The sequence below is a fragment of the Nocardioides sp. QY071 genome (genome assembly GCF_029961765.1).
Taxonomy (GTDB): domain Bacteria; phylum Actinomycetota; class Actinomycetes; order Propionibacteriales; family Nocardioidaceae; genus Nocardioides.
Genome location: NZ_CP124681.1, coordinates 1,136,626 through 1,251,069 on the forward strand (window position 1 = coordinate 1,136,626; position 114,444 = coordinate 1,251,069).

Consider the following 114,444-nt stretch of genomic DNA (forward strand, 5'->3'; position numbering starts at 1 on the left):
GATGCCGGCACCGATCTCGACCGTCTCGGTCTTCGCGGCGAGGTAGCCCATCAGGGTGGGGGCATCGAAGCCGTACGGCTCGGCGACCCAGATGGTGTCCAGTCCGGCCTTCTCCAGAGCGACGACCTGGTCGGCCGACTCGCGCGGGTTCCCCGCATAGACGAGGGGCATCGACAGCTTCATGAACGCATCCCTTCCGGCCTCTCGGCCACGGTGACGAGTGCCGGTGTTCCGTCACCGACAGCACAACTGTGACAGTAATACTGTCACAATGTCCATGGTTGCCGTCGGTGAGACGGGCACCAGCCGCCCGTCGCGCGCGTGATAGGAGGAAGCGTGACTTCTGAGACCTCCCCCAACCGCTACACCGTCGCCGTCATCGGCGGCACCGGCCCGCAGGGCAAGGGCCTGGGCTACCGCTTCGCGCGCCACGGCCACGACATCGTGCTCGGCTCCCGTGCCGCCGAGAAGGCCGAGGCCGTCGCCGCCGAGGTGACCTCCCGGCTCACGGCTCTCGAGGGCGCGGGCACGGCCCGCGGCGCCGCCAACGCCGACGCGATCGCCGCCGCCGACGTCGTCCTCCTCGCGGTGCCGTACGACGGCCACGACGAGCTCGTCGCCTCCCTCGCCGAGGGCGGTGCCCTCGACGGCAAGACCGTCATCTCCTGCGTCAACCCGCTCGCCTTCGACAAGCGCGGCGCTCACGGCCGCGTCATCAACAACGGCGAGGGCTCGGCCGCCGAGTCCGCTGCCGAGATCGTGCCCGGCGCGGTCGTGGTCGGTGCCTTCCACAACGTCGCTGCTCCCGCGCTGTGGGGCGAGGACGAGTTCCTCGACGAGGACGTGATCGTCGTCGGCGACACCCTCGAGGGCAAGCAGGTCGCCATCGACCTCGCCGCGTCCGTGACCGGCCGCCCCGGCATCGACGGCGGCAAGCTCCGCCTCGCCCGCGTCCTCGAGCCCTTCACCGCGGTCCTGATTTCGATCAACCGCAAGTACAAGACCCACTCGGGCATCCGGGTCACCGGGCTCGACCACTGACGCGCTGCGGCACTTGTAACTAAGGGTTACAGCGCGAATTCCGATGCAACAGCGCCCGGGTAGTAGCAGGAGCACCCGGGTAGATGGGCGCGCGCCTCTGCGACCGACCCGACGTCGGCTCGTCGGTGTCGAGCCCGCGCGTACGGGACTACCCGGGCGTTGTTGCTACTACCTCGGTGCTCTGACACCCAAAAGGGCGACGTAACACGTAGTTACAAGGGCGCTCAGCGAGCCAGATCCTCCACGACCTCGGCGCCGGGGGCTTGTGCGAGCAGGTCCCCGGGGACGAGGAGCTTGGAGCGGCGCAGGCCGGAGCCGATCACGGCCCACTCCATCTCCGGGACCCGGCCGTCGACGAGCAGCCGCCACCCGGCCGGCAGCCCGACCGGAGTGATGCCGCCGTACTCCATCCCGGACTCGGCCACCGCCCGCTCCAGCGGCAGGAACGACGGCTTGCGCACGTCGAGCAGCCGCTTGACCGTGTGGTTGACGTCGGCGCGGGTGTCGGCGCGGACCAGGCACGCGGCGATCCGCTCCTCGCCCTCCCGCTTGCCGGCGACCAGGACGCAGTTGGCGCCGGACGTCATCGGCAGGTCGTACGCCGCGCTCATCGCGGCCGTGTCGGCGTGCTCGGGATCGATCTCCACGACCGCGATCCGCTCGGCACCCGGCCACGCGGCGAGGGCCGCGGCGACCGGCGGAGCGACCAGGTCAGGGTGCTCGAGCGCCACGAGCGAGGTCAGCCCGGTCAGCTGGGGGAGCGTCACTGCCAGCCCCGCATCTGGTGCCCGTCCCAGCCGTTCTGGTCCCAGCCCTGGTCGTGGTGGCGGCCCCGCAGGACCGAGGCGAGCAGGCCGGCGATGCCGGCGGCGAGCCAGGGCAGGCCCATGATCCAGCCGTTGTCCTCGATCTGCACGGTGTCGCTGGCGGCCAGCGCCCACACGATCACCAGGCCGGTGAACGCGACGCCCATGACCAGGTGGCCGGTGTTGACCCGGTGCCACCCGGTCGTGCGTCGGCGGTCGTCGCCGTCGGCGGGCCGCTCCTCACGGGGGAGTTCGGTGGTGTGCTCGTCGTAGCCGTTCATGCTGCGCTCCGGAACTCGATCTGGCCGAGGTCGAGGTCGGCGTCGATGGTGAGGGTGGGGTCGCCGTCGACGATGCCGTTGTCGCCGCGGAAGTCGTCACTGGTCGTCTTGCCGAACATGGCGATCTCGCCGGCGTCGATGGTGCCCCGGGCCTCCACGTTGAGGCCCTCCTCCGGCACGATCACCAAGATGTGTCCGACGCCGAGCTCGAGGTCGAGGGTGTGCCCGTCGAGGTTCTCGAGATCGCGGATGTCGGTCAGGTCGATCCGGAGCTCGCCCACCCCCAGGTCGTACGACGGCGCGAGGTCCGAGGCCTGCTGCAGCACCGGCCGCTCCTGCCCGATCTCCATGCTGTCGGCCACCGTGGTGACCGCCGTGGCACCGGCGGCGAGCAGGCCGACCAGGATCAGGCCACCGGCCCGGCCGTAGAACGCGCCGACAAGCAGCATCACGCCGGTGACGCCCAGCACCGTCGCGGGGTACGCCGACGGGGTGATGTCGACGCCGGCGAGCTGCAGCGTGGCGAGGGTGCCGAGGCCCAGCGCGGCCAGGCCCAGCGTGAACGGGAACAGCAGCGGTCCGCGCTTGCGCGGGTCGACCGGACGCCGGTAGGCCGGCGCCGGGGTGCGGTACGCCGAGTAGGTCGCGCCGGGAGCTCCGGGCTCCGTCGGCGGCGGGGGAGGGCCGGCCGGGGTGCCGCGCAGCCACGGGTGCGTCGGCCCGCCCGGCTTGACGGCGTTCTTGCCGGCGAGGACCACGATCACGATCAGGCCGACCACGAGCAGCGGCCACGGGAAGTCGGACCCGCCGACCGTGTCGCTGATGACCGAGGCGACCGCGACCACGCCGCCGATGATCAGCGCGGCGGTGCGGATGCCCTCGTCGACGCGGATGACCGTGTCCTCGGTGCCCTCCTCGGGAACGAAGAGCCAGCACACGGCGTACAGGATCAGGCCGCCACCGCCGAAGAAGGTCAGGATCACGAACGCGATGCGCACCAGCAGTGGGTCGATGTCGAGGTGTCGCGCGATCCCCGCGGCGACGCCGGCGACCTTGCGGTCGTCGCGGCTGCGGCGGAGCCGGGCGAGGTCGCGGACCTCGTCGCGGGTGACCCGGGGTCCCTCGCGGTGAGGCTCGTTCTCGGTGTCGGTCGGTGCGTTCATGTCAACCAGCATGTTGGCACGAGACGGTCCGGACCATCGGGGACAGCCCTGATCCGCACCGGTGTCCCCGGGGCCGGGATCAGGGTCGGGTCAGGGTCCTTCCCCCTGCTGGCGCGCGAGGGGCTGTGTGACGATGGATCCATCATGAGCACGACTGCGCCCCTGCCCGCACCGCCGGCGCCGCCCCGCGACGTACGACGGGCCTGGCGCGACCTGCGCGAGCCCATGATCGGCGGCGTGGCCGCCGGCCTCGCCGTCCACCTCGGCGTGTCCGTGCTCCTCGTGCGCGCCGCCTTCGTGATCGCGACGGTGATCGGCGGCTCCGGGGTCATGGCGTATGCCGCCCTGTGGATCCTGCTCCCGGCCGGCCCGCCCCCGACGTACCTCGCGCCCGGCCTGGCCGGCGCGAGCCGCGACGGCCGCCGGCCCGGTCGCCGTGGCCGCCGGCTCTCCGACGTCGGACCGGTGATCACGCTGGCCGTGCTCGGCATCGGGGCGGTGTTCACGGTCGAGGCGCTGCTCGGCACCGGGTGGTGGATCTGGCCGGTCGGCATCGCCGTCGTCGGTGTCGCGCTGCTGTGGCGGCAGGCCGACGAGGCGCAGCGCGAGCGCTGGCTCGACGCCACCGGCAAGGCCGACCCGGTGCGGCTCGTGGTCGGTGGCGGCGGCTGGGCCGCGTGGGCGCGGATCGGCGCGGGCGTCGTCCTCGTCGTCGTGGCGCTCGTCCTGTTCACCCTGCGGGACGGCTCGCTGACGGTGGCCCGCGACGCGACGCTGGCGATCGTGCTCGCCTTCTTCGGCGTCGCGATCGTGCTCGGGCCCTTCGTCTACCGGCTGATGTCCGACCTGACCGACGAGCGCGCCGAACGGGTGCGCACCCAGGAGCGCGCCGACGTCGCGGCCCACCTCCACGACTCGGTGCTGCAGACCCTCGCCCTGATCCAGAAGAACCCCGCCGACGCGGCCCGGCTCGCCCGGGCCCAGGAGCGCGACCTGCGGGCCTGGCTGTACGCCGGGGAGTCGCTCGACGAGGCCACCGTCGCCAGCGCGCTGCGGGCCGCGGCCGCCGAGATCGAGGACGCGTACGGCGTCGCGGTCGACGTGGTGGCCGTCGGCGACTGCGACTACGACGAATCCGCCCGCCCGATCGTCCAGGCCGCCCGCGAGGCGACCACCAACGCCGCCAAGCACGCGGGCGTCCCGCGCGTCGACGTCTACGCCGAGATCACCCCGGCGGGCATCGACGTGTTCGTCCGCGACCGTGGCGCCGGGTTCGACCCGAACGCGACCCCGGAGGACCGGCTCGGCGTACGACGCAGCATCATCGACCGCATGGAGCGCCACGGCGGCCGGGCCGAGATCCGTTCCGCGCCCGGCGAGGGCACCGAGGTCCGCCTGCACCTCGACCACACCCCGAAGGAGAACCATGAGTGACCCGGTGCGCGTGGTCGTCGTCGACGACCACGCCATGTTCCGCCGCGGCGTCAGCGCCGAGCTCGGTGCCACGGGCGCCGGCCGGGTCGAGGTCGTGGCCGAGGCCGCCGACGTCGACGAGGCGGTCGCTGCGGTGCAGGCGCACCGGCCCGACGTCGTCCTCCTCGACGTGCACCTGCCCGGCGGCGGTGGCGTCGAGGTGATCCGCCGGGTCAAGGACGGTGATGTCCGGTTCCTCGCCCTGTCGGTCTCCGACGCGGCCGAGGACGTCATCGGCACGGTCCGCGGCGGCGCCCGCGGCTACGTCACCAAGACCATCACCGGTCCCGAGCTGGTCGACGCGATCACCCGGGTCTCCGAGGGCGACGCGGTGTTCTCCCCGCGGCTGGCGGGCTTCGTGCTCGACGCCTTCGCCGGCGCCGGGCTCTCCGCCGACCTCGCGAGCGTCGACGAGGACCTCGACCGCCTGACCGAGCGCGAGCGCGAGGTGATGCGGCTGATCGCCCGCGGCTACTCCTACAAGGAGGTCGCCAAGGAGCTGTTCATCTCGATCAAGACCGTCGAGACCCACATGTCCTCGGTGCTGCGCAAGCTCCAGCTCTCCTCGCGCCACGAGCTGACCCGCTGGGCCTCGGACCGGCGGCTGCTGTGAGGCCGGTCGCCGCGCTGCTCGCGGCGACCCTGCTGCTCGCCGGCTGCTCCGGTGGTACGATGACCGCGCCGACCGGCGGCGATCCGAGGACCGATCCGAGGACCGGTCCCAGCACCGGTCCCAGCACCGGTCCCAGCACTGGTTCGAGCACCCTGGCGCCGGCCGCCACCGACGCGCCGAGCCCCGCTCCGGCGTACTCCACCTGGCAGCTGGGCGTCCACGTGCTGCCCCGCACCGCCCAGGGGTTCGGGGAGATCCGCCCGACGCCGAGGGCGCTGCGGGTGCGCCGCTACCCGACGACCGACCTGCTCCCGCCGCCGGCCGACGGGCGGTTCCACTCCAGCGTCGGCCCGGTCACCGGCGCGGTCCGGCAGCGGATGGGGGAGACCTGGTCGCCCGCGTGCCCGGTCGCGCTCGCGGACCTGGCCTACCTCACCGTCTCCTTCCGCGGCTTCGACGGCCTGGCCCACACCGGCGAGCTGGTCCTCGCCGCCGAGGAGGCCGACGACGTCGTCTCGGTGTTCCGGGCCCTGTTCGCGGCCGGGTACCCGATCGAGGAGATGCGGCTCCCGACGACCGCCGACCTCGACGCCCCACCCACCGGGGACGGCAACGACACCGCGGCGCTGGTCTGCCGGGCGGCGCGCGGTCAGACGACCTGGTCCGCGCACGCCTACGGTCTCGCGATCGACGTCAACCCGTTCCTCAACCCCTACAGCAAGGGCGACGTGGTGCTCCCCGAGCGCGCGTCGGCGTACCTCGACCGGACCCGGACCCAACCCGGCATCGTCCATGCGGGCGACCTGGTGGTCCGCGAGTTCGCCCGGATCGGCTGGTCGTGGGGCGGTTCGTGGAGCTCGCTGAAGGACTACCAGCACTTCACGGCGACGGGTCGCTGATACCGGGCGCCCGGCTGGATAGGGTGCGGGGCATGGAGACCCTGCGCCTGATCCTGCTCATCCTCCACATCCTGGGCTTCTCGGCCCTGATCGGTGGGCTGCTGGCGCAGGCCGGTCCGGGTGACAAGAAGGTCACCGGCGTCATGCGTGACGGCATCGGTACGGCGTTCCTCGCCGGCCTGCTGCTCGTCGGCGTCCTCGAGGGCGGCGACGACCCGGTCAACCACGCCAAGGTGGGCGTGAAGCTCGCCATCGGCCTGGTGCTCCTGGTGCTGGTGATGGTCAACATGCGCAAGGCGAAGATCCCCAACGGGCTGTGGGCCGGGCTGCTCGTGCTCGCCGTCGCCGAGGTCTGCATCGCCGTGCTCTGGTCGCCCGTCCACAGCAGCTGACCGTTCGCCGAGCCCCCTACGATTTGGTCGTGATTCGGCCGAACTCGCAACCAATCCGCATGGGGTGCGACTCCGCCCGGCCAGACGTCGGCGGGGCGCCGTAGGCTGGTCGGAGCATGACTGAGACCACCGCCGCGCCGTCCGCACTCACCGCCGAGTCCCTGCTCGAGGGGCTCAACGAACCGCAACGCGCGGCCGTCGAGCACGAGGGCTCGCCGCTGCTCGTCGTCGCCGGCGCGGGCTCCGGCAAGACCCGGGTGCTGACCCGGCGGATCGCCTGGACCATCGCCGTACGCAAGGCGCACCCCGGCTCGATCCTCGCGATCACCTTCACCAACAAGGCCGCCGCCGAGATGAAGGACCGGGTCGCCGACCTGATCGGCAACCGCGCCCGGATCATGTGGGTGAGCACCTTCCACTCGGCCTGCGTGCGGATCCTGCGCAAGGAGGTCGAGCACCTCGGCTACGAGCGGCTGAAGTCGAACTTCTCGATCTACGACACCGCCGACCAGAAGCGGCTGATCCAGCTGGTCTGCGCCGACCTCGAGCTCGACCCGCGCCGCTACCAGCCCGGGCCGGTGCTGCACTGGATCAGCAACCAGAAGAACGAGCTGCGCGAGCCCGACGAGGTCGCCGCCGAGGCCCGCAACTCGATCGACGAGACCTACGCCGCGGCGTACACGTCCTACCAGCGGCGCCTGCGCGAGGCGAACGCGATGGACTTCGACGACCTGATCATGGAGACGGTCCGGCTGTTCCAGCTCAAGCCGGAGATCCGCGAGACCTACCGGCGCCGGTTCCGGCACATCCTGGTCGACGAGTACCAGGACACCAACCACGCCCAGTACGCCCTCATCCACCAGCTGTGCGGCCAGGACCTCGAGGAGCACGACCCCACGACCCTCGACGGGCTGCCGGCCCACCGGGTGCCGCCGTCCGAGCTGATGGTCGTCGGTGACGCGGACCAGTCGATCTACGCCTTCCGGGGCGCCGACATCCGCAACATCATGGACTTCGAGAAGGACTTCCCCGACGCCGAGACGGTCCTGCTCGAGCAGAACTACCGCTCCACGCAGACCATCCTCACCGCCGCCAACGCGGTCATCGAGCGCAACGAGAGCCGCAAGCCCAAGCGGCTGTGGTCCGATGCCGGCGACGGGGAGAAGATCGTCGGGTACGTCGCCGACGACGAGCACGACGAGGCCCGGTTCGTCTCCGGCGAGATCGACAAGCTCACCGACGGCGGGCTGCGCCCCTCCGACGTCGCGGTGTTCTACCGCACCAACGCGCAGTCGCGGGTGTTCGAGGAGATCTTCGTCCGCACCGGGATGCCCTACAAGGTCGTCGGCGGGACCCGCTTCTACGACCGCAAGGAGATCCGCGACGCGCTGGCCTACCTGCGGGTGCTGGTCAACCCCGACGACCAGGTCTCGCTGCGCCGCATCGTCAACACCCCGCGCCGCGGCATCGGCCAGCGCGCCGAGGCCGCGATCGGCGCCTTCGCCGAGCGCGAGCGGATCACCTACTGGGAGGCGCTGCAGCGCGCCGACGAGGCGCCCGGCCTGGCCACCCGCAGCCAGACCAGCATCGAGTCGTTCGTGAGGCTGCTGCAGGAGCTGCAGCAGATGGTCGAGGCCCGCGAGCGGCCCGACGTGATCCTGGAGACCGTCCTCGACCGGTCCGGCTACCTCGTCAGCCTCGAGAACTCCGACGACATGCAGGACGAGACCCGGCTCGAGTACCTCGCCGAGCTGGTCGCCGTCGCCCGCGAGTTCGCCGAGGACCCCGTCGCCGGCCCCTCGGCCGACCCGTCCGACGTCGACGCCGGCATCCTCGAGCCGGGCCTGGCCGACTTCCTGGAGCGGGTCGCGCTGGTCGCCGACGCCGACCAGATCCCCGATGCCCCGGACGACGACCCGGACGCCCCGGAGGACCAGGGCGTGGTCACGCTGATGACCCTGCACACCGCCAAGGGCCTGGAGTTCCCGGTCGTGTTCCTCACCGGCATGGAGGACGGCGTCTTCCCGCACTCCCGCGCGCTGGGCGACCGCCCCGAGCTGGAGGAGGAGCGCCGGCTGGCCTATGTCGGCATCACCCGCGCCCGCCAGCGGCTCTACGTCTCCCGGGCCATGGTCCGCTCGGCCTGGGGCGCGCCCGCCATGAACCCGGGGTCCCGGTTCCTCGGCGAGCTCCCGATCGACCTCGTCGACTGGCGCCGGACCGAGGCCGACCAGACCCGCTGGTCCCGGCCGTCGTACGACAGCGGCCGGTCGGGTGGCTCCGACGACTACGCCGGCAACAGGTTCGGCACTCCGACCGCCGCCGGCCGCCGCAACTTCAGCTCCGCGGCCGCCCGCGCCGACGCCGCCGCCAAGTCGAAGCCCGCCCGTGCGATCCCGGTGCTGGCGCCCGGCGACAAGGTCACCCATGACTCGTTCGGCCTCGGCACCGTGGTGTCGGTCGAGGGGGCCGCGGAGAAGTCGGTCGCCTCGATCGACTTCGGCTCCGAGGGCGTCAAGCGGCTGCTGCTGCGCTACGCGCCGGTCGAGAAGCTCTAACCGCCCGGCCCGGACAGCGGCACGGTGGTCGTCCAGGTCACCGACGCGGTGTCCGGGCCGGAGCCGGCGACCTTGGTGCCCTGGACGGTGCGCACCAGGCTGAGCCCGGTGGCCGGTCCCTCGGCGACCGCGCGGGCGACGAGCGTGGTCAGGCGCGCATCGACGACCTCGCTCGTGGACGCGGCGGCGCCGGTCAGCTCCGAGGCGTCGGTGATCGCCGAGGTCGTGTAGCGCGACCCGTGGCGGGTGAACCCGTCGACCCGGGTCTCGGCCTGGGCGACGGTCCAGCCGGTGTCCGACCAGCCGTGTCCGGGCAGGTACGGCACCGTCGTCACTGTCCAGGTGCACGCCACCTGCGTCCGGCCGCCGGCGACGTCGCCTCCGCCGCAGTCGCCCGAGACCGGCTCGGCCGGGTCGGCGAGAGCGTCGGCGAGCTCGCCGGTCACCTCGCCGCTGCCGGTGTCGACCCGAGCGGTGACGCCGTCGAAGTCGACGGTGAGGACCGGGTCCGCGCCGCTGGGCAGCGCGACGTGGACGATGCCGCTGGTGCGGGTGTCGGCCGGGGTCTTCGTCGTGGAGGCGACGTCGCCGAGCCGGTAGGTCTCGTCATCGGCCGACAGGGTGAGGGTGGTGCGCGGGCCGTCGTCCTCGGCCATCACCGAGCGGGTGAACGGCGAGAGCCCTGCACCGGGCTCGAAGTGCCAGTCCACCGCGACCCAGTCGCCGCCGTCGGGAGCCGCGTGCTCCTGGCCGTCGGCCGCGTCCTCGGCGCTGACGGCATCGGTCGGCTTGCCGAGCGTGATCCTGACCCGTCCCGAGGGCAGCTGCACCACGTGCTCGACCCCCGACAGGTCGCCCGTGCGGCCCTGCACGACGTCGCCGATGGCGGCGTCGTCGGCGGCGCCGGTGCAGCCGCTCAGGACCAGTGCAGCGCCGGCCACGACGGCCGCGGCCGTGCGCCTCACCGGGTCCAGCGCTCGCGCTTGTAGTCGGCGAGCACCTGCAGCCAGCCACCCACCATGTCGTTGGCCGCCACGGTCAGAGCCGCCCCGAGGCCGTCGCCGCCGAGCTGGGCGGCGGTGCCGGGCCGGAGGCGTACGGCGAAGTGCCGCATGCCGATCGACGACACCTCGACGGCCCCGCCGGCCGCCGTACCGCTGACGTGGGCGTGCTCGGTCGCGTCCTCGAGGTTGTCGCGCATTCGGCGCAGGGTCGTCGGGTCGGGCTGGAGGTGCACCTCCATCAGCCGGTAGTACTCCCGGGTCCGGGCGACGAACAGCTGGCGGGCCAGCCGCTCGAGGGCCCGCTCCAGGTCGGCGTCGGCCTGGTGGGTGCTGGCCTCGGAGACGACGACGCGGACCTGGTACCAGCCGGTCAGCTCGGCGCGCAGCCGTCCCTGGTCGGCCTCGGCCGAGACGTGCATGCGGTCGACGGCCCGGCCGAACGGGCTGATGTGTCCCTCGGTCTGCGGCAGGTACTGCAGGTTGCCGGTCATCCGTCCCAGCCTCCCAGACCGCCGGGTCCCTGGGCGAAGCCGGTGGGCTTGAACTTGAAGCGCGGGTAGACGTCCTCGGCGAAGTGGGTCTGGTCGATGTCCTGGTGGACCGCGGCGGCGAAGTCGCGCAGTCCGTTGCTGATCTCCTGCTGCCGGGTGCGCACGTGCTCCTCGACCTTGCCGACGGCCGAGTAGAAGTCGTCCATGATGTCCTCGGGGGAGTCGCCACCGAACGGGAGGGCGGTGGCGGCAGCGCCGGAGCTGGCCGCGCCGGAGGCCACGGCGATGGTGATCGCGACGGTTGCCGCGGTGCCGGTGCCGGCGGTCAGGACGGTGACCGCGACGGTGCCGACCGCGGCGAGCACCGTCAGTGCGAACGCGCCGGACGCGCCGCCCCTGCCGTCGGCCGCCTCGAGCGCCGAGAGAGTCTTGTTGCCGATGTCGAGGATCGAGTCCTTCGCGAACGCGTAGAGCTCCTTCTGCGCCTCGACGGCCGCGGCGAGCACCGAGATCCCGGTGAAGTTCGAGTCGGCGACGTACGGCAGCTGAGCGTTGTAGTTGTCGTTGAAGTCGATCGCCGCGTCACCGGTCCAGTTCAGGACGTCGGGGTTGATCCGGGCCATGTTGGCGAAGGCCTGGTTGGGGGTGACCACTCCGGTGTCGAGCACGTCCGAGCTGCCCTGACCCGGCACCGCCACGCTGTTGAGCGCGGTCGACAGCGAGGTCCGGCTGCCGTCGAGCGTGCCGACCGGCAGGTCGTCGTAGTGGCTGAACGACGGGCCGATGTCGGCGTACGAACCGCCGATGGTGACGTAGCCGGGCGGGGTGCCGTCGATCAGCTCCGAGGCCTTGGCGCCGACCTGGCAGCCGATGTCGTAGCACGAGGTCATTCGAGGGTTCCTCCCGCGGCCACGTAGGCCGCCTTGATGTCCGCGTCGGTCTTGGCGAAGTCGCGCGCGGTGGTCACCAGCGCGGCCGACACGTCGTCGAGGACGTCTCCCGACCGCTTCGTCGAGGCCGTCATCGCCTCGATCAGCGAGTCGAACTGGGTCTGCGGGCAGTTCTGGGCGAACGGCCCGTCGTTGACGAACATCCCGCTCGTCGAGATCCCCGACAGCGCCGTACTGGCGCCGGTGAACGCGTCCGCGATGGCCGGGAGCTCGACCAGTCCGGCCTTCTCCAGCTCCTCGAGGCTCGCGCCCATGTCCTGCTTCGTGCCCACGTGGCCCCCTCGTCGATGTGCTGGCGAGGACCTACCCGGTCCTCATGCAGCGAAACGGCGAGGACTGACCGGATCGGGTGAGGACGGGCGCGACAGCGGGAGCGAAGCGACCGCGAGTAACTACGGCGTGACGCCGTGCTGCCGCAGCGCGGCGTCCGGGTCGACCGGGTCGCCGCCGCCGGGGCGGACCTCGAGGTGGAGGTGCGGGCCGGTGACGTGGCCGGTGCTGCCGACGTACCCGATGATCTCGCCGGCCCGGACGGTGTCGCCGGCGGAGACGTTGAAGGAGGTCTGGTGGCAGAACCAGAGCTCGGTGCCGTCCTCGAGGGTGACGACGGTCTTGTTGCCGTAGGCGCCGTCGAACTGGGCGGAGGTGACCGTGCCGTTGGCGACGGCGCGGATCGGGGTGCCCGGAGGGGCCGCGAAGTCGAGGCCGGTGTGGTAGTTCGACCAGAGGCCGTACTCGCCGAAGGTCGCGGTCAGGCGGTAGCTGTCGAGCGGCAGCACCCACTTGTTGAGCGCGATCTCGGTGGCTTCCTTCTGGGCCTTCGCGGTCAGGTCGCTGAGCGCGGTGGTGCGCTCGGCGGCCGAGCGCTCGGCCGCCTTGACCAGGTCGGAGTCGTCGGCGCCTTGGGCGAGGGCGTCGCGGTCGGAGTCGCGGCTCACGGTGCCGGTGCGGGTGCCGACGGCGGCGGAGCCGAACGAGCCGGTCAGGGCGTTGGGGGAGGTGAGCCGGTCACCGGCGGAGGCCAGCTGCGGGTCGGCGGAGGTGACGACGCCACCGACCGCGATCGCGATCGTGGCGACACCCACGGCGACGGGCAGGGTGGGCAGGCCGCGGAAGAGCGGGCCGGGGGAGCCGGCGTGCTTGACCGCACGGCGCTTGCCGGCCGGCGCGACCGCACGCAGCGTGGTCGAGGAGTCCGACAGGCCGTCGGCGAGAGGGATGTCGCGCAGGGCGGGCAGCTCGACCGTCGGCATCCGGTCGAGGGCGCGGGCCGGAGTGACGGCCTCGGCGGCCAGGGTCGGCTCGACGACGGGCTGGGTCGGCTCGACGAGCGGCTGGGCGGCGGGCCGGGCGACGCGCTTGCCGACGTACGTCGACGGGGTCTCCTCGGACGCGACCCGGCCGGCCACGCGCTTTCCGACGTACGACGATCCGGCGGAGGGGGAGCCGAGAGTCGAGTCCGGACGCGGCGCGCTGTGGTCCGCTCGGTGGTTACCCATCGACTGCTGACTCCTTGGGGGGACGATCGTGCAGGCGCGCTTCGCCCCTGGTGCCCAGCTCCTGGCGTCCCGAGTGACGGCTCCGGCCGAGGTGGCCGTCTGGTGACAGCCGGGTGAAACGTGCGTGCCGACCTTAGCCGATGCCGGCACGGCCCTGAAATCGTAGGTCCCGCTCCTGGGGACAGTCAGGCGAACGCCGAAACCCGCCGATCGCGTGAGTCCGGTCACGTCGGGTCCAGCCAGCGGTTCCCGGACTCGTCCTACTCGTGGGTCAGGACTATCGTGCCCGGGGGTGTGCCGCTGTGCGCACCGAACCTCTGACCAAGACGTGAGGACGTATCAGTGGACCTGATGGAGTACCAAGCGAAGGAGCTCTTCGCGAAGCACGGAGTGGCCACCACCCTCGGCACGGTCGTCGAGACCGCCGAGGAGGCGCGGGCCGCGGCCGAGCAGATCGGCGGCGTGACCGTCATCAAGGCGCAGGTCAAGGCCGGTGGCCGTGGCAAGGCCGGTGGCGTCAAGCTCGCGAAGACGGCGGACGAGGCATTCGAGCACGCGTCCAACATCCTCGGCATGGAGATCAAGGGCCTCACGGTCAACCGCGTCCTGGTGACCCCGGCGACCCCGCCGGAGGAGGAGTACTACTTCTCCTTCCTGCTGGACCGCTCCAACCGCCAGTACCTCTGCATCGCGTCCGTCGAGGGTGGTGTCGAGATCGAGGAGGTCGCGAAGACCAACCCCGACGCCGTCAAGCAGATCGGCATCGACCCGGGCAAGGGCGTCGACGCGGCCAAGGCCCGCGAGATCGCGACCGAGGCGAAGTTCCCCGAGCCCGTCTTCGAGCAGGCCGTGAAGATGATCGAGGACCTCTACAAGGTCTTCGTCGAGGAGGACGCCACCCTCGTCGAGGTCAACCCGCTGGCCCGCCTGGCCGGCGACAAGCTCGAGGCCCTGGACGGCAAGGTGTCGCTCGACGACAACGCCTCCGAGGTGCGGCACCCCGACCACGAGCAGTTCGAGATCCGCGAGGAGGCCGACCCGCTCGAGGCGAAGGCCAAGGACCTCGGTCTCAACTACGTCAAGCTCGACGGCCAGGTCGGCATCATCGGCAACGGCGCGGGTCTGGTCATGAGCACCCTCGACGTCGTCGCGTACGCCGGCGAGAACCACGGCGGCGTGAAGCCGGCCAACTTCCTCGACATCGGTGGCGGCGCCAACGCGCAGGTCATGGCCAACGGCCTCGACGTCATCCTCAACGACGAGCAGGTCAAGTCGGTCTTCGTGAACGTCTTCGGCGGCATCACGGCGTGCGACGAGGTCGCCAACGGCATCAAGGGCGCCCTCGAGCTCCTCGGTGACAAGGCCACCAAGCCGCTGGTCGTCCGTCTCGACGGCAACAACGTCGAGCAGGGTCGCGCGATCCTCAACGAGCTGAACCACCCGCTCGTGACGCAGGTCGACACCATGGACGGCGCGGCCGACAAGGCCGCCGAGCTGGCGAACGCCTGAGATAGAGAGCAGAGAACATGAGCATCTACCTCGACAAGGACAGCAAGATCATCGTCCAGGGCATCACGGGTGGCATGGGTGCCAAGCACACCGCCCTCATGCTCGACTCGGGCGCCACGATCGTCGGCGGTGTCAACGCCCGCAAGGCCGGCACCACCGTCACGCACCAGGACCACGACGGCAACGACGTCGAGCTCCCCGTGTTCGGCACCGTCGCGGAGGCCATGAAGGAGACCGGCGCCAACGTCTCGGTCCTCTTCGTCCCGCCGGCCTTCACCAAGGACGCCGCGATCGAGGCCATCGACGCCGAGATGCCGCTGATCGTCGTGATCACCGAGGGTGTGCCGGTCCAGGACACGGCCGAGGTCTGGTCCTACCTGCAGGGCAAGTCCACCCGGATGATCGGCCCCAACTGCCCCGGCATCATCACGCCGGGCGAGTCGCTGGCCGGCATCACGCCGCACACCATCGCGGGCAAGGGCCCGGTCGGTCTCGTCTCGAAGTCGGGCACGCTGACCTACCAGATGATGTACGAGCTGCGTGACTTCGGTTTCTCGACCGCCATCGGCATCGGCGGCGACCCGATCGTGGGCACCACCCACATCGACGCGCTCCAGGCCTTCGAGGAGGACCCGGAGACCAAGGTGATCGTCATGATCGGCGAGATCGGCGGCGACGCCGAGGAGCGGGCCGCGGACTACATCAAGGCCAACATCACCAAGCCGGTCGTCGGCTACGTCGCCGGCTTCACCGCCCCCGAGGGCAAGACCATGGGCCACGCCGGCGCCATCGTGTCGGGCTCCGCGGGCACCGCCCAGGCGAAGAAGGACGCGCTCGAGGCCGTCGGCGTCAAGGTCGGCAAGACGCCGTCCGAGACCGCCGCGCTGGCCCGGGAGATCTTGTCGTCCCTTGCCTGAGCCTGCGAAGGCAAGGATCAGACGACAAGGTTGAGGAGGGCAACAGGAACCCGAGCTTGCGAGGGGACCTGCTGACCGTCTCGAAACACAGTCAGTCGCTCTGAGCTGAGCACCGCGAAGGCCCGCCGCCCCGTCAGGGGTGGCGGGCCTTCGTGCGTCGCGGCGGCCTCACGGGATCGGGCCCCCGCCGGAGTGCGGTGCCCGCCAGGTGGAGGCGTCGGCCTTGCTGGCCTCGTGGGCACGCTCGATCGCGGCGGCCTGCTGACCGTGGCGGTTGGCCCAGGTCCACAGGCCTGCGGCGACCACGAGGACGGCGATGGCGAGGATCCAGAACATGAGTCGATGATCCGCCGCCGATCAACTCTTGGCAAGGGCTTGCGCGAAGGCCCGCCACCCCAACACGGGTGGCGGGCCTTCGCGCATCGGGACTCGGTGGACTCAGCCGGGCATGTTGGGCGCGCCGGAGTGCGGCGCCCGCCAGGTGGAGACCTCGGCCTTGCTGGCCTCGTGGGCCCGCTCGATCGCGGCCGCCTGCTGGCCATGGCGAGCGGCCCAGGCCCACAGCGCCGCGGCGGCCAGGACGACGGGGATCGCGATCAACCAGAACATGACCTGATGGTCCGCCCCGGACCGGTTCCTGGCAAGCCCTTTCAAAGCTCTAGCAGCCGGCGTCGGCGAAGACGCACATGGCGGCGATGATGGCCGCGGCGTCGTCCGCGCCGCTGGAGGCGGTGGTCGCGATGTCACCCTGCGGGTCGCTCGCGCCGCCCTCGTTGCTGCCGGTGATGAGCAGGAGGGCGTTGCCGACCTGGACGACGGTGAGCGCCTCGATGCCGACGGCAGGGGCGCCGTCGTACGTCGACCAGGTGCCGACCACCCACGAGATGTCGCCGAGGCCGCCTTCGGTGACGGAGTGGTGGCTCGTGAAGCCGGCCGCGTCGGGAGCCTCGTCGGGACAGGCGCGATAGGCGTTGACCATCGTGGTGGCCGCCCGGGTGGCCGCCTCGAACGACTCGTAGGTCAGCAGCTGGCGGGCCCGGCCGTCCTCGGGCTGTGACCAGGAGGCGTTGAGCCGGTCCGTCGGCGTGGGCAGCTCGCCCCCCGGCTGGTCGGCCACCGAGGTGCCGCACGGGGCGAGCTCGAAGGCCGGCAGGCTGCGCGAGGACGGCTCGAACGTGCCGTCGCCCGACGGGTCGGGCCAGCCCGTGTCGATCGCGAAGCCGTCGGGGATGGTCGTCGCGGCACCCGAGGGGCCGTCGGACGTCGTGCGGTCGTCCGGCGCGCTCGGCTGGGTGGCCGGCGGCCCGTCGCCGGGGAGCAGGCGCTCGGCGGCGACCGGCAGCATCCGGTACATCGGGGTGCCGCCGTCCTCGGGCAGGAAGTTGTAGTCCTGGCCGACGATGGTCAGCCCGACCACGGCGATCCGGTTGTCCTCGACGACCAGGCCGGTCTCGTTGATGAAGCCGGAGTCGCCGTAGGGATCGATCTCCTTGGGCGCCGGTCCCCAGCTCAGGTCGTAGATGACGGCCTTCCCCTCCGAGGCCAAGGGGACTGGCTCGGGATCCGGGCTGACCCGGGAGTTCTCGAAGTCGCCGAGCCGGCCGGTGCAGCTGGTGATCCAGTCGGTCCAGGTGTCGAAGGCGGCCTGGGCGGTGGCGTGGTCGGGGAACTCCGCGACCATCTCGACCAGCCCCTCGCCCGGCGCGGCGATCAGGTCGCTCGCCTCCTCGGGCGGCGTCAGGGCGAACGTGCGGGTGAGGCTGCGGGTCGCGCCGAGCGAGCTCGGGTTGCCCTGCTCGCACACATGATAGGTCGCCTGGGCGTCACCCTCGAAGGTGTCGGTGGTGTGGAAGGCGCCCGACGATCCGGGCTCGTACTGGGTGTCCTCGTCGCGCAGCAGGTCGGACCTGCCGAGCGACGTGCTGGTCGAGGGGTCCTTGGTGACCAGGTGCTTGTCGGGGTCGCCGCCGTGGCCGGTCAGCGCGAGGATCGGCACGGTGACGGCGGCGACGGCGAGTGCGGCACCTCCCGCCACGAGCGCCGTACGACGCCGGCGGATCCGGTCGCCGCGGCGACGGACGTCGGCGGCAGAGAGCGGCATGTCTCCTCCTGCGCGGAGCTCGGCTCCGAACCGGGTGAGCTCCTCGGTGGGGTCGTGGTCAGGCACGGCTCGTACCTCCTCCCGCGATGCCGGGCTCGTCGGCGAGCAGGGCGGCGAGTGCCGCCCGGCCGCGGCTGAGCCGGGCCTTGATGGTTCCCTCGGGTACGCCGACCTCGGCCGCGACCTGCTGGACCGGGAGGTCGGCGATGTGGTGGAGGACCAGCGCCTGGCGCTGGGCCTCGGGCAGCCGGCGCAGCGCGGCGACGAGTGCCACGTGGGACTCGTCGACCGCGGCCGCCGTACCGACGGGCTGCAGGGCCCGGTCGGGGGAGCGCTCGCCCCGCTTGCGGCGCCGCCAGCGGCTCACTGCGAGCCGGTGGGCGGTGGTGCGCACCCACGCCTCGGGGTGCGCCGCGCGGTCCAGCTTGCGCCGGTGCGCCCAGGCCCGGGCGAACGCCTCCTGCGTGCAGTCGGTGGCCTCGTCGAGGTCGCCGATCATCGCGTACACCTGCCCGGTCACCCGGCGGAACGAGGCCGTGTAGAACTCGTCGAACTCAGCTGCGTCCACGCCGACCTCCTCTCGTGCTCCGCGTTCGCGGACTGTCGAGATGGATACGCCCGAGGACCGGGCCCGGTTGCACGGTCTGCCGAGAAAGTTCGATCAGCTCGGATCGTAGGGAGCCGTGCGGGCCAGCCGCTCGAGGGCGCGCTGGGCGAGCGCGACGAAGTCCTCGTCGGCCATGGTGGCCTTGGGGGCCGCGACGTAGGCGAGGACGGACACGGCGGTGCCCTGGCGGAGCACCGCGACGTCGTACTCGATCGTCCGGTCGCCGGGCAGCGCGGTGCTGAGGTGCCAGGCGGAGAGGGCCTGCGGGCCCTTGCCGGAGCTGAGCAGCTCCACGACCTCGGTGCCGGCCGTGGCGTCCAGGTCGGGGCAGGCGGTCATCTGTTCGCGGAAGCGGGTCACGAAGGCGCCGGCGGCGCCGCTCGGCAGGCTGCCGACGGTCTGGGTGAGGCCGACCTGCGGCGGCAGCTGCGCCCCGCCGAAGACGAAGGTGCGGAACTCGTTGCCCTGGATCTCCTGGTTGCGGAACTTGCCGAAGAGGTGGGCGGTGTCGCAACCGATCGCGCCGGCGTCGATCCGGTCCTCGGTGAGCTTGGTGGCCGGGGTGCCGACCCAGGGGCCGGGCTCCGGGGTGATCGGCGGCAGGTCGATCTCGGAGAGCATCCAGTTCGTCGCACCGGCCGGGAAGGGAGCGCGCGGCGTCGGCGTCGGGTTCGGGGTCGCGCAGGCGCCGGCGTCGGGCAGCGCGCAGATCCGGCCGACGGCGGTCGAGAGCAGGCGGGCGACGCCGGCCCGGTTGGCCTTCGCCGGCGGCATCGTGGTGGCCAGCGAGGTGACGGTGGTGAACAGGCCGGTGCGGGCCACGCCGACGACGTAGGTCATCGCGTCGGAGCGCGAGCGCAGCACGAACAGCGTCGACTGGTCGCCCACGCCCGGCAGGTCGGCGGTGCTGACCAGCTGCGTGCGCGGGACCGCGGTGGCGTCCTCGGCGGGCGAGGGGCAGGTGGCGAACCAGCGCCGGGCGTGCCGGTAGGTGCGCACCGCCCGCTGCTCGGAGGAGGACGCCTCCGCGACCTGGATCAGGTTGCGCGCCGCTTGCGGTCGGGTGCTGTCGCGGAAGGTGCGGACCCAGGCGGCGGTGCCCTGCGGGTCGGCGTACCGCGCCGCCTGGCAGGGGAGCACCAGGCCGTTGCCGCTGGAGTTGTCGCTCGTCGTGCCCTGCTGCCATCCCCGGCCGCTGACGGCCTGCTGGACGGCGTCGACCGGCACCAGCGAGGTGTCGGGGAGCGTGGTGATCGCGGGCCCGGCCGGCGGCGGGCCACCGGCGGCGGGCACGTCCTCGCGGTCGAGGGTCGGGCGTACGCCGGTGCTGTCGGCCGCGACGGCACCGCCGGCGACGAGTGCGACCACGGCCACGGCCCCGCCGACGACGGTGTGGGCGCGGCGCCGGGCGGCACCCGCGCGGCGGATGATCGTCACCCGCGGCCAGGTCACCGACCGGGTGGCGTCGGCGAGCCCGTTGAGCGCGAGCGGGATCGCGGAGGTCGGGATCTCGAGCGCCGTCGCGAACTGGGCGGCACCCTGCTGGAGCTCACGCTCGGCCGCCTCGGTGGGCAGCCCGATCTCGTGGGCCATCTCCTCCATGGTCACCGCGGCCAGCTGGGTCAGCAGCAGCGCCTTGCGCTGGACCACCGGGACTGCGCCGAGCGCCTCGAGGGTACGACGGGTCTCCTCGCCGAGGTCCTTCTTGCGGTGCCAGGGCCGGGTGCTGGCGCGACGCAGCGCCTTGCGCCAGGCGTCGGGACGCACGGCCGACTCCGGCTCGGGGAGCCGTCCGGTCTTGCGCCAGTGGTGCCAGGACACGACGAATGCCTCGCGCACCGCGCTCCGCGCCACGGCGAGGTCGCCGGTCAGGGCGAAGGTCTGCAGCAGCAGCCGGTCGCGGGCGTCCTTGTAGAAGGCGTCGAAGCTGCTGGTCAGGTCCGCGCTGCTCACGTAGGCGGACCGGGGCTGCTCGGTGCTCGGGGTCACCTGGTCGTCCGCGGTCATGGCCGCACCAACCTACTTCGCCGGGGGTCACCGGTTCTAACCCGTGTCGCGGTGGCGGTCGTCTCGTCGGTGATGCGGGCGTCCCCGGCGTGGCGGGCCGAACCGGCCGGTCCGGCGCGTGAAGATGGACGGACCATGACGTCCCTCCAGTCGCCGCCGGCACGCCGCAGTGGACCCGGGCGCTCCGGGGCAGCCTCGGACGCCGACCTGCGTCGCCAGCTGGCCACGACCCGGCCGCTCGTGCCGACGGCCAGCATCGGCGGCATCATCGCCGCGGGTGCGCCGCTCCTGGTCTGCATGGCGGTCGCCGTGGTCGGCTGGTTCCTCACCGACGCCGGAGGCGAGGGCGCGCCCAGCGGCGCGCTGCGGGTCGGCGCCCACGGCTGGCTGATGGCCCACGGCTCCACCGTCGCGGTCGAGGGCGTGCGGATCAGCGCGATGCCGCTCGGCCTCACCCTGCTCTGCGCCTGGGTGGTCTGGCGCGTCGGGCACCGGGTCGGCGAGTCGATCTCCGGGCACGGCCCCGACGCCGACCGGATCGCCGACGGCGCCCGCGACCTCACCGTCCCGTACGCCGCCGGCCTGTTCACGATCGGGTACGCCGTCGTCGGCGTCCTCACCACCTCGGTCGCCGCCACCGCCGCCTCCTCGCCCTCCGTGGCGCGGGTCGTGCTCTGGTCGGTGCTGCTGGGACTCGGTGTCGGGGGACCGGCCATCGCGTTCGGCTCCGGTCGCGCGGCGATCTGGCTGCCCGTCGTACCCCCCGCGGTGCGTGACGCCGCCCTCGTCGCCCGCCGGATCCTCACCCGCTGGGCGCTGGTGTGCCTGGTCGCGCTGGTTGCGGCGTTCGTGCTCGACTTCTCGACCGCGGCCAACGTGGTCTCGCAGCTGCACGCCGACGCGGGTGCGGTGCTGCTGATGACCGCGCTCACCCTGCTGCTGCTCCCCAACGCGCTGCTCTTCTCCAGCGCCTACCTGATCGGGCCCGGCTTCACCGTCGGCACCGGCACCACCGTCTCCACGACCGCCGTCGTGCTCGGCCCGCTGCCGATGTTCCCGCTGCTCGCCGCGCTGCCCGACCAGGGCAGCCAGCCGTGGTGGACCGACTGGCTGATGCTCACCCCGCTCCTGCTGGCCGCCCTGACCGCCGGTCAGGTCCAGCGCGACCGGCCGGTCCTGGCCTGGGACCGCGCCGCGATCCGCGGCTGCGCCGGCGGGATCAGCGCCGGGGTCGTCCTCGCGCTCGTGTCGGCCTTCGCAGGAGGGGCGGTCGGCCCGGGCCGGATGCAGGACGTCGGGCCCTACACCTTCGACGTCCTGCTGCACGCGATCACGTCGTTCGGCATCGGCGGCGTGGTCGGTGCGCTGGGCGTGTGCTGGTGGCAGCGCGACGCCGACGGCCGGGTCCGTCGGGGGCTGCGAGCCGTCCGTGCGCGGCTGCCGCGTCGTTCCTGAGGCCCGGGACGTCCTAGACTCCGGGCCGTGCCCGCTCGTCCTCGTATCGTCGTCCTCGTGTCGGGCTCCGGCACCAACCTCCAGGCATTGCTCGACGCCTGCGCCGACCCGTCGTACGGCGCCCGGGTGGTCGCCGTCGGGGCCGACCGCGACCACATCGAGGGCCTCGCCCGGGCCGAGCGGGCCGGCGTACCGACCTTCGTGGCGAAGGTCAGCGACCACAGCAGTCGTGGGTACTGGGACCGCGCGCTGACCGACAAGGTCGCCGCCTTCGAGCCTGACCTCGTGGTGCTGGCGGGGTTCATGAAGCTGGTGGGGGAGAAGTTCCTCGGCAGGTTCGGCGGCATGACCGTCAACACCCACCCGGCCCTGTCGCCGTCGTTCCCGGGCATGCACGGGCCGGCCGACGCGTTGGCGTACGGCGTGAAGGTCACCGGCGCGACCCTGTTCGTGGTCGACGCCGGCGTCGACACCGGTGCGATCGTGGCCCAGACCGTCGTACCCGTGGAGGACGACGACACCGTCGATACGCTCCACGAGCGGATCAAGGTCGCCGAGCGGGCCATGCTCGTCGAGTCGGTCGGCCGGATGGCCCGGGAGGGGTTCACCGTCGACGGCCGGCGGGTTCGGCTGGGAGGCTGAACGCCGATAGACTGAGGGCACACGACTGGCGCAGGTGGGCCACCACCAGGGAGTGACGAGTCGGCATCGATCGCCTGGGTGCCCTCATCGAGACCACCGACCGATGAGGAGCCCGATGTCCACCACGCCCGACCGGATCAAGATCAAGCGCGCGCTGGTCTCCGTCTTCGACAAGACCGGTCTCGACGACCTGGTGCAGGGCCTCGCGGCCGCCGGCGTCGAGCTCGTGTCGACCGGCGGCTCGGCCGCCCTCATCGAGTCGCTCGGCCTCCCGGTGACCAAGGTCGAGGACCTGACCGGCTTCCCGGAGTGCCTCGACGGCCGGGTCAAGACGCTGCACCCGCGGGTGCACGCCGGCATCCTCGCCGACCGCCGCCTGCCCGACCACGTCCGTCAGCTCGAGGAGCTCGAGGTCGCGCCGTTCGACCTGGTCGTGGTCAACCTGTACCCGTTCGCCGCGACCGTCGCCTCGGGTGCCGGCGTCGACGACTGCATCGAGAAGATCGACATCGGCGGCCCGTCCATGGTCCGCGCCGCCGCGAAGAACCACCCCTCGGTCGCGATCGTCACCGACGGCGCCGACTACGCCGCGGCGCTGAGTGCCGCGCAGGGCGAGGGCTTCACGTACGACGAGCGCAAGGCGCTGGCCGCCAAGGCGTTCGTCCACACCGCGACGTACGACGTCCAGGTCGCCTCCTGGATGGGCTCGGTGCTCACCGACTCCTCCGAGGGCACCGGCTTCCCGGCCTGGATCGGCGGCACCTGGGACAAGCAGGCCGTGCTCCGCTACGGCGAGAACCCGCACCAGCCGGCCGCGCTCTACCGCTCCGGCTTCGGCCCCGGCGGCCTCGCCGCCGCCGAGCAGCTGCACGGCAAGGAGATGTCCTACAACAACTACGTCGACACCGACGCGGCCCGCCGCGCGGCTTACGACCACGGCGACCAGCCGACCGTCGCGATCATCAAGCACGCCAACCCGTGCGGCATCGCGGTCGGCGCCGACGTGGCCGAGGCGCACCGCCGCGCCCACGAGTGCGACCCGGTCTCCGCGTTCGGCGGCGTGATCGCCACCAACGTGCCCGTTTCGGTCGAGATGGCCCAGCAGGTCGCGGAGATCTTCACCGAGGTCATCGTCGCCCCCGGGTACGACGACGGCGCGGTCGAGGTGCTCCAGGGCAAGAAGAACATCCGGATCCTCCTCGCCGAGCCGCTCGCGCAGGGTGGCGTCGAGACCCGGCCGATCAGCGGCGGCCTGCTCATGCAGCACGCCGACCGCTTCCAGGCCGAGGGCGACGACCCTGCTGCGTGGACGCTGGCGACCGGTGAGGCCGCCGACGAGGCGACCCTTGCGGACCTCGCCTTCGCCTGGCGCTCGGTCCGCGCCGCGAAGTCCAACGCGATCCTGCTGGCGCGCGACGGCGGTGCCGTCGGCATCGGCATGGGCCAGGTCAACCGGGTCGACTCCTGCAAGCTCGCCGTCGAGCGGGCCAACACCCTGGTCGAGGGCGAGGAGCGGGCGCGCGGCTCGGTCGCCGCCTCCGACGCGTTCTTCCCGTTCGCGGACGGCCCGCAGATCCTGCTCGACGCCGGCGTGAAGGCGATCGTGCAGCCGGGCGGCTCGGTGCGTGACGAGGAGACCATCGCTGCCTGCCAGGCGGCCGGCGTCACCATGTACTTCACCGGGACTCGTCACTTCTTCCACTGAGCTGGACGGGGGAATGAGCGTGGTGGTCTCGGGACGGCACTCCGAGGAGGAGCACCGCACCGAGGTCCTGATCGAGGCCGAGGGCAGGCAGGTCCGGTTCGACGTCGTCGAGATCCCGGACGGGACCTACGGCTACTCGCGGGCCGAGCGCGAGCTGGCGGAGCCCGGCATGCAGAGCAGCCGGGTCGGTCTGTGGGCGCAGCCGGCCAGCTACCGCTGGCTGGTGGCGCTGTTCGCCCGGGCCGGCGTCGGCGACGCCCAGGTGCCGCGCGTGCTGGCCGCCGTTCGCGCCGGGACAGGAACCCGGGAGTTCCGGTTCGTGTACTGATCGGGTGGGGAGGCTGCACGCCGTGAGTTCCACCCGCTCCCGCACCACCGTTGTCGCCGGCATCGTCCTGGCGCTCGTCGCTGTCGCCGTCGCCCTGGTCCTCGGCCGGGGCGGCGAGGCGACTCCCGCTCCCGTCGCCCGGCCCACCGAGCACTCCTCGCCCGCGGTCGAGGACGCGCTCGTGCCCGCCTGGACGGCGACCCTGCCCGCCGGGCCGCGGGTCGTGCGGGTCACCGACGAGGTGGTCGTGCTGGCCGGAGACCGGTACCTCGCGGGATTCGAGCGCTCCAGCGGCGACGAGCTGTGGCGCCGGGACCTGGCCCGGTGGTGCACGGCGTCGGACGTGACCGGCACCGGCCTGATCCTGCTGGCCACCGGCGATCCTGCCGGCCCACGGCGGGAGCCGGAGCCGTGCCGCACCGTGACGGCGTACGACGTCCGTGACGGCGCCGAGCGGTGGAGCAGCCGGGTGCCGCCGTTCGCCGCGAACCCGGGTCTCGACGGGCTCGCCGTCGGCGACACCGCCGTGACGGCCCTGGGCCGCTGCTCGGTGACGCGGCTACGGCTCGACGACGGCCACCGGCTCTCGCGCGAGGTCTTCGAGCTGGAGAAGGACGGCGACTGCACCTTCTCCGGCGGGGCGGCCACCGACGGCCAGGTGCTCGTCGACTTCGTCCCCGACGACCCGGACTCGCTGGACCTGACGGGCACGCTGCGGGTGCGCGACGCCGACAGCGGAGCGGTGCTGCGCCAGGAGCACGGCGAGGACCCGGTCGCGCTGGAGGTGCTGGGCGGCTCGCCGCTCGTGCTCGGTCGGTGGGCCGACGACGACGTGGTGGTGCAGCGGATCGGGCGTCGTGGTGCCCAGAACCTGCTCGCGGGTGCTGACACCCCCTCGCCGGCGCTGAGGTCGCCAGGCTCCACCTACGCCACCAGTGCGGTCGACGGCGGACCGACCACGGTCCACCGCTTCGACACCGCCACCGGCACGCTCGCCTGGTCCCGGAGCCTGCAAGGCACCGTCGTGGCCGCGGACGCGGCCGGGCTCACTGTCGTCAAGGGCGAGCCCGGCGAGTCGTACGACGTCGTACGGATGGCGGCGGCGGACGGCCAGCGGCAGCTGCTCGGGCGGATCGCCAGGCAGGGCGAGCAGGACCGGGTGCTCGGCGCCGACGACGTCCTCGTGGCGGTGGCGGCGAGCGAGGACGGCGCTCGGGCCCGCGTGGTCGAGCTGCCGCCGGCCGGCGAGGAGGTCGGGCCGGTCGACGACGGGAGTGGCAGCGCCGCGATCGGCCCCGACGACGTCGTCGGTGCCTGCAACGGGTTCAGCGACCGGACGCTGGCGATGCTGGACGGGCGGCGGACCGAGGTGGGCACCAGGCTCGACTGCTCCTGGTACACCGTCTCCACGAACGACGTGAACATCCGCTTCGAGACGGCGGTCGCGCTCGGCACGCCGGACCAGGCGGAGGGGCTGGCCCGCCTGCTGCCCTCGGCGGAGTCCTTCGACGACCTCGACGACCTGGGCGAGAGCATGCCCGCCGTGGGCTGGGGAGCCGCCGCGTGGGTCGTCGACCGGCCCGCGGCCCGCCGCGCCGACCCGTCGCCGAAGGCTCCGCGCGACGACAACCTCGCGTACGCACTGCTGGTCCAGCAGGACGGGGTGATGGTCACGGTGGCCGCCTCGGTCGAGGTGGAGCGTGAGGGGGTGCCGGGCGTGGTCCCGGCCGCCCGGGTACGACGCGCGGTGGCGCGTGCCGTGACCGAGATCTTCGCCTCGCTGGGAGTCGAGGTCACCCGTCCGTGAGCACCGGGCGGTCAAGAGGCTGGCGCAACCTCTGAGAGGATGCGTGCGTGACGGCAAGAAAACTCGACGGCAACGCCACTGCGGCCGCGATCAAGGACGAGCTCCGGGTCCGGATCGAGAAGCTGCGCGAGCAGGGCATCATCCCGGGGCTCGGCACGGTACTGGTGGGCGACGACCCCGGCTCGCGGTGGTACGTCAACGGCAAGCACAAGGACTGCGCCGAGGTCGGTATCGCCTCGATCCGCGTCGACCTGCCCGAGGTCGCGACCCAGCAGGAGATCGAGGAGGCCGTCGCCGGCCTCAACGCCGACCCCGACTGCACCGGCTACATCGTCCAGCTGCCGCTGCCGCGCGGTCGTGACGAGAACCGGGTGCTCGGCCTGATCGACCCCGCCAAGGACGCCGACGGGCTCCACCCCACCAACCTGGGCTGGCTGGTGCTCGGCAACGAGGCGCCGCTGCCGTGCACGCCGTACGGCATCGTCGAGCTGCTGCGCCGCCACGACGTCCCGATCGCAGGCGCCGAGGTGGTCGTGGTCGGTCGCGGCATCACCGTCGGCCGCCCGCTCGGCCTGCTCCTGACCCGCCGCAGCGAGAACGCCACGGTGACCCTGTGCCACACCGGCACCGTCGACCTCGCCGCCCACGTGCGCACGGCCGACATCGTGGTCGCGGCCGCCGGCGTGCCTGACATCATCACCGGCGACATGGTCAAGCCCGGCGCGGCCGTCCTCGACGTCGGCGTCAGCCGGGTCGACGGCAAGATCGCCGGCGACGTCGCCGCCGACGTCTGGGACGTCGCCGGGTGGGTCTCGCCCAACCCGGGCGGGGTCGGCCCGATGACGCGCGCGATGCTGCTGGCCAACGTGGTCTCGATGGCCGAGAAGCAGGCGGCGAACGGGAAGGCAGCACGCTGAACGACGAGGCCCCCGAGCTCCCCGAGGAGCCGCGTCGCTACCCCTCGACGATCGGCGGCGCGTGCTACATCGCCGTCCTGGTCGTCGTCGGCGCCGGCCTGGTGGTCGCGGCAGTCTCGGACTGGCGGGTGGGCCTGCGGATCATGTCCGGCGGCCTGCTCACCGCCGCCGCGCTGCGGCTGGGGCTGCCGGAGAAGGATGCCGGCATGCTCGCCGTTCGCCACCGGTTCCTCGACGTCGGCATCCTGGTCACCGTCGCGGTCGTGCTGATCCTGCTCGCCGGGAGCATCCCGGAGCAGGGCTGAGGACTCCGCACGTACGACGAAGGGCCGGTGCCACGCGGCACCGGCCCTTCGTCGTACGTCAGGTCAGATCAGGCCCAGCTCGGTGACCGCGGCCTTCTCGTCGGCCAGCTCGGCGACGGAGGCGTCGATCTTGCCGCGCGAGAACTCGTCGATCTCGAGGCCCTGGACGATGCTCCAGTCGCCGTTCGAGGTGGTGACCGGGAACGAGGACACCAGGCCCTCGGGGACGCCGTAGGAGCCGTCGGAGACGACCGCCATCGAGACCCAGTCGTCGGCCGGGGTGCCGTTCAGCCAGTCGCGGGCGGCGTCGCAGGTCGCGGACGCGGCCGAGGCGGCCGAGGAGGCGCCCCGGGCGTCGATGATCGCGGCGCCGCGCTTGGCGACGGTCGGGATGAAGGTGTCGGCGATCCAGGCCTGGTCGCCCACGACCTCGGCGGCGTTCTTGCCGGCGATCTCGGCGTGGAAGATGTCGGGGTACTGGGTGGCCGAGTGGTTGCCCCAGATCGTGATCTTCTTGATGTCGGTGACGGCCGAGCCGGTCTTCGCGGCCAGCTGGGAGATCGCCCGGTTGTGGTCGAGGCGGGTCAGCGCCGAGAACCGCTCCTTGGGGATGTCGGGGGCGTTGCTCGCGGCGATCAGCGCGTTGGTGTTGGCCGGGTTGCCGGTGACGCCGATGCGGACGTCGTCGGCGGCGACGGCGTTGAGCGCCTTGCCCTGGGCGGTGAAGATCGCGCCGTTGGCGGACAGCAGGTCGCCGCGCTCCATGCCCGGGCCGCGCGGCCGCGCGCCGACGAGCAGGGCGAGGTTGACGCCGTCGAAGATCTTCTCCGGGTCGGAGCCGATCTGGACGCCGGCGAGGTTCGGGAACGCGCAGTCGTCGAGCTCCATGACGACGCCCTCGAGCGCCTTGAGCGCGGGCTCGATCTCGAGCAGACGCAGCTCGACGGGACGGTCGCCGGCGATGGCGCCGCTGGCGATGCGGAAGAGCAGGCTGTAGCCGATCTGACCGGCCGCGCCGGTCACGGCCACCTTGAGCGGGGTGGTGCTCACAAGGACTCCTTCAAGGAACTCGGTGGACTCCCGCGACGCTAGCAGCGCCCGGGCCCGCGCGCTGACCCGGTCCGGGTGCTGCGACGATGACGGCCATGCGGACACGTGCTCTCGCGGCTCTCGCGGCCCTGACCCTCGCCGGGGCCGTGCTGGCCGGTTGCGGGTCGGCCTCCGCGCCCAGTGCGCCGACCGGCGTCGACGGTCTGGAGATCCCGACCCCCGACCCGCGGCCCGCCGACTTCGTCGCCCGGATCGGCAACCCGTGGCTCCCGCTGGCCGTCGGCTCGCGGTGGGAGTACGCCGACCTGGCGACCGGCAGCGTCGACCTCACCCTGACGGTGGAGGCCGGACCCTCGGTCGACGGCGTCGCGACGACGACGCTGGTCCGTGCCGCCGCCGACGGCGCCGTCGTCCGCGACCTGTACGCCCAGGACCGGGCCGGCAACGTGTGGTGGTTCGGCCGCGAGGGCCAGTGGCAGGCGGGGGAGGGCGGCGCCGAGGCCGGCCTAGCGATGCCCGCCGCGCCCCGGTTCGGGGACGGCTTCCGCACCGCCTCTGCACCGGGCCTGTCCGAGGTGGCGACGGTCGCGGACGTCGGTGAGGAGATCACGGTCCCGCTGGCGACGTACCACCGCACCGTCACGCTCGACGTCGAGGACGCCACCGGGGTCCGCACGGAGACCTACGCTCGCGGTGTCGGACTGGTCCGGACCGACGACGCGGGCCTCGTCGCGTACGAGCCGGGCCGCGAGTAACACCCCCGCCGCGCGCCCGTGGGCAGGAAAACGCCCGAGGGCGTGGGCCGCGTCGCCGCGACTCCACGCCCCCGGGAAGGGTTGACCCGTCACCGCATCACTGCGGGGGACGCACCTGCGTCTGGTCGCTGGCGGGCGGCGCCCACCCGGCCTGCGGGTCCGGCGAGGCCGGCGCGCCGGGAGCGGGCTGCTGCTGGGCCGGGATCCACTGCTGCGCGGCGGGGTCCCACTGCCAGCCGTCCTGGATGATCGGCTGGCCCTGCTGCTGGGCGGGCTGGCCGACCTGGCCGACCTGGCCGACCTGCTGGCCCGGCTGCGCCTGGTGCTGGCCGTACGCCTGCTGCTGGCCGTAGGCCTGCTGGTTCCACTGCTGGGTGAAGCCCGGGTCGGACGAGCCACCCGCACCGAAGTTCAGGCCCGAGCCGGGGACCGGGTCGGCGCCGTGGCCGAACACCAGCGGGTACAGCACACCGGCGATCGCACCGCCGAGCAGCGGGGCGACGATGAACAGCCACAGCTGGACGATCGCGTCGCTGCCGGAGAAGAACGCGACGCCGATCGAGCGAGCCGGGTTGACCGACGTGCCGGTCGCGGGGATGGCCACGAAGTGGATCGCCGCGAGGGTGAGGCCGATGGTCAGCGGGGCCATGGCGGCCACGGCGCGGTTCCGCTCGTCGGTGGTGCCGAGGATGACCGTCACGAAGATGAAGGTCAGGATGAGCTCGATGAGCAGCGCGCCGAGCAGCTCGACGCCGCCGTGGTCACCGAAGCCGTTGGAGCCGAGCGACTCGCCGAACTCCCAGCCGAAGTCGCTGGAGAGCGCGGTCAGTGCGAGCAGGAGGCCGCCGACGAGGCCGCCGACGATCTGCGCCGCGCTGTAGAGACCGGCGTCCTTCCACGAGATGCGGCCGCCGAGCGCGGCACCGACGGAGACCGCCGGGTTGAAGTGGCCACCGGAGACGCGGCCGAAGGTGTAGACCATCGCGATGATCGCGATGCCGAACGACAGGCCGACCGCCGTGATCGCGAACAGCCCGGCGAGACCGGTGCTGTCGTCCGCGACGTTGCCGAAGATGACGGCGGAACCGCAGCCGATGAAGACGAGTACGGCGGTGCCGAGGGCCTCGGCCGCGATCTTCTGGACGAGGGTGGGGGGTGTGGACGTGTCGACTGCTTCTTCTGACATGGGCTGGACCTTCTCCTCCGTGGGGCTCCCGAAAACCGCCGGGTTACACACGGCAGCCTAGTCATTACTGTGGCTGCCGAAGGGGACGCGTGCCCCGGCATCAGGTATCTTGACGTCAAGAATCCCACCCACGGCCCAGGAGTGACGCCCGGACATGTCGAGCATCATCTACACCCACACCGACGAGGCGCCGCTGCTGGCGACGTACTCCTTCCTGCCGATCGTCGAGGCGTTCGCCGCCAAGGCCGGCGTCGCGTTCGAGACCCGCGACATCTCCGTCGCCGCGCGCATCCTCGCCCAGTTCGGCCTCGCCGACGACGCGCTGACCGAGCTCGGTGAGCTCGCCAAGACGCCCGAGGCCAACATCATCAAGCTCCCCAACATCTCCGCCTCCATCCCGCAGCTCAAGGCCGCGATCAAGGAGCTGCAGGCGCAGGGCTTCGCCGTCCCGGACTACCCCGAGGCGCCGGCGACGGCGGAGGAGAAGGAGATCCGGGCCAAGTACGACAAGGTCAAGGGCTCCGCCGTGAACCCGGTCCTGCGCGAGGGCAACTCCGACCGCCGCGCCCCCGCGTCGGTGAAGAACTACGCCAAGACCCACCCGCACACCAACAAGCCCTTCACCGAGGGCTCGAAGACCAACGTCGCCACCATGGGCGAGCACGACTTCGCCAGCAACGAGAAGTCCGTGACCCTGGCCCAGGACGACGTGCTCTCGATCGTCCTCGAGACCGCCGCCGGCGAGACCGTCGTGCTCAAGGACGGCCTCAAGGTCCTCGCCGGCGAGATCGTCGACGGCACCAAGATGGAGGCGGCGTACCTGCAGGCCTTCCTCAAGAACGCCATCGCCGAGGCCCAGGCCCAGGACGTGCTGTTCTCGGTCCACCTCAAGGCGACCATGATGAAGGTCTCCGACCCGATCATCTTCGGCCACGTCGTGAAGGCCTTCTTCTCCGACGTCTTCGCGCAGTACGGCGACCAGCTCGCCGCCGCCGGCCTGTCGGCCAACGATGGGCTCGGCGCCATCCTGGCCGGCCTCGACGCCCTCGAGAACGGCGCGGAGATCAAGGCCGCGTTCGACGCCGCCCTCGCCGCCGGCCCGCGCCTGTCCTACGTCAACTCCGACAAGGGCATCACCAACCTGCACGTCCCCTCCGACGTCATCGTCGACGCGTCGATGCCCGCGCTGGTCCGCAACGGTGGCCGCCTGTGGGGTGTCGACGGCGGCGAGGACGACACGCTCGCGGTCATCCCCGACTCGTCGTACGCCGGCGTCTACCAGGCCGTCCTCGACGACGTGAAGAAGAACGGCCCGCTCGACCCGGCCACCATCGGCACCGTCCCGAACGTCGGCCTGATGGCGCAGGCGGCCGAGGAGTACGGCTCGCACGACAAGACCTTCGAGATCGCCGAGGCCGGCACCGTCCGTGTCCTCGCCTCCAACGGTGACGTGCTCATCGAGCACGACGTCGAGGCCGGCGACATCTGGCGTGCCTGCCAGACCAAGGACATCCCCGTCCAGGACTGGGTCAAGCTCGCCGTCACGCGCGCCCGCGCGTCGCAGACGCCGGCGATCTTCTGGCTCAACGAGTCGCGTGCGCACGACGCCGAGCTCATCAAGAAGGTCAACGCCTACCTGCCCGAGCACGACACCGACGGCCTCACCATCGAGATCCTGTCGCCGGAGCTCGCGACGTCGTACTCCCTCGAGCGGATGCGCAAGGGCGAGGACACCATCTCGGTGACCGGCAACGTGCTGCGCGACTACAACACCGACCTGTTCCCGATCCTCGAGCTCGGTACGTCGGCCAAGATGCTCTCCGTCGTCCCGCTGATCGCCGGCGGCGGACTGTTCGAGACCGGCGCGGGCGGCTCGGCGCCCAAGCACGTGCAGCAGCTGGTCGAGGAGAACTACCTGCGCTGGGACAGCCTCGGTGAGTTCTTCGCGCTCGTCCCCTCGCTGGAGAAGTACGCCGAGCAGGCCGGCGCCCCCGCCGCGCAGGTCCTGGCCGACGCGCTCGACCGTGCCACCGGCACCTTCCTCAACGAGGACCGCTCGCCGGGCCGCAAGCTCGGCACGACCGACAACCGCGGCTCGCACTTCTACCTCGCGCTCTACTGGGCCGAGGAGCTGGCGAACCAGACCGAGGACGCCGACCTCGCGGCCGCGTTCAAGCCGCTCGCCGAGAAGCTGCGGGCCAACGAGGCGAAGATCGCCGAGGAGCTGATCGCCGTCCAGGGCGAGCCCGCCGACATCGGTGGCTACTACTACCCGGACGCAGAGAAGACCTCGGCCGTGATGCGCCCGAGCGCGACGCTCAACGAGGCGCTCGCCGGGTTCTGATCGCTCGCTGATCACCGTGTCGCTGCCGGCCGCGGTCCGCACCTCGTTGCGGGCCGCGGCCGACGCGTCCCTTGCCCCGGGCCAGCAGGCGTACATGAAGTCGGCGATGCCCTTCCTCGGCGTCCGCGTTCCCGACGTACGCCGCCTGGTTCGCGCCCTCGTGCGCGAGCTCGGCGTCCACGACCCCCTGGAGCTGACGACCGCCGCACGCGAGCTGTGGGACGACGCCACCCACCGCGAGGAGAGGTACGCCGCGGCGGCCCTGGTCGGCCTGCGTCCCCTGCGCGGCGACCTGTCGCTGGTGCCCTTCCACGAACACGTCGCGCGCAGCGGCGCCTGGTGGGACCACGTCGACGAGGCCGCCCACCGGGTCGCCGAGCTGCACGACGCGCACCCGGTCGAGACCGCGCAGGTCGTGCGCCGCTGGTCGACCGACGACGGGTCCTTCTGGGTGCGCCGGCTCGCGATCATCTCCCAGCTCGGCCGCGGGGACCGGGTCGACCTCGACCTGCTGGTTGCGGTGCTGGAGCCCAACCTCGCCGACGGCGAGTTCTTCATCCGCAAGGCGGTCGGGTGGTCGCTGCGGGAGGTCGCGAAGGTGCACCCGGAGTGGGTCCGCGCCTACGCCGCCGGCCACGAGATGAGCCCGCTGAGCCGACGCGAGGCCCTCAAACACCTGTAGCCGGGCCGGGCATTCGCCGCAGTTTATTCGGAGGCGAACTGTCGGCGCCGGAACCTACGCTGGTGCCGATGACCACGACGCTGACCCGCCCCGACGCCCGCGAGCGGCCCGCTGTCGGTGGCGACCCGGCGCGTCGCGTCGACTGGCGCCGCCTGCGCACGCCGGCCGCCGGCTTCGCCGTGGGCGCGGTCGCGCTCGCGGCCCTCGGGCAGGCGCTCGGCACCGTCGTCGCCGGACGGATCGCCGACCACCCGACCGGCACCCTGGTCGGCTGGCTCGCACTGTTCGTCGTGGGGGCCGCGACCGTCGACACCGCCGGCCGGGTCGTGTGGGCGGGCGTGGTCGACCGGGCCGAGGGCCGGCTTCGCGGTGACCTGCTGAGCGCCGCGCTGCAGCAGCCTCTCGAGCACCTCACCGAGCAGGCCGTCGGCGAGGTCCTCGACCGGGTCGACGACGACACCCACGAGGTCGGGACCCTGCTGCGCCAGCAGATCTGGATGGCGATGCGCACCGGCTTCGCCTCGGTCCCGATGTGGCTGGTCGCCGGCTTCACCTGGTGGCCCGCCTTCGTCCTGTTCCCGCTCGTCGGCGCCGTCACGGTCTGGGTGATGCGTCCGGCGCTGGTCGAGATCGCCCGCCGCAAGGTGATCGAGGAGGCCGCCTGGACCGATCACGCCGCGGCACTCGAGGAGGGCGTCGCCGGGCGCGACGACCTGCGCACGAGCCTGGGCCAGGCGTTCGCCGTACGCAGGCTCGCGCAGCTCTCCGCCGACGTCCACGAGAAGTTCCGCCGGGTGCTGATGATCGAGGCCCGGCTGGCGATCAAGGTCGGCCTGCTGCTCCACGGACTGCTCGCCGCGATCGCGGTCTGTGGCGTCGCGCTGGTCAGCGGCGACCACCTCGGCGTCGCGCGACTGGTCACGCTCTTCTTGGTGACGACGATCTTCGTCGGCCAGATCAACAACCTGGCCCACCAGCTGCCCGACATCCAGGCCGGCCTCGGCGCGGTCCTGCGGCTGCGCCAGCTCCTCGCCGTCGAGGCGGAGCCCGAGGGCGGCGAGGCGGTCCCGTCGGGCGCGCTCGACCTGCGCATCCGCCACCTCGACTTCGCCTACAACGAGAGCTCGTTCGCGCTGCGCGACGTCACGCTGTACGTCGAGGAGGGCCACACCCTGGCCCTGGTCGGCCGCACCGGCTCGGGCAAGTCGACCCTCGCCTCGCTGCTCTCGCGGGCCGCGGAGCCGCCGCCCGGCACGATCTTCCTCGGCGGGGCCGACATCACCACGCTCGACCTCCACGAGCTGCGCCGCCGGGTCGGTGTCGTCACCCAGCGCACCGAGATCCTGGCCGGCAGCCTCGCCGACAACATCACGCTGTTCGCCAGCGTCCCGCGCGAGGAGGTCGAGGCGGCCGTCGCCGAGCTCGGCCTCACCGACTGGGTGGCCGGCCTGCCCGACGGCCTCGACACCCTGCTCGGTCCCGGCGGCACCACGCTGTCGGCAGGGGAGGAGCAGCTGGTCGCGTTCGCCCGGCTGCTGGTGCGCCACGTCCAGGTCGTCGTGCTCGACGAGGCGACGGCCCGGATGGACCCGGTCACCGAGGCCCGCGTCGTCGCGGCCGCCGACCGGCTGATCAGCGGCCGCACCGGCATCCTCGTCGCCCACCGGCTCAGCACCATCGAGCGCGCCGAGGCGGTCGCCGTGCTCGACCACGGCACCGTCATCCAGCACGGCCCGCGCGACGAGCTCGCGGTCGCCGACGGACCGTTCCGCCGGCTGCTCGCCGCCAGCGACACCGAGGGCTTCGCCGACGCCGACCTCGACCCGGCCGAGACCGGTACCGCGGTCGGCGGGCGTCGCCGTACCGGAACCCCGCCGGAGCGTCCCGAGGTCGGCTCCGGCTCCTCGTTGGCCCGCGGCACCTGGAACGCCTTCTGGGTCCGCCCGTGGTGGGGCGCCTGGTCGGTGCTGCTGTTCCTCGGCGGCACGATCTTCGCCCCGCTGGGCGCGATCACCGGCTTCGTCTGGGGCAAGGTCGTCGAGCGGCTCGAGGCGGGGGAGTCCGCGACCTCGCTGGTCGTCGTCCTCGTCGTCAGCCTGCTGGTCGCGCCGATCCTGCTCGCCGACGCCTTCCGCCGCTACCCGCGCTGGTGGATCGAGGTCATGCTCCGGGTGCGGATGTCCGTGCTCCTGGGCCAGGTCCGCAGCGAGCGGCTGCCGCGCACGCCTCCCGGCGAGGTGGTCGCGCGCTCCATGGACGCCGACCGCTACGCGAGGTACGCCGACCGCTGGGTCGACTTCGTCAACGGCCTGCTCATCGCCGCGATCACCATGGTCGCCGGTGGCACCTGGCTGGCCGGCGGCGTCCTGCTCGTCGTGATGCTCACCAGCGCGCTCGCGTCCTCGATCGGCCGCCCGATCGCCGGTCGCTCGGCCGCGCGCTCCTCGGCCGCCCGGGCCCGGTTCGGCCGGGCCGTGGTGTCGGCGGTCGAGTCGGCCCGCACGGTCAAGCTCGCGGGTCGCACTCCGCAGGTCCACGCCCACCTGAGCAAGGTCGACGACGGCCGTGTGGAGGCGGCCGTCTTCGAGCACCGCGTGCAGGCCGTCCTCGACGGCGTGCCGATCGTGATGGTGCAGGTCGGCGTCGTCGCGGCCTGGGCGCTCTACCTGTGGGACGTCTGGGGCCTGGCGACCGCGCTGCTCGTCGCGACGGCCGTCAACGGCTTCGACTGGTTCGGCCGGGTCGCCGGCGCCGTGGTCACCGAGGCCCCGGGCGTGCGCGCCTGGCAGCAGGCGACCGCGCGCTTCGCGGGTGGCCGGGACCTGATGGCGATGGCCGACGGGATCGACCTGGTCGCAGGCGAGGCGCCCGAGCCGGCCACGCCGGCGCGGGTCCCGCTGCAGCGGCTGGAGCTGGCCGGCTACACCGCGGTCCACGACGACGGCACGGTCGGCGCCACCGGCATCGACCTGGTCGTCGAGCGCGGCGAGCTGGTGCTGCTCGTTGGCCAGGTCGGCTCTGGCAAGTCCAGCCTGCTCTCCTCGCTGGCCGGCCTGATCGACCACCGCGGCTCGCTGCGCTGGAACGGCCAGGACGTCACCGACCCCGAGACCTTCCTGCGCCCCGGCCAGGTCGGCCACGTCGCCCAGGTGCCGCGGGTGCTCTCGGGCACCTTCGCCGACAACATCCTGCTCGGCCACGACCGACAGATGGCCGGCCCCGTCGAGACCGCCCGGATGGCCGAGGACGTCGCCGACGCCGGCGGCCCCGACGCGGTCATCGGACACCGGGGCGTACGTCTTTCCGGCGGCCAGGTCCAGCGCCTCGCCCTGGCCCGCGCCCTGGCGACCGACGCCGAGCTGCTGCTCGCCGACGACGTGTCCAGCGCGCTCGACGCCGCCACCGAGATCGAGCTGTGGGCGGCGCTGCGCGAGCGGCACACCACGGTGATCGGGGCGACCTCCAAGCGCGCCGCGCTCGCCCAGGCCGACCGCGTCGTCGTCCTCGTCGACGGCGAGGTCGCCGCAGTCGGGCCGTGGTCGTCGCTGGCCGGCGACTGGGGTCACCTCGCCGGCTGAGCCCGGGGCGTGGTCGGCGTTCTCTCGGTTCAACTACCGGATTTGTCGTGAGATGCCGCGATCGGCCGCGAATTCGGTAGTTGAACCGGTTCGGGCCGGCGACGTGGAGCCCAGACATCCGACGTCCCGGAATACGCCGGGCTGTCGCCCGGTTAGCATCCCCCGTGACCTCCTCGCCGACGACGACCTCGACCGAGGGGCGCCCCGAGGTGTCCCATCACCGACCCGCGCTGGCGATCCTGGCGCTCGCGGTCGGCGGGTTCACCATCGGCACCACCGAGTTCATGACGATGGGCGTGCTGCCCGAGATCGCCCACGGCGTCGAGGTGTCCGTGCCGGACGCGGGTCACGTGATCTCGGCGTACGCGCTCGGCGTGGTGGTCGGCGTACCGATCCTCGCCTTCTTCGGTGCCGCCTTGCCGCGCCGCGCCATGCTCGTGGGACTGATGGCCGCGTACGCCGCCTTCAACCTGCTCAGCGCGGCCGCACCCGGCTACGAGGTGCTCACGGTGGCCCGCTTCCTCGACGGGCTTCCCCACGGCGCCTACTTCGGCGTCGCCAGCCTGGTCGCGGCGAGCCTGGTCGCGCCCGAGCGGCGCGGGCGGGCGGTCGCGAGCGTCATGCTCGGGCTGTCGGTCGCCAATGTCGTCGGCGTCCCGCTGGCCACCTTCCTCGGCCAGCAGGTCGGCTGGCGCTCGACGTACCTGCTCGGCGGCCTGCTTGCCCTGGTCACCGTCGCGATGGTGCTCGCCGCGGTGCCGTCGGTGCCGGGGGACTCCGGGGCGAGCGGGCGCAAGGAGGCCCGCGAGTTCTTCGGCAGCCTCCAGGTGTGGCTGACCATGGCGGTCGGCGCCGTCGGGTTCGGCGGCATGTTCGCCGTCTACTCCTACATCGCCAAGACGGTCACCGTCGTCGGCGGCCTCGAGCGCGGCACGGTCCCGTTCTTCGTGCTGGCTCTGGGCCTCGGCATGGTCGCCGGCACCTGGCTCGCCGGCGAGCTCGCCGCGTGGTCGGTCTACCGCAGCCTGCTGCTGTCCGGCGTCGCCGGCATCGTGCTGATGCTCGTCTACTACGCCGCCGCGCCCCACGGCTGGGTGCTGCTGCCCGTCGCCTTCCTCGTCACCGCGACCGGATCCGTGCTCGTCGTCAACCTGCAGCTGCGGCTGATGGACGTCGCGGGCGACGCGGTCACCCTCGGCGCCGCGATGAACCACGCCGCCCTCAACATCGCCAACGCGCTCGGCGCCTGGCTCGGCGGACTGGTCATCGCCGGTGGTCATGGCTACCGCGCGCCGGCCCTCGTCGGCGCCGGCCTCGCCGCCGTCGGTACGGCGATCCTGGTCGCCTCGGCCGTCGTCCACCGCCGCCAAGGCGTCACTGCGGTCCGTGTCTGAGCTCGATGTGCCGCGCCCCATACGAATTGGCGCCTGATCGCCCCGATCTGCGACCAAACCGCATGGGGCGCGGTCAACCGGAGTCCGCCGCGGGCGGGGGCTTTACGAGGAGCTCAACCGGCCTGAGAGAATCCCTCCCATGTCCGCCACCACCGAGCACTCGCCCGTGCCGGAGACCGCGCAGCCGGCCGCGCCCGAGGGAGCCGCGCGACCGCGCGTGCTGTCCGGCATCCAGCCGACCGCCGACTCCTTCCACCTCGGCAACTACATGGGTGCGTTGCGGCAGTGGGTGGACCTGCAGCGCGACCACCAGCCGTTCTTCTTCATCGCCGACCAGCACGCGATCACGACCGACTGGGACCCGAAGCTGCTGCGCGAGCGCACCCTGCGCAGCGCGGCCCAGCTGCTCGCGGCGGGCGTCGAGCCCGAGAAGTCGGCGATCTTCGTGCAGAGCCACGTGCCGGCACACGCCCAGCTGGGGTGGGTGCTCAACGGCCTGACCGGGTTCGGCGAGGCGCGGCGGATGACCCAGTTCAAGGACAAGTCGGCCAAGGGCGGCGAGGGCGCAGCGAGCGTCGGCCTGTTCGCGTACCCGATCCTGATGGCCGCCGACATCCTGCTCTACCGGCCCCACTACGTGCCGGTCGGTGAGGACCAGCGCCAGCACCTCGAGCTGACCCGTGACCTCGCGCAGCGGTTCAACAGCCGGTTCAAGAAGACCTTCCGGCTGCCGGAGCCCTACATCCTCAAGGCGACCGCGAAGATCTACGACCTGCAGGAGCCGACGAAGAAGATGTCGAAGTCGGGCTCCGGCCCCAACGGCATCATCGAGATGCTCGAGGACCCGGCCCGCTCGGCGAAGAAGATCCGCTCGGCGGTCACCGACTCCGGCACCGAGATCCGCTTCGACCAGGAGGAGAAGCCGGGCGTCAGCAACCTGCTGACCATCTACTCGGCGCTGACCGGCGAGAGCATCCAGGCCCTCGAGGAGCAGTACGCCGGCAAGATGTACGGCGACCTCAAGAAGGACCTCGCCGAGGTGGTGGTCGGGTTCGTGACCCCGTTCCGGGACCGCACCCTCGAGCTCCTCGACAACCAGGACCACCTCATGCAGGTGCTCGCCCAGGGCGCCGAGACCGCCAACGCGGTCGCGGAGAGCACACTGCGCGACGTCTACCAGCGGATCGGGTTCGTGGCACCGGTGGAGCGTCGTACGGAGGCCGGCTGATGCCGGTGATCGGTGTCGCCGTCGCCATCCCCGAGCCCTGGGCCACCGAGCTGGTCGACTACCGGCTCCGCATCGGTGACCCCACCGCCGAGGGCGTGCCGAGCCACATCACGCTCATCCCGCCCACCGAGCTGCCGGGCGGGCTCGACGAGATCGAGGCCCACCTGGCCACGGCGGCGACCGAGGTCGCGCCGTTCCGGGTGCACCTGCGCGGAACGGGTACCTTCCGGCCCGTGTCGCCCGTGGTCTTCGTCAGCCTCGCCGAGGGAATCTCCCAGTGCGAGCAGCTGGCGGACGCCGTACGACGGGGGCCGCTCTCCGTCGACCTGGACTACCCGTACCACCCGCACGTCACCGTCGCCCACCACCTCGACGACCCGACCCTGGACCGGGCCTTCGACGACCTGGCCGGCTTCGACTGCGCGTTCGACGTCACCGACTTCCACCTGTACGTGCACCACGAGCAGGAGGGCTGGCGCTCGACCCGCACCTTCCCGCTCGGCTGACCCGGACCGGAGGCTCCCATGAAGCTCGTCGAACGTGTCAAGGCGAAGGTCACCGAGCTCCGTGACCGGTGGCCACTGGTCGACCATGCCGTGCGCACCCAGGAGCACTACAGCGCCGTGCAGGGCAGTCAGCAGGCAGGTGGCGTCACGTACTTCGGCTTCCTGTCCGTCTTCCCGATCCTGGCCCTGGCCTTCTTCGTGGTCGGCTGGATCGCCCACGTCTACCCCGACGCCCAGGACACCCTCGTCAAGGCCATCGACGAGGTGCTGCCCGGCCTGGTCGGCAGCGGCGACGGGCAGGTCGACCTCACCGACATCCAGGATGCCGCCGGGACGGTGGGGGTCATCGGCCTGGTCGGTGTGCTGTACGCCGGGCTGGGTTGGCTGTCCTCGGTCCAGTCGGCGCTGACCGTGCTCTTCGAGATGCCCACCCGGCTGCGCCCGAACTTCGTCATCGGCAAGGTGCGCGACCTGGTCACCCTCGCCGTTCTCGGCGCGGTGCTGTTCACCAGCGTGATCGCCTCCGCGGTCCTCACCCGTTTCTCCCGCGCCCTGCTCGACATGGTCGGGATCGGCGCGCGGCTCGGCTGGCTGGTGGCCGTGCTCGCGGTGCTGCTCGGCCTGGCCGCCTCGGCCGTGCTCTTCTTCATGATGTTCCGGCTGCTGGTGCGCCCGTCGATTCCGGACCGGGCGCTCTGGTCGGGCGCCGTGCTGGGCGCGCTCGGCTTCGAGGTGCTCAAGCAGCTGTCCGGGCTGTTGCTCACCAGCACCCGCGGCCAGCCGGCCTTCCAGGCCTTCGGCATCGCGCTGATCCTGCTGGTGTGGATCAACTACTTCTCGCGGGTGATCCTGTACGCCGCCGCCTGGGCCCAGACCAGCCCGTTGGCCGAGCGCCCGCCGGCGCCGGTCCCCGCCGCCGCGGCGATCGCGGCTGCCAACTCGCCCCGCGCGACTGACACCGCCGAGGCCGCCGACGGCGGCGAGGCCCCCGGCCCGCGAGCGCCGAGCCTGCTCGCGTTCGCCGCCGGCGGCGTCGCGGGGGCGCTGGTCGCCCGGGTGGGTCGTCGTACCCCACGGTCTGGGAGAATGAGCAGGTGAAGTTCGAGCGCAAGCACGCCATCCTGCTCCTCGCCGTCGCGGCCTGGAACGTCTTCTCCTTCGGCAACTTCGCCAAGAACCTCTACCACGCGTACGACGCGGGGGAGGACCGCGCGACCGGCTACTGGGTGGCCCACACCGTGCTGATCGTTGTGAACTTCGTGATCGCCGGCCTCCTCGGCTCGCTGGGCTGGAAGGCGCTGCGCGCCTCGAAGGACGGCTGAGCCCGGACGGCCTCAGGCGAAGGCACCCAGCAGGAAGTACGTCGTCATCGGGCCCTTGCCCTTGACGTCGATCACCTGCGGGTCGCTGAACATGTAGCGGTCCTCCAGCAGCGCGTGGGTCGCCGCGGAGACCTGGATCCGGTGCGGCCGGCCGTGGGACTCCATCCGGCTTGCGGTGTTGACCGTGTCGCCCCACAGGTCGTAGGTGAACTTGCGCTGTCCGATCACGCCCGCGACGACAGGTCCGGACGCGATCCCGATCCGCATCGCGATCGGGCTCGGCCACGACGGTGAGAGCCGGGTCAGCGTGCGCTGCATGTCGAGCGCGAGCTCGGCGAGCGACGCGGCGTGGTTCTCGTCGGGCACCGGCAGCCCGGCGACGGCCATGTAAGCGTCGCCGACGGTCTTGATCTTCTCGATGCCGCGGAGGTCGCACAGTGCGTCGAACTCCCGGAACATCGTGTCCAGCAGGACCACCAGCTCCTCGGCGCTCAGCGCCTCCGAGACCGGCGTGAAGCCGACGATGTCGGAGAACAGCACGCTGACGTCGGGTGCCGAGTCGGCGATCGCGCCGCGCTCGGTGCGCAGCCGCTGGGCGATCGGCACCGGGAGCACGTTGAACAGCAGCTCCTCGGAGCGGGCACGCTCCAGCTCGACCTCGCGCTGCCGCTCGAAGGCCGTGCGCCGCAGCCGCTCGAGCGCGTAGCCGACGATGACAGCGATCGTGCTCAGCCCGATGGTCGGCGCGATGATCGTCTCGAGCTGGTCGGACCCGCGGGGGAGCGTGAGGCTGACGACGGCGTAGATCGCGACGGCCGCCATCGTGGCGTGCATCCGCAGCCGCAGCAGCCCGATCGCGCCGATCAGGGTCACCGTCCCGGAGGTGTGGACGTACGTCGCGGGCAGGTCCGCCGTACGCGCCAGGACGCTGCCGAGCAGCACCATGACGAACCCGGCCAGGAGCACCGAGCACAGCTGGAGGTGGCGGGCCACGAAGGACGCCCGGCGCACGAGCACGGCGGCCGCCAGCAGGGCGGGGGTGGCCACGGCGAAGCGGACCACCGCGGCAGCCCCGGCATCGCCGGAGCCGACCACGAGGAAGTCGATGCCGCCGTAGACGACGACGAAGAAGACGGCAACCCACACGGCGATCCGGGCCTGGCGCTGGCCGGCCGCGTCGTCGTACGCACGGAACTCGCGCTCGGCGTCCGGCTGGTCGAACTCGAGCATCCAGCGCCCCATGTGCAGCGCGTGCCGCTCCTGCAGCCACCTGACCCCCACAGCCGAATCGTGCCAGCCCCGCCGACCCGGCGCCTGGTGACCCGAAAAACACGCCGACCCGGCAGAAAGTGGTCTCCTCGGAGACACTCTCTGCCGGGTCGGCGCGGATCCGACGCCAGTTGGAGCCGGGTCAGTGACCGTTCTTCAGCGCGGTGCGCAGGTCCTTGTTGAGCTGGGAGATCACGTCGAGCGGGATCTCCTTCGGGCACGCCGCGGCGCACTCACCGATGTTGGTGCAGCCACCGAAGCCCTCGTGGTCGTGCTGGCCGACCATGTCGACCACGCGCGACCAGCGCTCCGGCTGGCCCTGCGGCAGCTCGCCGAGGTGGGTGATCTTGGCACCCAGGAACAGCGAGGCGGAGCCGTTGGGGCACGCGGCGACGCAACCGCCACAGCCGATGCAGGTCGCGACGTTGAACGCCCGCATCGCCTTGTCGCGCGGCGCCGGCACCGAGTTGGCCTCGGGGGCCGAGCCGGTGTTGGCCGAGATGTAGCCGCCGGCCTGGATGATCCGGTCGAACGCCGAGCGGTCGACGACCAGGTCCTTGAGCACCGGGAACGGCTCGGCACGCCACGGCTCGATGGTGATCGTGTCGCCGTCGTTGAACGAGCGCATGTGCAGCTGGCAGGTCGTGGTGACCTCCGGGCCGTGCGCCTGGCCGTTGATCATCAGCGAGCACATGCCGCAGATGCCCTCACGACAGTCGCTGTCGAACGCGACCGGCTCCTCGCCGCTGGTGACGAGCTGCTCGTTGAGCAGGTCGAGCATCTCCAGGAAGGACATGTCGGAGGAGACGCCGTCGAGCTCGTAGGTGTGCATCGCACCCTTGGCGGCGGCGTTCTCCTGACGCCAGACCTTGAGCGTGACCTTCACTTGTAGCTCCTCTGCTTGAGCTCGATAGCGGTGTAGATGAGGTCTTCCTTGTGCAGGACCGGCTTGCCGCCCTCGTTGGAGTCGCCGCCCCACTCCCAGGCCGCGACGTACGCGAACTCGTCGTCGTGGCGCAGCGCCTCGCCGTCCTCGGTCTGCGACTCGGCACGGAAGTGGCCGCCGCAGGACTCGCGGCGGTTGAGCGCGTCGATGCACATGAGCTCGCCGAGCTCGATGAAGTCGGCGACGCGGTTGGCCTTCTCGAGGTCCTGGTTGAGCGAGTCGGGGGAGCCGAGCACGCGCACGTTGGTCCAGAACTCCTTGCGGAGCGCCTTGATCTTCTCGATCGCGAGCTTGAGGCCCTCCTCGGTGCGCTCCATGCCGCAGTACTCCCACATGATGGAGCCGAGCTCCTTGTGGATCGACTCGACCGAGCGGCTGCCGTTGATCGACATCAGCTTGGCGACGCGCTCGTTGACGGCGTCCAGCGCGGCCTTGACCTCGGGGTGGCTGTCGTCGATCTTCTCGAACGGGCCGTCGGCGAGGTACTCGCGGATGGTGTTCGGAAGCACGAAGTAGCCGTCGGCGAGGCCCTGCATCAGCGCCGAGGCGCCGAGGCGGTTGGCGCCGTGGTCGGAGAAGTTTGCCTCTCCGGTCACGAACAGGCCGTCGATGTTGGAGCGGAGCTCGTAGTCGACCCACAGGCCGCCCATGACGTAGTGCACGGCGGGGTAGATGCGCATCGGCACCTCGTAGGGGTTCTCGCCCGTGATCCGCTCGTACATGTCGAGGAGGTTGTCGTACTTCTCCTCGACGCCGTCCTTGCCGAGGCGCTTGATCGCGTCGGCGAAGTCGAGGTAGACGCCGCGGCGGACCATCTTGGTGGTGCCGTCGGGCTGCTGCTCCTCGATCGCGGGACCGACGCCGCGACCCTCGTCGCACATGTACTTGGCCGCACGCGACGCGATGTCACGGGGGACCAGGTTGCCGAACGACGGGTAGATGCGCTCGAGGTAGTAGTCGCGGTCCTCCTCGGGGATGTCGCGCGGGTCCTTCTCGCAGTCCTCGACCTTCTTCGGCACCCAGATCCGGCCGTCGTTGCGCAGCGACTCGGACATCAGGGTCAGCTTCGACTGGTGCGCGCCCGAGATCGGGATGCAGGTCGGGTGGATCTGCGTGTAGCAGGGGTTGGCCATGTAGGCGCCCTTGCGGTGCGCACGCCACGCCGCCATCACGTTCGAGCCCATCGCGTTGGTCGACAGGTAGAAGACGTTGCCGTAGCCGCCGGAGGCGAGCACGACGACGTCGGCGAGGTGGGTCTCGATGTCGCCGGTGACCATGTCGCGGGCGACGATGCCGCGGGCCTTGCCGTCGATGACGATCAGGTCGAGCATCTCGTGGCGGGTGAACTGCTCGACGGTGCCGGCCGCGACCTGGCGCTCCATGGCCTGGTAGGCGCCGATGAGCAGCTGCTGGCCCGTCTGGCCGCGGGCGTAGAACGTGCGGGAGACCTGCACGCCACCGAACGAGCGGTTGTCGAGGAGGCCGCCGTACTCGCGGGCGAACGGGACGCCCTGCGCGACGCACTGGTCGATGATGTTGGCCGAGACCTCGGCGAGGCGGTAGACGTTCGACTCGCGCGAGCGGTAGTCGCCGCCCTTCACGGTGTCGTAGAAGAGGCGGTACGTCGAGTCGCCGTCCTCGCGGTAGTTCTTGGCCGCGTTGATGCCACCCTGGGCGGCGATCGAGTGCGCCCGGCGCGGGGAGTCCTGGTAGCAGAACGACTTCACGTTGTAGCCGGCCTCGCCGAGCGTGGCGGCGGCGGCGCCACCGGCGAGGCCGGTGCCGACGATGATGATGTCGAGCTTGCGGCGGTTGGCCGGGTTGACCAGGCGGTTCTCGAACTTGCGGGTCGTCCAGCGCTCGGCGATCGGGCCGGTGGGCGCGTGGGTGTCGACGATCTTCTCGCCGAGCTCGTAGAAGCCCGCGGCGTCGTCGGAGGTCTGGACCGACGGCTGGTTGGTCTCGGTCAGACCGGGGAGGTAGTGGGTTCCTGCAGCCATGTTCGTTGGCCCCTTACTTCTCGATGATGCCGACGAGCACGGACAGCGGGACCAGCGAGAAGCCGCCGGCGACGACGATGGCGACGACCCAGCCGGCCGCGCGGGCGCGGGCCCGCGACGTGGCCGAGTTGGTGAAGCCCAGCGTCTGCAGCGAGCTGAACGTGCCGTGGTGCAGGTGGAGGCCGAGGGCGACCATCGCCAGCAGGTAGATGATCGTCATCCACCACAGGTCGAAGGTGTCGACGACCAGGGAGTACGGGTCGTGGCCGCCGGTGTCGCCGTTGCTCGGGTTGATCTTGACGATCGTGAAGTTGAGCAGGTGCCAGACGATGAAGACGAGGATCGTGACGCCGCCCCAGCGCATGGTGCGCGAGGAGATCGACGAGCCGACGTTCTTCTTGGCGACGTACTTCACCGGGCGGGCCTTGGCGGCGCGGCTGGCGAGGATCGCCGCGCACGCGATGTGGACGATGACGGCGACGATGAGGCCGACGCGCATGATCCACAGGAAGCCCTCGTGGGGGAGCATCGGCTCCCCGAGCTCACGCAGGTGCTCGGCGTAGTGGTTGAACGCCTCCCGCCCTGAGAAGGCCTTGAGGTTGCCGTACATGTGTCCCAGCACGAAGCCGATGAACAGCAGGCCACTCACAGCCATGAGCAATTTCAGGGCGATGGTCGTGCGTGCTGCACGACTGCCCTTCACCAGTTGAGGACGCGTCGTCGATGCCACGGGGGGCCACGCTACTCCCGCTACTGACCAGTAGGTGACCGGGATCATGTGAGATATGCACGTAAGGCAAGCCTTACCCGCGGCGTGTCTTGGCAGAACTAGCCGGTGATGTCGTCCAGGAAGTCGCTCGTCGGGACGAAGAAGAGGGTGCCGGTGACGGCGGTCGAGAAGTCGAGGATCCGGTCGTGGTTGCCGGGCGGGCGGCCGACGAACATGTTCGTCAGCATCAGCTCGGTGACGCCGGGGTCGTTGGCGTAGCCGATGAAGTAGGTGCCGAACTCGGCTGCGCCGACCCGGCCGAAGGGCATGTTGTCGCGCAGGATCGCGCGCTCGGTGCCGTCCGCGTCGACGATGGTGTTGAGGGCGACGTGGGAGTTGGCCGGCTTCACGTCGTCGGCCATCTCCACGTCGGAGAGCTTGGAGCGGCCGATCGCGCGCTCCTGGTCCTCGACGGACAGGGCGCCCCAGGCGGTCAGGTCGTGCAGGTACTTCTGGGTGATGACGTAGCTCCCGCCGGCGTACGTCGGGTCCTCGTCGCCGATCAGCACGGCGGCGTCCTTCTCGGGACCCTCGGGGTTCTCGGTGCCGTCGACGAAGCCGAGCATGTCGCGCTGGTCGAACGAGCGGAAGCCGTGCACCTCGTCGACGACCTTCCCCACGCCGGCCAGCCGGTCGGTGAGGTGCTGGGCGAGCTCGAAGCACAGGTCCATCCGGTGTGCCCGCAGGTGGAAGAAGAGGTCGCCGGGTGTGGCCGGGGCGTGGTGGCGCTCGCCGGTGACCTCGCGGAACGGGTGCAGGTGGGCCGGCCGCGGGGCGGTGAGCAGCCGGTCCCAGGCCTCGGCGCCGATCCCGACGACACAGGTCAGCTCGCCCTCGGGGATCCGGAAGCCGACCGAGCGGCGCAGGCCGCTGACGTCGGCGAGGAGCTGGCGCACGGTCACGGCGCCGGCCTCCCCGGTGCCGGGGTCGAGGGTGAGTGTCAGGAAGATCGCGGACTCGGTCAGCGGTGCGAGGACTGCTTGAGGAGTGGGCACCCGTCGATCCTCGTGGAAGCAGTCCCTGTCGACCAGAGGGAGGACGATCACCGTTGTTTATCAAGCCATGGCGGAATGATGTTTGACGGAGCCGGGGAGGCGCGGGACCCTGCAAGGGTGAGCAAGACGCGGCCGGACGCTGACCCCCAGGACGACCTCAGGGTCACCCCGCCGAAGACGTACGCCGCCGGTGTCCCTGCCGTCGCGCACGCGATGGACTACTCCCTGGCCCAGGCCGGGCCGAAGCGCACCATGCTCACCCTGCTCAGCCTCAACCAGGCCGAGGGCATCGACTGCCCGGGCTGCGCGTGGCCGGACCCCAAGCACCGGCACAAGAACGAGTACTGCGAGAACGGCGCCAAGCACGTCAACGACGAGGCGACCACCCGGCGGGTGACCCGCGAGTTCTTCGCCGAGCACTCCGTCGCCGAGCTCGACACGAAGTCGGACATGTGGCTCAACCACCAGGGCCGGCTGACCGAGCCGATGGTGAAGCGTCCCGGTGCGACCCACTACGAGCCGATCAGCTGGGATGACGCGCTCGGCCTGGTCGCCGACGAGCTCAACGCCCTGGCCTCGCCCGACGAGGCGATGTTCTACACCTCGGGCCGGCTCAACAACGAGGCCGCGTTCCTGCTCCAGCTGTTCTCCCGTGCCTACGGCACCAACAACCTGCCCGACTGCTCGAACATGTGCCACGAGTCGAGCGGATCCGGCCTGGGGGAGACCCTCGGAATCGGCAAGGGCAGCGTCTCGCTCGACGACATCCACGAGTCCGACCTGGTCTTCGTCGTCGGCCAGAACCCCGGCACCAACCACCCGCGGATGCTCTCGGCCCTCGAGGAGACCAAGCGCAACGGCGGTCGCGTGATCGCGGTCAACCCGCTGCCCGAGGCCGGCCTGATCCGGTTCAAGAACCCGCAGAAGCCCAGCGGCGTCATCGGCAGGGGTACGCCGATCGCCGACGTCTTCGTGAAGATCCGCCCCGGCGGCGACCTGGCGCTCTTCCAGATGCTCAACCGGCTGCTGCTCGAGGCCGAGGACGCCGCACCCGGCACCGTGCTGGACCACGACTACATCGCGGCCCACACGACCGGCTTCGAGGAGTTCGCGGCCCACACCCGCGCGGTCACCTGGGAGCACGTGCTCGAGGCGACCGGACTGACCCGTGAGGAGATCGAGGGCGTCCACCGCGAGGTGCTCGCCGCCGGCAAGGTCATCGTGTGCTGGGCGATGGGCCTGACCCAGCACAGGCACGGCGTCCCCACCATCCGAGAGCTGGTCAGCTTCCTGCTGCTGCGTGGCAACCTGGGCCGCCCCGGCGCCGGAGTCTGCCCGGTGCGCGGGCACAGCAACGTCCAGGGCGACCGGACCATGGGCATCTGGGAGCGGGTGCCCGACAGCTTCCTCGACGCGCTGGGCACCGAGTTCTCCTTCGAGCCGCCGCGCCACCACGGCTTCGACTCGGTCGAGGGCGTCCGAGCGATGCGCGACGGCCGGGCCAGGGTCTTCGTCGGCGTGGCCGGCAACTTCGTGCGCGCCATGTCCGACAGCGACGTCACGGAGGCCGCCCTGCGCTCGTGCCGGCTGACCGTGCAGATCTCCACCAAGCTCAACCGCTCCCACACGGTGTGCGGCGAGACCGCGCTGATCCTGCCGACGCTGGGGCGCAGCGACCGCGACGTCCAGGCCACCGGCGAGCAGTTCGTGACCGTCGAGGACTCGATGAGCGAGGTGCACCAGTCCCGCGGCCGGCTCGACCCCGCCTCGCCCGACCTGCTCAGCGAGGTCGCGATCATCACCCGGCTGGCCCGGCGCACCCTCGGTGAGGGCGGCGCCATCCCGTGGGAGGACTTCGAGGCCGACTACGCCCTGGTCCGCGACCGGATCGCCCGCGTCGTGCCCGGCTTCGACGACTTCAACGCCCGGGTCGCCGTACCCGGCGGCTTCCGGCTGCCCAACCCGGTCAACGAGGGCCGCTTCCCGACGCCCAGCGGCAAGGCGGTCTTCACCTGCAACGACCTCGACATGATCGCCGCGCCGCCGGGCCACCTGGTGCTGCAGAGCCTGCGCTCGCACGACCAGTGGAACACCATCCCCTACGCCATGAACGACCGCTACCGCGGCATCCACGACGCCCGCCGGATCGTGATGGTCAACCCCGACGACATCGCCGAGCTCGGCCTGGCCGATCGCGACCTGGTCGACATCGTGAGCATCTGGACCGACGGCAGCGAGCGGCGCGCCGAGGGCTTCCGGGTCGTCGCCTATCCGGCGGCGCGCGGCTCGGCGGCGTCCTACTACCCCGAGACCAACGTGCTCGTCCCGCTGGACAGCGTGGCGGAGGTCAGCAACACGCCCACGTCGAAGGGCGTGATCGTGCGGTTGGAGCGCGTTGCCGGCTCCAGCTGACCGGCGCCACGCGGCGCGGGTCGCGCTGGGACTGCTCGTCCCCGGCCTCGTCCTGCTCGCGCTGGGGCGCCCCGAGCTGGTGATGTACGCCGCCTTCGGGTCGTTCGCCGGAATGTACGGCCGCCTGGAGGGGCGCGCGGAGCGGCTGCGGCACCAGTTCCACGGCGCCGGGATGCTGGTCACCGGCGTCGGCCTCGGCGCGCTGCTCTCGGCGAGCGGCGCCGGGCCGGCCGTGCTGGTCGCCGCCGTCACCGCGTTCGCGACCCTCGGCTCGCTCGTGACCGACGGCCTCGGCCTGCGCCCCGGCGGCCCGTTCTTCGGCATCTTCGCGCTCGGCGCGACGGCGTCGGTGAGTGCCGACCTGGTCAGCCCGGTCGGCGCGGTCCTCATCTGCGCCGGTACGGCGGCCTGGTGCCTGGCCCTCGGCGTCGCCGACCGTGCGGAGCGGCCGGCGCCCGCCCGGCGTCCCGACGGCCTGCCCGTGGGCGCCGTGCGGCAGGCCGGTCGCTACCTGCTGGCGACCGCGGTGGCCGGCGTCGTGGGCATCGGCCTGGGCATCGACCACGCGAACTGGGCGATGACGGCGGCCGCCGTACCACTGGCGATCGTGACGGCGGGGGAGACGCCGGACCTGGGCGCGGTGCTCGACCGTGCCGCGCACCGGATCGCGGGCACCTTCGCCGGCCTCGTCGTCACCGCGGTCGTGCTGCTTCCGGAGCCGCGGCCGGAGGTCCTCGCCGTCGTGGTGGTCGTGCTGCTGTTCCCGACCGAGCTCTTCATGGCCCGGCACTACGGGCTGGCGCTGGGCTTCTTCACGCCGCTGATCATGATCATGACGGAGCTGGCGGCGCCCTCGGACCCGGTCGACCTGCTGCTCGCCCGCGGTGTCGACACCGTGATCGGCGTCGCCGCCGGGGTCGCGGCCGCGGCGCTCGTGCGAGGGCATCGGGCCGCGCCGCAGCCGGTCACGGGCTGAACAGCTTGAGCGCGCGGGCGGTGTCGACCAGGGCCCGGGCCAGCAGCGACTCCGGCCCGTGGCCGGCCAGCACCAGCCCGACCTGGTGGGTACGACGCGGCTTCGGCAGCGGGATCGCGCGCAGCCCCTCGGGCACCCCGAAGGTCGGCAGCCAGGCATGCGGCACCACGCTCGACAGGCCCATCGACGCGACGTGCGCGTAGACCGCCGAGACCGTGTCGGTCTCGACCACGACATTGCTGTCGACGCCGGTGTCGGCGAGGTGGCCGTCGATGATCCGGCGGTTCTGCATGTCTCCGGTCAGCAGGCACAGCGGCGAGCGGGCGGCGTCGAGCCAGGTCACCGCCTCCGCGGCGCCGTGCTCGCCGTCGGTCGGGGTCAGGAACAGGTAGCGCTCGCGGTAGAGCGGGACGACGCGCACCCGGCCGAGGGGCTCGCCGTCGACGTACGTCATCCCGACGTCGATGTCGAAGTCGTTGAGGCGGCGCACGATGTCGCGCGAGGACATCGACAGCAACAGGAAGGTCGTCAACGGGTGCCGCTCGCGCATCGGGGTGGTGAGCAGCGACGCGACGCTCAGCGCCGTCGGGATCGCGCCCATCCGCAGGGTGCCGGTCAGGCCGCCGCGCATCGAGGCGATCGTCTGGTCCAGCGACTCCCGCTCGGCCAGCATCCGCTGGGCCCAGTGCAGGACCTGCACGCCCTCGGACGTGAACCCCTCGAACCGCTGGGCCCGCTTGACGATCTGGACGCCGAGCTCCTGCTCGAGCTTGCGGATCCCGGCGGACAGCGCCGGCTGGGTCACGTGGCAGGCCTCCGCAGCCCGGCCGAAGTGGCCCTCACGCGCCAGCGCGGCGAGGTACTCCAAGCGGCGCAGCAGCATGGCGGTCACCCTACGGCCCGGCCGCGCCCTTGTGTCGGGCGTGTGAAGCGCCCGCCCCTGATCGCCACCGCGTGGCCGCGGCTGCTGTCGGCGGTCGGCGCCGGCGCCGTGGCCGCCCTCCTCGGCTCGCTGGTGGAGGCCCAGCTCGCCGTACTGCTGGCGATCGCCGTCGCCGGTGCGGTCTACGTCGTGTTCGGCTGGGTCGTGCTGTGGCCGATGGACGCCGACGCGACGCGGGTCAACGCGACCCACGAGGACCTCACGCCCGGTGTCGACGAGGTCGTGGTCGGCGCGGCCGCGCTCGGCGGTCTCGGCGGCGTGGTCGCGTTGCTGCTCGTCGGCGGCAGCACGGTCGCCGGACGAGCAGACGCCGCCGTGGCGCTGGGCGGGGTGTTCGCGGCCTGGGCGTCGCTGCACCTGATGTACGCGACCCGGTACGCCCACCTCTACTACTCCGACACTCCGGGCGGGATCGACTTCAACAGCACCGAGCCGCCGGCGTTCCGGGACTTCCTCTACTTCAGCTACAACCTCGGCATGACCTACCAGGTCTCCGACACGGCCGTGCAGAACGGCGCGATCCGCGCGGTGGTGCTGCGGCACTGCCTGGCGTCGTACGTCTTCGGGGCGGCGATCATCGCGACCACCATCAACCTGGTCGTCGGGATCGTGGCCTGAGCCCGCATACCGGCTGAGGCTCAGGCCACGACCGGCGCCGGCAGCGGGTACGCCGAGGAGACCAGGTCGTCGACCGCGTCGGCCCAGGTACGACGCAGCGCCCGCTCCCGGCCGGCCGCACCGAGCAGGTGACGGTGCGGGTCGGCGGCCACCGCGGTGACGGCGCGGACCAGGTCGCGGGGGTCTGCGGCGTCGTACAGGACACCGGTCTGCAGGTGCTCGACGACATCGCGCGCGCCGCCGGCCCGGGGCGCGACGACCGGGACGCCGGAGGCGCCCGCCTCGCGCAGTGCATGGCAGTCGGTCTCGTGCTCGCCGGGGTGGACGAGGACGTCGAGGGTCGGCAGCGCCACCGTCAGGTCGCCCACCGCGAGCGGGCCGGTGAACCGGGCCTGCGGCAGCCGGCGGGCCAGCCACTCCCGGTCCGGGCCGCCGCCGATCACGACCAGGCGGATGCTGGGGACCTCGGCCAGGGCCGCCAGGCGTCGTACGCCGGCCGCCTTGTGGAGCCCTCCGACGTACCCGACGACGACCTGGCCGTCGCCGGACTTCGCGCGTGACCAGGACTGGTGCAGCCACGGGTCGCGCAGCGTGGGGGTGAAGGCGAGCGGGTCGACGCCCGGCTCCCAGAGTGCGGCCTCGACACCGAGCTCCGCGGCCCGGCCGACCATCCACGGTGAGGTGACCAGGACCCGGTCGGCGCGCTCGGCGACCTTGGCCCGCCAGTAGTCGGCGGCCAGGTCGAGCACCGGCGACTGCTCGACCGCGAGGGTCGGTACGCCGGCCCGCGCAGCGTGCTTGAGCGCCTTGCGGCCGACGGCACGGGGGGAGTGGACCTGGACCAGGTCGGGCGCGAACCGGTCGATCGCCTCGCGCAGCTGGGCGCCGGTCGGCTCCAGGGGTCGGACCCGCACGACGTCGCAGCCGCGGTAGCTCGCCAGGCCCGGGCCGGGTGCGATGATCTGCACGACGTGGCCACGGTCGACCAGGCGGTCCACGGTCGCCTTCAGGGTCGTGGTGGTGCAGTCGAGCGCCGGGTAGAACGACTCGGTGGCCAGGACGATCCTCATGCCACCCACGGTGGGCGGCCGACATGTCGAGACGTCACCGGTCGGGTGGCGCAGGGGTGAACGGTCGGGACGAACGCTTGTCGGTGCTCGCGCCTAGGTTGGTCGGCATGGACATGAAGCTCGAGCTGGTTGCCGTGCCCGTGACCGACGTGGACCGGGCCAAGGAGTTCTACGTGCGCGCCGGCTTCAACGCCGACCACGACCACACCGTCAGCGAGGAGGTCCGGTTCGTGCAGCTCACGCCGCCGGGCTCGGCCTGCTCGATCGCGATCGGCAAGGGCCTGACCACCATGACGCCCGGTTCGCTCGACAACCTGCAGATGGTGGTCGCCGACGCCGACGCGATCCGTGCGGACCTGGCCGGTCGCGGCATCGACGTGTCGGCGATCGACGACCAGCCGTGGGGCCGGTTCGTCTACTTCGCCGATCCCGACGGCAACCGTTGGGCCCTCCAGCAGCTGCCCGACTGGTCGGCGAACGCAGGCTGAGTCACTCGCCGTCGTCGTCGGCGCCGACCGTCCGCGGAGGCAGCCGGCCCTCCCCGATGGCGTGGGCGACCTCGCGGATCCGCTCGCCGCTCTCGCGCCAGTCCCCGGACGGGGCGTCCCACCAGATCGTGAAGCCGCGGCGGGCCTCGATGGTCCAGTGCGCGCCGAGGGCGACCCGGGCCAGCGCGGCGAACGGGATCAGCAGCAGGAGCAGCACGAACTCGAACGCCACGAACAGCGCGAGGATGATGAAGGGCAGCGCGAGGACCAGCAGCACGATCGCGATGACCGCGCTCACCGGGTCGTCGCCGAGCCCGTTCAACCCGTCGAGCGGGCCGGTCCCGGCCGAGCGCAGGCGTCGGCGCCACGGCACCCAACGCCGGGTCACGCGCCAGGTCCCGCCTTCCGGGTCACGTACCTTCACGCGGTGGATCGTAGGGGGTCGGCGGGACAGGGCCCTGTAGCTGCGAGCCGAGCGTCTGCATCGGTGGGTCGCCGCGGCCGCCAGGGCAGCCAGCGGCGGGTGACCCGCCACGTCCGTCCCTCGGGATCGACCACCTTCATGGGCAGAACCTAACGAGTGCTTGGTGAGCCTGCGGCTACCTCCGGGTAGCCGGAGATATCTCACACCTCGGTAACAGGGGCGCTGTCACGGATAGGCTTGCCGCTTGTGACTGACTCGCCCCTGACGCTGGCGCAGCCCGAGGACGCGCACACGCGCGCCGAGTGGGAGGCCGCCACCGCCGCCGTGCTGCGCAAACAGCGCAAGCTCAGCGACAGCGACCCCGACAGCGCCGTGTGGGACAAGCTGACCCGCACCACCCTCGACGGCATCGGCATCACGCCGCTCGGCCTGCCCGGCGGCCCCGCGACCGCCGTACGTCCCACGCGTCACGGTGCGTGGGACATCCGCAGCCTGGTCTCCGGCCCCGACGCCAAGCTCGTCAACGAGGCGGCGCTGGTCGACCTCGACGGCGGTGTGACCAGCCTGTGGCTGGCCGCCGACGCCGACACCGACGTGGCCGCGACGCTGAAGGACGTGCTGCTCGACCTGGCCCCCGTCGTCCTCGATGCCCCGTCGGCGACGACGAAGGTGGCCGAGGCCTTCCTGGCCCTGCCCGGCGCCAAGCACCCCGACAGCAACCTCGGCATCGACCCGCTCGGCGTCATGCTGCGCGACATCCCGCTGGCGGTCGACGAGGCCGTCGCCGAGCTGCAGTCGCTGGCCCGCAAGGCCGACCAGAACGACGTCCGCGCGATCGTCGTCGATGCGACCGCCGCCCACGACCTCGGCGCCAGCGACGCCCAGGAGCTCGGCTGGTCGATCGCCGCCGGCGTCGCCTACCTGCGCTGGCTCACCGACCACGGCCTGTCCGTGGCCGACGCGGCCGGCCAGGTGGAGTTCCGCTACGCCGCCACCGACGAGCAGTTCCCGACCATCGCCAAGCTGCGCGCGGCGCGCGTGCTGTGGGCGCGCGTGCTCGAGCTGAGCGGGGTCGAGGCGCCGGTCGCCCAGCGCCAGCACGCGGTCACCAGCCGGCCGATGCTCAGCAAGTACGACCCCTACGTCAACATGCTGCGCGGCACCGTCGCGGCCTTCGCCGCCGGCGTCGGTGGCGCCGACGCGGTCACCGTGCTGCCCTTCGACAGCGCCAACGGCCGCCCCGACGGGTTCGGTCGCCGGATCGCGCGCAACGTCAACCACCTGCTCATCGACGAGTCCCACGTCGCCGCGGTCGCCGACCCGGCCGGCGGTGCGTACGCCGTCGAGCAGCTCACCGCCGACCTGGCGGCCGCCGGCTGGGCGGAGTTCCAGCAGCTCGAGTCCGAGTGGGAGGGCGGCCACGACTTCGACCCGTTCCGCGCCCGGATCGCCGCCGTCGTGGAGAAGCGCGAGGCCGACATCGCCCGTCGCAAGCGGCCGCTGACCGGCGTCAGCGAGTTCCCGAACCTCGGCGAGACCCTGCCCGAGCGCGCCGCCGACCCGCTCAACGACCGGGTCCGCCGCTACGGCGCGTCGTTCGAGGCACTGCGCGACGAGCCGGCCGCCCGGCCGGTCTTCCTCGCCACGCTCGGCACCATCGCCCAGCACACCGCCCGCGCCACCTTCGTGAGCAACCTGCTCGCCGCCGGCGGCATCGCGGTCGAGGTCGCCGGTGCGACCGCGGGTGTCGAGGACCTCACCCGCGCGTACGCCGGCCAGCCAGTCGTCTGCCTCGCCGGCACCGACGCCGCCTACGGTGAGTGGGGTGCCGCCGCGATCGCAGCCCTCCGCGAGGCGGGCGCACAGCACGTGATCATCGCCGGGAAGCCCGATGCCGTGGACGCGGAGGTCGACGACGCCGCTGCGCTGGGCGTGGACGCCCTGGCGTTCCTGACCGCCACGAGGGAGAAGCTGGCATGAGCGTTCCGAAGAGCTTCGCGGGCCTGGCGCTCGCTGCCGACCAGGCCGCGGCCGCCGCGCCCAACCCGCCGCAGGGCGAGGGCTGGAAGAGCCCCGAGGGCATCGAGATCGCGCCGTCGTACGGCCCCGAGGACCTCGCCGGCCTCGACGCGCTCGACACCTACCCGGGCCTGAGCCCGTTCCTGCGCGGGCCGTACCCGACGATGTACACCACGCAGCCGTGGACGATCCGGCAGTACGCCGGCTTCTCCACCGCCGAGGAGTCCAACGCCTTCTACCGCCGCAACCTCGCGGCCGGGCAGAAGGGCCTGTCGGTCGCCTTCGACCTCGCGACCCACCGCGGCTACGACTCCGACCACCCCCGGGTGCGCGGCGACGTCGGCATGGCGGGTGTCGCGATCGACTCGATCTACGACACCCGCACCCTGTTCGACGGCATCCCGCTGGACCAGATGTCCGTCTCGATGACGATGAACGGCGCGGTGCTCCCGGTGCTCGCGCTCTACATCGCCGCGGCCGAGGAGCAGGGGGTGAAGCCGGAGCAGCTCTCGGGGACCATCCAGAACGACATCCTCAAGGAGTTCATGGTCCGCAACACCTACATCTACCCGCCGGCGCCGTCGATGCGGATCATCTCCGACATCTTCGCGTACACCAGCCAGAGGATGCCGCGGTTCAACTCGATCTCGATCTCCGGCTACCACATGCAGGAGGCCGGGGCGACCGCCGACCTCGAGCTGGCCTACACGCTGGCCGACGGCGTCGAGTACATCCGCGCCGGTCTCGAGTCGGGCCTGACCATCGACCAGTTCGCGCCGCGACTGTCCTTCTTCTGGGCGATCGGCATGAACTTCTACATGGAGGTCGCCAAGATGCGCGCGGCCCGGGCGCTGTGGAGCCGGCTGGTGCGCCAGTTCGACCCGCAGAACCCCAAGTCGCTGTCACTGCGCACCCATTCGCAGACCTCCGGCTGGTCGCTGACGGCGCAGGACGTGTTCAACAACGTCGGGCGCACCGCGATCGAGGCCATGGCTGCGACCCAGGGCCACACCCAGTCGCTGCACACCAACGCCCTGGACGAGGCGATCGCGCTGCCGACCGACTTCTCGGCCCGCATCGCGCGCAACACCCAGCTGCTGCTGCAGCAGGAGAGCGGTACGACGTACTCCATCGACCCGTGGGCCGGCTCCTACTACGTCGAGAAGCTCACCCACGACCTCGCCGAGCGAGCGTGGGCGCACATCCAGGAGGCCGAGGCCGCCGGTGGCATGGCCGCCGCGATCGAGCAGGGCATCCCGAAGATGCGCATCGAGGAGGCCGCCGCCCGCACCCAGGCGCGGATCGACTCGGGCTCGCAGAAGGTGATCGGCGTCAACACCTTCCGGCTGCCGGCCGAGGACCCGCTCGAGGTGCTCAAGGTCGACAACGACGAGGTCTACCGCCAGCAGGTCGCCAAGCTCGAGCGGCTGCGTGCCGAGCGCAACGGCGCCGATGTCGAGGCCGCCCTGCACGCCCTGACCCGCAGCGCCGAGAGCGGCGACGGCAACCTGCTCGACCTGGCCGTCAGCGCCGCCCGTGCCAAGGCCACGGTCGGTGAGATCTCCGACGCGATGGAGAAGGTCTACGGGCGCCACCAGGCGGTCATTCGTACGATCAGCGGCGTGTATCGCGACGAGGCCGACCTGGCCAACGACGGCGAGGGGGACACCCTCGTCGCCCAGGCCCGCCAGGCGACCGACGAGTTCGCCGAGGAGGAGGGCCGCCGGCCCCGCATCCTGGTGGCCAAGATGGGCCAGGACGGCCACGACCGCGGCCAGAAGGTCGTCGTGTCGGCCTTCGCCGACCTCGGCTTCGACGTCGACGTGGGCCCGCTGTTCTCCACGCCCGAGGAGGTCGCGCAGCAGGCGATCGACGCCGACGTGCACATCGTCGGTGTCTCGTCGCTCGCCGCGGGCCACCTCACCCTGCTGCCCGCGCTGAAGACGGCGCTGGCCGAGCAGGGCCGTGACGACATCATGGTCGTCATCGGAGGCGTGATCCCGCCGGACGACGTCCCCACCCTCAAGGAGATGGGCGCCGCGGCGGTGTTCCTCCCCGGCACGGTGATCGCGGAGTCCGCGCTCGACCTGCTGGCGAGGCTGCGGACGACCCTCGGGCACTGAGCATGCAGGTCGACGACCTGCTCGACGGCCTGCGTGCCGGGCACCGCGCCACCATGGCGCGGGCCATCACGCTGGTCGAGTCGACCGCGCCCCGGCACCGCCGGACCGCCCGTGAGCTGCTGACGGCTCTGGCCACCGACGCCCCGACCCGGACGCCCGCCGTACGCGTCGGCATCTCGGGCGTGCCCGGCGTCGGCAAGTCGACCTTCATCGAGGCGCTCGGCGGCCTGCTCACGGCCGCCGGGCACAAGGTCGGCGTGCTCGCCGTCGACCCGTCGTCGGTGCGCACCGGCGGCTCGGTCCTCGGCGACAAGACCCGGATGGCCACGCTGTCGGCGCACCCGAACGCGTTCATCCGGCCCTCACCGTCCGCCGGCACCCTCGGCGGTGTCGCCCGCGCCACCACGCAGGCGATGGCCGTCCTCGAGGCAGCCGGGTACGACGTCGTCCTGGTCGAGACCGTCGGCGTCGGCCAGTCCGAGGTCACCGTGGCCGGCATGGTCGACACCTTCTTGTTCCTCACCCTGGCCCGCACCGGCGACCAGCTGCAGGGCATCAAGAAGGGGATCTTGGAGATCGCCGACGTGATCGCGGTCAACAAGGCCGATCCCGACGACCCCGCCCGCGAGCAGGAGGCCCGGGTGGCCGCCCGCGACCTCGCCGGTGCGCTGCGGCTGGTCCGCGGCCACGCCGAGTGGGCGCCGCCGGTCGTCACCTGCTCCGGCCTCACCGGCGCCCGCGTCGACGAGGTGTGGGACCAGGTCCTCAAGCACCGCGACCATCTCGGCGCCGACGGGCTGGCCCACAAGCGCGCCGAGCAGCAGCTCGACTTCACCTGGGCGCTGGTCCGCGACGAGCTGGACCAGCGGCTGCGGCACAGCGCCGGCGTCCGGGCGGTCCAGGCCGACGTACGCGCGGCGCTGCTGGCCGGCGAGCTCACCGCGCCGCTGGCGGCGGACCGCCTGCTGGCGGCCTACGACACCGATCACTGACGCGACATAGGCTGGGCACGTGGTGGATGCAGCGCTGACCCTGGTCGACTCCGCCGTCGCGAAGTACGACGACGAGCTGGTCGAGCTGCGCCGTGACCTCCACCGGCACCCTGAGGTGTCCTGGCAGGAGCAGCGCACCTCCGAGCGGGTGATCGAGCATCTCGAGCGCGCCGGCTGGCGGATCAGCCGGATGCCGCGCAGCGGCGTGATCGCCGACCTGGGGGAGGCGGGCCCGACCGTCGCGCTCCGTGCCGACCTCGACGCGCTGCCCGTCGCCGACCTGACCACCGACCCATGGACCAGCAGCGTGCCCGGCGTGGCCCACGCGTGCGGGCACGACGTGCACACCAGCGCGCTCGTCGGCGCCGGTCACGCGCTCGCCGAGCTGCACGCCCAGGGCCTGCTCCGCGGCCGGGTGCGGCTGCTCTTCCAGCCGGCCGAGGAGGTCATGCCCGGCGGTGCCCGCCACCTGATCAACCACGGCGCGATCGAGGGGGTCGAGCGGATCTTCGCGCTCCACTGCGACCCGTCGGTCGACGTGGGCGCGGTCGGCCTGCGGTCCGGCCCGATCACCAGCGCGGCCGACCGCATCGACGTACGCCTCGAGGGCAACGGCGGGCACACCTCGCGCCCCCACCTCACCGGCGACCTGACCTTCGCGCTGGCCAAGATCACCAGCGAGCTGCCGGCCGTGCTGAGCCGCCGGATGGACCCGCGCGCCGGCGTCAGCGTCGTGTGGGGCATGCTCCGCGCCGGCTCGGCCGCCAACGTGATCCCCGACCACGGCATCGCGAGCGGGACCGTCCGCATCCTCGACGCCGAGGCCTGGGCGTCCTGCGAGGCCGTGGTCCGCGAGGCGGTGCTCGACATCGTGCGCCCCTACGGCGTCACCGCCAACGTCGACTACCTCCAGGGCGTGCCGCCGGTGGTCAACGAGCGGGCCAGCGTCGCGATGGTCGCCGCGGCCGCCGACGACCTGCTCGGCCTGCACCACCGCACCGAGGTCGAGCAGAGCCTCGGGGGAGAGGACTTCGGCTGGTACCTCGAGCAGGTTCCCGGCGCGATGTTCCGCCTCGGCACCCGCAGCCCCGGGGGCCCGACCTTCGACCTCCACCAGGGCGACTTCGAGGTCGACGAGGCGGCGATCGGGTACGGCGCCCGGATGCTGGCCGGCGCCGCCGTGAACGCGCTCGCCCAGGCCTGACCGGGGCCAGATCGGCGCACCCACGGGGGTTTCAGTCCCGCGACTCCTGGCAAGGGTTCACCCCATGTCTCGGAACACGCGTGCCCTGCGCACCCCCGCCGCCCTCGCCACCGCCACCGTCGCCCTGCTGGGCGCGAGCGCCGTCCTCCCGGCCCCGGCCCACGCGGCCGTCACCCTCGACTGCACCGGCGGACCGGTCACGATCGACGACAGCACCGAGGACTACACCCTCACCGGCGCCTGCTCGGCCGTCATCCTCAACGGCAGCAACCTGAGCGTCGCGCTGACCAGCGCCACGACCGTGATGGTCACCGGCGCGAACGTCGACGTCACGGCCACCGGTGCCCTCGGCCCGGTCGTCGTCACCGGCTCCAACAGCTCGGTCACCGCCACCGCCGCGCCCAGCGCGCGCGTCGAGGCCAGCAACGTCGACGTCCGCATCCCGGCCCTCGACCGTGCGGTCCTGATCGGCTCCAACAACAAGGTCGTCGCCGACCAGGGCACCAGGGTCAAGATCAAGGGCTCCAACAACCGGGCCAAGTACCGCGCGCTGCGCAAGGTCGTCGTCCGCGGCGCCAACAACACCGTGAAGGTGCGCACCGGCAAGACCAAGGTGCGCGTCAAGGGCGCCAACAACGTGGTGCGCGTGCACCGCCGCGGCTGACGCCTGCCCGGTGGTTTCGAGGCTCGGCGCTGGGGCGCCTCGCACCTCAACCACCGGCGGTTACCCCTTCCGGTAGGGCACCCCGTCCGCGGCGGGGGCCCGCGAGGCCCCGACCAGGCCGGCGACGGCGACGATCGTGACGACGTACGGCAGCATCAGCATGAACTGGCTGGGCACCGGCGAGCCGATCACCGACAGCGCGAGCTGCAGGTTCGACGCGAAGCCGAACAGCAGCGCGGCGAGAGTCGCGCGGACCGGGTCCCAGCGGCCGAAGATGACGGCGGCGAGGGCGATGTAGCCCGCGCCGTCGGTCATCTCCTCCCCGAACTGCGGCACCGAGACCAGGGTGTACGTCGCGCCGCCGGCGCCGGCGATCAGGCCGGCGATGAGCAGCGTGGTGTAGCGGGTCCGGTTGACCTTGATGCCGACGGTGTCGGCGGCCTTCGGGTGCTCGCCGACGGCGCGGACCCGCAGGCCCCACTTGGTGCGGTAGAGCGCCCAGGCGACGACCGCGACGGCGACGTACATCAGGTAGACGAGGATCGTCTGGCGGAACAGCACCGGGCCGATGATCGGGATGTCGCCGAGGACGGGGATCGGCAGCCGGGAGAAGTGCTCGGGGGCGTTGAGCTTGTCGGGGTTCTCGGTGAGCACCTGGCCGTAGAGGAAGCTGGTCAGGCCGATCACGAGCACGTTGAGGACGACGCCGACGATGACCTGGTCGACGAAGTAGGTGATCGCGAAGAAGCCGAGCACCAGGGCGACCAGCCCACCGGCGACCATCGCGGCGACCAGGCCGCCCCAGGGGGAGCCGACGAGGGTGCCGACCATGGCGGCCGCGAACGCGCCGAACAGCAGCTGGCCGTCGATCGCGATGTTGACGACGCCCGCCCGCTCGCCGAGGACGCCGCCGAGGGCACCGAACACGAGCGGGACGGCGAGGGTGATCGAGCCGCCCAGCAGGCCGACCACGGTCAGGCTGTCGCCGGCCGCGGCCCAGGTGAGGAACGCTGTCACCGCGAGGAAGGCGAACAGGGCGACCAGCCACAGCGGCGTCCGACGCCCGCGGCTGACCAGCAGCGCCGACGCGGCCGTGCACACGGCGAGCAGCACCACCAGCGTCGCGACCGTCGCGGTCGAGGGCAGGGTGATCTCCGGCAGGTCGAAGAAGTCGGTCTCCGCGGCCAGCTGGAACGTGGTGTCGCCGGAGCGGGCGCCGAGGGCGAGCAACAGCGCGACGAGCATCGTGACGACGCCCAGCATGATCGGGGCCTTCAACGCCGTCCGGAGCGGTACGGCGACCGGTTCCGCGGCGTCGGCGGGCACCGGGACGGTCACCTTGGTGTCGCTCATGCCGTCGCCTCCTTCGGCAGCCGGAAGATAGCTCGCACCAGTGGGGGAGCGGCGATGAACAAGACGATGAGCGACTGGATGACCAGCACGATCTCGACCGGGATGCCCTCGGCGGCGGCCATCGAGAAGCCACCGGCCTTCAGGCCGCCGAACAGCAGTCCGGCGGCGAGGATGCCGAGGGGACGGGACCGGCCCAGCAGCGCGACGGTGATGGCGTCGAAGCCGATGCCGGCGTCCAGGTCGACGGTGACGCCGCTGGTCGTCGTACCGAGGATCTGGTTGACGCCGGCCAGGCCGACCAGGCCGCCGGCGATCAGCATCACGATCAGGTAGGTGCGACCGACGTCGATGCCGGCGGCGCGGGCGGCGTCGGGGTTCTCGCCGACGGCGCGGAACCGGAAGCCGAGCGCCGACTTGTTGAGCAGCCACCACACCACGGCGACCGCGACCAGCGCGAGCAGGAAGCCGGCGTGCAGGTTGAACCGGTCGCCGAGCAGCTTGGGCAGGATGACCGACTCGGGCATCGGCTCGGACTTCGGGTTGAGCGAGCCGGGGGCCTGGAGCAGGCCCTGCTTGGAGAGGGCGTAGAAGACCAGGTAGTAGCCGACGTAGTTGAGCATGATCGTGACGATCACCTCGTGGGCGCCGCTCTGCGCCTTGAGGAAGCCGGCGATGCCGGCCCACAGGGCGCCGGCCAGCGCGCCGGCCAGGATCGCCAGCGGCAGGTGCAGCGCCATCGGCAGGTCCATGCTGACCCCGACCCAGCCGGCGGCGGCACCGGCGAGCAGCATCTGGCCGCGGCCACCGATGTTGAACATGCCGGCGCGGAAGGCCAGACCGACGCCCAGGCCGGCCAGGATCAGCGGGCCCGAGAACTTGAGGGTCTCGGTCAGCGGCCGGATCCGGCCCTGGAAGCCGGTGAGGTTGGTGTTGTAGATCGCGCCGCGGAACAGGGCGGTGTAGGCGTCGGAGATCGAGGTCCAGACCGCGCTGAAGAAGTCGCCCGGCCGGGCGCCGATGTAGCCGGCGGTCGTGCGGACGTTCTCGTCGGTCAGCAGGATCATCAGCGAGCCGACGACCACGGCGAGGAAGACCGACAGCACCGCGACCATCGCGTTGCCCGCGACGATCTCGCGCAGCACGCCGTCGAAACGGCTGCGTCCGCCGTCCTGCTTCTGCCCGAACTCGGACTCCATGTCGGTGCTCACGCAGCGGTTCCTTCCGGGCGCTCGCCGGCCATCATCAGGCCGAGGGTCTCGCGGGGTGTGTCGGCCGGCACGATGCCGACCACCTGCCCGCGGTAGAGGACCATGATCCGGTCCGAGAGGGCGACGATCTCGTCGAGCTCGGTGGAGACCAGGAGCACCGGTACGCCGGAGTCGCGGGTCGCCACCACCTGCTTGTGGATGAACTCGATCGAGCCGACGTCGACACCGCGGGTGGGTTGGGCGGCGACGAGCAGGCTGAGGTCGCGGGACAGCTCGCGGGCCACCACGACCTTCTGCTGGTTGCCGCCCGAGAGCTGGCTGGCCGTCGCCTGGATGCCGGAGGCGCGGACGTCGTACTCGACCAGCTTCTGCTGGGCGAAGTCCTCCAGGAAGCCGGAGCGGACGGTGCCCGCGGACACGAACGGCTTGCCGTGGCTGCGGTTGAGCATGAGGTTCTCGGCGATCGTGAATCCACCGACGAGGCCGTCGACCTGACGGTCCTCGGGGATGAAGCCGACGCCCGCGTCGAGGATCTTGCGCACCGACCGGCCGACCAGCTCGTGGTCGCCGAGGCGGATCGACCCGTGGACGTGGGCCTGCAGGCCCATGATCGCCTCGGTGAGCTCGGTCTGGCCGTTGCCCTGGACGCCGGCGACGCCGAGCACCTCGCCCCGTGCGATCGAGAAGCTGATCCCGTCGAGGTGGCTGTGGCCGCTGTCGTCGGTGACCCGCAGGTCGCGTACGACGAGCGCGTCGGGCCCGGGCTGCGCGGGCTCCTTGTGCACCGTCAGCTCGACCGGGCGGCCGACCATCAGCGCGGCCAGCTCGGCGTTGGTGGCGGTCGGGCTGGCCTCGCCGACGACCGCGCCACGGCGGATGACGGTGATCCGGTCGGCGATGGCGCGGACCTCGCGCAGCTTGTGGCTGATGAAGACGATGGCGGTGCCCGATGCGCGCAGCTGGCGCATGATCTCCATCAGCTCGTCGGTCTCCTGGGGCGTGAGCACCGCGGTCGGCTCGTCGAAGACGAGGACGCGGGCGTCGCGGGAGAGCGCCTTGATGATCTCGACGCGCTGCTGGACGCCGACGGGCAGGGTCTCGACCAGGGCGTCGGGGTCCACGTCGAACCCGAACCGCTGGGAGATCTCCCGGACCCGCTGGCGTGCGGCGTCGACGTCGAGGGTGCCGGCGAAGCCGGTGCTCTCGTTGCCGAGCATGACGTTCTCGGCGACGGTGAAGACGGGGACCAGCATGAAGTGCTGGTGCACCATGCCGATGCCGGCGGCCATGGCGTCGCCCGGGCCGGACATCTTGAGCGGTGCGCCGTCGAGGATGATCTCGCCCTCGTCGGCCTGGTAGAGGCCGTAGAGCACGTTCATCAGCGTCGACTTGCCGGCGCCGTTCTCGCCGAGCAGGGCCAGGATCTCGCCCTCGTTGACGGTGAGGGAGATCCGGTCGTTGGCGACCAGGGGGCCGAAGCGCTTGGTGATGCCCCGGAGTTCGAGCGTCATGGAGGGATCCTCTCGGAGCGGACGAGCAGTTGCCAGCAACGCGTCCGGGGGAGGCCGGAAATCCGACCTCCCCCGGACCCTGCGTCAGCGCAGGTGAGCCGTCGTCACTTGTCGAGGTACGACGTCACCGGGATGCTGCCGTCGATGATGCCCTGCTTGACCTTGTCGAGCTCGGCCTGGAGGTCCGGGTTGACCTTGGACTCGAAGTTGTGGAACGGCGCGAGGCCGACACCGTCGTTCTCCAGGGTCCCGACGTAGGCCTCGGGGTCGAAGTTGCCCTTGCCCGCGGCAACGACGGTCTCGATCGTCGAGGTCTTCATGTTCTTCAGGATCGAGGTGAGCACCAGGTCCTGCGTGCTCGGGTCGGTCTCGTAGAAGTCCGCGTCGACACCGATCAGGGCGACGTCCTTGCCGGAGTCCTTGATAGCGGTGAGCGCGCCCTGGTAGATCGGGCCACCGACCGGCAGGATCACGTCGGCGTTCTTGTCGAGGATCGACTTGGCGGTGTTGGTCGCCTTCTCGTTGGCGTCGAAGCCACCGGTGAAGACGCCCTTGTCGTTGCCCTCCCAGCCGATGAGCTTGACGTCCTTGCCCTTCTCCTTGTTGTAGTAGTCGACGCCCTGCTTGAAGCCGTCCATGAAGATGGTGACGGTCGGGAAGGGCTGACCACCGTAGGTGCCGACGGTGCCGGTCTTGGTGTAGTCCGCCGCGGCGTAGCCGGCGAGGAACGCGGCCTGCGCGGTGTCGTACAGGATCGGCTTGATGTTGTCGGCGTCCTTGGTGCCGTCGAAGTCGTTGTCGGCGGCGTCGTCGATGAGGACGTACTCGATGTCGGGGTTGGCCTTGGCGGACTCGACGGTCGCGGCGGAGAGCGCGAAGCCGACGGTCACGATCAGGTCGCAGCCCTGCCCGACGAGGTTCTCGAGGTTGGGCGCGTAGTCCTGGTCCGTCTTCGACTGGACGTCCTTGTAGTCGGTGCCGAGCTCCTTCGCGGCCTCCTTGATGCCCTCGAAGCTGAGCTGGTTGAACGACTTGTCGTCGAAGCCACCCGCGTCGGAGACGATGCAGGGGAGGAAGTCGCTCTTCGCCGAGCCACCCTTCTTGCCCTCGTCGGGGGCATCGCCACAGGCAGCCAGGGCTGCGCTCGCCATGAGCGCCACGGCCGCGGCGGCCGTCGTCCTCTTCCAGGTCTTCACAGATGTCCTCCAGATCGACGCCCGGCTCCGAGGGCAGGGCAAAGGATGTTGCTTCCGGTACTCGGGGTGCATCCTCACCCAAGGAGCGCGCAACGGGAAGCGCATTCGTCGAAACGGTTACCAACTTGGGACATTTCCCGTCGAAACCTGCCCATGCGCAAGATCCTCGCGATCGTCTACGTTGACCTCGTGGTCGACTGGGACACCCTCATGCAGGCGGCGATCGACATCGCCGCGCGGGCCTATGCGCCGTACTCCGGCTATCGGGTGGGTGCCGCCGCGCTCGCCGACGACGGTCGCCTGGTGGTCGGCTGCAACGTCGAGAACGCGGCGTACGGCGTCACGCTGTGCGCCGAGTGCGGGCTCGTGTCGCAGCTGCACGCCACCGGCGGGGGCCGGCTGACCCACTTCGTGTGCGTGAACGGCGCCGGCGACGTGATCATGCCGTGCGGCCGCTGTCGCCAGCTGCTGTGGGAGAACGGCGGTGCCGCGCTCGAGGTGCTGACGCCGCAGGGTGTGCTGGCGATGGACGCCGTGCTGCCGCAGGCGTTCGGGCCGGCCGACCTCGACCGGGTCACCGGCGTGGACACGACTGGTACAAACGCACCGTGAGCACGCACGACGCCGTCGAGGTCATCCACGCCAAGCGGGACGGCAGCAGCCTGTCCACCAGCCAGATCGACTGGATGGTCGACGCCTACACGCGCGGCGCCGTCGCCGACGAGCAGATGTCGTCGCTGCTGATGGCCATCCTGCTCAACGGCATGGACCGGCGCGAGATCGCCGACTGGACCGCGGCGATGATCGCCTCCGGTGAGCGGATGGACTTCTCCTCCCTGTCGCGCCCCACGGCCGACAAGCACTCCACGGGCGGCGTGGGCGACAAGATCACCCTGCCGCTGGCACCGCTCGTCGCGGCGTGCGGGGTCGCCGTACCCCAGCTGTCGGGGCGGGGCCTGGGCCACACCGGCGGCACCCTCGACAAGCTCGAGTCGATCCCCGGGTGGCGGGCGCTGCTGTCCAACGAGGAGATGCTGGCGCAGCTCGAGTCGGTCGGCGCGGTCATCTGCGCCGCCGGTGACGGCCTCGCGCCCGCCGACAAGAAGCTGTACGCGCTGCGCGACGTCACCGGCACCGTCGAGGCGATCCCGCTGATCGCCTCGTCGATCATGAGCAAGAAGATCGCCGAGGGCACCGGCGCGCTGGTGCTGGACGTGAAGGTCGGCTCGGGTGCCTTCATGAAGGACGTCGACAGGGCGCGTGAGCTCGCCGAGGTGATGGTCGCGCTCGGCAAGGATGCCGGCGTGCACACCGTCGCCCTGCTCACCGACATGTCCGTCCCGCTGGGCCTCACCGCCGGCAACGCGATCGAGGTCGCCGAGTCGGTCGAGGTGCTCGCCGGCGGCGGACCGGCCGACGTGGTCGAGCTGACTGTCGCCCTGGCCCGCGAGATGCTCGCCGGCGCCGGCCGCGACGACATCGACCCCGCCGACAAGCTCGCCGACGGGTCCGCGATGGACGCCTGGCGCGCGATGATCTCCGCGCAGGGTGGCGACCCCTCGGCTCCGCTGCCGGTGGCCCGCGAGCAGCACGTGGTCGCCGCGCCGTCCGACGGCGTCCTCACCCGCCTCGACGCCCTCGCCGTCGGCGTGGCCGCCTGGCGCCTCGGCGCCGGCCGCGAGCGCAAGGAGGACCCGGTGCAGGCCGGCGCCGGCGTCGTCTGGCACGCCCGGCCCGGCGACGTCGTACGCGCGGGGGAGCCGCTGTTCACGTTGCACACCGACACGCCCGAGCGGTTCGAGCGGGCGCTTGCGTCGCTGGAGGGTGGCTACGACGTCGCCGCGCCCGGTACGGCGTACACCCCGGGGCCGTTGGTCATCGACCGCGTGAGCTGATCCTGCGCGGCGCCCCATGCGAATTGGTCGCAGATCTGCGCGGATCACGACCAATTCGCATGGGGTGCGAGACTTCAGGAGCCGGCGCGCTCCCGGGTCCGCTCGGCCAGCGCGGCCAGCGCGGCGGGGAAGATCGACGCGGGCGGGGTGACCAGGCCGGCGCCGACCTGGCCGACGCCGGCGACCCTGCCGGCCATGCCGGTGTTGATCTGCGGCAGGATGCCGGTCCGGCACACCGAGGTGACGTCGATGCCGGTCGCGGCGCCGGCGAAGTCGAGCACCGGGATCGGCCAGCGGTCGTTCTCGCCGATCGTGATCTCGCGCATCCGGCGGCTGGTGGCCAGCGCGTCGGGGACGGTGCCGCCGACGAAGCGGACGATCGCGGGCGCGGCGGCCATGGCGAAGCCGCCGATGCCGGCGGTCTCGGTGATGGCCGAGTCGCCGATGTCGGGGTTGGCGTCCTCGGGGCCGTAGTCGCCGAGGAACAGGCCGTCGGCGAGCTGGGCCGGACCGGTGAACCACTGGTCGCCGGTGCCGGAGACCTGGATGCCGAAGTCCGTGCCGTTGCGGGCCATCGCGACGACCATCGTCGAGCCGGGCACGTCGCGCGCCGCGTCGAGCGCGAGCTTGCAGGCCGGCATCGCGACGTTGAGGAAGAAGTGGTCGTTGCCGCCCATGAAGGCGAACGCCTCGGCGACCTCCTCCGAGGAGCGCGAGGAGCGCACCAGCGACGGCGCGATGTCGCGCAGCAGCATCAGCGTGCCGGCGCGGTTGCGGTTGTGGGCCTCGTCGCCCATCTGCAGCATCTGGCCGAGGATCGCGGTGGCGTCGACCGGACCGGCGGCGGAGACGGCCTCGCCGAGCAGCGGGCCGAGCACGTCGCGCATCCAGCGCAGCCGCTCGAGCACCTCGGGACCGTAGGCGCCGTACCGCAGCACCTTGCCGAGGCCCTCGTTCAGCGAGCAGTAGGTACGACGCCCCGTGGCCGGGTCCTCGAGGACGAACATCCACATCGACGGCGAGACCACGCCGGCCATCGGGCCGACGGCGCTGCGGTGGTGGCACGGCTCCAGCGACACCTCGGAGCCGGACGCGAACAGCGCCTCGGCGTCCTCCGGGTCCTCGACCAGGCCCTCGAACGCGGCCGCACCCATCAGCGCGCCCCGCAGCGGACCCGAGGCGCGGGCCCACTCGATCGGCGGGCCGGCGTGCAGGAACTGGCCCTTCTCGAGGCCGAGCAGCTCGGAGGCGGGCGCGACGCCGACGAGCATCGCCTGGACGTCGAGCATCCGGGAGACCGCGAGCGCGTTGGCGTCGCGGCGCAGCGGGTCGGCGGCGACGGTCGCGAGGTCGTCGGCAGTGCCGTCCATCGGGGGTGTCCAGTCGACCCGCTCGACGGCCACGGCCTGGTCGGCGACGGCGGTGGCGAACATGTCGGCGCCGACGGCGGCGACGGCGGCGGGGGCGACGCTGGGCAGGGCGGTCATCGGGCGGCTCCGTTCACGAGGGAGATCGCGCGGCGGGTGGCCGCGGCGTTGGACAGGTGGACCTCGGCGCCGGCGGCGGCGAGCGCCTCGGCCTGGCGGGCGAGGCCCTGCGGGTCGGTCGAGGTGCCGACGCAGGCGACGACGACGGGGACCTCACGCACCGCGCGGGCAGCGGCGATCGCCGGGGCGAGCTCGGCGGCCGGGTCGTCCTGCGCGCCGTGGCCGAGGACGACGTCCATCAGGATGACGGCGGTCGCGGGGTCGGCGGCGACCTTCGCGAGGTGCTCGAGACGCAGGGTCGGGTCGATCATCGGGTGCGCGCGGCCGCGGGTGAGGCCGTCGTCGCCGAAGTCGATCATCACGTGGCCGTCGCTGACGAGGCTCGCGTCGAGCTCCAGGTCCGGCGAGAGCGGGATGTTGCTGCGGATCCCACCGAGCTCGGCCGCCGCGAGCAGCATCGCCTCGTCGCACAGGGTGCCGCCGACGAACAGCCCGCGCAGCGCGCTGCCACCGTCGGGGACAGCGGGGGTGCCCCACACCGGCCACTCCGGTACGGCGACGCCGAGGTCGCCGAGCAGCGCCTCGGTCTGCGTGGTGAGGTCGGGCTGGCCGGCGCCGAGCAGCGCGAAGCGCACCGGCGTGCCGAGGTCGGCGGCGTACTTCTCCACCGAGGCGGCCACCTCGGCCGCGGGCGGCTTGGACACCACGACGACGTGCTCGACCGACGGGTCGGCGTCGAGGCGGTCCAGCGCGGTCCGGGTGGAGATGCCGCCGATGGCTGCGGACAGGTCGCGCCCACCGACGCCGAGCGCGGCGGCGACACCGACACCCGCGGCGTCGAGGAGCGCCAGGACCTGCTGGCACCCGGTGCCGGACGCGGCGACGATGCCGACCCGGCCCGGGGCCACGGTGTTGGCGAAGCCGAGGCCCACGCCGCCGACGACCGCCGTACCGCAGTCGGGCCCCATCACCAGCAGCCCGCGCTCGCGCGCGATCTGCTTCATCGCGAGCTCCTGCTCGACCGGCACGTTGTCGCTGAAGATCATCACGTCGACACCGGCGTCGAGGGCGTCCATCGCCTCGACCAGCGCCGAGGCGCCGGGGACCGACACCAGGGCCAGGTCGCCGCCCGCGCGGCGCAGCGCGGAGGCGGTGGTGCGCGGCGGCGCGGTGACCTCGCCACCCGACGAGTCCTTGCGGGCCGCGGCCAGCGCCGAGTCGACCGCGGCGAGCGCGGCGGGCAGCGCCGACTCGTCGTCGAGGCGCAGCGCCACGACCATGTCGTTGGTGCTGGTGGCGGGCAGCGTGAAGCCCATGCCCTGCAGCACCTCCACGTTCAGCTCGGTGGCCATCGCCACCTGGGCGGCGGCGACACCGGGGGTGGCGGCGACGTCCCGGCTGACCTGCAGCAGCGCGACGCTGTCGGCATAGGCACCGGGTCGGATCTCGACGTGCTGATGCGTCATCGAGTACTCCCTTCAAGGGCTTCGTGGGTGATGGACGGGGAAAGAGCGAGGTCGGCGCCGAGGAGCATCCCGGCGCCGGAGGTGTGGCCGACCGCGAGGAGGCCGGCGACCGCCCCGGTGGTGAGGGCGACGCGGAACGGGGCGATGGCTTCGCCGGCGATCGCGTGTCGCAGCAGGGCCGCGGACAGGCTGGTCGTGCGGGGGAGGTGAGCCTCGACCGCCTCGGCGATCGGCGAGCTGTCGCGCCCGGCAGCCCGGGTCGCGACCAGCCAGCCGGCCAGCACGTCGTCGCCGACCGGGGTGAGCCCGTCGCCGCGGCCGACCAGGGCGGGTACGGCGGCCGGGTCGCCGGCGGCGAGCAGGTCGAGCGCGTCGGTGGCGAGCTGGTCACGGGCGGGGGAGAGGTCGGCCTCGACCGGGGCGAGCGGGGTCGTGAGGCGTGGGACCGCGAAGGAGACCAGGCGGGTCACCGTCACGGACAGCGGGCCGACACGCAGCTCGCCGTCGCCCGCCAGGACCGGGTCGCCCACGGTGGCCTCCGGAAGGCCGGGCAGCGTGGTCAGCACCGCGCAGGGCACGTGCACCGCACCCCGCGCGAGGACGCCGACGACCAGCCCGTCGAGGTCGGCGTACACGGCCTGCCGTCCCGCGTGCACGACCGATCCGGTCACGGTCGGGCCCGCGAGCAGGGCGCGCAGCGTGCCGGAACCGGCACCGCCCACCACTGAATCGACCCTTCTCACCTCTGGGACGCTAACGGCTGGGTAAGGTGCATCGAATGGTGAGCATTGCCAACGTCCGGGCAGAAGTCGGGCAAGAGTTGATAGCCACCGGCGGGGGCGGCATCCCGCACGATGGCGTCATGGACACAGACGAGCTGGCTGAGGCGCTCGCCCAGCTCGTGCTGGCCGGGGCCGACCTCGACGAGCTGGTGGCCGCGATCGGCGACGCCCTCGACGTGCACGTCGCGGTGACGACCACCGACGGCCGCGAGCGCGCGGCGCGCATCGACGATGCCATGCGCGAGCGGATCTCCGCCGCGGGGCTGACCGACGAGACCGGTCGGCTCCGGGTCGAGTGGCTGGGGGACCGGGGCGGCCACGAGGGCCAGCCGGTGTCCGGTGCGCACGTGCACCGCGAGCCGCTCGCCGCGCCCAACCAGGCCCTCGGGCACCTGGTCGCCGTCGCCGACCACGGGATGGTGCCGCAGCAGGTCGTCGCGCTGCAGCGTGCGGCGACAGCGGTGTCGTTGTGGATCACCCGCGAGCAGGCGGTCTCGGCGGTGGAGAACAAGTACCGCGGCGACTTCCTGCGCGACGTCTTCCTCGGCCGCGCCGGCAGCGACGACTTCGTGCGCGAGCACGTCGTCGGCTTCGGCTGGGACCTGAGCCGCCCCACGATCGTGCTCGCCGCGCAGATCGACCCGCAGCCGTCGTACCAGGCGCCGGCCTCGGTCGAGGACCGCCGCCACTGGCAGGAGCGCTTCGCCAACGCCTGGCGCCAGGTCTCCGCCTCGGTCGACCGCGCCATCCCGATCGCCGACTTCGGCTCCGAGGTGGTGGCGGTGCTGCCGGCCGAGGACGGCGAGGCCACCGCCGCACTCGTACGACGACTGGTGGTCGCGGTCGCCGGCGACAAGGGCGGCGGGCGCCGTCCGTTCACCGCCGGGGTCGGCCGCGTGGCCGCGAGCCCGTCCGGACTGCCGGACAGCTACACCCAGGCGCGGCGTGCGCTCGAGGTCGGCCGCCGGTTCCGCGGGTCGAGCACGACCACCTGGTTCGACGACCTGGGCCTGCACCGGCTGATCGCGATGGTGCCCGACACCGAGGAGCTGCGCGCCTTCGCGCACGACGTGCTCGGCGAGCTGGCCGGATCGTCGGAGGAGGCGGTGACCCTGCGCGAGACGCTGCAGGTCCTGCTCAACACCAACTTCAACGTGGCCGAGGCCGCGCGCACGCAGTTCTTCCACTACAACACGATGCGCTACCGGGTCGGGAAGCTCGAGCGGATGCTCGGCCCGGTCGCGTCCGACCAGAACCTGCGCCTCGACGTGGCCGTGGCGCTCAAGGTGCTCGAAGTCGTCAGCCGGTGAATCGCGGGCAACTTCCGCCAGCAGTTCCCGGGGATCCTTTGGCGAATGTGGCCAGTGAGGTGTGATCTGGCCCTCAATAGGTTGGTGAGTCTCGGGAGCCCCAAGTGGGACCAGTGAGCACAGCCCCAGATTCAGGAGGACTCAGCATGTCGATGTTCAAGTGGGAGGTAGTCGACCCGGCGCCGGGCGAGCCCGTCGCGCCGAACCAGCGGCTCCCGTGGGGTCGGACGGTAGGCCTGGGAGCACAGCACGTCGTCGCCATGTTCGGCGCGACGTTCGTGTTCCCGCTGGTGATGGGCCTCGACCCGAACCTCGCCATCATGTTCTCGGGTCTGTGCACGATCGGCTTCCTGCTGATCTGCAACAACAAGGTGCCGAGCTACCTCGGCACCAGCGCGTCGTTCGTCGCTGGTGTGGCCGCCATCCGCACCCAGGGCGGCGACTCGGCCGACGTCACCGGCGCGATCCTGGTCGCGGGTCTCGTGCTGGCCGCGATCGGTGTCGCCGTCCACTTCGCGGGCGCCGGCCTGATCCACAAGATCCTTCCGCCCGCCGTCACCGGCGCGGTCGTCATGCTGATCGGCTTCAACCTGGCACCGGTCGTCGCCGGCATCTACTGGCCCCAGGACCAGTGGATCGCCCTGCTCACCGCGGCCTTCATGGTGTGCGCCTCGGTACTGCTGCCGGGCTTCTGGTCGCGGATCGCGGTCTTCCTCGCCCTCATCTTCGGCTTCGTCGCATCGATCCTCGCCGACAAGATCTTCGGCCAGATCACCTCGGTCGCAGGCGGCGCCACCGAGGCCACCGCGCACGACCGTGTCTCGTGGGCCGGTGTGAAGGCGGCCGACTGGGTCGGCTTCCCGAGCGGCAAGCTCGCCGACGGCGTCTCGGTCATCCACGGCCCGAGCTTCTCGATGACCTTCATCCTGCTGGTGCTGCCCGGTGTCATCGCCCTCATCGCCGAGAACACCGGCCACGTCAAGGCCGTCGCCGAGATGACCGGTGAGAACCTCGACCCGTACATGGGCCGCGCGATCGGTGCCGACGGTGCCGCGACCGCGGTCGCCAGCCTCTTCGGCGGCTCGCCGACCACGACGTACGCCGAGAACATCGGCGTCATGGGTGCGACGAAGGTCTACTCGACCGCGGCCTACTACGTCGCCGGAGCCGTCGCGATCCTGCTCGGCCTGTGCCCGAAGTTCGGCGCCGTCGTCAACGCCACTCCCGGCGGTGTCCTCGGCGGGATCACGGTCGTGCTGTACGGCATGATCGGCCTGGTCGGCGCCAAGATCTGGGTCGAGAACCGGGTCGACTTCGGCAACCCGGTCAACATGGTCGGCCTCGCCGCGGGCCTGATCGCCGGCATCGGCGGCGTCACGCTCGAGATCACCGACGACTTCGAGCTCGGCGGCATCGCCCTCGGCACGATCCTCGTCATCGTCTTCTTCCACGCCGTGAAGGGACGCTCCGTCGACGCCACTTCGGGAGAGGTGACCAAGAGGCTGTGAAGCCCGCACCATTCGACTACGTCCGGCCGGGGTCCCTGGAGGAAGCCCTCCAGGCCCTGGCCGGGCACCCGGGGGCCAAGGTCCTCGCCGGAGGACAGAGCCTCGTCCCGCTCCTCTCGATGCGGCTGGCCGCACCTGCGGTGCTGGTCGACATCAACGACCTGCCCGACCTGGACCACGTCCGGGTCAGCGCCGACGGCGTCCGGATCGGCGCCCTCGCCCGGCACGCCGCGGTCCTGCGCGACCCCGACGTCGCCCGGGTGCAGCCGCTGGTGCCCCTCGCACTGGCCAACGTCGCGCACGCGACGATCCGCAACCGCGGCACCACCGTCGGCTCGCTGGTCCACGCGGACGCGGCGGCCGAGATGCCGATGGTGCTGCGGCTGCTGGACGGCTCGCTCGACGTCGCCGGACCCGGCGGGCGTCGTACGATCCCCGTCGCGGAGCTGTACGTCGGCCCGCTCGAGTCCAGCCTGCACCACGACGAGATCGCGGTCGAGGCGTTCTTCCCGGCGCTCGCACCCCACACCGGGGTGGCGTTCGAGGAGATCGCCCGCCGGCACGGCGACTACGCCATGTGCGGCGTCGCGGCCGTCGTCACCCTCGACGGCGACCGGGTGGTGCAGGCGAGAGCCGGCTACCTCTCCGTCTCCGACGTCCCGGCCGTCATCGACCTGACCGACGCCCTCGGCGGCGAGGTCACCGAGGCGTCGCTGGCCGCCGCGGCCGATGCCGCGCTGGAGCAGCTGGAGCCGGAGACCGACATCCACGCCACGGCCGACTACCGCGCACACCTCGCCCGGGTGCTGACCGCGCGGGTCGTGACCGCAGCCCACGAGAACGCACGGGAGGCACGCTCGTGACCGAGCAGACCCACGAGATCAGGCTCAACGTCAACGGCGTCGAGCACGAGGCGGCCGTGCCCGCCCGCCGGCTGCTGTCCGACGCGCTGCGCCACGACCTCGGCCTGACCGGCACCCACGTCGGCTGCGAGCACGGCGTCTGCGGCGCGTGCACCGTCCTGGTCGACGGCCAGCCGATGCGCAGCTGCCTGATGTTCGCCGTCTCCGCGGCCGGGCACGAGATCACCACCGTCGAGGGCCTGGCCCGACCCGACGGCGAGCTCGGCCCGGTGCAGCAGGCGTTCCGCGAGTGCCACGGCCTGCAGTGCGGCTTCTGCACCCCCGGCTTCCTCACCACGATCACCGCCGGCATCGCCGAGAACCCCGACCCCACCGAGGACGAGGCCCGCGACATGGTCGCCGGCAACCTGTGCCGCTGCACGGGCTACCAGAACATCGTCAAGGCGGTCTGCCGGGCGGCCGAGCTGGCCCGCGCCGACGAGGACGGTGCCGCATGACGACGAAGATGATGGGCGCGAAGGTCCAGCGCGTCGAGGACGACCGGCTGGTGCGCGGGACCGGACGCTACGTCGACGACGTGGCCCCCGACGCGCTGCACGCCGCCGTGCTGCGCAGCCCCCACGCCCACGCGCGGATCGTGTCGATCGACGTCGACGCCGTCCTCGACGTCGAGGGCGTGCACGCGGTGTGGACCCACGAGGACCTCGAGGGCGCGATGGCCGACCCGCTGCCGCTGCTCATCCCGCACCCCACGCTGACCCACGGCCGCACCCAGTACGCGCTGGCGAAGGACGAGGTCAACTACGTCGGCGAGGCGATCGCGTTCGTCGTCGCCGACGACCGCTACGTCGCCGAGGACGCGCTCGCGCAGATCGTCGTCGAGTACGACCTGCTGCCCGCCGTCGTCGGCATCGAGGCCGCGCGCTCGGGCGCCCAGCTGGTGCACGACGACGTACCCGGCAACGTGGCGGCCCGGATGGAGCAGTCCAACGGCGACGCCGCGGCCGCCATCGCCGCCGCGCCCCACACGCTCTCCCTCGACCTGCACATCGAGCGCAGCGCCTGCATGCCGATGGAGGGTCGCGGCACCGTCGCGCGCTGGGACCCCGACCAGAACCGCCTCCAGGTGTGGACCTCCACCCAGACCTCGACCGGCGTGCGCGCCGCCGTCGCGGCCAAGCTCGGACTCGACCTCGGCCAGGTCGACGTGATCACGCCCGACGTGGGCGGCGGCTTCGGCGTCAAGATCGTGCACCCGTGGCCCGAGGAGCTCCTCGTCCCGCTCGCCGCGCAGCGGCTCGGCCGGGCCGTGAAGTTCACCGAGGACCGGCGCGAGCACTTCATCTCCTCGGCCCACGAGCGGGCCCAGGTGCACCACGTCGAGGTCGGCTTCGACGACGAGGGCCGGGTGCTCGGCCTGGACGTGCGGTTCTGGCACGACCACGGCGCCTACACGCCGTACGGCCTGATCGTCCCGATCATCACGTCCACGCAGCTGCTCGGGCCCTACAAGCCCGGCGCCTATCACGTGCAGTTCGACTCGCTCTACACGAACACCGTCATCGTCACGCCGTACCGTGGCGCGGGCCGGCCACAGGGCTGCTTCGTGATGGAGCGGACCATGGACGCGATCGCCGCCGAGCTCGGCAAGGACCGCGCGGACGTGCGGGCCCTCAACTTCATCCAGCCCGACGAGTTCCCCTACGACCAGGGCCTGATCTTCCAGGACGGTCGCGAGCTGACGTACGACTCCGGCGACTACCCGGCGATGCTCGACAAGATCAAGGAGCTCGTCGACTGGGACCACTTCGAGGACTTCCGCGCGGCGAAGGCGGCGGAGGGCAAGCGGGTCGGCCTCGGCCTGGCCTGCTACGTCGAGGGCACCGGCGTCGGCCCCTACGAGGGCGCCCACGTGCACATCGAGACCTCCGGCAAGGTGAAGGTCGCCACCGGCCTGACCTCGCAGGGCCAGGGCCACCAGACGGCGTTCGCCCAGATCGTCGCCGACGAGCTCGGGGTGCGCTTCGAGGACGTCGAGATCACCACCGGCGACACCCGCCGGATGCCGTACGCCGTGGGCACCTTCGCCTCGCGTGCGGCGGTGATGAGCGGCTCGGCCATCCACCTCGCCGCGAAGCGCGCGAAGGAGAAGGCACTGCGGATCGCGGCCGACGCGCTCGAGGCAGACATCGAGGACCTCGAGATCGTCGACGGCGTCGTCAGCGTCAAGGGCACCGACTCGTCCATCCCGCTGGGCACGGTCGCCGTGCTGTCCAACCCGCTGCGCTACGCCTTCGACGAGGCGTCCAAGGCCGCCACCCAGTTCAACGTCGGCGACCCGACGAAGCCGCCGGTCGCCGAGGACGACGAGCCGGGCCTGGAGGGCAAGGACTTCTACTCGCCGCCGCGCTCGACCTTCGCCTCGGGCATGCACGCGGTGATCGTCGAGACCGACGTGGACACCGCGGAGATCCGGATCCTCAAGTACGCCGTCGTCCACGACTGTGGCCACCTGATCAACCCGATGATCGTCGAGGGCCAGATCCACGGCGGCGTGGCACAGGGCGTCGGCGGCGCGCTCTACGAGCGGATGGCGTACGACGAGTCCGGCCAGCTGCTCAACGCGTCCTTCATGGACTTCCTGATGCCCTACGTCACCGAGGTGCCGACCAGCATCGAGATCGACCACCTGGAGACGCCGTCCCCGCTCAACCCGCTCGGCATCAAGGGTGCCGGGGAGGCCGGTGTGATCCCCGGGTCCGCCGCCTTCGCCGCCGCCATCGAGGACGCCGAGCGGCTGCCGATCACCGCCATGCCCATCTCGCCGTCGGAGCTGTTCGCGCTCCGGGCGGCCCACGCCCCCCACGCTCAGGAGTCGAAGTGAAGATCTCCGGTCAGAACACCATCGCCGCGCCCGTCGAGAAGGTCTGGGAGGCGATCCTCGACCCGCGGGTCCTGGTCGCGACCATCCCCGGCTGCGAGCAGCTCGAGGCCACCGGCGAGAACGCCTACGCGATGACGGTCAGCGCCGGCGTCGCGGCGATCAAGGGGACCTACTCGGGCTCCTGCGTGCTCGAGGACCTGCGCGTCAACGACGGGCTGACCATGAAGCTCAAGGGCGCCGGTGCTCCCGGCACCATCGACGCGACCGTCCTGGTGACGTTCAAGGACGACGGCGGCCAGACCGTCCTGTCGTACGACGCCGACGCGGTCGTCGGCGGCATGATCGGCGGCGTCGGCCAGCGGATGCTGACCAGCGTCTCGCGGCGGATGGCCGCCGAGTTCTTCGGCAACGTCGAGAAGGTGATCGCCAACGGGCTGCCCACCGCGGCCGCCGGTGGTGCGCCCGTGGAGACCGTGTCCGCCGAGGGCGCGCCGGTCTTCGCGGCTCCTGCGAAGGTGTCGGCGGCCCCGTCCGTGGGTGGCGAGTCGTTCCTCATGGGTGTCGCGGTCGGCGGCGGGCTGGTGCTCGCCGGCGTGATCGTGGGCGGGCTGCTGGGCCGCCGTCGATGACCGCGACCACCTCGCTGTCGGTCGACTCGACCGCACGCGACCAGGCGGCCGCCGTACGACGCCGGGAGATCTCCGCGCGCGAGCTGCTCGACCTGCACCTCGAGCGGATCGCCGAGCGCAACCCGCAGCTCAACGCGATCGTCTCGCTCGACGAGTCACGCGCACGCGCTGGCGCTCTCGCTGCTGACGAGGCGCTGGCGTCGGGTGCGGAGGTCGGTGCGTTGCACGGGCTGCCGTTCGCGTTCAAGGACACCCACGCGGTGGGAGGCTGGCGCACGACGTACGGCTCCACCGTGATGGCCTCGAACGTGCCGGAGCACGACGAGCTGATCGTCGAGCGGGTGCGCGCCGCGGGCGCCTTCACGATCGGCAAGACCAACGTGCCCGAGTTCGCCGCGGGCTCGCACACCTTCAACAAGGTCTTCGGCACCACGCTCAACCCCGTCGACCCCACGCGCTCCGCGGGCGGGTCCAGCGGGGGAGCGGCCTGTGCGCTGGCGGCCGGCATGGTGCCGCTCGCCGACGGCTCCGACATGGGCGGCTCACTGCGCAACCCCGCGTCCTTCTGTGGCGTGGTCGGGATGCGGCCCAGCCTGGGCCGGGTGCCCGAGTGGCCGCTCTACAACCAGTGGGAGACCACGTCGGTCGGCGGCCCGATGGCCCGCAACGTCGGCGACCTCGCCCTGCTGCTGTCCGTCATGGCCGGTCCGGACCCGCGTGCGCCCCAGGCGTTGGGTTCTCCCGGATCCGCCTTCGCGTCACCGACGCCGGCCTCGCTCGCCGGGCTGAAGGTCGCGCTCAGCGTCGACCTCGGCGGCGCGCTCGAGGTGGACCACGAGGTGGCGGCCGTCGTCGAGGCGGCCGGACGCGCGCTGGCCGGCGCCGGGGCTGCCGTCGGGTCGGCGTACCCGGACCTGTCGCTCGCCGAGGACACCTTCCGCACCCTGCGCGCCTGGCACTTCCAGGCCAAGCTGGGCTCGCTGCTCGCCGCGCACCCCGACGACTTCAAGCCCTCCCTGGCCGACAACATCCGGCTCGGCGAGGCCCTGACGGGCGCGGACGTCGCGCGGGCCTACACGCAGCGGACCGCGCTGTCGGAGACGATGCGGCTGTTCTTCGGCGACCACGACGTGCTCGTGCTCCCCGTCTCCCAGGTCCCGCCGTTCCCGGCCGACCAGGAGTTCCCGACCGAGATCAACGGCAAGGAGATGGCGACCTACCTCGACTGGATGCGGTCGGCGTACTTCATCACCGTCACCGGCTGCCCGGCCATCTCGGTGCCCTTCGGCACGACCTCGACCGGGCTGCCGGTGGGGGTCCAGCTGGTCGCCCGGCACGGTGCCGACCTGCAGCTGCTCGAGGTGGCCCTGGCCGTCGAGGAGCTGGCCGCTCGCTGATCGGTGGCAGTCGCTCGGCCAGTTTCACCGGCCGACCGGTGAAACTGGCGCTTGGACGAGGAAGCTTCCTCGTCCAGGCGCCAGTTTTGTCGTCCCGGATGGGAGTTTCACCGGTCGACCGGTGAAACTCCCACCCGGCCGAGCAACGACAGCGGGGCAACATCTGCCCACGACCGGCCGATCCATCGGCAGATGATGCCGTCGTGCAGCGCGACGTGGCTCACTTGAATGTGAGTCATGACAGCGAGGCGGATCAGGATCGGCATCGACACCGGCGGCACGTTCACCGACGTCGTGGCCTTCGACGAGGACAGCGGTGAGGTCGTCACGACCAAGACCCCGAGCACGCCGGGGAACCCGGCCGACGGGTTCCTGGCGGGCATCGACAAGGTGCTGGGGATCGCGGGGGCGGAGTTCGGCGACGTCGTCGCCGTCAGCCACGGCACCACGGTCGCGACCAACCAGCTGCTCGAGGGCAAGGTGGACGCGCTCGGGTTCATCACCACCGAGGGCTACGAGGCGATGCTCGAGATCGCCCGCCAGTCCGTGCCGGACGGCTACGGCAACTCCTACTTCTGGGTGAAGCCGGACCGGATCGTGCCGCGCGACCTGGTCAAGGGCGTCGGTGGCCGGCTCGACTTCACCGGCGCGGAGATCCGACCGTTCGACGAGGACGGCGCCCGCACGGTGGCCCGCTGGTTCAAGGCGAAGGGCATCGACACCCTGGGTGTCTGCTTCCTGCACGCGTACGCCAACCCGGCGCACGAGGAGCGGATGCGCGAGATCATCGCCGAGGAGCACCCGGACGCCGTCGTCTCCATCTCCAGCGAGGTGCTGCGCGAGTACCGCGAGTACGAGCGCTCGATGACCACCCTGGTCGACGCCGCGGTCAAGCCGAAGCTGAGCCGCTACGTCAACAACATCAAGGACCGGCTCGCCACCCAGAGCGGCCGGACCATCCCGTTCTACGTGATGAAGTCCAACGGCGGCGTGCTCTCGGCCGACGAGGTCGTGCACCAGCCGATCACCACCGTGCTCTCCGGCCCCGCGGCCGGCGCGCTCGGCGCCGCGCTGATCGCCAAGGTCGCGGGCTTCGACAAGGTGCTCACCTCCGACGGCGGCGGTACGTCGACCGACGTCTCCGTCGTCATCGACGGCGACCCGACGCTGACCACCGAGGGCAGCGTGGGCGTGTACCCGTCCAAGATCCCGATGATCGACGTCGTCACCGTCGGCGCGGGCGGCGGCTCGATCGCCTGGCTCTCGCCCGAGGGCACCCTCAAGGTCGGCCCCCACTCGGCCGGCGCCGACCCGGGCCCGATCTGCTACCGCAAGGGCGGGTCCGAGGTCACCATCACCGACGCGCACGTCTTCCTCGGCCGGATCCCTCCGCACCTGCTCGGTGGCGAGATCCCGCTCGACGTCGACGCCGCCAGCGCCGCGATCCAGCAGCTCGCCGGCAAGCTCGGCATCTCCGCCGAGGCCTGCGCCACCGGCATCCTCGAGATCTCCGCGTGGAACCAGGCCAACGCGCTGCGCCAGGTCACCGTCAAGCGCGGCCTCGACGTCCGCGACTTCACCCTCACCACCTTCGGTGGCTCGGGCTCGCTGCTGCTGTGCCGGCTGATGGACATCCTCAACGTCCCGACCGTGCTGGTCCCGCCGAACCCGGGCAATGTCTCGGCCTTCGGCCTGCTCACCGTCGACGTCAAGAACGACTACGTGCAGACCCACGTCGCGCTCCAGGAGAACCTGGACCCGGCCGACCTGCAGCAGGAGTACGACGTCCTCACCGCCCGCGCCGCCGAGGCGCTGAGCAAGGAGGGCTTCGCGGAGGCCGACCACGTCTTCGTGCGGACCGCGGACGTGCGCTACTTCGGCCAGGCGTTCGAGGTGCGCGTCGGCGTACCGGACGGGCCGATCACCCCCGAGACGCTGGCCACGGTGGCCGAGCGCTTCCACGCCGAGCACCGGGTGCTCTACGGCTACGACTTCTCCGGCGACGCGTCCCAGCAGGTCGAGGTCGTCAACCTGCGCGTCTCCGGCGTCGGCCCGATCAAGCGGCCCGAGATCCTGCGCGCCGACGGCGCGAAGCCGCAGCCGCAGCAGACCGGCTCGCGCTCGATCTGCTTCGACGCCGAGGCGGGGTACGTCGAGACGCCGGTCTTCTGGCGCACCGACCTGCCCGCGGGGCAGGTGCTCACCGGCCCGGTGATCATCGAGGAGTTCGGCTCCACCGTGCCCATTCACCCCGGTTTCACCGCCCGGGTCGACGACTACGCCAACATCATCGTGACGCGCTCGGAGGAGAGCTGACATGTGCCTGAGCTGCCAGACCATCCACAACGGCGCCGCACCTGCCGACCACGCGCATGACGCCCACACCGGCTCGCGCCGCGCACCCACGCAGTTCCCGTTCGGCACCCTGACCGCCGACGCCGGCCGCAGCGCCGACCCGGTGCTCGTCGAGATCGTCCAGGGCTCGCTCGCCGCCGTCGAGCACGAGGTCGAGACCGCCATCGCGCGGACCTCGCGCAGCCCGATGATCCGCGACGCGCACGACTTCCGTGCCGGCATCCACGACCGCCTGCTGCGCAAGCTGACCGGCCGCTCGTACTCCGCGCTCGTGCACCCCGTCGCCCGGGACTTCCCGATCGAGGAGATGAAGGAGGGTGACGTCTTCTTCCACAACGACGTCTACCTGTCCGAGGGCGGGATCGGCCACCTCCCCGACCTGTGCGTCACCGTCCCGGTGTTCGCCGGGGCCGAGGGGGAGCGCCGTGTCGTCGGCTTCATCCAGGCCTTCGGCCACCACGACGACATCGGCGGCGCGGTGCCCGGCTCGATGCCCTCGCACGCCACCAGCGTGTTCGAGGAGGGCCTCGCCGTGCCCCCGATCAAGCTGTGGGACGCCGGCGTGCCCAACAAGGCGGCGCTGCGGATCATGACCCGCAACTCGCGGATGCCCGAGTCCCTGGCCGCCGACCTCGACGCCGAGTGCTCGGCCTGCCTGATGGGCGCGCGGCGCCTGGGCGAGCTCTTCGACCGCTACGGCATCGAGACCGTCGAGGCCTGCTTCGACGCCGTCATCGACCGCTCCACCGAGACCTACCGCCGCGAGATCCTCTCCAAGATCCCCGTCGGCAGCTGGACCTGGGAGGACTACGCCGAGCACGACGGCGTCGACGAGCCGCAGCTGCACACGCAGCGGATCACGCTGACCCGCACCGCGGCCGACGACCCCGAGGGCGAGCGGCTGATCCTCGACTTCGACGGCACCGGGCCGCAGGCCAAGGGCCCGATCAACCACTGCGGCGACTACTCCGACGGTGTCTTCCTCAAGAAGTGGCTCGCGCCGATCCTGCGCAACCTCGCCGACACCCCGGAGCGGATGGCCGAGCTCGACGTCAACGAGGGCGTGGTGCCGCTGATCGAGATGCGGTTCCCGCCCCCGGGCACCCTGCTCACGCCGGTCTTCCCGGCGCCGACGAACGCCCGCACGTTCGTCATCCTGCGCCTGCTCGGCGTGCTCGCCGGCGTGATCGCCAAGGCGGTCGACGGCAAGATGCCGGCCGACCAGGAGACGATCCGCTACACCGGTGTGTACGGCGAGGACCTCGACGGCCGCTCGTACCTCATGCGCGAGGTGCTCGGCGGCGGCTCCGGCGGTCGCTACTACGCCGACGGCGAGGACACCATCCACGTCGTACCGGACTCGCGGAACCTCCCCACGGAGTTCACCGAGTCGCGCTTCCCGTTCGTGGTCGAGTCGCTCGGGCTCGCCATGGACTCCGGCGGCGCCGGCCAGTTCCGCGGCGGCCTGGGCTACGAGAAGCACATCCGGATGCTCAAGGACGCCAACTTCATGTCCATCGCCGACCGCTCGATCCTCGCCTGCTGGGGCGTCAAGGGCGGCAAGGCCGGCAAGCCGTTCCAGGTCACCATCGACCCGGGCGGCCCCAACGAGCGCGAGGTCGACGCCCTCGCCGACTCCGAGCCCGTCGTGACCGGTGAGGTCATCCGGATCCGCACCACCGGCGGCGGCGGCTGGGGCAACCCGGCCGACCGCGACCCGGCGCTGGTCGTGCGCGACGTCGTGTGGCGCAAGGTCTCCCCGGAGGCCGCGCTCGCCGACTACGGCGTGGTCCTCACCGGCTCGCTCGACGACGACACCCTCGGGTACGACGCCGACGCGACCACCGCCGAGCGGGCCTCCCGCCCGGTGCCCGCGGCCGACGACGCGTTCTTCGACCGCGGCCCCGGCTATGGCGCACTCGCCGGTGGTGCCACCGCCGCCGCGGTGGACGTGCTCTGAGGGAACGCAGGAGCAGACGATGAAGGTCGCGATCCTCGGAGGATCCGGCAAGACCGGTCGCGCCGTCGGCGCGGCCCTGGCCCAGGCGGGCGTGGCGACACGCCCCCTGGGCCGGGCCGCGTTCGGCGACCTGCCGGCCGCCCTGGCCGGCGCCGACGCCGTGCACGTGATCGCCCCCAACCTGCACCCCGACGAGCCGGCGTACGTCGCAACCGTGCTCGCCGCCGCCACCGAGGCCGGCGTCGGGCGGGTGGGCTACCACTCGGTGGCCTCGCCGTACGTCCCCGCCATGCCGCACCACCTCGGCAAGGCCGTCTCGGAGGACCTGGTCCGCCGCTCCGGCCTGGCCTGGACGATCCTCCAGCCCTGCGCCTACGTGCAGAACCTGCTGCCCGCCCTGCGCTCCGGCGCCCTCGAGGTGCCCTACTCCGTCGACACCCCGTTCGGGATGGTCGACCTGCACGACGTCGCCGCCGCGACCGCGGTCGTGCTCACCGGCGACGCGCACGTCGGTGCGACCTACGAGCTCGGCGGCCCCGCCCTGGTCTCGGTCGCCGACGTGGCCGCCGCCGCGGGCGTCCCCGCCCGCCGGGTCCCCGCCGCCGACGACGTGCACCCGTGGCTGCAGGCGATGTTCGACTACTACGACGACCACGGCCTGCCCACCGGCGGCGTACCGCTGGCCGCCCTGCTCGGCCGCACGCCCGCGTCGGTCGCCGAGGTGCTGGCCCGGGAGCTCGCGGCCGATCCCGGCGCGTGAGAACCGCTGGCAGGTGTTGCCAGCCTTCGCCGCCCGAGTTGGCTGTTCCTCACGATGAACGACGGTGATCCGGCTCACTAGGTTCGCTGCATGAGGATCCTGCTGGCACTCGGCGGCAACGCGATGACGTCCCCCGACGGGAAGGCCCGTCCGGAGGACCAGATCGCGGCCGCGACCGAGGCGATGGAGGCCGTGGCCGACCTGGTCGCGGCCGGTGTCGACGTCGTCATCACCCACGGGAACGGGCCGCAGGTCGGCAACCTGCTCGTGAAGAACGAGCTGGCCGCGACCGTCGTACCTCCCGTCCCGCTCGACTGGTGCGGTGCCCAGACCCAGGGCACCCTCGGCGACATCTTGATGAACGCGCTCGACGGCGCACTCGCCGCCCGCGGCCTCACCCGGCCCACCGCGGCCCTGGTCACCCGCACCCGGGTCGACGCCGCCGACCCGGCGTTCGCGGCGCCGAGCAAGCCGGTCGGCCGCTACCTCCCGGCCGACGAGGCACGCACCATGATCGAGCACGGCGAGACCTGGGAGGACCGCGGCGAGCGCGGCTGGCGCCGCGTCGTGGCCTCGCCCGAGCCGCTCGAGGTCCTCGACGCCCCGGCCGCCGTCGCGCTGGTCGACGCCGGCTTCGTCGTCATCGCCAACGGCGGTGGCGGCATCCCGACGGTCCGCAACGCCGACGGCAGCCTGGCCGGCGTCGAGGCCGTCATCGACAAGGACCTGGGCGCCGCGCTGCTCGCCCAGGCGATCGAGGTCGACCTCCTCGTCATCGCCACCGACGTCGCGCACGCCGTGCTCGGCTTCGGCACCCCCGACGCCGCCGACATCGGTCAGGTCACCCTCGACCAGATGCGGAAGTACGCCGCCGACGGCCACTTCGCCGGCGGCTCCATGGGCCCCAAGGTCGACGCGGTCTGCCGCTTCGTCGCCAGCTCGGGCCGCCGCGGCGTCATCACCGACCTCGGCAGCATCCTCGCGGCCGCCGAGGGGCGCGCCGGAACCATCGTCACCCCCAACTGAAGAACCCCGAAAGGAACCCGACCATGCCTTCTGCCATCGAGGTCCGCAAGGTCCCGATCCACTCCGTCGCCGACGCGTCCGAGCTGGCCAAGCTCATCGACGACGGCGTCTTCAAGGCCGACCGCGTCATCGCGATCATCGGCAAGACCGAGGGCAACGGCGGGGTGAACGACTACACCCGGATCATCGCCGACCGTGCCTTCCGCGAGGTGCTCGTCGACAAGGGCGCGCCGGTCGACCAGGTCAAGCAGGTCCCGATCGTGTGGTCGGGCGGCACCGACGGCGTGATCAGCCCCCACGCCACCATCTTCGCGACCGTCGACGTCGCCGAGGACGACCCCAGCCGCGAGGAGCAGCGCCTCACCGTCGGCTTCGCGATGAGCGAGCCGATCCTGCCCGAGGAGATCGGGTACGTCGCGATGATCGAGAAGGTCGCCGCGGGCGTGAAGGTCGCCATGGAGCGCGCCGGCATCACCGACCCGGCCGACGTGCACTACGTGCAGACCAAGACGCCGCTGCTCACCATCCACACCATCCGTGACGCGCACAGCCGCGGCAAGGAGGTCTGGACCGAGCACACCCACGAGTCGATGGACCTGTCCAACGGCGTCACCGGCCTCGGTATCGCCGTCGCCCTCGGCGAGATCGAGATGCCGACCGACGCCGACGTCATGAACAACCGCGACCTCTACTCCTCGGTGGCCTCCTGCTCCTCGGGCGTCGAGCTCGACGTCGCCCAGATCGTCGTCGTCGGCAACGCGACCGGCGTCGGCGGCCGCTACCGGATCGGCCACTCGGTGATGAACGACGCCCTTGACCAGGACGGCATCTGGAACGCCATCAAGGACGCCGGCCTCGACCTGCCCGAGCGCCCGCACTCCTCCGACCTGCAGGGTCGCCTGGTCAACGTCTTCCTCAAGTGCGAGGCGTCCCAGAACGGTGAGGTCCGTGGTCGCCGCAACGCCATGCTCGACGACTCCGACGTGCACTGGCACCGCCAGATCAAGTCGTGCGTCGGTGGCGTCACCGCTGCCGTGACCGGGGACCCTGCTGTCTTCGTCTCGGTCTCCGCCGCCCACCAGGGCCCGGAGGGTGGCGGCCCCGTGGCCGCCATCGTCGACCTGGGCTGACCGGGGACGAGAAGGGCCCGACCGCCGCGTGCGGTCGGGCCCTTCGCCGTCCTCAGGGGGCAGCGGGGGAGAAGACGCTGATCTGCTGCCCGGCCGGGTCGCGCAGGTAGGCGAACGCCGGAACACCCGGACCGACGTCGAGGTGCTGGCTGACCACGGTCCCGCCGAGCTCCTCGGCCGCGCGGCAGGTGGCGGCGACGTCGGCGACCATCACGCTGAACACGGCGTGCGGCGGGAACCGGCCGGCCGTGCCGAACAGCCCGCCGATCGGGGCGCCTCCCGCCGGACCCGTGACCAGCCGGTAGTCGAGCCCCCCGGCCCGGGAGGCCTCGTCGGCGCTGAACGTCCAGGCGAACAGGCCGCCGTAGAAGCGCTCGGCGGCGGCCGGGTCGTCGGTCGCGACCTCGAACCAGGGGACGGTGCCGGGGGTGGGTGCTGCTGCGGTCTCGCTCATCGGTGTCTCCTCCGTGGATGGGTGGGTGCTGACCACGCTCGCAGCGGTTCGCGACAGCCCTATGTCGGTGTTTCCGTGGCCATCGCGAGAATCTTCTCCGGACGCAGCGCGGTCTCCGGACGGGCGATGAGCTGCCCGGGAACCTCGGGCTCGATCGGGCGGCGCGGGCCGCGGGGGAGCGCGGCGACCCGCTCGGCGCGGGTGATCCGGTCCATCCGGAACACCCGGTCGTCCTCGCGCAGCCGGCACCACGCGGTGAGGTACGACCCGCGCGGCCCCACCACCACGTGCTGCGGCTCGACGTCGCGATCGGACTCGACCTGGTCGACGTCGACGTACCCGATCCGCAGCACCTGGTTGCGGCGTACGGCCTGCCAGATGGTCTCGGCGACGTCGGCGTCGGGCGCGGCGCCGACCGGGACGACCAGGCGCACCTTGGCCGCGGCGGTGCGCGCCTCGTCGAGGGCCGCGCGCGGCATCGCTGCGACGATCTTCTGCAGCGCCGAGCGGGCGTCGCGCGCGAACAGGACGTGCGCGCTGCTGCTCAGCGCCACCGCGACCGCCGTCGCCTCGCGCGGGGTGAAGTTGAGCGGCGGCAGCGTCATCGACGGGTCCAGGCTGTAGCCACCCGTGCGTCCCTGCCTGGTCGCGATCGGTACGCCGGCCTGGCCGATCGCGCTCAGGTCGCGCTCGATCGTGCGCACGCTGACCTCGAAGTGCGCGGCGAGCTGGGTGGCCGTCCGCCCGCGCGGACCGGCGGCGCGCAGCTCCTCGACCAGGGCGTAGAGACGGTCCGTGCGGTTCATGTCGGCAGGCTAGGCCCGAGCATCGACACCCTTCGGTACGACGACCGCCCGCCACCAACCCGGCACCAACCACCCCTCCCTAGCGTGAGCCGGGTCACAGGTCCCGCACGCTCAAGGGAGAGTCATGACCCGGATCAGCCTCACCGTCGACGGCCAGCAGGTGGCCGACGACGTCGAACCCCGCCTCCTCCTCGTGCAGTACCTGCGCGAGAAGCTCGGCAAGACCGGCACCGTGGTCGGTTGCGACACCAGCAACTGCGGCGCCTGCACGGTCCACCTCGACGGCAGGAGCGTGAAGTCCTGCAACGTGCTGGCCGTCCAGGCCGACGGGGCCACGGTCACCACGATCGAGGGGCTGGCCGGCGACGACGGCACGCTGCACCCGGTGCAGGAGGCCTTCCGCGAGTGCCACGGCCTGCAGTGCGGGTTCTGCACGCCCGGCATGATCATGCAGACCGTCGACCTGCTGGCGGAGAACCCCAGCCCGTCGGAGGAGGCGATCCGCCTCGGCCTCGAGGGCAACCTGTGCCGCTGCACCGGCTACCACAACATCGTCCGGGCGGTGCAGCACGCCGCCGGCACGACGAGCGCGTCGAGCGGGAGCGAGGCGAAGGCATGACCGCCACCCAGGAGCCCACCCAGGGCGAGATCGGCCGCGACCGCCGCCGCAAGGAGGACCAGCGCCTCATCACCGGCCGCACCCGCTGGACCGACAACATCACGCTGCCGGGCATGCTGCACCTCGCGATGGTGCGCAGCCCGTTCCCGCACGCCCGGATCACCTCGATCGAGACGGCCGAGGCGAAGGCGAGCCCCAACGTGGTCGCCGTGCTCACCGGCGCCGACCTCGGCGAGGGCCAGGGGGCGTGCATCAACGCGTGGCCCGTCGTACCCGACCAGGTGACGCCGGCCCACCTGCCGATGCCGACCGACCGGGTCGCCTTCGCCGGCGAGACGGTGGCCGTCGTGGTCGCCCGCAGCGCCGCCGAGGCCCGGGACGCCGCCGAGCTGGTCGAGGTCGACTACGAGGAGCTCCCGGCCGCGCTCGACCTCAAGGAGTCGGCCGCGGCCCACACCGACGGCGGGGTGCTCGCGCATCCCGACCTCGGCACCAACGTGAGCGCCGTGTGGCGCTTCGACTCGGCCGAGGCCGGCACCGGCGGCGACGTCGAGCAGGCCATCGCCGAGGCTCGCGAGAACGGGATCGTGATCGAGCGGGAGTACCGCCAGCAGCGGCTGATCCCCGCGTTCATGGAGCCGCGCAGCGTCGTCGTCGACCCGACCGGCGAGCAGATCACCGTCTGGTCGGCGACCCAGGTGCCCCACATCCTGCGCTTCGCGATCGCGGCCACGACCGGCGTGCCCGAGTCGAAGATCCGGGTGATCGCGCCCGACGTGGGCGGCGGCTTCGGCGGCAAGCTGCAGCAGACGCCGGAGGAGATGATCGCCTTCGCGGTGGCCCGCAAGCTCGGCAAGCCGGTGAAGTTCACCGAGACCCGCAGCGAGTCCCTGCTCACCGCCCACCACGGCCGCGACCAGTGGCAGCGGCTCACGCTCGCCGCCACGAAGGACGGCCACGTCACCGGCCTCAAGGTCGACCTGCTCGCCGACCTGGGTGCCTACGTCGCCATCGTCGGCGGCGGCGTACCGGTGCTCGGCGCGTTCATGTTCAACGCGATCTACAAGTTCCCGGCCTACCAGTTCCAGACCACCAACGTCCTCACCAACAAGACCTGGACCGACGCCTACCGCGGCGCCGGCCGGCCCGAGGCCACGTTCGCGATCGAGCGGCTGATGGACGAGCTCGCCAACGAGCTCGGCAAGGACCCGCTCGAGGTCCGGGAGATGAACTGGATCAAGCACGAGGAGTTCCCGTTCACCACGGTGGCCGGGCTCGAGTACGACTCCGGCAACTACGAGGCCGCCACCGCGCGCGCCAAGGAGATGTTCGGCTACGACGAGCTGCGCGCCGAGCAGGCCGAGCGCCGCGCCCGCGGCGACCGGGTCCAGCTCGGGCTCGGTGTCTCGACCTTCACCGAGATGTGCGGCCTCGCCCCGTCCCGGGTGCTCGGCAGCCTCAACTACGGCGCCGGCGGCTGGGAGCACGCCGAGGTCCGGATGCTCGCGACCGGCAAGGTCGAGGTCGTGACCGGGGCGTCCGCCCACGGGCAGGGTCACGAGACGGCGTTCAGCCAGATCGTGGCCGACCGGCTCGGCGTACCGTTCGAGGACGTCGAGGTCCTGCACGGCGACACCCAGATCTCCCACAAGGGCCTGGACACCTACGGGTCCCGCAGCCTGGTCGTCGGCGGCGAGGCCCTGGTGCGGGCGGTCGACAAGGTGATCGAGAAGGCGCGGCCCGTCGCGGCCCACCTGCTCGAGGCCTCCGCCGACGACCTCGAGTTCAGCGACGGCCGGTTCACCGTCCGCGGGACCGACCAGGGGATGGCGATCACCGAGATCGCGACCGCCGTCTTCGCCGCGCACAACCTCCCCGACGGTGTCGAGGCGTCGATCGACTCCGAGGCGACGTACGACCCCGTCAACTTCAACTACCCGCACGGGACCCACCTGTGTGCGGTGGAGATCGACACCGAGACGGGGCAGGTCCAGCTGCGCAAGTACGCCTGCTGCGACGACATCGGCAACGTCATCAACCCGCTCATCGTGTCCGGCCAGGTCCACGGCGGACTGGTCCAGGGCATCGCCCAGGCGCTGTGGGAGGAGGCGGTCTACGACGACAACGGCACCCTGGTGACCGGGTCGTTCGTCGACTACCTGCTGCCCACCGCGGCCGACACGATCAGCTTCGAGCTCGACCACACCACCTCGCCGGCGACGACCAACTCGCTCGGCACCAAGGGGGTCGGCGAGGCCGGCACGATCGCGTCCACCCCGGCGGTGGTGAACGCGGTCGTCGACGCGCTGCGCCCCTACGGCGTCCACGACGTCGCGATGCCCTGCACGCCGGAACGCGTCTGGCGAGCGATCAACGGCGGTGGGTCCGGGGGAGAGACGACCGAGGCCGCCGCACCCCACTTCGACGAGTCGGAAGGAGCAGCCCAGTGATCCCCGCAGCCTTCGAGTACGTCGCCCCGGCCTCGGTCGAGGAGGCCCTGGCCGCGCTCGCCGAGCACGGCGACGACGCCAAGATCATCGCCGGCGGGCAGAGCCTGCTGCCCGTGCTCCGGATGCGCCTCAACGCGCCGGAGTGGGTGATCGACCTAGGCCGGATCGCGTCGCTGCGCGGCATCCGCGACGGGGGAGACCACCTCGCGATCGGCGCGATGACCACCCACCACGACGTCGGCCAGGACCCGCTCGTGCACGAGCACGCCCTGCTGGTCAGCAAGGCGATCACGCACCTCGCCGACGCGCAGGTGCGGCACCGCGGGACCTTCGGCGGCGCTCTCGCCCACGCCGACCCGGCCGGCGACCTCGGCGCGCCGGCGTTGGCGCTGGGATCCACCTTCGTGGTCCAGGGGCCCGGTGGCACTCGCGAGATCGCGGCCGACGACTTCTTCGTCGACCTCTTCGAGACGGCGATCTCCGACGACGAGATCCTGACCGAGGTCCGGGTGCCGAAGCACGACGGCTGGGGCGCGGCGTACGAGAAGTTCGTGCGGATCGCCCACCAGTGGCCGATCGTCGCGGTCGCGGCGACGGTGCGGATGGAGGGCGACACGATCGCGGAGGCACGGATCGGCCTGACCAACATGGGCTCCACGCCCGTGCGGGCCCGCGCCGCGGAGGCCGCGCTGGCCGGCGTACCCGCGACGGAGGAGGGCGTCGCCGCCGCGGCCGCGCTCGCCGCCGAGGGCACCAACCCGCCGAGCGACCTCAACGGCGACGCCGACTACCGGCGCCACCTCGCGACCGTGCTCACCCGACAGGCCGTCCTCGCCGCAGCCGGGAGGGGCTGACCTTGGACCTCAGCCACTCCTTCAGCGTCCCCACGTCTCTCGACGCGACCTGGGCGCACTTCCAGGACATCGGCGCCCTCGCCGAGTGCTTCCCGGGCGCCCAGGTCACCTCCGTCGGCACCGACGACGACGGGGCACCGACCTTCGAGGGGACCTGCAAGGTCAAGCTCGGCCCGATCGCGCTGGTGTACGCCGGATCCGGCAAGTTCGTCGAGCGCGACGAGGCCGGGCACCGGTTCGTCGTGGAGGCGAAGGGCCGCGACAAGCGCGGCAACGGTACGGCGGGCGCCACCGTCACGGTGACCATGGCCGCCGGCTCCGGCGAGGCCACCCAGGTCGACGTCGTCACCGACCTCGCCATCACCGGCAAGCCGGCCCAGTTCGGGCGCGGCGTGATGCAGGACGTCTCCGACAAGCTGCTCGGCCAGTTCGTGTCCTGCCTCGAGCAGCGCCTCGCGGCCGAGGCGGCGCCGCCCACGGCAGCCGCTCCGGCGGCTGAGGAACCTACCGACACCGCGGCCGCCGGGAACCATCCCGAGCCGGCGGCCGCGGCACCCACCGCACCCCATGCGAATTCGTCGTCGGATGCGCCGAGACACAGCCAGAACGCATGGGGTGCCGCACCAGGTCCGGCCGAGGACGACGCCCTCGACCTCGGTTCGGCGGTGCTGCCGATCCTGCTCAAGACCTACGGCAAGCAGATCGGTGCGGTCCTCGCCGTGCTGGTCGCGATCGCGTTGCTGAGGCGGCGTCGCCGGCGCTGACCGAAGGTCGAGGAGGTCGCGCAGCGACCGTCACGAGACCAGGCGAGTTGCTGTCGCAACTGTCGATGCACAGTGCCGGCAGCACCTCACCTGGTCTCGAGACGCGCCACGACCTCGCTTGCTCCGCGGCGCGAGCTCGCCGGCGCTCCTCGACCTTCGGCCGCTGACCGCGGCTTCGTTCCTCAGCCGCGGGCGGCCTCACCACGCGTCGGGCTTGGTGTAGTCCTCGTCGTCGTAGAGGTCCTGGTCCTCGTGGCGCTGGTCGGCGCCGCGGTCGTTCTGCTCCTGCAGCCGGTCGCGGCGCGGGTCGGACTCACCGGGGTCGCCGGGCGGCTGCTCCTGGGGCGGCTGCTGGCCCTGGGGGTCCTGCGGCTCCTGCTGCTGGCTCTGATCCAGCTTCTGCCGCAGTCGCTCGTCGACCGCGCCGGCGTCGGCGCTCTGCTCCTTGCCACGCCCGGAGTCCTGGGGGCACTTGCCGGCGGCCAGGACGTCGATGCCGGCCTGGTACGCCTTCCGCGCGTCCTCGCTCGCCCCGGACTCGGCGGCGGCGTCGCCGACGGCCTCGTGGGCCAGCGCCAGGTTGATCCGCACGGTGCACTCCTCGCGGTGCGGCACGTCCTCCAGCGCTGCCTGGTAGGCGGCGATCGCCTCGGCGTACTTGCCCTGGGCGTGCTCGGCCGTGCCCTCGTCGAAGGCCGCGACCCACGACTCGAACCAGTTCAGCTTCCGGGTGCCGGCGAAGTCGGAGGCCGCGCCGTCGAGGTCGCCACGGTCGAACGCGTCGCGGCCCGACGCGTTGGCCTGCAGCATCAGCGTCACCTTGAGCGCGTACGCCGCGACCAGCAGCACCGGCACCAGCCCGGCCAGCAACAGCACCAGCCGCAGCCGACGGCGTGGGTTCGTCATCGCAGCGCTCCCTTCCGCGGGGCCAGCACGTGTCGCGACGCCCAGACCGCGCGCCAGCCGGCGTGCAGCTCGAGCAGCAGCAGCGCGAGCAGCAGGACTCCGGCCAGCCAGGTCAGGTCGTGCTTGGCGGGACGGTCGTGCCCGCCGGAGCCGTCGGAGTACGACGCCTTGAAAGACCGCGCGAGGTCGTCGAGGCCGCCCGGGCGGGTGCGGTGCTCGAACGGGACGCCGAGCTCGTCGGCGACCTTCTCGAGGTTGTCGAGGTCGGCGTGGGACTGAGCGGTGTCGCCGGTCGTGGAGTCCTGGACGAAGCCGAGGTCGCCGGTGAGGTCGTCGTCCTCCGGCATCGGGGCGCCCTGCGTGGTGCCGTAGCCGAGGACGGCACCACCGGCGATCTCGTCGGCCACGTCGGCGTACGACTCGTCGGTGCCCTCACTCGTCGTGTCCTCGCCGTCGCCCACGAACACCACGATCCGGCGCCGCTGGGGCGCCTGCTCGGCTGACCGCTCGAGCAGGTCCTTCAGCTCCGGCACCGGCCGGTCGGCGCGCGAGCCGATGCCGTCCTTGGGCTTCTCGAGGTAGAGCGTCTCGACGGCGGCGCCGAAGGCCGCGCTGTCGGAGGTGAGCGGAAGCACGACGCGGGCGTCGGTGCCGAAGGCGAGCATCCCGAACCGGGCGCCGGGCAGGGCCTCGGCGAGCGCGGTGAGGTCGGCCTTGGCGCCGGTGATGCGGGGCAGCTTGCCCTCGTAGTCGAGCGCCGCCATCGACCGGGTGCGGTCGATCACGACGATCACGTCGACGTCGGAGAGCTGGGTCGGGACCTCGGCGCGTCCGAAGCCCGGGCGCAGCATGATGACCACGAAGAGCAGCACGATCCCGATCCGGCGGGCGAGCACGAGCGCGGTCGACGTGGTGGCGCTCATCGGCGCTCACCGCCCCCGGCGCTCCGGTCGCGCAGCACCAGCACGCCCTGGACCGCCCACAGCACCACCAGCCCGGCGAGGCCGACCCCGACGATGACGGTGCCGAGGTGCGGGCGGTCGAGCACCTGCACCAGGGGCGGGCGCTTGATCGGCTTCGCGTCCAGGGCGGCGATCGCGTCGATGACCGCCTTGGCGCTGCCGTCGGCGCCGAGCATCGAGAAGGTGCCGCCGGTGCTGGTCACCGCGGTCTCGAACTGCTGGACCGCATCGGGCCGCTCGGCCGTCGCCGGCGCCGCGATGCCGTGGACGACGACCTTCTTCTCGCGTGCGTACGCCGCCGCGTCCGGCACGCTGAAGATGCCGGCGCCGATCGGCTCGTTGTCGGAGGCCAGCACGACCGCGCGGCTGCGGTCCTCGTCGTTGCGGTCGAAGCGCTGCACGCACGACGCCAGTCCGTCGCCCATCTGCGACTGGATGTCCCAGTCGAGAACGGTGCCGGCGGTGAAGACGGCGTACTCGTCGCTGTAGACGTCACCGGACGCGAACGCCTTCTCGGCCGCGTTGAGCTGCTCGAGCACGAACGTGTAGTCGTCGGTCAGCGGGAACACCGTGATCGCGGCCCCGCTCCAGATCGTCAGCCCGATCCGCTCGCCGCGGAGCCCGGAGATGATCGTGCGGAACTCGCGCAGCACCTCGGCGTCGACCTCCGCCATCGACCCGGACGCGTCCAGGCACAGCACGATGTCGCGGGTGCGGTCCTCCTGGCTCATCGTCTGGCGTTGCTGCAGCCGCCCGGCCAGCACCACCGCACCCGTGCACGCCACCAGGGCGGCCAGGGTCAGGCAGGCTCCGAAGGCCACCTGGCGTCGTACGAGCGCGTGGAAGCGAGGCAGGGACTGCAGCCGCGCGGCATGGGCGACGTACGACGCACCGGCGCGGCTCGGTCGCCGCCACGGGCGCAGCCACAGCACGAGCAGCAGCAGCACCAGGGCACCCAGCGCCAGCGCCAGCCACGGCCAGCGGAAGCCGGTGGTGTCGCTGTCCCACATCAGGCCGCGCTCCGGGTCGGGCTCCAGGTCGCCACCAGTCCGCGGGCGCGGTCGACGGCGGTCTCGAAGAGGTCGTGGGCGATGGCGTCGTCGGGCGCGAACTCGGGCGGGTAGACCAGCTCGAGCACCTCGACCAGCGCCACCGGCGCCCGGCCGCGGAAGTCGGCCAGCGCCATGGTCCGCGCGGGCAGCGTGGTGACTGCGGCGACGTAGTCGCGGACCACCTCGCTGAGCTGCTGGTGGCCGTCGCGCGCCGTGATCCTGCCCGCGACGACCTCGGCCTCGATCCGGTCGATCCGGGCGAGGTGCTGCTGGCGCACGTCGGGCAGGACGACGCCAGGGCGGGCCAGGGCGGGGCGTCGGGGCGCGCGGGTGAGCCACCACGCGAGCACGTAGTAGACGACCAGCGCGACGGCGAGCCCGACGGCGATCCACACCCACCGGTCGGCGTACCCGACCGGTCCGGTGAACTCCTCGGGCAGGTCCACGGCGAGCACCTCAACGCCGGCGCGCATGGCGGTGCCTCTCGAGGAGCCGGAAGACGGCGGTGATCGCGGTGTCGTGGTCGCGGACGAGCTCGTGGGCGATGCCGAGCTGGTCGAGGCGCCGCCGCATCCGCTGTCCCTCCTCGTCGACGAGGGCGGCGAACTCCGCGCGCAGCCGGGCGTCGCGACGCAGCCAGCCCGGGACCTCGGCGTCGGCGTCGATGTCGACGAGACGCCGGCCTGCCACCTCGCGCCGGGTCGGATCGAGGTCGCCGACGGTCAGGAACAGCACCTCGTGCTGCGCGGTCAGCCGGCGCAGCAGCATCGTGGACTCGTCGGAGAGGGTCACGTCGTCGGTGACGACGACGAGGATGGTGCGCCGGCGGATGGTGCGCACGACGTGGCGCAGCAGGCCGGGCAGGTCGCCGTGGGGCCCGTCGGGCGTGATCGCGTCGTGGACGGTGCCCAGCAGCCGCTCCAGGTGGAGCTCGCCGGCGCCCGGACGCTCGACGTGACGGCGCCGCTCGTCACCGTGGACCAGCGCGACCAGGTCGCCGTGCTGGACGGCGAGATAGCCGAGCACGCCGCTCACCAGGACGGCGAGCTCGCGCTTGGCGACCGCGGCGTCGTTGAGCGCCGCCATGCTGCGACCGGTGGAGACGCACAGCAGCACGGTGTGCTTGCGCTCGGCGACGTACCTCTTGACCAGGAGCTGCCGGCTGCGGGCCGACGCCTTCCAGTCGATGTCCTTCACGTCGTCGCCGCGGACGTACTCGCGCAGGTCGTTGAAGTCGATGCCGCGCCCGACGTGGACCGCGGCGTACTCGCCTTCGAGCAGGCCCCACACCTTGCGATGGGCATGAATGGCCAGCCGCGACTTGATCCGCGTCAGGTGGGCCGTCACTGCTTCCTCACGGGGTCGGCACCGCGCGGAAGACGGCGTCGATGACCGTCTCCGGGCGGACCCGGTCGGCGAGCGCCTCGAAGCTGAGGTGGAGGCGGTGGCGCAGCACACTGTGGCGCAGCTCGCGGACGTCCTCGGGGATGACGTAGTGGCGGCCCTGGACGACCGCCATCGCCCGCGCGGCCTGGAAGAACGCGATCGAGCCGCGCGGGCTCGCACCGATCTCGACGTAGTTGCCGAGCTCGGGGCCGAGCAGGCCGGTGACGTCGCGGGTCGCCCGCACCACGGCGGTGATGTAGCGGCGGATCGCCGGGTCGACGTACACCCGTCGCACCAGCTCCTGCAGCTGCGCGACCTCCTGCGGTGTGACCACGGCGGCGACGTCGGTCATGTGCTGGCCCAGGGTGCCGTCGTCGATCCGCTCGAGAACCATCAGCTCGTCGTCCTCGGTGGGGTAGTCGACGATCTCCTTGAGCAGGAACCGGTCCATCTGGGCGTGGGGGAGGACGTAGGTGCCCTCCTCCTCGATCGGGTTCTGCGTGGCCAGCACCATGAACGGGTCGGGCAGCGGGTGGATGGTCCCGGCGATCGACGTCTGCCGCTCCTGCATCGCCTCGAGCAGCGCCGACTGCGTCTTCGCGCTCGCCCGGTTGATCTCGTCGAGGAGCACGAAGTTGGCGTGCACCGGGCCGAGCTGGGTCTCGAACTCGTGCCGGCGCGGGTCGTAGACCTGCGTGCCGATGATGTCGCTGGGCAGCAGGTCGGGTGTGCACTGGATGCGGGCGAACCGGGCGCTGACCGCCTGGGCCAGCGTCGAGGCGGCCAGCGTCTTCGCCAGCCCGGGCACGCTCTCGAGCAGCACGTGGCCCTCGGAGAGCAGGGTGACCAGGAGCGCCGTACGGACCCGGTGCTGGCCGACGACCCGGCTCGAGAAGGCGTCGGACACCTTGCTGATCGCCTCGGTCGCGGCGCCCAGCTCGTCGACCGTGAGCGGGGTGCTCGGGTCGGCGGGAGTACGCCGGGTGCGGGACTCGTTGACCTGCGTCATGCCGCCCAACCTACCCAGCGGACCTCGGCGTCACCCCTCCTCGGTCAGCAGTCGCCGACGCAGCCGGTCGTCGCGCCGCAGCCGGGCCAGGTCACGCTCGCGGCGCTCGGCAACCACCGCCATCAGCACCAGCTCGGGCGGTGCTCCGGGAGGCGGGGGAGGGGCGACGTACGGCGACACGTCGGCCAGCAGTGCTCGCCCGACGCGGTCGCGGGAGACCGGGTCGAGCGTGGGGAGCCGGCCGAGGAACTGGCGCACGGCCAGCGCGGTCCCGGTCGGCAGCGCCGCGAGATCCGTCCTCCGGGCCCAGGCCGCGAGCTGCGGCGGCATCGGCGGCGGTGGGGCGAGCCGCAGCGGGACCCGCTCGCGCACGACGTACGTGCCGGCGGCGTAGTCACCCAGCCGCTTCCCACGGGTGCTGAGCATGATCGAGAAGAAAGCGGGAGCCCCGGAGAACGCGTAGATCTCGACGAACCCGATGAGTGCGCGCACCAGCGCGTGCTGGAAGCTGATCGGCCCGCCGTCGTCGCGGACCGTGCGCAGCCCGAGTGCCAGCTTGCCCACGGAGCGGCCGCGGGTCAGCGTCTCCAGCGCTGTCGGGATCACCAGGAACGTGACGACCGACGTGAGCACGATCCCCGCGCCGAGCAGCGCCTCGTCGTGGGCGACCGACGCACCGACCAGCAGCAGGATGTAGAGCAGGATCAGGGTCACGACCGTCACCAGCACGTCGATCAGCCCGCTCGCCATCCGCAGGCCGAGCGACGCGGCCGGGAGGTCGAGCGCCACGCCCTCGCCGGTGACCAGGTCGTCGGCGGTGACGGTGGCGAAGTCGGACGCCGTCATGCACAGAGCCTAGGACACGCCCTCCTCACCATCGCTCGACGCGCAGACCTTCGACGCGGTGGAACTCGCGCTCGTTGCGGGTCACCACGATCAGGCCCCGCGATCGGGCATGCCCGGCGATCATCACGTCGTAGGCGCCGATCGGAGTGCCGCGTCGGGCGAGGTCGGCACGGATGTCGCCGGCATGGGCGGCGGCGTCGGCGTCGAATTCGAGGAAGTCGACCGCCGCCGCGAGCTCGTCGACCGCTAGGGCGTTGCGGGCCGCCTCGGTGCTGCGGGCGGCGCCGAAGCGAAGCTCGAACAACGAGACGGCGGACGCAGCCGCCGGACCTGCGGCCCTCCATCGCTCGCGCAGCGGGAGATCGCGCTTGCGCAGCAGTTCGATGGCGACATCGGTGTCGATCAGGTGGCGATGGCGCGGGATCATGCCCAGACCCGCTCCTGCGGGACGGCCGGCTGCTCGCGACCGAAGTCGTCGCTGATCCGCAGCTCGCTGTCCCAGAAGGCGTCGACCCGGGAGCCTGCGGGTCGGATCACCCGAGTGTCGCCGACCACGTCGATCTCGACCTCGGAGACGGACTCGTCGAAGGCGACGGCCTTCGGGAGGCGTACGGCCTGGGTCCGGTTGGAGAGGAAGAGTCGGGTGATGACGGACATACATCGAGTATATACGTGGTTCGACCCGTCGGCCGCCGATCACCACCTAGGTTGTCCCCATGCCCCGCATCGACCTCGACGCGTACGTCGCCACCCACGCGGGGTCCTGGACGCGCCTGGACCAGCTGGTGCGCCAGCGCCACCGCACGGGCGCGGAGGCCGACGAGCTGGTGGATCGCTACCAGCAGGTCGCGACCCACCTGTCCGTCGTACGCACCTCGGCGCCCGACGGCGAGCTGGTGGCCCACCTGTCCTCGCTGCTGGGGCGGGCGCGGATCCCGATGCTGGCCTCGCGGGTGCCGAGCTGGCGGGGGTTCGCGGGGTTCTTCACCGAGAGGTTCCCGGCGGCGCTCTACCACCTGCGCTGGTGGTGGCTGGGCTGCCTGGCGGGCAACGTGGTGGTCACCGCGGTGATGATGATCTGGCTCGGCCAGCACCCGCAGGTGGAGCAGAACCTGCTCTCGCCGCAGGAGGTCGACCAGCTGGTCAACAGCGACTTCGAGAGCTACTACAGCGAGAACGCGGCCGGTGCGTTCGCGACCCACGTGTGGGTCAACAACGCTTGGGTGAGCGCTCTGTGCATCGCGCTCGGGATCCTCGGGCTGCCGGTGCTCTACCTGCTGTTCCAGAACGTCGCGAACCTTGCGATCGTCGGCTCGATCATGATCCGCCACGACCGCGGCGAGCTGTTCTGGGGGCTGATCCTCCCGCACGGCCTGCTCGAGCTCACCTGTGTCTTCGTGGCGGGCGGCGTGGGCCTGCGGCTGTTCTGGTCGTGGGTCGAGCCCGGGCAGCTCTCCCGTGCGCAGTCGCTCGCCCGGGCCGGGCGTACGTCGGTCACCGTCGCCCTCGGGCTGGCGGTGTGCCTGTTCGTCAGCGGCATCATCGAGGGCTTCGTGACGCCCTCGCCACTGCCGACGTGGGCCCGGATCGCGATCGGCGTGCTCGCCGAGGTGGTCTTCCTCGCCTACGTCTTCGTCGTCGGCCGGGCCGCGGCCTCCCGCGGCGTCACCGGCGACGTGTCGGCGTCGCTGCTGGAGGACCGGGTCGCGACCCAGGCCTGATCTCCCTGTCCGGTGGTTGAGGTGCGAGGAGCGCCAGCGATGAGCCTCGAAACCACCGGGGCCATTGCGCGAACTGTCCGCGGGCCTCGGGGTGCGTAGGTGGTTGCGTTCCGAAAGCGGCGACGACGAAGGTCGGGAGGTGGCTGGGTTCGGCGGTCGGGCGACGGTCCGCACGTGGTCGAAACACCCCTAGAAACAAGGGGAAAGTCCACAACATGGCTCGCCATTCGAACATATGTGCGATAGAATCGGCACATGACCTCGGACCTCTCCAACGCCACGCCGGAGCAGCTGCTCCACGCGGCCGAGGACAGTGTCCGGGAGGCCAGGCTTCTCGAGGTCCACAAGCTGGAGCTGCTGCTCGCCTGGGCCGACCTGCACTCCGGTGACCCGCAGGCCGAGCCCGGCGCCGTCCCGGTCCGGTACGGCGGACCGCGGCTCATCACCCTGGGTGGGGACGGGACCCCGGAGGTCGCCGACCTCGCACTGTTCGAGATGGCGATCGCCCGCCACGAGCACGTGCTCTCGACCCGCGGCGCCCTGGCCGACGCGTTCGACCTGCGCCACCGCCTCCCGCAGACCTGGGCCGGCGTCCGTGAGGGACGCTGCGAGGCGTGGGTGGTGCGTCGGGTCGCACGGATGTCCCGCACCCTCGACCGCCACCAGATCAGGATCGTGGATGAGGCCGTCGCTGCCGCGTTGGATCAGGCACCCAGCCGGATCCTCGCCATCGCGGAGGCCAAGGTGATCGAGGCCGACCCCGTTGCTCACCAGACCCGGGTCGAGAAGAACCAGCAGGACAAGGGCGTCTGGTATCCCAAGGCGCGTCCCGGGTCCCAGGTCGACGACGCCGACAACACGGCCGGCGTGGGAACGGTGTTCGCACGGCTCGACGAGGCCGACGCCCTCGCCCACCAGCACACGGTCGACGACCTCGCTGCCGCCCTCGCCGAGCACGCCGACGTCCCCGACAGTGCCGAACCACTGTCGATGGACCACTGGCGGGCCGAGGCGTTCGCGATGCTCGCCGACCCCGCCGCCGTCCTCGCGTTCCTGAACGGCATCGACGACACCCCGGGCACCTCGGAGGTCGAGGAGGTTGCGCAGCAACCGTCACGAGACCCCCGCCGGTCCGCGGAGGTCGTCGTGCACGTCTCCCTGACCGACACCGGCGCCCTCGGACCCGTTGCGCGGGTCGAGGGCCTCGGCCCTCGGCTCCTCACCCAGGTGAGCGACCTCCTGGGTCGCCACGCGGCGATCAGCGTGCAACCGGTGATCGATCTGCACACCGGACGGTCGGTCAACGGCTACGAGCACCCCACCGACGTCAAACAGCGCACCCAGCTGAGGACCGTCGGAGACCTGTTCCCCCACGCCACCGGCCTCTTCATCAGAAACGGCCGGGCACCGGACCACGACCACACCGTCGCCTACGACAAGCACGGACCACCCGGCCAGACCGGCGATCACAACGACACCCCGCTCACCCGGCACCACCACCGCGCGAAGACCCACCTCGGCTACACCGTCCTGCAGTTGGGCCCCGACAAGTGGATCTGGGGCACACCCCACGGCCTCTACCGCCTCGTCACCGGCGGCGGCACCCGACCCATCACCCAGGCGGAGTACCGCCTCCACGCCCAGCAGGCCCTGGCACTCTCTGCCGACTTCGCCGCCTGAGACAATGCGGCCATGAAGGCAGTCGTGGTGGGAGCCGGGATCGCCGGGCTGACCTCGGCCCGCGCGCTCGCCGAGGCCGGCAACGACGTGCTCGTCCTCGAGGCGACCGACCGGCCGGGCGGCAAGCTGCGCGCCGGTGAGGTCGCCGGCGTGAGGGTCGACGTCGGCGCCGAGGCGATGCTCCACCGCCGGCCCGAGGGCACCGCGCTCGCGGCCGCGCTCGGCCTACCGATCACCCATCCCACGGCGGCCACCTCCCGGGTCTGGACCCGCGACGCGCTGCGCCGCCTGCCGCGCACCGTGATGGGCGCGCCGCTCGACCTCGACGACCTCGCCGCGACCGGCATCCTGTCCGCCGACGGCCTCGACCGCGCCCGGCACCAGGCGGTGCCGCACCCCGACGGCGACGTCTCGGTGGGCGACCTCGTCGCCCACCGGTACGGCGACGAGGTGGTCGACCGGCTCGTCGAGCCCTTGCTCGGCGGGGTGTACGCCGGCCAGGCGCGCCGCATCTCCGCCCGCTCCGCGGCACCCCAGCTCCTCGACCTGCTCGCCCGCGACGAGGTCACCGCCCCGGCGCCGCCCACCGACGCGCTCCCGGTGTTCGCGAGCGTCGACGGTGGGATGTGGCGCCTGCCCGCGGCGCTCGAGGCGGATCTCCACGACCGGCCGAACGCCGAGGTCCGCTACGACACCCCGGTGACCGCGATCCGCCGTACCCCCACCGGCTTCGTGGTCACCACCTCCACCGGTGACGAGGCCGCCGGCCTGCTCGTGCTCGCCACGCCCGCGGCGCCGACCGCCCGCCTGCTCGCCGACCTCGCCCCCGGCGCTGCGACCGAGCTCGAGGAGATCGCCTACGCGAGCGTCGCCCTGGTCACCTTCGCCTTCCGCGGCGACGACCCCGGTGTCGCCGACGCGCTCGACACCGGCGCGTCCGGCTTCCTGGTCCCGCCCGTCGACGGCCGCCGGGTGAAGGCGTCGACCTTCTCCTTCGCCAAGTGGGACTGGGTGCGCGACGCGGGGGAGGGCCTGCTGGTCCTGCGCACCTCGCTCGGCCGGTTCGGCGAGGAGAGCACTCTCCAGGTCCCCGACGAGGGGCTGGTCCGCGCCTCGCTCGCCGACCTCGAGACAGCCACCGGTCTCACCGCGACCCCCGTCGACGCGGTCGTGCAGCGCTGGGGCGGCGGGCTGCCGCAGTACTGGGTCGGCCACGCCGACCGGGTCGCCCGCATCCGCGCCGCCGTCGCCGAGGTCCCCGGGCTCGCTCTGTGCGGGGCGGCGTACGACGGCGTCGGGATCCCGGCCACCATCGGCTCGGCCCAGCGTGCGGTCGCCGGCCTGCTCGCCTGACCCACCAGGTCTGCCCCGTTGTCCCTGTCCCGCGGGACACCGGGCCCGCGACGGTCCTGCCATGACAGCTCAGACCCACGTTCCCCCGACCGCACTCGACCACCCCGCGCCGCAGGACCAGCCGGCCGCGCGGCCCCCGACCCGCTGGGCCCTGGCGGGTCTCGGTGCCGGCCTCGCCGGCCTCGGCGTGATCGTCTCGTCCTCGATGGTGAACGCCGTCTACGACGAGAAGAACGCCGGCGACGCCGAGGCCATCTCCGAGGCGCTCGGCGACATGGTTCCGCAGATGCTCGCGTTCCATGTCTGCGCGATGATCGCCGCCGTCCTGATGATCCCGTTCGCTGCGGGCCTGTACCGCCGGCTCAAGGCGACCAGCCCGGCCGACAGCGTGCTCCCGCTGGTCGCGTTCTCGGGGGTGCTGATCACGGCGGTCGTGCTCATCCTGGGCTCCGGCCTCGACACCGAGTTCATCTTCGCCGCCGGCGACCCCGACATCGTCGTCCCCGAGGACGCCGCGATGTTCAACCACTGGATCGGCACCATCCCGTGGTGCTGGGGCCTGCTCGGCCTGTCCGGCATCACCCTGTTCGGCGTGGCCCGCCACGGCGGCGTACCGAAGTGGATCGGCCTCGTCGGCCTGGTCGGCGGCGGCCTGACCCTGCTGCTCGGCATCTCCCCGCTGCAGTACATGGCGGGCATGACCGGTCCGATCGGCCTGCTCGTCATCGCGCTCGGCTTCCTCGCCGGGGACAAGGCGTTCCGCGGTCGCTCGTGAAGCACACCAATTCGGCCGGTCCGCACCGTGGGGGTGCGGACCGGCTGCACAATGTGCCGGTGCAGGATCCGGCCGAGACCCGCCCGCGCGGCCCGCGGGCCGTCGCGGCGCTCGTCGTACCCGTCCTCTGCGTCGCGATGGTGCCGATCGCCTCCTGGCTCGACATGGGCGCGCCGACCTCAGGCCCCGGGTACGACGTCGCCGGCGGCCCGGGGTGGCCGTGGACGCTGATCGGTGCATTGCTCGGGGTGCTCGCCTCCGTCATCCTGGTGCGCGAGCCGCGGCAGCGGGTCGGCTGGGTGCTCGCGGGCTCCGGCCTCTTCTGGGCGCTCGACGGGCTGTCGCAGAGCTACATCCTGTCCGGCCTGCGGGAGACCGGCGCCTGGCCGGGGATGACCTTCGCGCTGTGGTTCCTCAACCGCTTCGGGTCCTACCTGACCTCGGTGACCGCGGTGCTGGTCATGATCTTCCCGACCGGGCGCTTCCTGCCCGGCCGTTGGGGCACGGCGTCCTGGGTCGCCACGGTCGCGATGGCGGTCAGCGGCCTGTGCTTCCTCGTCATCCCGGCCGAGGGCGACCGCGCGATCCCCGGCCTGCCGGCCGGCGTCGACGAGGACCCGACCTCGATCACCGCTCTCTCCGGTCACGGCGACCAGGTCGCGACGATCGGCCTCGCGCTCGGCGTCACCGGCTTCTTCTTCGCGCTGCTCACCGTGGTGGTGCGCTACCGCCGCTCCGCCGGCCTGGACCGCGACCGGATGCGCTGGCTGCTGTGGAGCGTCGTCGTGGTCGTCGCCGTCAGCGTCGGGACCCTGGCCTTCTCGGTGCCCGAGGGCGACTTCATCGGCGCCATCGTGGCCTCGGTCGTGCCGCCGATGGCGATGACGATCGCGATCGTCCGTCCGACGCTCGTGTCGATCCAGGACCTGCTCGCCCGCACCTCGGTGCTGGCCGCCGTGTTCGCCGTGCTCGTCGCCGCCGACGCGCTGGTGCTGGGGCTGTTCACGCTGCTCCTCGACGACGAGCTCACCCGGGCCCAGGTGGTCGGGGTGGTGCTCGTCGTCTGCGTCGTCCTCTACGGCCCGCTGCGCCAGCGGCTCTCCGCCGGCGTACGACGGGTGATGCTCGGCGAGCGCGGCAACCGGTACGACGCCGTGGCCGGCCTCGCCTCGACGCTGGAGAACACCGACGACACCGTCGAGCAGCTCGCCGCCGTCGCGCGCGCGGTGGCCTCCGCCTTCGCGGTCCCGTTCGTCAGCGTGGAGGTCGACCGCGGTCACGGGGAGCGGCTCGTGACGACCTTCGGCGAGCGCCCGGCCGAGGTCCGCACCCTCCCGATCACCTGGCGGGAGACGACCATCGGCCGTCTGGTCCTGCCGGCGAAGGGCCTGCGCAGCCGGCTCAGCGTGCGTGACGAGGAGCTGCTCGGCGACCTGGTCCGGCAGGCCGCCACCGCCGCCCGCACCAGCCAGCTCGCCGAGGAGGTCCAGCACAGCCGGGAGCGGCTGGTCACCGCCCGCGAGGAGGAGCGGCGCCGGATCCGCCGCGACCTGCACGACGGCTTCGGTCCCGCGCTGAGCGGCATCGTCTTCCAGCTCGAGGCCGCCCGGATGACCGTCGAGCGCGACCCGGCGCTGGCCCGCACCCAGCTCGAGACGGTCAGCTCCCAGGTGCAGGAGGTCGTCGCCGACGTGCGCCGCCTCGTGCACGACCTGCGTCCGCCCGCCCTCGACGACCGCGGGCTGGTCGGCGCCCTGCGCCAACAGGCCGAGCACCTCGCCGTACCCCTCGACGTGACGGCACCTGAGGACCTCCGGCTCCCGGCGGCGGTCGAGGTCGCGGCGTACCGGATCGCGGGGGAGGCGCTCACCAACGTCGCCCGCCACGCCGACGCGAACGGTGCCCGGCTGCTCCTCGAGACCGCCGACGACACCCTCGTGCTCGAGGTCGTCGACGACGGACGCGGCATCCCGGTCGACCGGGCGGCCGGCGTCGGGCTCGCCAGCCTGCGCGAGCGTGCCGCCGAGCTCGGCGGCACCACCACCATCTCCAGCCCTCCCGGCGGCGGCACCGTCGTCCGGGCCCGACTTCCCCTGAGGAGCCCCGCATGACCGGCTCGGCCAGCCCGATCAGGGTGGTCGTCGTCGACGACCACCAGATCGTCCGCGACGGACTCACCTCGCTGCTCGGCGCGCTCGACGGCATCGAGGTCGTCGGCTCCGCATCCGACGGCCGCGAGGCGCTGCACGTCGTCGAGGACAACGCGCCCGACCTGGTGGTCATGGACATCCAGATGCCGCATCTCGACGGCATCGAGGCGACCCGGTTCCTCACCGGCCGCAATCCCGCGCTGCGCGTGGTCATGCTGACCATGAACGAGGACGACGACACGGTGCTCAGCGCGATCCGGGCGGGTGCCTGCGGCTACCTGCTCAAGGGCGCCGGCGCCGACGAGGTGCAGCACGCCATCCGCTCGGCCGCCGCCGGCGGGATGGTGTTCGGCGCGAGCCTCGCGGCCAAGGTCGCCGGCTTCTTCGCCGGCGCGCGGCCGGCCCAGCAGGTCGAGGACGAGCCGTTCCCAGAGCTCAGCGACCGCGAGCGCGACGTGCTCCAGCGGATCGCCGCGGGCCGCTCCAACGACGAGATCGCGGCCGCCCTCTACGTCTCCAACAAGACCGTGCGCAACACGGTGTCGGCCATCTACGCCAAGCTGCACGCGACGGGGCGCGCCGACGCCATCGTCAAGGCACGGGAGGCGGGCTACGGCCGCGACTGAGGCCCCGGCAGAATGGGGGCATGTCGGACCAGGACCCCCAGGCGCACATCAAGACCAACGCCGCGAAGATCAACGAGCTCAACGACACCGTCCGCTTCACCATGTGGTCGGTGTTCCGGCTCGAGCGGACGCTCGGCGCCGACGACGTCGTCCGGAAGAACGAGACCGCCGAGCTCGAGGCGTTCCTCGCGGACCTCGCGGCCGAGGATGTCGTGGTCCGCGGCCTGTACGACGTCGCGGGGCTGCGCGCCGACGCCGACCTGATGATCTGGTGGCACGCCGCCGACAGCGACCGGCTGCAGGATGCCTACCACCGGCTGCGCCGTACCGCCTTCGGGTCGCGGCTCGCGCCGGTCTGGTCGCAGATGGCGCTGCACCGCCCGGCGGAGTTCAACCGCAGCCACCTGCCGGCGTTCCTCGCCGACGAGCGCGCCCACGCGTACGCCGCCGTCTACCCCTTCGTCCGCTCCTACGAGTGGTACCTCCTCGAGGACGCCGAGCGCCGCCGGCTGCTCGCCGAGCACGGCCAGATGGCCCGCGGCTACCCGGACGTGCGGGCCAACACGGTCCCGAGCTTCGCGCTCGGCGACTACGAGTGGATCCTCGCCTTCGAGGCCGACGACCTCACCCGGATCGTCGACCTGATGCGGCACCTGCGCGGCTCGGAGACGCGCCGCCACGTGCGCGAGGAGGTGCCGTTCTACACCGGACGTCGCGTCGAGGTCGCGGACCTGCTGGCCCGGCTGCCCTGATCCGGCAGGAGCAGCAGCCAGGTCGGCGCCGCGGCCAGCCACACCGCGGTGAGGGTCACGCCCAGCCGCTGGACCAGGCCGAGGAGGGCTGCGCTGCCGTTGAGCAGCAGGGTCGCGGTCAGCACGGCGTCGATGGCGCCGCAGAGCGCGGCGCCGAGTCCGACGGCGAGCAGCGTGAGCCGACGCCGGTCCGCGCCGTCGCGTCGTAGCGCAAGGCTGCAGGTGAGCAGCACGAGCAGGAAGGCGAGCGTCTCCAGGAAGCTGGAGACGCCGTGCGGCTCGCTCACCTTGGCCCACCACGCCGAGGTGCCGGGGTCGGGAAGCGCCGAGCCGAAGGTGTACGACGTCGACAGCGGCACCGCCGCCTCGACGACCGCGCACACCGCGAGCACCAGGAGCGGCGCCCAGACCGCGGCGGTGCGCCGGGTGAGGGCCCACGACAGCGCCGCTCCCGCGCCGAGCGCGACCCCGGCGACGATGTCGGCGATCCGGAACACCTGGTGGTACGGCTGGCCGACCGCGGAGAGCTCGCTGATGAAGCTGGTACGCAGGTCGGCATCGACGGGCACGACGAGCTGGAGCACCCAGTCGGCGTACCCGAGCCCGCCGACCACCAGCAGCACGACCGCCAGGGTGCGCAACCGTGTGGTCACCACGCGGTCTCCTCGGCGTCCGGGCGGACCAGGGGGAAGGTGACGGTGGTGCGGATCGGGTCGCCGGAGAGCAGCATGAGCAGCCGGTCGATGCCCATGCCGAGGCCGCCGGTCGGTGGCATCCCGACCTCCAGCGACTGGAGGAACAGCTCGTCGGCGACCATCGCCTCCGGGTCGCCGCCGGCCGCGAGCAGCGACTGCTGCTCGAGGCGGCGGCGCTGCTCGACCGGGTCGGTCAGCTCGCTGTACGCCGTGGCCAGCTCCATCCCGAGGACCACCAGATCCCAGCGCTCCGCGAGGGCCGGGTTGTCGTCGCGCGCCCGGGTCAGCGGGCACACCGAGGTCGGGAAGTCGGTGTAGAACGTCGGCGCCACGGTCGCCGGCTCGACGAGGGCCTCGTAGAGCTCGAGCACGATCTGGTCCGCGCTCAGCTCGGCCCCCGCCACGTCGTGGGCCGCGGCCAGCTCCCGGAGCTCGTCCGCCGGGGTCGCCCAGTCCACCGCTTCGCCGAGCGCCTCCGACACCGCGTCGTGCACCGTTCGGACCGTCCAGGTGCCGTCGATGACGAGTTCCTGCTCCCGACCGTCGGCGTCGCGGTGCACGAGGACTGGTCGGCCGTGCACGGCCGTGGCGGCGGCGGTCACGAGCTGCTGGCACAGGTCCCGCATCGTCGTGTAGTCGCCGTGGGCGTCGTACGCCTCGAGCGCGGTGAACTCGGGGTTGTGGGTGCGGTCGGCGCCCTCGTTGCGGAACACCCGGCCCATCTCGTAGACCCGCTCGACGCCGCCGACGCACAGCCGCTTGAGATAGAGCTCGGGCGCGATCCGCAGGGACAGGGGGAGGTCGTAGGCGTTGCTGTAGGTGGCGAACGGTCGGGCGTTGGCGCCGCCGTGGACGGTGTGGAGCACTGGCGTCTCGACCTCGAGGTAGTCCTGCTCGTGCAGGGTCTCGCGGATCCCGCGCAGCACCTGGGCCCGGCGGCGCAGGTGCTCGCGGGCGCCGTCGTTCATGGCGAGGTCGAGGTGGCGCTGGCGGACCCGGTACTCCGGCGCCATCGGGCCGTTCACATGTCCGGGCAGCGGGTGGAGACACTTCGCGAGCATCCGCCAAGACGTGGCGAGCACCGACCGCTCGCCACTGCGACTGGTGCCGACGGTGCCGTGCAGCTCGACGAGGTCGCCGAGGTCGCAGTCGCCGACGAAGACCTCGATGTCCGGTGCGAGGGAGTCGGCCTGCAGGACGCACTGCACGCAGCCGTGCCAGTCGCGCAGCTCCACGAACACGACGCCGCCGTGGTCGCGGATCGCGACCAAACGGCCGGCAACGCTCACCGCTGAGCCGTCGTCGGCCGCGAGCGCGGCCGCGGTCGAGGTCGGCCGCACCCCGGCCGCGGGATAGGGGGAGCGGCCGGCCGCGGCCATGGCCGACATCCGCTCCAGGCGGATCCGGACCTGCTCGGGACGGCGCCGGCCGCGGGCCCGCAGCTCCTGGTGCGCCTTCACCGCGGCCACGATCTCGTCGGCGCGGTCGGCCGACAGGTGCTCGGGCTCGAGCGGCCGCCGGGTCCGGATCCGCTCCGGGATGTCGATGAAGCCCTCGGCTATGCCCGCCGCGACTCCGACGCGAGGGATCATCCGCGCGTCGTCGTAGCAGAGGAACCGGGGGAACCACGCGGGCTCGTACTTCACGTTCGAGCGATAGAGCGCCTCGAGCTGCCACCAGCGCGACAGCACGAGCAGCACCCGCCGCCAGCCGCGCAGCAGCGGGCCCGCGCCGATCCGCCCGCCCTCCTCGAAGACGGAGCGCAGGACGGCGAAGTTCAGGGAGATCCGGGCCACCCGGTGCTCCGAGCCGTGCTCGGCGATGGCGCTCACCAGGAACTCGATCACGCCGTTGGGCCCGGCCGGGTCGCGACGCATCAGGTCGAGGGAGATGCCCGAGGTGCCCCACGGCACGAAGGACAGCAGAGCGAGCACCGAGCCGTCGGGAGCGAGGGCCTCGGCGAGCAGGCAGTCGCCGTCGGCCGGGTCGCCGAGCCGCCCGAGCGCCATCGAGAAGCCGCGCTCGGGCTCGTCGCCGCGCCAGGCGTCGGCGAGACGGCGTACCTGATCCATCTCCTCGGGCGGCACCTGGTGGTGGCGCCGGATCCGCACGGTCACGCCGTGGCGCCGGGCGCGTCGTACGGCGCGCTGGATCGCGGGCAGCCGTGGGCGGCGCTGGTTGAAGTCGGCGACCTCGATGATGGCCTCGTCGCCCAGCTGCAGGGCGGTCAGGCCGGCGCGCTCGTAGTGGTGGGCGGCGCGTTCGCTGGCCCCGAGCACCGCAGGCGACCACCCGTGTTCGCGGGCGAGCCGCTGCCAGCGGGCGATGGCGTCGGGCCACGACCCCATGTCGCCGATCGGGTCGCCGCTGGCCAGGCACACGCCGACCTCGACGCGGTGAAGTACGACGGCCCGGCCGTCCTCGGAGAAGACGGCTGCCTTGTCGCGCCGGCTGGCGAAGTAGCCGAGCGAGTCGTGGCGCCCGTACTCGTCGAGCAGGGAGCGAACCGCGCGCTCCTCGGAATCGGTCAGGGTCGCGCGCAACGCCTGGGACTGGAAGACGACGGCGAACGACCCGAGCAGCGAGACCCCGCCGAGGAACCCGATCAGGTCGCTGACCCAATCGTCGGGTCGGCCGTCGAAGGCACGCGGGCCGATCACGCCACCGGTGGCCCGGTTGAGCGACCAGAGCAGCCGTTGGTCGGCCGGCAGCGTGCCGTGGAAGAGATGGAGGAGAAGGAAGCCGAGGCCGATGCTCAGCATCAGGCAGGGCACCAGGACGGCGATCGCCTTGAGCATCGACCGCGACCTGACCCGGGTGTTGAAGCCGGTCCGGGCGAGCAGCACCACGACGAGGAGCAGGGTGGCGACCGCGACCGCGACATTGCTGCGGGGGCGGGCGGTGAACTCACCCAGGGCATCGATGAGGTTGATGACGAGGACGCCGACCAGGATCCGCCAGCCGGCGCGCTTGCCGGTGCTGAGCGCGCCGGCGAGCAGCGCGAGGAAGGTGGCATAGGCGAGGTTGGGCAGGATCAGCAGCACGTTCTCGCTGACGGCGGTCAACGGCTCCCGCAACCCGTGGCGCAGCGAGGGGATCAGGGCGGCGACGGCGCACAGCCCGGCCCACACGGCCACCACGGTCGCGCTCGCCGAGGGGACCCTGTGGACCAGCGCGGCGTGAGCGCCGGCCAGCCAGGACGGAGCGGCAGCTGCCGGAGCGCGGGACACGCCGGAACCCTACGACTCCTAGGGTTTCGTAGTCCGACTTGAAAAGTCTATCGACTTACTCCACTATGGAGGCATGACCAGCCTCCTCCCTGTCCTGCGCGGTGCCCACCGGCTCCCCGGGTCGTGTTGTCGCTGCTGTTGATCCCCACCCCGATCCAGCACCGACACCACCCGGAGGAAACCCATGACCCAGCTCGCCGTCCTGCCCCTGCTCGAGGTGGTCCGCAACCACGCGGCCGACCCCGACCTGCGCCACCTCCTCGACCACGACCCGCACGAGCGCTCGTGGCTCCGCCTGCTCAGGACCGACGACTACGAGCTCTGGCTGATCTCGTGGCCGGCCGGTGCCGCCACCGACTGGCACGACCACGGCTCCTCGTCCGGCGCGTTCACCGTCCTGGAGGGCCGGCTCACCGAGCACACCTTCGACGGCGGGCTCCGGCTGATCGACCTGGGCCCCGGCGACGGCAAGGCGTTCGGTGCCGGCTATGCGCACGACGTACGCAATGCCACCGACGGTCCGGCCCTCTCGCTGCACGCGTACTCGCCGCGGCTGCACACGATGACCCGGTTCAGGTTCCACGGCGACCGCCTCGAGGTGCTCGGCGTCGAGCGCGCGGGGGAGGAGTGGTGAGTACCCTCGTCCCCGTGCGGTACGACGGCGTCGATGCCCTCCTCGCGGACGCCCGGTCCCGGCTCGACCGGGTCACCGCCCGCGCCGCCTTCCAGGAGCTGGTCGCCCTCGGCTCCCTGCTCGTCGACATCCGGCCCGCCGCCCAGCGCGCCCGCGAGGGCGAGGTCGCCCGCTGGCTGCCCGCCCTCGTCGTCGAGCGCAACGTGCTCGAGTGGCGCTTCGACCCGCGCAGCGACGCGCGGCTGCCCGAGGCGGCGTACGACCGCCGGGTGATCGTGCTGTGCCAGGAGGGCTACACCTCCTCGCTCGCCGCCGACGCCCTGCGCAGCATCGGCATCGAGCGCGCCACCGACGTGATCGGCGGGTTCGCCGCCTGGCGCGAGGCCGGGATGCCGGTCGCGGGCGTCGCTGCCTGAGCCCGGCCGGCGTGGGTGCCTGAGTACGCTGAAGCCATGGCATACGAGGTCGAGAAGACGGACGAGGAGTGGCGCTCCGAGCTCACTCCCGAGGAGTACCAGGTGCTCCGCAAGGCCGGCACCGAGCGGGCCTTCACCGGTGAGTACACCGACACCG

105 protein-coding genes (2 of these 105 cut by a window edge) are annotated in these 114,444 nt (G+C 72.1%); 61 read left to right on the forward strand and 44 right to left on the reverse strand.

The features are described from left to right. Positions 1-183, reverse strand: partial view of an LLM class F420-dependent oxidoreductase gene (locus tag QI633_RS05360; protein ID WP_141800081.1) — the 5' end (the start) only. It extends 855 nt beyond the left edge of the window; the window shows 183 of its 1,038 coding nt (coding positions 1-183); the start codon lies at positions 181-183; its stop codon lies off the left edge, out of view. 153 nt (positions 184-336) lie between these two features. On the opposite strand from QI633_RS05360, the gene npdG reads away from it, so the two are divergent. Beyond that, on the forward strand, positions 337-1,041 hold the full coding sequence (gene npdG, locus QI633_RS05365) for an NADPH-dependent F420 reductase (RefSeq protein WP_141800080.1): 705 nt from the start codon (positions 337-339) through the stop codon (positions 1,039-1,041). Between the two features lie 224 nt (positions 1,042-1,265). Here the strand turns inward: npdG and QI633_RS05370 are convergent, their stop codons facing one another. The 3 genes from QI633_RS05370 to QI633_RS05380 are packed head-to-tail and all read right to left on the reverse strand — an operon-like array spanning position 1,266 to position 3,291. Then, positions 1,266-1,808: a YbaK/EbsC family protein gene (locus QI633_RS05370; protein WP_282428345.1), complete on the reverse strand. Its 543-nt coding sequence runs from the start codon at positions 1,806-1,808 to the stop codon at positions 1,266-1,268. Then, on the reverse strand, positions 1,805-2,128 hold the full coding sequence (locus tag QI633_RS05375; RefSeq protein ID WP_282428346.1) for a hypothetical protein: 324 nt from the start codon (positions 2,126-2,128) through the stop codon (positions 1,805-1,807). Before QI633_RS05375 ends, QI633_RS05370 begins: the two co-directional genes overlap by 4 nt. Continuing rightward, entirely contained in the window at positions 2,125-3,291 is a 1,167-nt protein-coding gene (locus tag QI633_RS05380; RefSeq protein WP_282428347.1) for a PspC domain-containing protein, read from the reverse strand. Before QI633_RS05380 ends, QI633_RS05375 begins: the two co-directional genes overlap by 4 nt. 144 nt (positions 3,292-3,435) lie before the next feature. On the opposite strand from QI633_RS05380, the gene QI633_RS05385 reads away from it, so the two are divergent. The 5 genes from QI633_RS05385 (at position 3,436) to pcrA (ending at position 9,226) form a co-directional block, all read left to right on the forward strand. Continuing rightward, positions 3,436-4,725, forward strand: a complete 1,290-nt coding sequence (locus QI633_RS05385; protein WP_141800076.1) for an ATP-binding protein — start codon at positions 3,436-3,438, stop codon at positions 4,723-4,725. Then, a complete protein-coding gene (locus QI633_RS05390) occupies positions 4,718-5,377 on the forward strand; it encodes a response regulator transcription factor (protein ID WP_141800075.1) in 660 nt (219 codons plus the stop codon). Before QI633_RS05385 ends, QI633_RS05390 begins: the two co-directional genes overlap by 8 nt. Further along, a complete protein-coding gene (locus tag QI633_RS05395) occupies positions 5,374-6,276 on the forward strand; it encodes a M15 family metallopeptidase (protein ID WP_282428348.1) in 903 nt (300 codons plus the stop codon). The genes QI633_RS05390 and QI633_RS05395 overlap by 4 nt, the downstream gene beginning before the upstream one ends. Positions 6,277-6,308: 32 nt before the next feature. Further along, the gene (locus QI633_RS05400) at positions 6,309-6,668 is read left to right on the forward strand and encodes a hypothetical protein (protein ID WP_141800074.1); all 360 of its coding nucleotides are present in this window, start codon (positions 6,309-6,311) and stop codon (positions 6,666-6,668) included. 116 nt (positions 6,669-6,784) lie between these two features. After that, positions 6,785-9,226, forward strand: a complete 2,442-nt coding sequence (gene pcrA / locus QI633_RS05405) for a DNA helicase PcrA (RefSeq protein ID WP_282428349.1) — start codon at positions 6,785-6,787, stop codon at positions 9,224-9,226. Here the strand turns inward: pcrA and QI633_RS05410 are convergent. The 5 genes from QI633_RS05410 to QI633_RS05430 all read right to left on the reverse strand — a co-directional run bounded on the left by QI633_RS05410 (position 9,223) and on the right by QI633_RS05430 (position 13,170). Further along, positions 9,223-10,191: a hypothetical protein gene (locus QI633_RS05410; protein ID WP_282428350.1), complete on the reverse strand. Its 969-nt coding sequence runs from the start codon at positions 10,189-10,191 to the stop codon at positions 9,223-9,225. The two genes, pcrA and QI633_RS05410, sit on opposite strands and share 4 nt — an antisense overlap. Then, entirely contained in the window at positions 10,188-10,721 is a 534-nt protein-coding gene (locus QI633_RS05415; RefSeq protein ID WP_141800071.1) for a hypothetical protein, read from the reverse strand. The genes QI633_RS05410 and QI633_RS05415 overlap by 4 nt, the downstream gene beginning before the upstream one ends. Continuing rightward, complete coding sequence (locus tag QI633_RS05420) at positions 10,718-11,611, reverse strand: hypothetical protein (RefSeq protein ID WP_282428351.1); 894 nt, start codon at positions 11,609-11,611, stop codon at positions 10,718-10,720. The genes QI633_RS05415 and QI633_RS05420 overlap by 4 nt, the downstream gene beginning before the upstream one ends. After that, positions 11,608-11,943 (reverse strand): hypothetical protein, encoded by a 336-nt coding sequence (locus tag QI633_RS05425; protein ID WP_141800069.1) that lies wholly within the window; start codon positions 11,941-11,943, stop codon positions 11,608-11,610. The genes QI633_RS05420 and QI633_RS05425 overlap by 4 nt, the downstream gene beginning before the upstream one ends. Positions 11,944-12,063: 120 nt before the next feature. Next, positions 12,064-13,170 (reverse strand): M23 family metallopeptidase, encoded by a 1,107-nt coding sequence (locus QI633_RS05430; RefSeq protein WP_222117905.1) that lies wholly within the window; start codon positions 13,168-13,170, stop codon positions 12,064-12,066. Between the two features lie 342 nt (positions 13,171-13,512). On the opposite strand from QI633_RS05430, the gene sucC reads away from it, so the two are divergent. Continuing rightward, entirely contained in the window at positions 13,513-14,679 is a 1,167-nt protein-coding gene (gene sucC, locus QI633_RS05435; RefSeq protein WP_141800068.1) for an ADP-forming succinate--CoA ligase subunit beta, read from the forward strand. A 17-nt stretch (positions 14,680-14,696) separates the two neighbouring features. Further along, positions 14,697-15,596, forward strand: a complete 900-nt coding sequence (gene sucD, locus QI633_RS05440) for a succinate--CoA ligase subunit alpha (protein ID WP_282428352.1) — start codon at positions 14,697-14,699, stop codon at positions 15,594-15,596. A 168-nt stretch (positions 15,597-15,764) separates the two neighbouring features. Here the strand turns inward: sucD and QI633_RS05445 are convergent, their stop codons facing one another. The 5 genes from QI633_RS05445 to QI633_RS05465 all read right to left on the reverse strand — a co-directional run bounded on the left by QI633_RS05445 (position 15,765) and on the right by QI633_RS05465 (position 20,311). Beyond that, complete coding sequence (locus QI633_RS05445) at positions 15,765-15,932, reverse strand: hypothetical protein (protein ID WP_282428353.1); 168 nt, start codon at positions 15,930-15,932, stop codon at positions 15,765-15,767. Between the two features lie 102 nt (positions 15,933-16,034). Next, positions 16,035-16,205: a hypothetical protein gene (locus QI633_RS05450; RefSeq protein ID WP_160158328.1), complete on the reverse strand. Its 171-nt coding sequence runs from the start codon at positions 16,203-16,205 to the stop codon at positions 16,035-16,037. Between the two features lie 49 nt (positions 16,206-16,254). Further along, the gene (locus QI633_RS05455; protein WP_282428354.1) at positions 16,255-17,763 is read right to left on the reverse strand and encodes a hypothetical protein; all 1,509 of its coding nucleotides are present in this window, start codon (positions 17,761-17,763) and stop codon (positions 16,255-16,257) included. Further along, positions 17,756-18,265, reverse strand: a complete 510-nt coding sequence (locus QI633_RS05460; RefSeq protein ID WP_282428355.1) for a SigE family RNA polymerase sigma factor — start codon at positions 18,263-18,265, stop codon at positions 17,756-17,758. Before QI633_RS05460 ends, QI633_RS05455 begins: the two co-directional genes overlap by 8 nt. A 93-nt stretch (positions 18,266-18,358) precedes the next feature. Next, positions 18,359-20,311 (reverse strand): hypothetical protein, encoded by a 1,953-nt coding sequence (locus QI633_RS05465; protein ID WP_282428356.1) that lies wholly within the window; start codon positions 20,309-20,311, stop codon positions 18,359-18,361. A gap of 135 nt (positions 20,312-20,446) precedes the next feature. Here QI633_RS05465 and QI633_RS05470 point away from each other — a divergent pair, with 135 nt between their 5' ends. The 7 genes from QI633_RS05470 (at position 20,447) to QI633_RS05500 (ending at position 27,470) form a co-directional block, all read left to right on the forward strand. Beyond that, positions 20,447-21,766 carry a DUF6350 family protein gene (locus QI633_RS05470; protein WP_282428357.1) on the forward strand — a complete coding sequence of 440 codons (1,320 nt, stop codon included), beginning with the start codon at positions 20,447-20,449 and terminating at the stop codon, positions 21,764-21,766. Between the two features lie 27 nt (positions 21,767-21,793). Next, positions 21,794-22,408 carry a phosphoribosylglycinamide formyltransferase gene (gene purN / locus QI633_RS05475; RefSeq protein WP_141800062.1) on the forward strand — a complete coding sequence of 205 codons (615 nt, stop codon included), beginning with the start codon at positions 21,794-21,796 and terminating at the stop codon, positions 22,406-22,408. Positions 22,409-22,523: 115 nt separating this feature from the next. Further along, positions 22,524-24,113, forward strand: a complete 1,590-nt coding sequence (gene purH, locus QI633_RS05480) for a bifunctional phosphoribosylaminoimidazolecarboxamide formyltransferase/IMP cyclohydrolase (RefSeq protein ID WP_141800061.1) — start codon at positions 22,524-22,526, stop codon at positions 24,111-24,113. 13 nt (positions 24,114-24,126) lie between these two features. Then, positions 24,127-24,441, forward strand: coding sequence for a hypothetical protein (locus QI633_RS05485; RefSeq protein WP_141800060.1), 315 nt, complete (start codon positions 24,127-24,129; stop codon positions 24,439-24,441). Positions 24,442-24,463: 22 nt separating this feature from the next. Beyond that, on the forward strand, positions 24,464-26,248 hold the full coding sequence (locus QI633_RS05490) for a PQQ-binding-like beta-propeller repeat protein (RefSeq protein WP_282428358.1): 1,785 nt from the start codon (positions 24,464-24,466) through the stop codon (positions 26,246-26,248). A gap of 47 nt (positions 26,249-26,295) precedes the next feature. Further along, positions 26,296-27,165, forward strand: a complete 870-nt coding sequence (locus tag QI633_RS05495; RefSeq protein WP_282428359.1) for a bifunctional methylenetetrahydrofolate dehydrogenase/methenyltetrahydrofolate cyclohydrolase — start codon at positions 26,296-26,298, stop codon at positions 27,163-27,165. Further along, positions 27,054-27,470 carry a DUF3017 domain-containing protein gene (locus tag QI633_RS05500; protein ID WP_260806226.1) on the forward strand — a complete coding sequence of 139 codons (417 nt, stop codon included), beginning with the start codon at positions 27,054-27,056 and terminating at the stop codon, positions 27,468-27,470. The genes QI633_RS05495 and QI633_RS05500 overlap by 112 nt, the downstream gene beginning before the upstream one ends. 63 nt (positions 27,471-27,533) lie before the next feature. Here QI633_RS05500 and QI633_RS05505 read toward each other — a convergent pair whose 3' ends face one another. Then, complete coding sequence (locus QI633_RS05505; protein WP_141800056.1) at positions 27,534-28,520, reverse strand: malate dehydrogenase; 987 nt, start codon at positions 28,518-28,520, stop codon at positions 27,534-27,536. Between the two features lie 95 nt (positions 28,521-28,615). On the opposite strand from QI633_RS05505, the gene QI633_RS05510 reads away from it, so the two are divergent. Next, the gene (locus QI633_RS05510; RefSeq protein WP_282428360.1) at positions 28,616-29,275 is read left to right on the forward strand and encodes a hypothetical protein; all 660 of its coding nucleotides are present in this window, start codon (positions 28,616-28,618) and stop codon (positions 29,273-29,275) included. A gap of 97 nt (positions 29,276-29,372) precedes the next feature. Here the strand turns inward: QI633_RS05510 and QI633_RS05515 are convergent, their stop codons facing one another. Beyond that, positions 29,373-30,461 (reverse strand): MIP family channel protein, encoded by a 1,089-nt coding sequence (locus QI633_RS05515; protein WP_282428361.1) that lies wholly within the window; start codon positions 30,459-30,461, stop codon positions 29,373-29,375. Positions 30,462-30,615: 154 nt separating this feature from the next. Here QI633_RS05515 and QI633_RS05520 point away from each other — a divergent pair, with 154 nt between their 5' ends. From QI633_RS05520 to QI633_RS05555, 8 genes are all read left to right on the forward strand, one after another. Continuing rightward, positions 30,616-32,805 carry an NADP-dependent isocitrate dehydrogenase gene (locus tag QI633_RS05520; protein ID WP_141800054.1) on the forward strand — a complete coding sequence of 730 codons (2,190 nt, stop codon included), beginning with the start codon at positions 30,616-30,618 and terminating at the stop codon, positions 32,803-32,805. Positions 32,806-32,821: 16 nt separating this feature from the next. After that, positions 32,822-33,487, forward strand: coding sequence for a DNA alkylation repair protein (locus QI633_RS05525; protein ID WP_222117904.1), 666 nt, complete (start codon positions 32,822-32,824; stop codon positions 33,485-33,487). Positions 33,488-33,555: 68 nt separating this feature from the next. Further along, positions 33,556-37,065 carry an ABC transporter ATP-binding protein gene (locus QI633_RS05530; protein ID WP_141800052.1) on the forward strand — a complete coding sequence of 1,170 codons (3,510 nt, stop codon included), beginning with the start codon at positions 33,556-33,558 and terminating at the stop codon, positions 37,063-37,065. A gap of 164 nt (positions 37,066-37,229) precedes the next feature. Then, positions 37,230-38,459, forward strand: a complete 1,230-nt coding sequence (locus QI633_RS05535; RefSeq protein WP_282428362.1) for an MFS transporter — start codon at positions 37,230-37,232, stop codon at positions 38,457-38,459. A 139-nt stretch (positions 38,460-38,598) separates the two neighbouring features. Beyond that, on the forward strand, positions 38,599-39,687 hold the full coding sequence (gene trpS / locus QI633_RS05540; protein WP_141800051.1) for a tryptophan--tRNA ligase: 1,089 nt from the start codon (positions 38,599-38,601) through the stop codon (positions 39,685-39,687). Beyond that, positions 39,687-40,193 (forward strand): 2'-5' RNA ligase family protein, encoded by a 507-nt coding sequence (locus QI633_RS05545; RefSeq protein WP_282428363.1) that lies wholly within the window; start codon positions 39,687-39,689, stop codon positions 40,191-40,193. The genes trpS and QI633_RS05545 overlap by 1 nt, the downstream gene beginning before the upstream one ends. Positions 40,194-40,211: 18 nt before the next feature. Then, positions 40,212-41,291 (forward strand): YihY/virulence factor BrkB family protein, encoded by a 1,080-nt coding sequence (locus QI633_RS05550; RefSeq protein ID WP_282428364.1) that lies wholly within the window; start codon positions 40,212-40,214, stop codon positions 41,289-41,291. Next, positions 41,288-41,515, forward strand: coding sequence for a hypothetical protein (locus tag QI633_RS05555; RefSeq protein WP_141800049.1), 228 nt, complete (start codon positions 41,288-41,290; stop codon positions 41,513-41,515). Before QI633_RS05550 ends, QI633_RS05555 begins: the two co-directional genes overlap by 4 nt. A gap of 12 nt (positions 41,516-41,527) precedes the next feature. Here QI633_RS05555 and QI633_RS05560 read toward each other — a convergent pair whose 3' ends face one another. The 5 genes from QI633_RS05560 to QI633_RS05580 form a co-directional block, all read right to left on the reverse strand. Then, on the reverse strand, positions 41,528-42,796 hold the full coding sequence (locus QI633_RS05560) for an adenylate/guanylate cyclase domain-containing protein (protein ID WP_141800048.1): 1,269 nt from the start codon (positions 42,794-42,796) through the stop codon (positions 41,528-41,530). 130 nt (positions 42,797-42,926) lie between these two features. Further along, positions 42,927-43,670, reverse strand: coding sequence for a succinate dehydrogenase/fumarate reductase iron-sulfur subunit (locus tag QI633_RS05565; RefSeq protein ID WP_141800047.1), 744 nt, complete (start codon positions 43,668-43,670; stop codon positions 42,927-42,929). After that, a complete protein-coding gene (locus QI633_RS05570) occupies positions 43,667-45,730 on the reverse strand; it encodes a fumarate reductase/succinate dehydrogenase flavoprotein subunit (protein ID WP_141800046.1) in 2,064 nt (687 codons plus the stop codon). The genes QI633_RS05565 and QI633_RS05570 overlap by 4 nt, the downstream gene beginning before the upstream one ends. A gap of 13 nt (positions 45,731-45,743) precedes the next feature. Then, positions 45,744-46,508: a succinate dehydrogenase cytochrome b subunit gene (locus QI633_RS05575; RefSeq protein ID WP_141800045.1), complete on the reverse strand. Its 765-nt coding sequence runs from the start codon at positions 46,506-46,508 to the stop codon at positions 45,744-45,746. Between the two features lie 50 nt (positions 46,509-46,558). Further along, positions 46,559-47,494 carry a Dyp-type peroxidase gene (locus tag QI633_RS05580; protein ID WP_282428365.1) on the reverse strand — a complete coding sequence of 312 codons (936 nt, stop codon included), beginning with the start codon at positions 47,492-47,494 and terminating at the stop codon, positions 46,559-46,561. A 117-nt stretch (positions 47,495-47,611) separates the two neighbouring features. Between QI633_RS05580 and QI633_RS05585 the strand changes: the two genes are divergently transcribed. Then, complete coding sequence (locus QI633_RS05585) at positions 47,612-49,906, forward strand: FdhF/YdeP family oxidoreductase (protein ID WP_282428366.1); 2,295 nt, start codon at positions 47,612-47,614, stop codon at positions 49,904-49,906. Further along, on the forward strand, positions 49,890-50,882 hold the full coding sequence (locus QI633_RS05590; protein WP_282428367.1) for an FUSC family protein: 993 nt from the start codon (positions 49,890-49,892) through the stop codon (positions 50,880-50,882). Before QI633_RS05585 ends, QI633_RS05590 begins: the two co-directional genes overlap by 17 nt. On the opposite strand, the gene QI633_RS05595 is transcribed toward QI633_RS05590, so the two are convergent. Then, the gene (locus tag QI633_RS05595; RefSeq protein ID WP_282428368.1) at positions 50,872-51,765 is read right to left on the reverse strand and encodes a LysR family transcriptional regulator; all 894 of its coding nucleotides are present in this window, start codon (positions 51,763-51,765) and stop codon (positions 50,872-50,874) included. The genes QI633_RS05590 and QI633_RS05595 overlap by 11 nt on opposite strands. Before the next feature lie 42 nt (positions 51,766-51,807). Here QI633_RS05595 and QI633_RS05600 point away from each other — a divergent pair, with 42 nt between their 5' ends. After that, the gene (locus QI633_RS05600; protein WP_141800041.1) at positions 51,808-52,443 is read left to right on the forward strand and encodes a DUF1345 domain-containing protein; all 636 of its coding nucleotides are present in this window, start codon (positions 51,808-51,810) and stop codon (positions 52,441-52,443) included. A 20-nt stretch (positions 52,444-52,463) separates the two neighbouring features. On the opposite strand, the gene QI633_RS05605 is transcribed toward QI633_RS05600, so the two are convergent. Then, the gene (locus QI633_RS05605; RefSeq protein ID WP_282428369.1) at positions 52,464-53,513 is read right to left on the reverse strand and encodes a glycosyltransferase; all 1,050 of its coding nucleotides are present in this window, start codon (positions 53,511-53,513) and stop codon (positions 52,464-52,466) included. Between the two features lie 107 nt (positions 53,514-53,620). Between QI633_RS05605 and QI633_RS05610 the strand changes: the two genes are divergently transcribed. Next, positions 53,621-54,001, forward strand: coding sequence for a VOC family protein (locus tag QI633_RS05610; protein WP_282428370.1), 381 nt, complete (start codon positions 53,621-53,623; stop codon positions 53,999-54,001). A gap of 1 nt (position 54,002) precedes the next feature. On the opposite strand, the gene QI633_RS05615 is transcribed toward QI633_RS05610, so the two are convergent. Beyond that, positions 54,003-54,425, reverse strand: a complete 423-nt coding sequence (locus QI633_RS05615; RefSeq protein WP_282428371.1) for a hypothetical protein — start codon at positions 54,423-54,425, stop codon at positions 54,003-54,005. Between the two features lie 246 nt (positions 54,426-54,671). Here QI633_RS05615 and QI633_RS05620 point away from each other — a divergent pair, with 246 nt between their 5' ends. From QI633_RS05620 to QI633_RS05640, 5 genes are all read left to right on the forward strand, one after another. Continuing rightward, complete coding sequence (locus tag QI633_RS05620) at positions 54,672-56,405, forward strand: methylmalonyl-CoA mutase family protein (RefSeq protein WP_260806186.1); 1,734 nt, start codon at positions 54,672-54,674, stop codon at positions 56,403-56,405. Continuing rightward, positions 56,402-58,567, forward strand: a complete 2,166-nt coding sequence (gene scpA, locus QI633_RS05625) for a methylmalonyl-CoA mutase (protein ID WP_141800035.1) — start codon at positions 56,402-56,404, stop codon at positions 58,565-58,567. Before QI633_RS05620 ends, scpA begins: the two co-directional genes overlap by 4 nt. Before the next feature lie 2 nt (positions 58,568-58,569). Then, a complete protein-coding gene (meaB, locus tag QI633_RS05630) occupies positions 58,570-59,559 on the forward strand; it encodes a methylmalonyl Co-A mutase-associated GTPase MeaB (protein ID WP_141800034.1) in 990 nt (329 codons plus the stop codon). A 19-nt stretch (positions 59,560-59,578) separates the two neighbouring features. Further along, entirely contained in the window at positions 59,579-60,763 is a 1,185-nt protein-coding gene (locus tag QI633_RS05635) for an amidohydrolase (RefSeq protein ID WP_260806179.1), read from the forward strand. 64 nt (positions 60,764-60,827) lie between these two features. Further along, positions 60,828-61,427, forward strand: a complete 600-nt coding sequence (locus QI633_RS05640) for a DUF3060 domain-containing protein (protein ID WP_141800033.1) — start codon at positions 60,828-60,830, stop codon at positions 61,425-61,427. Between the two features lie 60 nt (positions 61,428-61,487). On the opposite strand, the gene QI633_RS05645 is transcribed toward QI633_RS05640, so the two are convergent. From QI633_RS05645 to QI633_RS05660, 4 genes are all read right to left on the reverse strand, one after another. After that, the gene (locus tag QI633_RS05645) at positions 61,488-62,780 is read right to left on the reverse strand and encodes an ABC transporter permease (RefSeq protein WP_282428372.1); all 1,293 of its coding nucleotides are present in this window, start codon (positions 62,778-62,780) and stop codon (positions 61,488-61,490) included. Further along, positions 62,777-63,988, reverse strand: coding sequence for an ABC transporter permease (locus QI633_RS05650; RefSeq protein ID WP_260806176.1), 1,212 nt, complete (start codon positions 63,986-63,988; stop codon positions 62,777-62,779). Before QI633_RS05650 ends, QI633_RS05645 begins: the two co-directional genes overlap by 4 nt. Then, positions 63,985-65,499, reverse strand: coding sequence for an ABC transporter ATP-binding protein (locus QI633_RS05655; protein WP_141800031.1), 1,515 nt, complete (start codon positions 65,497-65,499; stop codon positions 63,985-63,987). The genes QI633_RS05650 and QI633_RS05655 overlap by 4 nt, the downstream gene beginning before the upstream one ends. Before the next feature lie 104 nt (positions 65,500-65,603). Continuing rightward, positions 65,604-66,695 (reverse strand): BMP family ABC transporter substrate-binding protein, encoded by a 1,092-nt coding sequence (locus QI633_RS05660; protein WP_260806174.1) that lies wholly within the window; start codon positions 66,693-66,695, stop codon positions 65,604-65,606. Positions 66,696-66,848: 153 nt separating this feature from the next. Here QI633_RS05660 and QI633_RS05665 point away from each other — a divergent pair, with 153 nt between their 5' ends. Continuing rightward, a complete protein-coding gene (locus tag QI633_RS05665; RefSeq protein ID WP_141800030.1) occupies positions 66,849-67,307 on the forward strand; it encodes a cytidine deaminase in 459 nt (152 codons plus the stop codon). Next, positions 67,304-68,590 carry a thymidine phosphorylase gene (locus tag QI633_RS05670; protein WP_282428373.1) on the forward strand — a complete coding sequence of 429 codons (1,287 nt, stop codon included), beginning with the start codon at positions 67,304-67,306 and terminating at the stop codon, positions 68,588-68,590. Before QI633_RS05665 ends, QI633_RS05670 begins: the two co-directional genes overlap by 4 nt. A gap of 74 nt (positions 68,591-68,664) precedes the next feature. On the opposite strand, the gene QI633_RS05675 is transcribed toward QI633_RS05670, so the two are convergent. The 3 genes from QI633_RS05675 to QI633_RS05685 are packed head-to-tail and all read right to left on the reverse strand — an operon-like array spanning position 68,665 to position 72,286. After that, positions 68,665-70,077 (reverse strand): DUF1116 domain-containing protein, encoded by a 1,413-nt coding sequence (locus QI633_RS05675; RefSeq protein WP_141800028.1) that lies wholly within the window; start codon positions 70,075-70,077, stop codon positions 68,665-68,667. After that, complete coding sequence (locus QI633_RS05680) at positions 70,074-71,543, reverse strand: FdrA family protein (RefSeq protein WP_282428374.1); 1,470 nt, start codon at positions 71,541-71,543, stop codon at positions 70,074-70,076. Before QI633_RS05680 ends, QI633_RS05675 begins: the two co-directional genes overlap by 4 nt. Then, positions 71,540-72,286, reverse strand: a complete 747-nt coding sequence (locus tag QI633_RS05685) for a DUF2877 domain-containing protein (protein ID WP_282428375.1) — start codon at positions 72,284-72,286, stop codon at positions 71,540-71,542. Before QI633_RS05685 ends, QI633_RS05680 begins: the two co-directional genes overlap by 4 nt. A 119-nt stretch (positions 72,287-72,405) precedes the next feature. On the opposite strand from QI633_RS05685, the gene QI633_RS05690 reads away from it, so the two are divergent. From QI633_RS05690 to QI633_RS05745, 12 genes are all read left to right on the forward strand, one after another. Further along, positions 72,406-73,635: a helix-turn-helix domain-containing protein gene (locus QI633_RS05690; RefSeq protein WP_282428376.1), complete on the forward strand. Its 1,230-nt coding sequence runs from the start codon at positions 72,406-72,408 to the stop codon at positions 73,633-73,635. A gap of 146 nt (positions 73,636-73,781) precedes the next feature. Next, a complete protein-coding gene (locus tag QI633_RS05695; protein WP_282428377.1) occupies positions 73,782-75,143 on the forward strand; it encodes a solute carrier family 23 protein in 1,362 nt (453 codons plus the stop codon). Then, a complete protein-coding gene (locus tag QI633_RS05700) occupies positions 75,140-76,006 on the forward strand; it encodes a xanthine dehydrogenase family protein subunit M (RefSeq protein ID WP_282428378.1) in 867 nt (288 codons plus the stop codon). Before QI633_RS05695 ends, QI633_RS05700 begins: the two co-directional genes overlap by 4 nt. Next, positions 76,003-76,503: a (2Fe-2S)-binding protein gene (locus QI633_RS05705; RefSeq protein ID WP_141800023.1), complete on the forward strand. Its 501-nt coding sequence runs from the start codon at positions 76,003-76,005 to the stop codon at positions 76,501-76,503. Before QI633_RS05700 ends, QI633_RS05705 begins: the two co-directional genes overlap by 4 nt. Then, complete coding sequence (gene cutA / locus QI633_RS05710) at positions 76,500-78,890, forward strand: aerobic carbon-monoxide dehydrogenase large subunit (protein WP_282428379.1); 2,391 nt, start codon at positions 76,500-76,502, stop codon at positions 78,888-78,890. Before QI633_RS05705 ends, cutA begins: the two co-directional genes overlap by 4 nt. Continuing rightward, the gene (locus QI633_RS05715) at positions 78,887-79,519 is read left to right on the forward strand and encodes a carbon monoxide dehydrogenase subunit G (protein WP_282428380.1); all 633 of its coding nucleotides are present in this window, start codon (positions 78,887-78,889) and stop codon (positions 79,517-79,519) included. Before cutA ends, QI633_RS05715 begins: the two co-directional genes overlap by 4 nt. Next, the gene (locus tag QI633_RS05720) at positions 79,516-80,916 is read left to right on the forward strand and encodes an amidase family protein (protein ID WP_282428381.1); all 1,401 of its coding nucleotides are present in this window, start codon (positions 79,516-79,518) and stop codon (positions 80,914-80,916) included. The genes QI633_RS05715 and QI633_RS05720 overlap by 4 nt, the downstream gene beginning before the upstream one ends. A gap of 237 nt (positions 80,917-81,153) precedes the next feature. Continuing rightward, positions 81,154-83,232 (forward strand): hydantoinase/oxoprolinase family protein, encoded by a 2,079-nt coding sequence (locus QI633_RS05725; RefSeq protein WP_141800019.1) that lies wholly within the window; start codon positions 81,154-81,156, stop codon positions 83,230-83,232. A 1-nt stretch (position 83,233) separates the two neighbouring features. Then, positions 83,234-85,231, forward strand: a complete 1,998-nt coding sequence (locus tag QI633_RS05730) for a hydantoinase B/oxoprolinase family protein (RefSeq protein WP_282428382.1) — start codon at positions 83,234-83,236, stop codon at positions 85,229-85,231. A gap of 19 nt (positions 85,232-85,250) precedes the next feature. Next, entirely contained in the window at positions 85,251-85,991 is a 741-nt protein-coding gene (locus QI633_RS05735) for an NmrA family NAD(P)-binding protein (protein ID WP_282428383.1), read from the forward strand. A 90-nt stretch (positions 85,992-86,081) separates the two neighbouring features. After that, positions 86,082-87,017: a carbamate kinase gene (gene arcC, locus QI633_RS05740; protein ID WP_141800016.1), complete on the forward strand. Its 936-nt coding sequence runs from the start codon at positions 86,082-86,084 to the stop codon at positions 87,015-87,017. 23 nt (positions 87,018-87,040) lie between these two features. Continuing rightward, on the forward strand, positions 87,041-88,147 hold the full coding sequence (locus QI633_RS05745) for a ring-opening amidohydrolase (protein ID WP_141800015.1): 1,107 nt from the start codon (positions 87,041-87,043) through the stop codon (positions 88,145-88,147). A 52-nt stretch (positions 88,148-88,199) separates the two neighbouring features. On the opposite strand, the gene QI633_RS05750 is transcribed toward QI633_RS05745, so the two are convergent. Further along, a complete protein-coding gene (locus QI633_RS05750; RefSeq protein WP_141800014.1) occupies positions 88,200-88,601 on the reverse strand; it encodes a VOC family protein in 402 nt (133 codons plus the stop codon). Between the two features lie 59 nt (positions 88,602-88,660). Further along, positions 88,661-89,407, reverse strand: a complete 747-nt coding sequence (locus QI633_RS05755) for a YafY family protein (protein WP_282428384.1) — start codon at positions 89,405-89,407, stop codon at positions 88,661-88,663. Between the two features lie 124 nt (positions 89,408-89,531). On the opposite strand from QI633_RS05755, the gene QI633_RS05760 reads away from it, so the two are divergent. From QI633_RS05760 to QI633_RS05775, 4 genes are read left to right on the forward strand one after another with little or no spacing between them, the layout of a single operon-like run. Continuing rightward, a complete protein-coding gene (locus QI633_RS05760; protein ID WP_141800012.1) occupies positions 89,532-90,026 on the forward strand; it encodes a (2Fe-2S)-binding protein in 495 nt (164 codons plus the stop codon). Further along, on the forward strand, positions 90,023-92,476 hold the full coding sequence (locus tag QI633_RS05765) for a xanthine dehydrogenase family protein molybdopterin-binding subunit (protein WP_141800011.1): 2,454 nt from the start codon (positions 90,023-90,025) through the stop codon (positions 92,474-92,476). Before QI633_RS05760 ends, QI633_RS05765 begins: the two co-directional genes overlap by 4 nt. Then, a complete protein-coding gene (locus QI633_RS05770) occupies positions 92,473-93,330 on the forward strand; it encodes a xanthine dehydrogenase family protein subunit M (protein WP_282428385.1) in 858 nt (285 codons plus the stop codon). Before QI633_RS05765 ends, QI633_RS05770 begins: the two co-directional genes overlap by 4 nt. A gap of 2 nt (positions 93,331-93,332) precedes the next feature. After that, positions 93,333-94,094 (forward strand): SRPBCC family protein, encoded by a 762-nt coding sequence (locus tag QI633_RS05775; protein ID WP_282428386.1) that lies wholly within the window; start codon positions 93,333-93,335, stop codon positions 94,092-94,094. A gap of 198 nt (positions 94,095-94,292) precedes the next feature. On the opposite strand, the gene QI633_RS05780 is transcribed toward QI633_RS05775, so the two are convergent. The 9 genes from QI633_RS05780 to vapB are packed head-to-tail and all read right to left on the reverse strand — an operon-like array spanning position 94,293 to position 100,912. Continuing rightward, on the reverse strand, positions 94,293-95,000 hold the full coding sequence (locus QI633_RS05780; protein ID WP_282428387.1) for a hypothetical protein: 708 nt from the start codon (positions 94,998-95,000) through the stop codon (positions 94,293-94,295). Continuing rightward, entirely contained in the window at positions 94,997-95,923 is a 927-nt protein-coding gene (locus QI633_RS05785) for a VWA domain-containing protein (protein ID WP_282428388.1), read from the reverse strand. The genes QI633_RS05780 and QI633_RS05785 overlap by 4 nt, the downstream gene beginning before the upstream one ends. After that, positions 95,920-96,972 (reverse strand): VWA domain-containing protein, encoded by a 1,053-nt coding sequence (locus tag QI633_RS05790; RefSeq protein ID WP_282428389.1) that lies wholly within the window; start codon positions 96,970-96,972, stop codon positions 95,920-95,922. The genes QI633_RS05785 and QI633_RS05790 overlap by 4 nt, the downstream gene beginning before the upstream one ends. Next, entirely contained in the window at positions 96,972-97,487 is a 516-nt protein-coding gene (locus QI633_RS05795) for a hypothetical protein (protein ID WP_282428390.1), read from the reverse strand. The genes QI633_RS05790 and QI633_RS05795 overlap by 1 nt, the downstream gene beginning before the upstream one ends. Next, complete coding sequence (locus QI633_RS05800; RefSeq protein ID WP_141800004.1) at positions 97,471-98,361, reverse strand: DUF58 domain-containing protein; 891 nt, start codon at positions 98,359-98,361, stop codon at positions 97,471-97,473. Before QI633_RS05800 ends, QI633_RS05795 begins: the two co-directional genes overlap by 17 nt. Positions 98,362-98,368: 7 nt before the next feature. Further along, complete coding sequence (locus tag QI633_RS05805) at positions 98,369-99,409, reverse strand: MoxR family ATPase (RefSeq protein ID WP_141800003.1); 1,041 nt, start codon at positions 99,407-99,409, stop codon at positions 98,369-98,371. Positions 99,410-99,439: 30 nt separating this feature from the next. Further along, positions 99,440-100,255, reverse strand: coding sequence for an RDD family protein (locus QI633_RS05810; RefSeq protein ID WP_141800002.1), 816 nt, complete (start codon positions 100,253-100,255; stop codon positions 99,440-99,442). Positions 100,256-100,280: 25 nt separating this feature from the next. Continuing rightward, positions 100,281-100,682: a PIN domain-containing protein gene (locus QI633_RS05815; RefSeq protein WP_282428391.1), complete on the reverse strand. Its 402-nt coding sequence runs from the start codon at positions 100,680-100,682 to the stop codon at positions 100,281-100,283. Then, positions 100,679-100,912, reverse strand: a complete 234-nt coding sequence (gene vapB, locus QI633_RS05820) for a type II toxin-antitoxin system VapB family antitoxin (protein WP_141800000.1) — start codon at positions 100,910-100,912, stop codon at positions 100,679-100,681. Before vapB ends, QI633_RS05815 begins: the two co-directional genes overlap by 4 nt. Before the next feature lie 59 nt (positions 100,913-100,971). On the opposite strand from vapB, the gene QI633_RS05825 reads away from it, so the two are divergent. From QI633_RS05825 to hemQ, 7 genes are all read left to right on the forward strand, one after another. Continuing rightward, positions 100,972-101,976, forward strand: coding sequence for a stage II sporulation protein M (locus tag QI633_RS05825; RefSeq protein ID WP_282428392.1), 1,005 nt, complete (start codon positions 100,972-100,974; stop codon positions 101,974-101,976). A 255-nt stretch (positions 101,977-102,231) separates the two neighbouring features. Further along, on the forward strand, positions 102,232-103,656 hold the full coding sequence (locus QI633_RS05830; RefSeq protein WP_282428393.1) for a DUF222 domain-containing protein: 1,425 nt from the start codon (positions 102,232-102,234) through the stop codon (positions 103,654-103,656). Positions 103,657-103,668: 12 nt separating this feature from the next. Continuing rightward, the gene (locus QI633_RS05835; RefSeq protein ID WP_282428394.1) at positions 103,669-105,009 is read left to right on the forward strand and encodes an FAD-dependent oxidoreductase; all 1,341 of its coding nucleotides are present in this window, start codon (positions 103,669-103,671) and stop codon (positions 105,007-105,009) included. A 61-nt stretch (positions 105,010-105,070) separates the two neighbouring features. Next, entirely contained in the window at positions 105,071-105,784 is a 714-nt protein-coding gene (locus QI633_RS05840) for a hypothetical protein (RefSeq protein WP_282428395.1), read from the forward strand. A 59-nt stretch (positions 105,785-105,843) separates the two neighbouring features. Continuing rightward, entirely contained in the window at positions 105,844-107,895 is a 2,052-nt protein-coding gene (locus QI633_RS05845; RefSeq protein WP_282428396.1) for a sensor histidine kinase, read from the forward strand. Next, positions 107,892-108,560 carry a response regulator transcription factor gene (locus QI633_RS05850; RefSeq protein WP_282428397.1) on the forward strand — a complete coding sequence of 223 codons (669 nt, stop codon included), beginning with the start codon at positions 107,892-107,894 and terminating at the stop codon, positions 108,558-108,560. Before QI633_RS05845 ends, QI633_RS05850 begins: the two co-directional genes overlap by 4 nt. Positions 108,561-108,580: 20 nt before the next feature. Next, positions 108,581-109,312: a hydrogen peroxide-dependent heme synthase gene (gene hemQ, locus QI633_RS05855; protein WP_141799994.1), complete on the forward strand. Its 732-nt coding sequence runs from the start codon at positions 108,581-108,583 to the stop codon at positions 109,310-109,312. Here the strand turns inward: hemQ and QI633_RS05860 are convergent. Then, on the reverse strand, positions 109,261-109,965 hold the full coding sequence (locus tag QI633_RS05860; protein WP_160158325.1) for a DUF998 domain-containing protein: 705 nt from the start codon (positions 109,963-109,965) through the stop codon (positions 109,261-109,263). The genes hemQ and QI633_RS05860 overlap by 52 nt on opposite strands. Next, positions 109,962-113,237: a bifunctional lysylphosphatidylglycerol synthetase/lysine--tRNA ligase LysX gene (lysX, locus tag QI633_RS05865; RefSeq protein ID WP_222117899.1), complete on the reverse strand. Its 3,276-nt coding sequence runs from the start codon at positions 113,235-113,237 to the stop codon at positions 109,962-109,964. Before lysX ends, QI633_RS05860 begins: the two co-directional genes overlap by 4 nt. A gap of 184 nt (positions 113,238-113,421) precedes the next feature. Here lysX and QI633_RS05870 point away from each other — a divergent pair, with 184 nt between their 5' ends. The 3 genes in view from QI633_RS05870 to msrB are tightly spaced (at most 36 nt apart) and all read left to right on the forward strand, a layout consistent with a single transcriptional unit that may run on beyond the window. Then, positions 113,422-113,871: a cysteine dioxygenase family protein gene (locus tag QI633_RS05870; RefSeq protein ID WP_141799992.1), complete on the forward strand. Its 450-nt coding sequence runs from the start codon at positions 113,422-113,424 to the stop codon at positions 113,869-113,871. Beyond that, on the forward strand, positions 113,868-114,287 hold the full coding sequence (locus QI633_RS05875; protein ID WP_260806136.1) for a rhodanese-like domain-containing protein: 420 nt from the start codon (positions 113,868-113,870) through the stop codon (positions 114,285-114,287). Before QI633_RS05870 ends, QI633_RS05875 begins: the two co-directional genes overlap by 4 nt. Positions 114,288-114,323: 36 nt before the next feature. Then, positions 114,324-114,444, forward strand: partial view of a peptide-methionine (R)-S-oxide reductase MsrB gene (gene msrB, locus QI633_RS05880; protein ID WP_141799991.1) — the 5' portion only. 284 nt of this gene lie beyond the right edge of the window; 121 of the gene's 405 nt are visible here — the first part of the coding sequence; its start codon is at positions 114,324-114,326; the stop codon falls past the right edge of the window.

What these genes read in the sequence shown, in the direction of transcription:
- QI633_RS05375 (WP_282428346.1), bottom strand. Translation starts at nt 2,128, where the DNA reads ATGAACGGCTACGACGAGCACACCACCGAACTCCCCCGTGAGGAGCGG.
- QI633_RS05380 (WP_282428347.1), bottom strand. Translation starts at nt 3,291, where the DNA reads ATGAACGCACCGACCGACACCGAGAACGAGCCTCACCGCGAGGGACCC.
- QI633_RS05385 (WP_141800076.1), top strand. Translation starts at nt 3,436, where the DNA reads ATGAGCACGACTGCGCCCCTGCCCGCACCGCCGGCGCCGCCCCGCGAC.
- QI633_RS05390 (WP_141800075.1), top strand. Translation starts at nt 4,718, where the DNA reads ATGAGTGACCCGGTGCGCGTGGTCGTCGTCGACGACCACGCCATGTTC.
- QI633_RS05400 (WP_141800074.1), top strand. Translation starts at nt 6,309, where the DNA reads ATGGAGACCCTGCGCCTGATCCTGCTCATCCTCCACATCCTGGGCTTC.
- pcrA (WP_282428349.1), top strand. Translation starts at nt 6,785, where the DNA reads ATGACTGAGACCACCGCCGCGCCGTCCGCACTCACCGCCGAGTCCCTG.
- QI633_RS05415 (WP_141800071.1), bottom strand. Translation starts at nt 10,721, where the DNA reads ATGACCGGCAACCTGCAGTACCTGCCGCAGACCGAGGGACACATCAGC.
- QI633_RS05420 (WP_282428351.1), bottom strand. Translation starts at nt 11,611, where the DNA reads ATGACCTCGTGCTACGACATCGGCTGCCAGGTCGGCGCCAAGGCCTCG.
- QI633_RS05430 (WP_222117905.1), bottom strand. Translation starts at nt 13,170, where the DNA reads ATGGGTAACCACCGAGCGGACCACAGCGCGCCGCGTCCGGACTCGACT.
- sucD (WP_282428352.1), top strand. Translation starts at nt 14,697, where the DNA reads ATGAGCATCTACCTCGACAAGGACAGCAAGATCATCGTCCAGGGCATC.
- QI633_RS05445 (WP_282428353.1), bottom strand. Translation starts at nt 15,932, where the DNA reads ATGTTCTGGATCCTCGCCATCGCCGTCCTCGTGGTCGCCGCAGGCCTG.
- QI633_RS05450 (WP_160158328.1), bottom strand. Translation starts at nt 16,205, where the DNA reads ATGTTCTGGTTGATCGCGATCCCCGTCGTCCTGGCCGCCGCGGCGCTG.
- QI633_RS05465 (WP_282428356.1), bottom strand. Translation starts at nt 20,311, where the DNA reads ATGACCGCGGACGACCAGGTGACCCCGAGCACCGAGCAGCCCCGGTCC.
- QI633_RS05470 (WP_282428357.1), top strand. Translation starts at nt 20,447, where the DNA reads ATGACGTCCCTCCAGTCGCCGCCGGCACGCCGCAGTGGACCCGGGCGC.
- purH (WP_141800061.1), top strand. Translation starts at nt 22,524, where the DNA reads ATGTCCACCACGCCCGACCGGATCAAGATCAAGCGCGCGCTGGTCTCC.
- QI633_RS05485 (WP_141800060.1), top strand. Translation starts at nt 24,127, where the DNA reads ATGAGCGTGGTGGTCTCGGGACGGCACTCCGAGGAGGAGCACCGCACC.
- QI633_RS05510 (WP_282428360.1), top strand. Translation starts at nt 28,616, where the DNA reads ATGCGGACACGTGCTCTCGCGGCTCTCGCGGCCCTGACCCTCGCCGGG.
- QI633_RS05515 (WP_282428361.1), bottom strand. Translation starts at nt 30,461, where the DNA reads ATGTCAGAAGAAGCAGTCGACACGTCCACACCCCCCACCCTCGTCCAG.
- QI633_RS05520 (WP_141800054.1), top strand. Translation starts at nt 30,616, where the DNA reads ATGTCGAGCATCATCTACACCCACACCGACGAGGCGCCGCTGCTGGCG.
- QI633_RS05530 (WP_141800052.1), top strand. Translation starts at nt 33,556, where the DNA reads ATGACCACGACGCTGACCCGCCCCGACGCCCGCGAGCGGCCCGCTGTC.
- trpS (WP_141800051.1), top strand. Translation starts at nt 38,599, where the DNA reads ATGTCCGCCACCACCGAGCACTCGCCCGTGCCGGAGACCGCGCAGCCG.
- QI633_RS05545 (WP_282428363.1), top strand. Translation starts at nt 39,687, where the DNA reads ATGCCGGTGATCGGTGTCGCCGTCGCCATCCCCGAGCCCTGGGCCACC.
- QI633_RS05550 (WP_282428364.1), top strand. Translation starts at nt 40,212, where the DNA reads ATGAAGCTCGTCGAACGTGTCAAGGCGAAGGTCACCGAGCTCCGTGAC.
- QI633_RS05570 (WP_141800046.1), bottom strand. Translation starts at nt 45,730, where the DNA reads ATGGCTGCAGGAACCCACTACCTCCCCGGTCTGACCGAGACCAACCAG.
- QI633_RS05575 (WP_141800045.1), bottom strand. Translation starts at nt 46,508, where the DNA reads ATGATCCCGGTCACCTACTGGTCAGTAGCGGGAGTAGCGTGGCCCCCC.
- QI633_RS05595 (WP_282428368.1), bottom strand. Translation starts at nt 51,765, where the DNA reads ATGCTGCTGCGCCGCTTGGAGTACCTCGCCGCGCTGGCGCGTGAGGGC.
- QI633_RS05605 (WP_282428369.1), bottom strand. Translation starts at nt 53,513, where the DNA reads ATGAGGATCGTCCTGGCCACCGAGTCGTTCTACCCGGCGCTCGACTGC.
- QI633_RS05610 (WP_282428370.1), top strand. Translation starts at nt 53,621, where the DNA reads ATGGACATGAAGCTCGAGCTGGTTGCCGTGCCCGTGACCGACGTGGAC.
- scpA (WP_141800035.1), top strand. Translation starts at nt 56,402, where the DNA reads ATGAGCGTTCCGAAGAGCTTCGCGGGCCTGGCGCTCGCTGCCGACCAG.
- meaB (WP_141800034.1), top strand. Translation starts at nt 58,570, where the DNA reads ATGCAGGTCGACGACCTGCTCGACGGCCTGCGTGCCGGGCACCGCGCC.
- QI633_RS05640 (WP_141800033.1), top strand. Translation starts at nt 60,828, where the DNA reads ATGTCTCGGAACACGCGTGCCCTGCGCACCCCCGCCGCCCTCGCCACC.
- QI633_RS05645 (WP_282428372.1), bottom strand. Translation starts at nt 62,780, where the DNA reads ATGAGCGACACCAAGGTGACCGTCCCGGTGCCCGCCGACGCCGCGGAA.
- QI633_RS05655 (WP_141800031.1), bottom strand. Translation starts at nt 65,499, where the DNA reads ATGACGCTCGAACTCCGGGGCATCACCAAGCGCTTCGGCCCCCTGGTC.
- QI633_RS05665 (WP_141800030.1), top strand. Translation starts at nt 66,849, where the DNA reads ATGCGCAAGATCCTCGCGATCGTCTACGTTGACCTCGTGGTCGACTGG.
- QI633_RS05675 (WP_141800028.1), bottom strand. Translation starts at nt 70,077, where the DNA reads ATGACCGCCCTGCCCAGCGTCGCCCCCGCCGCCGTCGCCGCCGTCGGC.
- QI633_RS05680 (WP_282428374.1), bottom strand. Translation starts at nt 71,543, where the DNA reads ATGACGCATCAGCACGTCGAGATCCGACCCGGTGCCTATGCCGACAGC.
- QI633_RS05690 (WP_282428376.1), top strand. Translation starts at nt 72,406, where the DNA reads ATGGACACAGACGAGCTGGCTGAGGCGCTCGCCCAGCTCGTGCTGGCC.
- QI633_RS05695 (WP_282428377.1), top strand. Translation starts at nt 73,782, where the DNA reads ATGTCGATGTTCAAGTGGGAGGTAGTCGACCCGGCGCCGGGCGAGCCC.
- cutA (WP_282428379.1), top strand. Translation starts at nt 76,500, where the DNA reads ATGACGACGAAGATGATGGGCGCGAAGGTCCAGCGCGTCGAGGACGAC.
- QI633_RS05720 (WP_282428381.1), top strand. Translation starts at nt 79,516, where the DNA reads ATGACCGCGACCACCTCGCTGTCGGTCGACTCGACCGCACGCGACCAG.
- QI633_RS05725 (WP_141800019.1), top strand. Translation starts at nt 81,154, where the DNA reads ATGACAGCGAGGCGGATCAGGATCGGCATCGACACCGGCGGCACGTTC.
- QI633_RS05730 (WP_282428382.1), top strand. Translation starts at nt 83,234, where the DNA reads ATGTGCCTGAGCTGCCAGACCATCCACAACGGCGCCGCACCTGCCGAC.
- QI633_RS05735 (WP_282428383.1), top strand. Translation starts at nt 85,251, where the DNA reads ATGAAGGTCGCGATCCTCGGAGGATCCGGCAAGACCGGTCGCGCCGTC.
- arcC (WP_141800016.1), top strand. Translation starts at nt 86,082, where the DNA reads ATGAGGATCCTGCTGGCACTCGGCGGCAACGCGATGACGTCCCCCGAC.
- QI633_RS05745 (WP_141800015.1), top strand. Translation starts at nt 87,041, where the DNA reads ATGCCTTCTGCCATCGAGGTCCGCAAGGTCCCGATCCACTCCGTCGCC.
- QI633_RS05750 (WP_141800014.1), bottom strand. Translation starts at nt 88,601, where the DNA reads ATGAGCGAGACCGCAGCAGCACCCACCCCCGGCACCGTCCCCTGGTTC.
- QI633_RS05755 (WP_282428384.1), bottom strand. Translation starts at nt 89,407, where the DNA reads ATGAACCGCACGGACCGTCTCTACGCCCTGGTCGAGGAGCTGCGCGCC.
- QI633_RS05760 (WP_141800012.1), top strand. Translation starts at nt 89,532, where the DNA reads ATGACCCGGATCAGCCTCACCGTCGACGGCCAGCAGGTGGCCGACGAC.
- QI633_RS05765 (WP_141800011.1), top strand. Translation starts at nt 90,023, where the DNA reads ATGACCGCCACCCAGGAGCCCACCCAGGGCGAGATCGGCCGCGACCGC.
- QI633_RS05780 (WP_282428387.1), bottom strand. Translation starts at nt 95,000, where the DNA reads ATGACGAACCCACGCCGTCGGCTGCGGCTGGTGCTGTTGCTGGCCGGG.
- QI633_RS05785 (WP_282428388.1), bottom strand. Translation starts at nt 95,923, where the DNA reads ATGAGCGCCACCACGTCGACCGCGCTCGTGCTCGCCCGCCGGATCGGG.
- QI633_RS05790 (WP_282428389.1), bottom strand. Translation starts at nt 96,972, where the DNA reads ATGTGGGACAGCGACACCACCGGCTTCCGCTGGCCGTGGCTGGCGCTG.
- QI633_RS05795 (WP_282428390.1), bottom strand. Translation starts at nt 97,487, where the DNA reads ATGCGCGCCGGCGTTGAGGTGCTCGCCGTGGACCTGCCCGAGGAGTTC.
- QI633_RS05805 (WP_141800003.1), bottom strand. Translation starts at nt 99,409, where the DNA reads ATGACGCAGGTCAACGAGTCCCGCACCCGGCGTACTCCCGCCGACCCG.
- QI633_RS05810 (WP_141800002.1), bottom strand. Translation starts at nt 100,255, where the DNA reads ATGACGGCGTCCGACTTCGCCACCGTCACCGCCGACGACCTGGTCACC.
- QI633_RS05815 (WP_282428391.1), bottom strand. Translation starts at nt 100,682, where the DNA reads ATGATCCCGCGCCATCGCCACCTGATCGACACCGATGTCGCCATCGAA.
- vapB (WP_141800000.1), bottom strand. Translation starts at nt 100,912, where the DNA reads ATGTCCGTCATCACCCGACTCTTCCTCTCCAACCGGACCCAGGCCGTA.
- QI633_RS05825 (WP_282428392.1), top strand. Translation starts at nt 100,972, where the DNA reads ATGCCCCGCATCGACCTCGACGCGTACGTCGCCACCCACGCGGGGTCC.
- QI633_RS05830 (WP_282428393.1), top strand. Translation starts at nt 102,232, where the DNA reads ATGACCTCGGACCTCTCCAACGCCACGCCGGAGCAGCTGCTCCACGCG.
- QI633_RS05835 (WP_282428394.1), top strand. Translation starts at nt 103,669, where the DNA reads ATGAAGGCAGTCGTGGTGGGAGCCGGGATCGCCGGGCTGACCTCGGCC.
- QI633_RS05840 (WP_282428395.1), top strand. Translation starts at nt 105,071, where the DNA reads ATGACAGCTCAGACCCACGTTCCCCCGACCGCACTCGACCACCCCGCG.
- QI633_RS05850 (WP_282428397.1), top strand. Translation starts at nt 107,892, where the DNA reads ATGACCGGCTCGGCCAGCCCGATCAGGGTGGTCGTCGTCGACGACCAC.
- hemQ (WP_141799994.1), top strand. Translation starts at nt 108,581, where the DNA reads ATGTCGGACCAGGACCCCCAGGCGCACATCAAGACCAACGCCGCGAAG.
- QI633_RS05870 (WP_141799992.1), top strand. Translation starts at nt 113,422, where the DNA reads ATGACCCAGCTCGCCGTCCTGCCCCTGCTCGAGGTGGTCCGCAACCAC.